The sequence below is a fragment of the Phreatobacter cathodiphilus genome, from assembly GCF_003008515.1.
In the GTDB taxonomy this organism is placed as follows: Bacteria; Pseudomonadota; Alphaproteobacteria; order Rhizobiales; family Phreatobacteraceae; genus Phreatobacter; species Phreatobacter cathodiphilus.
Genome location: NZ_CP027668.1, coordinates 2817400 through 2928401, shown reverse-complemented (window position 1 = coordinate 2928401; position 111002 = coordinate 2817400). Strand labels below are relative to the sequence as shown.

The following is a 111002-nucleotide window of genomic DNA, read 5'->3' as shown; positions in this document are numbered from 1 at the left end:
AGGATCGTCTCGACGTAATAGGGCAGGACGCGCGCCACCGTGTCCTTCAGGCTCTCGCCGCCGGGTGGCGGCACGTCGTAGGAGCGGCGCCAGATGTGCACCTGCTCGTCGCCGTACTTGGCGGCGGTCTCCGCCTTGTTGAGCCCGGAGAGGTCGCCATAGTCGCGCTCGTTGAGGCGGAAGTCGCGGATGGTCTCGAGGCCGGGCTGGCCGATCTCATCGAGGATCAGCTTCAGCGTGTGCTGGGCCCGGGTCAGCGCCGAGGTGAAGGCGACGTCGAAGCCGAGGCCGAGCGCCTTGAGGCCGCGGCCGGCCGTCTTCGCCTCCTCGATGCCCTTCGGCGTCAGGCCGGGGTCCTTCCAGCCGGTGAAGAGGTTCTTCAGGTTCCACTCGCTCTCGCCGTGGCGGGTGAGCACGAGAAGCCGTTCGGTCATGATGGTGGGATCCTGTGAGGGGTCAGAGGCCGAGGACATCGGCCATGGAATAGAGGCCGGCGGGGCGGCCATGGGCCCAAAGCGCCGCCTTGAGCGCGCCGCGGGCGAAGAGGGCGCGGTCCTCGGCGTGATGGCTCATGACGATGCGCTCGGCGGGGCCGGCGAAGATCACCGAATGATCGCCGACGACGGTGCCGCCGCGCAGGGCGGCGAAACCGATGTCGCCGCGCCGGCGGGCGCCGGTCTGCCCGTCGCGGCCGCGATCCGACCGGGCGGCGAGCTCGATGCCGCGGCCGCGGGCCGCCGCCTCGCCGAACATCAGGGCGGTGCCGGAGGGCGCGTCGATCTTGCGGTTGTGGTGCATCTCCAGGATCTCGATGTCGAAATCCTCGTCGAGGGCCTCGGCCGCCCGCTTCACCAGCGCCGCCAGCAGATTCACGCCGAGGGAGAAGTTCCCCGACTTGACGATGGTGCCGATGCGGGCAGAGGAGGCGATGGCGTCGTTCTCGGCGTCCGAGAACCCCGTCGTGCCGCAGACATGGACCTTGCGGTGCTTGGCGGCGAGACCGGCGATTTCCACGGAGACGCGGGGAATGGTGAAGTCGATGATGCCGTCGGCCTGGGCCAGCGCCGCGTCCATGTCCGAGCTGACGGCGACGAGGGTGCGCCCGACGCCGGCGAGGAGGCCGGCGTCCTCGCCGATGGCGACATGGCCCTCCGGCTCGATGGCGCCGACCAGCTTCATCCCCGCCGTCTCCTGGACGAGACGCACGAGAACCCGGCCCATATGGCCGGCGGCCCCGGCGATGACGACGCGCATGTCCGACATGGATTGGCCTCTTGGTCGCTGCCGGGGCGGTCTACCAGCAGCGACCCGCGATGGAAAGCGCGCTCAGCCGCGGGCGTCGTAGGCGAGCACGGCCTCGAGCAGAACCTGGGCGCCGTTGCCGCAGTCCTCGAGCGTGGCGCTCTCCGCCTCGTTGTGGCTGAGGCCCTCGGCGCAGCGCACGAAGATCATCGTCGTGGGGCAGACGCGCGCGGTGTACATGGCGTCGTGGCCGGCGCCGGAGGTGATCTCGCGCGAGGGCAGGCCGAGCTTCTCGGTCGCCGCCCTCACGGCCGCGATCAGCGTGGCGTCGAAAGGCTGGGCAGGGGAATCCTGCAGCGGCTGGACGTCGTAGGCGGCGTCGTGGCCGGTCGCCGCCTCGGCGATGGCGATCTTCGCCGCGGTCACCATGGTCTTCAGCACGTCGTCGGCATGGTGGCGCATGTCGAGGGTGAAGCGCATCTCGCCGGGGATGATGTTGGGCGAGCCGGGATAGGCGGAGACGATGCCGATGGTGGCGAGGCCGCCGTGGTCGATGGCGATCTTGCGGATCTCGCCGGCCGCCTCGGCGAAGGCGGCGAGCGCGTCGCGGCGATAGGCCATGGGCGTGGTGCCGGCATGGCTCTCGCGGCCGGTGATGGTGCAGTTGAACCACTTGATGGCCTGAATGCCGGTGACGATGCCCACCGACAGGTTCTCCTCGTCGAGGATCGGCCCCTGCTCGATATGGATCTCGAAATAGGCCTGGAAGGCGAGGGCGCCGGGCTTCTCGGCGCCGCGATAGCCGATGGACTCCAGCGCCGCGCCCTGGGTGATGCCGTCCTTGTCGGTGACGGCGTCCATCTGCGCCTGGGTATAGGCCCCGGCATAGACCGCCGAGCCGACCATGGAGGGCGAGAACCGCGCGCCCTCCTCGTTGGTCCAGTTGACGAGGCAGAGCGGCGAGTTGGTCTCGTAGCCGGCCTGATGCAGCGTCTTCAGCACTTCGAGGCCGCCGAGGACGCCGAGCACGCCGTCGAACTTGCCCCCCGTTGGCTGGGTGTCGAGGTGGCTGCCCATGGCGATGGGCTTGCGGCTCATGTCCTTGCCGGGGCGGATCGCATACATGTTGCCGGCGGTGTCGATGTGGACGGTGCAGCCGAGGGCCTCGCATTCCCGGCGGAACCAGTCGCGCACGCGGCGGTCCTCGTCGGAGAGCGACAGGCGCCGGATGCCGCCCTTGGGCGTGCCGCCGATGGCGGCCGTCTCCATGAGCATGTCCCAGAGACGGCGGCTGTCGATGGTCAGGTTGGCGAGCATGGAGATCCTCGGAGGCGGTATCGGCGGGGATGGCGGACCATTCCACCGGGCATCGCAGGAGGCAAGCCGCGCCGGCGCAGAGGTCGCCCGCTCGCGGGCGCATCAACCCCGCGTTAACCACGAGGGCCGCCATATCTTGGCCGTCTTCCCCGCCTTATCACTGGCGTGACCGAGCACAAGGGTTCGCCGTGCCGAAAACTCGCCTTCTCGCCTTCTGCGCCCTGGCGCTCGCGATCGCCTCGGCGCGACCGGCCGAGGCTCATCCCCACGTCCAGGTGGAGACGGAGACGCAATTGCTGCACGACGGGGCGGGCCAGATCACCGGCTTCCTGCACGTGTGGACCTTCGACGAGATGTATTCGAGCTTCGCCACCCAGGGGCTCGACAAGAACGGTGACGGCCAGTTCACCCGCGAGGAACTGGCCGAACTCACCAAGGTCAACGTCGAGCATCTGGGACAGCAGAAGTTCTTCACGGTACTGCGCCACGAGCGGCGCTACGTCTCGTTCGGCGAGGTGCGCGACGCCTGGTCGGAGGTGGTCGGCGGAAAGCTCAGGCTGCACTTCACGGTGCCGATCGCGACGCCCTTCAAGGCCGCCGGCCGTCCCCTGACCGTCGAGGTCTATGATCCCGACTATTTCGTCGCCTTCACGCCAGCCGACGGCGAGCCGATGCGGCTCGTCGCCGCTCCGGCCGGCTGCCGCCTCGACTACTCCCCGCCCAAGGGGAGCAGCGCCCAGGTCGGCACCCTGTCGGAGAGCTTCTTCCAGGCTCTGGGAGCCAATGCCAATTTCGGCCAGCAGTTCGCCGGCCGCTTCACGGTGACCTGCCCGTGACCCCTTCCCGACGGGGCGCCGCGCTCCTCGTCGCGCTGGTCCTGGCCGGCTGCGTCGTCGCTCTCGCGCCGGCCCTCGCCCAGGCGCCACCCTCGGCCTTCGGCGGCGCCCGGCCACCGGCTCCCGGCGGGCTCGTCGGCTGGATCATCGAGCAGCAGGCGCTGTTCTACCGCCAGCTCTCGGCGGCGGTGCGCGGCATCCGCAGCGGCCAGTCCGGGGCCGCCTGGACGCTGGTCGGGCTCTCCTTTCTCTACGGCGTCTTCCATGCCGCGGGACCCGGCCACGGCAAGGCGGTGATCTCGTCCTACATCGTCGCCAACGGCGCCACGATCAGGCGCGGCGTGGCGCTGGCGGCGCTGTCGTCCCTCGTCCAGGCGCTGACGGCCATCGCCCTCGTCGGGTTCCTGGCGGCGCTCCTCGGGGTCACGGCCCGCACCATGACCCGGGTCGTCAACTGGGTGGAAATCGCCGCCTATGGCCTCATCATCGCCATCGGCCTGAGGCTGACCTGGCAGAAGGGCCGCGCCTTCCTCGCCCGCTTCGCCTCGTGGCGGGAGAACCGGCCGGTGCCGGGCATGGCCTGCGACGACGCTTGCGTCCACCTGCCGGCGGCCGAGCAGGTGGCGCGCATCCACTCCTGGCGCGAGGCGCTGGCGGTGGTGCTGAGCGTCGGCCTCAGGCCCTGCACCGGCGCCGTGCTCATCCTCGTCTTCGCCCTGTCCCAGGGCATCGTCCAGGCCGGGGTGGCGGCGACCTTCGCCATGGCGGTCGGCACGGCGATCACGGTGGCGGTCATCGCGGCCCTCGCCTCCGGCGCCAAGGGTCTGGCGGTGCGCCTCGCCTCGGCCCGCACCGGCGCCGCGACGCTCGTGCTCAGCGCGGCCGAACTCGTCGCGGCGGCGATCGTGGTCCTCTTCGGGGTGGGCCTCTTGACCGGCTATCTCGTCGTCGAGCGCATGATGCCGTTCTGACGGCGGCCCGCGGTCCGGCCCGGCCTCCAAAGAAAAACCCCCTCCTTGCGGAGAGGGTCGTTGGTTTGCATCGCTTTTCTGGTTGTGACGGCTGCGCCGGCGCTCAGCGCCCGCCGGCCTGCTTGCGGTCGCGGCGGCGGTCGGCCACGGGCTGGTAGGCGATGCGGGCATGGTAGGCGCAATAGGGAATGCCGGTGCCGGAGCGGGCGCCGCAATAGCGGAAATCGTCCTTGCCCGGCTCGCCGATCGGCCAGCGGCAGGAATATTCCTTCAGCTCCATGATGGTGCAGCGCTCGCCCATGGGAACGACGTTGTCGACCTCGGGCAGGCGAGCCACTTCCGTCTCCGGCACCAGATCAGGCGCCGGGCGCGGCTTGAAGGCGAGGTTGGAACGCGAGGCCGGCATGGAGGGGCGCGGCGGCGCCGAGGGCGCGCTGCGCGGGGCCTTGCGGGCGCGAGGGGCGGTGGTGGACGGCGCCTTGGCGCGGCCCGACAGCCCCAGGCGGTGGACCTTGCCGATGACGGCGTTGCGGGTCACCTGACCGAGTTCGCCGGCGATCTGGCTGGCGCTCAGACCGTCGTTCCAGAGCTTCTTGAGGAGCTCCACCCGCTCGTCGGTCCACTGCAACTGCTGCATGTTTCCGTCTCCTCCTGGAAGGCCGCGGGCCTCACGGAATCCGCAACTCACCGCCGCCCCGAACGAGGCGTCGCTGCACTGCCGATACCCTTGTCACTAAGGTCCGCCGCACGAGATGTCGTATGCCGACGGCCGGACACTACGCTATCGATTGAATCGGCGGCAAGAGTCCGGCGAATCTCGCTGTCGTTTTCCCCAAGCGGTTCGGGCCCTCGGAGAATCCGTCCACAGCTCGCAAGCCGTGTGCAGTCCACCGATGGTTGAGTCTTACCAAGGCCTTAAGGTCGGTGTTGTTTTTGAGTCACTCTCCTGAGTATCTTTTGCCGTCGACGGGCCGTTTGTGAGGCCCACCGTCCAAACCGTCGGCAAAGCCCCCCGTTCCCTCGTTCTGGTGTCGACATGGCGCTGCTGCAGACCGAGACAGACCTGCGATTTCTCGGCGCCGACGGGACGCCGCTCGCCGGCACCCTGACCATGCCCGCTTCGGACGGCGAGGTGCCCGGCCTGCTGCTGATCCAGGGCAGCGGGCCGACCGACAGGGATGGCAATCAGCGGCCCCATCTCGTCCCCGACCTTCTCAGAAACCTCGCCGGGATGCTCGCCCGGTTCGGCATTGCCAGCCTGCGTTGCGACAAGCGCGGCATGGGTGCCGTCGCCGGAAGCCTCCCGACGAATCCGGCCGCGCTCGTCGACTTCGCGCGCTGGGACCACTTCGTCGAGGACGCGCGCCTCGCATTGGCTGCGCTGGCGGCGCAAGAGGGCGTAGACGGGCGGCGGGTCGGCCTTCTCGGCCATAGCGAGGGCGGTCTCATCGCACTCGACCTCGCCGCGGGCGGCACCGCTTCGCCGGCCATGATGATCCTCGTCGCCACCCCGGGGCGGCCCATCGCGACCGTCCTGCGCGACCAGCTCGGCCGGCTCGGCCGCCGGCAGGGGGCGCCGGAAGCGGTGCTGGCCGGCCTGCTCGACGAGAACGACCGGATCCTCGCAGGGCTCGCCGCCGGCGAAGGCTATCCCGCCGTGATCTCCCCGGGGCTCGCCGGGCTCTACCCGGCCTATCTGCTGCGCTATTGGCAGGGCTTTGCTGCCCGCGACCCGGCCGCGCTCGCGGCGCGCTGCCCCTGTCCGGTCCTCGTCCTCGCCGGCGGCGCCGACCTCCAGGTCTCGGCCGAGCGCGACGTGCCGGCCCTGGAGGCGGGGCTTGCCGGGCGCGCCGCGACCGGGGCCACCCGCCACCGCGTCAGCCTCATTGCCGGCGCGAGCCACAATCTCACCTCCGTGGCCGCGCCCGACGATCCCGGTCACGCGGGGCCGCTTCATCCCGACGTGCAGCCGGCACTCGCAGGCTGGTTCCGGGAGAATGGCTGGATTTGACGGAAGGCGGCGCGCGGGTCGGCATCGGCCGTCTGCGACGCGACGGGTGGTCAGACCGCCTCGGGGCGTCTGGCCGGGACTACCGCAATGCAATATGCGCCAGCCGGCCGGAACCTTGACTTTCGACCCCCCCGATCGCATAGAATTCACCGCGCCGCCCTTCGGGGCGGCCGTTTTTTTCTGGGTTTCCGGGAGTTTCGACGGGAGGTCGAAGTGATCACGCCGCTGATGCCGAACTATGCACGGACCGAACTCGCCTTCGAGCGGGGCGAGGGCTGCTGGCTGGTGACGGCGGACGGGCGACGAGTCCTCGATTTCGGCGCCGGCATCGCGGTGAATTCCCTCGGCCATTCGCACCCGCATCTCGTCGAGGCGCTGGTGCAGCAGGCGCAGAAGGTCTGGCACGTCTCCAACCTGCACAACGTGCCGGAGGCGGAGCGGCTGGCCAAGCGGCTGATCGAGGCGACCTTCGCGGACTCCGTGCTGTTCTGCAATTCGGGTGCGGAAGCCAACGAGGGCGCCATCAAGATGGCGCGCAAATACCACGCCGTGCGCGGCGAGGAGAACCGCTACCGCATCATCACCTTCGAGGGCGCCTTCCACGGCCGCACGCTGGCGACCATCGCCGCCGGCGGCCAGAAGAAGTACCTTGAGGGCTTCGGCCCGAAGGTCGAGGGGTTCGACCAGGTGCCCTTCGGCGACCGCAAGGCGCTGGAGGCGATGATCGGCCCGGATACGGCGGCGCTGATGATCGAGCCGATCCAGGGCGAGGGCGGCCTGCGCGAGGTTCCGACCGAGGAGCTGCGCTATCTGCGCGAGCTCTGCGACGCCAACGGCCTGCTGCTGATCTTCGACGAGGTGCAGACCGGCGTCGGGCGTACAGGCAAGCTCTTCGCCCACGAGTGGGCGGGGGTGACCCCCGACATCATGGCGATCGCCAAGGGCATCGGCGGCGGCTTCCCCATGGGCGCGGTGCTGGCGGTGGAGAAATGCGCCGCCGTGTTCACGCCCGGCACCCACGGCACCACCTTCGGCGGCAATCCGCTGGCGGCGGCCGTCGGCAATGCCGTGCTGGACGTGATTCTCGCACCCGGCTTCCTTGAAGAGGTGCAGCGCAAGGCCCTGCTGTTCAAGCAGAAGCTCGCCGGCCTCGTCGACCAGCATCCCAAGGTTTTCGAGAGCGTGCGCGGGGCGGGCCTGCTCACCGGCCTCAAATGCGTCGTCCCCAACGGCGACGTGACCGCGGAGGCGCGCCGCGAGGGGCTGCTGGTGGTTCCGGCCGGCGACAACGTCATCCGCCTCATCCCGCCGCTCATCGTCTCGGATGCCGAGATCGACCTCGCGGTCGGCATGCTCGACAAGGCGGCGGCGAGCCTCGAGGCGCAGATGGTCAAGGGAGCGGCCGAGTGACCCATGCTCCCCGTCATTTCCTCGACCTCGCCGATTTCGGCGGGGCCGAGCTGAAGGCCATTCTCGACAAGGCCGGCGCGCTCAAGCGCGTCCGCCGCACGTCCGAGGCGGGCAAGCCGCTCGCCGGCAAGGTGCTGGCCATGATCTTCGAGCGGCCCTCGACCCGCACCCGCGTCTCCTTCGACGTGGGCATGCGCGAACTCGGCGGCGAGACGATCATGCTCACCGGCGCCGAGATGCAGCTCGGCCGTGGCGAGACGATCTCCGACACGGCGAAGGTGCTGTCGCGCTATGTCGACGCCATCATGATCCGCATGCTCGACCACAATGCCGTGCGCGAGCTGGCGGAGGCGGCGACGGTGCCGGTCATCAACGGCCTGACCAAGCTGTCGCATCCCTGCCAGATCATGGCCGACATCATGACCTTCGAGGAGAAGAAGGGCTCGATCCGCGGCAAGACGGTGGCCTGGGCCGGCGACACCAACAACGTGCTGGCGTCGTGGATCCAGGCGGCGCCGCGCTTCGGCTTCAAGCTGAACATCGCCACCCCCGAGGAGCTGGCGCCGCGCCGCGAGGTGATCGCCGCCGCGCAGCGCGAGGGCGCCGACGTATCCTGGACGTCGGACCCCTATCAGGCGGTGGAACGTGCCGACTGCGTCGTCACCGACTGCTGGGTGTCGATGGGGGACGAGGATGCAGGACGCCGCCACAACCTCCTCAAGGCCTATCAGGTCAACAAGCAGCTGATGAGCGCGGCGAGCTCCGACGCCATCTTCATGCACTGCCTGCCCGCCCATCGCGGCGAGGAGGTCACCGACGAGGTCATGGACGGCCCGCAGTCCGTGGTTTTCGACGAGGCCGAGAACCGCCTGCATGCGCAGAAGGGCGTGCTGGCCTGGTGCTTCGGGGTGTGACGCTGTCAGGGCGGCGCCGCCGGCGCCGCTCTCCTGTCATGCCTCCGTCTTGACGCCTCTTCTCTCCAGAACCATTCAAGGCTAAGAGACCCGCCACCTTTTCGAACGGGAGGTCCGCCATGGCCGCGCCGCGCACGCTGTACGACAAGATCTGGGACGACCACGTGGTCGAGACGCAGGACGATGGCACCTGCCTTCTCTACATCGACCGCCACCTCGTCCATGAGGTGACGAGCCCGCAGGCCTTCGAGGGCCTGCGCTCGACGGGGCGCAAGGTGCGCGCGCCGCAGAAGACGCTCGCCGTCGTCGACCACAACATCGCCACGACCCCCGACCGCAAGTTCGGCATCAAGGACGAGGAGAGCCGCACCCAGGTGGAGGCGCTCGCCCAGAACGCCGCGGAATTCGGCATCGAATATTACGACGCCGCCGACATCCGCCAGGGCATCGTCCACGTCATCGGCCCCGAGCAGGGCTTCACCCTGCCGGGCACGACCATCGTCTGCGGCGACAGCCACACCTCGACTCACGGCGCCTTCGGCGCGCTCGCCCACGGCATCGGAACCTCGGAGGTGGAGCATGTGCTCGCCACCCAGACGCTGATCCAGAAGAAGGCGAAGAACATGCTCGTCCGCGTCGACGGGCAGCTGAAGGACGGCGTCACCGCCAAGGACATCATCCTCGCTATCATCGGCGAGATCGGCACGGCCGGCGGCACCGGCTCGGTCATCGAATATGCGGGCGAGGCCATCCGCTCGCTGTCGATGGAAGGCCGCATGACCATCTGCAACATGTCGATCGAAGGCGGCGCCCGTGCCGGCCTAATCGCGCCGGACGAGAAGACCTACGCCTATCTCAAGGGCAAGCCGAAGGCGCCCAAGGGGATGGCCTGGGACATGGCGCAAAAGTACTGGGAGACGCTCTTCACCGAGGAGGGCGCCCATTTCGACCGCACCGTGGTGCTCGACGCCAACGCCCTGCCTCCCATCGTCACCTGGGGCACGAGCCCGGAGGACGTGATCTCCATCGCCGGTGTGGTGCCGAACCCGGACGAGATCGAGGACGAGAACAAGCGCCTCTCCAAGTGGCGGGCGCTCGAATACATGGACCTGAAGCCGGGCACGAAGATCACCGACATCCGCCTCGACAAGGTGTTCATCGGCTCCTGCACCAATTCCCGCATCGAGGATCTGCGCGAGGTCGCCCGCGTCGTGAAGGACAAGAAGGTGGCGAACACCGTCTCGGCCATGATCGTGCCGGGCTCGGGGCTCGTGAAGGAGCAGGCCGAGCAGGAGGGTCTCGACAAGATCTTCATCGCCGCCGGCTTCGAGTGGCGCGAGGCGGGCTGCTCCATGTGCCTGGCCATGAACCCCGACCGGCTCGCTCCCGGCGAGCGCTGCGCCTCCACCTCGAACCGCAATTTCGAGGGCCGTCAGGGCTACAAGGGCCGCACCCATCTCGTCTCGCCGATCATGGCGGCGGCGGCGGCGGTGGAAGGACACTTCGTCGATATCCGCACCTGGGGCTGAGGACCGGTAGGCCGGGATACGGGCGCGGCGATCCGCTTCCCTGAGCGACCTCCGGGCGCCGGGTAACGGTCTGCAACGGCGGTGAGGGCAACTCCGGTGCCCTCCGCCCTAGTCTTGCCCGGTTTGGCCGTAGATTACCGTCCGGGGAGCGACGTCAGGGCCGGGATTTGCCGTTCGAGGGGCCGTTCGCACAGGATTCGCCCACGAATTAACCTCCTGTTTACCCTGATCTTCGACACCTACGGGGCAAGTCCGGCGGGGCCGCCGTTCCCGTTCGCCCGTTTCCAGAGCCGAGTATTGCGATGCGCTGCACCCAAATCCTCTCCGTCCTGGCCTTCTCGGCCGTTGCCCTCGCCGTCACCAGCGCCGGCGCCCAGCAGCGCCAGCAGGCCCAGGCGAGCCGCCCGGCCGCGGGCGGCGGGGCCCAGCAGGGATCGGCGGTGGCGCAGTTCGGCGACTGGGGCGTCTTCACCTCCACGACCCCGCGCGGCAAGGTCTGCTACGCCGCCTCGCAGCCGAAGACCCGCGCCCCCGGCAACCTGCAGCGCGACCCGGCCTTCTTCTTCCTCACATCGCGCCCCGGCGAGAACGTCCGCAACGAGGTGTCGCTCACCCTCGGCTTCCCGCTGAAGGGCGACGCCACCGCCACCATCGGCTCCACGAGCTTCGCCCTCTACACCCAGGCGACCGGCGCCTGGATCAAGAACGCCGCCGAGGAGGGACGTCTCGTCCAGGCCATGCGCGGCGGCTCGCAGCTCACCGTCCGGTCCACCTCGGGCCGCGGCAACGTGACGACCGACACCTATTCGCTGACCGGCCTGTCCCAGGCGCTCGACCGCGTGGCGCAGGAATGCCGCTGAGGGCGGCGGGGGCCCTTCTCGCCTTCTGCATCGCGGCCGGCACCGCCGCCGCGGACAATCGCCCGACCGGCACAACCCGGATCGTCGCCCGCCATGCCGACTGGTCGGTGGTCGTCGCCGAGACCGACCGCGGCAAACATTGCTATGCCGCCGCCCAGCCGCAGACGCGGCGCCCGCAAGGGGCGGTGAGGGAGCGCGCCTTCGTCTTCGTGACGACACGGCCCACCGACCAGGTCCGCGACGAGTTCTCCGTGGAGTTCGGCTTCGCGGCGGCGGCGGGATCGGCGGTCAGCGTCGGCGACGAGACCTTCGCCCTGGCCGGTGACGCCGTCGGCGCCTGGATCCGCGACCTCGCCGACGAGACGCGGCTGGTGGCGCAGATGCGGAACCAGACCCATATGAGCATCCGCTCGACCTCCGTGCTCGGCGAGAAGACGGTCGACACCTATTCCCTCGAGGGCTTCGCCGAGGCCCTCGCCCGGGCCCGGCGGGAATGCGCCGACCCCAACACGACGAGCTGAGGCCTCGGGCGCGCCAAAATCCTGCGCGAGACGGTGGCTTTCGTGCTATAGGCCCGCGCTTGCCAGGAACCTCGACCCGATGCCGACGCTCGATCTCGCGAATGCCAAGCCCGTGGCGGCGCCGCCCGCCGCCGCCACCGACACCCGCGCGCTCCCCGCCAAGCCCTCGCTGGTGGGCGCAGGGCGTGACGCGCTGAAGGCGGCGCTCGCGGACATCGGCATCGAGGGCCGCGAGGCGCGCATGCGCGTGTCCCAGCTCTGGGGCTGGATCTACCAGCGCGGGGCCAAGACCTTCGAGGAGATGTCCAACGTCTCCAAGCATCTGCGCCAGGCGCTGGCGGAGGCCTATACGCTGGACCGGCCGGAGGTGGTGGCCGAGCAGGTGTCGCAGGACGGCACCCGCAAATGGCTGATGCGCATCCCCCCGTCCATGGCGGGCGAGAAGTGGCACGAGATCGAGACGGTCTATATCCCGACGCGCGACCGCGGCACGCTCTGCATCTCCAGCCAGGTCGGCTGCACTCTCACCTGTTCCTTCTGCCACACGGGCACGCAGAAGCTGGTGCGCAACCTCACCGCTGCGGAAATCGTGGCGCAGGTGATCGTCGCCCGTGACCGCCTCGGCGACTGGCCGGGGCAGGAGCCGCCCGAGGGCGCCTTCGTGCCGACGGATGGCGGGCGCTTCGTCACCAACATCGTCTTCATGGGCATGGGCGAGCCGCTCTACAACGTCGAGAACGTCACCGGCGCGCTCCACACCCTGCTCGACCCGGACGGGCTGCAGTTCTCCAAGCGGCGCGTGACGCTGTCGACCTCCGGCGTGGTGCCGGAGATCGGCCGGGTGGGGGAGGAGACCGGCGTGGCGCTCGCCATCTCGCTGCACGCGGTGCGCGACGACCTGCGCGACGAGCTGGTGCCGCTGAACCGCAAATATCCGATCGCCGAGCTGCTCGACGCCTGCCGCAGCTATCCCGCCGCGTCGAATGCCCGGCGCATCACCTTCGAATACGTCATGCTGAAGGGCGTCAACGATTCCATCGACGACGCGAAGCGGCTGGTGCGGCTGCTCAAGGGCATCCCGGCCAAGATCAACCTGATCCCGTTCAATCCCTGGCCCGGCTCCAAATACGAGTGCTCGGACTGGGAGCAGATCGAGCGCTTTTCCGAGGTGGTCTTCGAGGCGGGCTATTCCTCGCCCGTGCGCACGCCGCGCGGCCGCGACATCCTCGCCGCCTGCGGCCAGCTCAAGAGCGAGACCGAGCGGCTGCGCGCCAAGGACAAGGCGGCGCTGATGAGCAAGGCCGAGCAGGACGCCTTCCGCGCCATGAGCATGGTGGACTGATCTGGTTCCCTGCGCCCGCCGCGCGGCAGCCGCCGCTGCTGCGCGCTTGACCCTCTCCCGGGCGGGTGGTGAGCTTTCGGCGACCGGCGCAACAAGACCGGCCGAGACCATCACGATCCCGGGAGGATCCCCATGTCCGTCCAAGCACTGTCGCCCGTGCGCGCCGGGGCCGTCGCCCTGGCGCTCGCCACTCTCGCCCTGACCCCGTCGACCGCCTCCGCCCAGTTCGGCCCGGGACCGGGGCCCGGTCCCGGCGGTCGCTTCGAACGCGACGACCGCGGCCCCGGCTTCGACCGCTGGCAGGGCCGCGAGGGTCGCGAAGGCCGTGAGGGGCGTCGCGGGCGGGCTGAGGACACCGTCATGGGCTTCTCGCGCGAGAGGCTCGCCCGCATCGGGCCGGTGATGCGCGAACAGGTGGATCGCGGCATGTTTCCCGGCGCGGTGACGCTCATCGCGCGGCGTGGCCGGATCATTCATTTCGAGGCGCACGGATTCCGCGACGCGGCGAAGACTCAAGCCATGACCCGCGACACGGTCTTCCTGCTGGCGTCGATGACGAAGCCCATCGTCTCCACCGCGGCGGTGATGCTCATCGAGCAGGGGCGGATGAAGCTCTCCGACCCGATCGCCACCTGGCTGACCGAGCTCAAGGACATGAAGGTGCAGGTCGAGCGGCGCAATGCCGACGGCACCACCACCACCGAGGATGTGGCGCTCGCCCGCCCGATCACCGTGCAGGACCTGCTGCGCCACACGGCCGGCTTCACCTATGCCGGGTCGGTGCGTTCGCCGCGCCTCAAGCAGCTCCTCGACGAGCAGAACATCGAGGCCCGCACCGCCAACATCACCGGCGACGAGATGCTGCGCCGGCTCGGCCAGATCCCGCTGATGCACCAGCCGGGGACGACCTTCGAATATTCCATCTCGGTGGACGTGCTCGGCCTGCTGCTGGAGCGCGTCACCGGCAAGCGGCTCGACATCCTCGTCAAGGAGATGATCCTCGACCCGCTCGACATGCGCGACACCGGCTGGTTCGTGCCGGAGGGCCGGCGCTCGCGTCTCGCCGAGGCGCTGGATTCCGACCCGGCCAAGGCGGCCATGTGGACGTCCTACCGGATCTTCGAGAATCCGGCCGACCACGGCCAGTATTTCAAGGGCGGCGCCGGCATGGTCTCGACGGCGGAAGATTATTTCAAGTTCGCGCAGATGATCCTCAACGGCGGCCAGTTCGAGGGGCGCAGGCTCCTCTCCACCAAATGGGTGGAGTTCATGCTGTCGAACCACACGATCGGCATGGGCGGGTCGACGGCGGCCTCCACCGGGCCGGGCTACGGCTTCGGGCTCGGCTTCGCGGTCAGGCTGCAGGACGGCTTCGCGGTCGCCCCCGGCTCCACAGGCGATGCCATGTGGGCGGGCGCCTGGGGCACCAGCTTCACCATCGATCCGCGCGAGGGCATCGTCGGCATCCTGATGGCGCAGGGCCCCTCGAACCGCGTGCACACGCGCATGCTGTTCAAGAACCTCATCTACGGGGCGGTGGTGCGCTAGGCACGGCCAGCGCCACCGCCGGACGAGCACGGGGGGCATGCCGCGGCCGCGCTATCGCGCCCGGCCGCGGCGGACTACCTTTGCCCCCATGAATCGCTTCGGTTTCTATCTCGTCAGGCTCCTGCGCGTGGCCCTCGGCTTCATCGCCGGGCTGGTGCTCGCCTCGGCGATGGTCGTCATCCTCGACCTCAACAAGGGCCGCCTGCCCGAAGCCCTGGCGGGCGCCGCGACGATCGGCTTCTACACCTTCCTCGCCGCGCAGCTCTTCTGGCCGCTGCTGCTCGTCCTGCTCGTCGCCGAGGTTCTGAGCTGGCGCTCGCCGGCCTTCCATCTCGGCCTCGGCGCCCTCGCCGCACTCTCCGCCCTGGTCTGGACCTATCTCCAGGCCCCGCAGGAGGCGGCCGATCCCATCCTCGGAGACGAACCGGCGCTCACCGCCTCGCGCATCGCCGTGACGCTTCTCGCCGGCCTCGCCGGCGCCCTCGTCTCCTGGTTCATCGCCGGCCGTTCCGCCGGCCTCCAGCCTCCCGAAAGGATCCATCCATGACCTTCACCTGCCGCCCGCCCGCCGATCCGCAAGTTCTCGTGGAGAACGACAAGGTGAAGGTGACGCGCTGGAACTTCTCCGACGGCGCCGAGACCGGCTGGCATACCCACGGCTGGGACTATGTCGTGGTGCCGCTGTCGGACGGGAAGCTGATCGCCGAGCTCGGCGACGGAACCTCCGGCGAGTACGAGATGAAGACGCACGAGCCCTATTTCCGAAAGGAAGGGGTGAACCACAACATCGTCAACATCACCGGTCGCGACTTCGCCTTCATCGAGATCGAGATCAAGCCGTCCTGACCTGCGGGCCTGTTCGCCGGAACCCGCCGGAACCTGTGACGATCCGCGGCATTTGGTCACCGCAGACGCGGTGACACGCCCAAAATCGCTGTCTATCATCCTTCCAATAAGCCGGGGCCAAACCCCGGCTGCAACCGACGTTGCGGAGGTGGATGATGCGTCTTGGTTTTAAATTCCTGGCGGGGGCGATGATCGCCGCCGCGACATTCGTGACGGCCGTGGAGGCGCGAACGGTCCGCTGGGCCCGTTCGGTGGACGCCCAGACGCTCGACCCGATGTCGGCCAATATCGGCCCGACATCCAACCTCGCCCACCAGATCTATGAGCCGCTGGTCATCCGCGGCTATGACGGCAAGCTGGTGGCGACGCTGGCCACCGAGTGGCGCATCCTGCCCGACGATCCGACGGTCTGGGAGTTCAAGCTCCGCCAGGGCGTCAAGTTCCACGACGGCTCCGACTTCACCGCCGACGACGCCATCTTCTCCTTCGAGCGCGCCCGCAAGCCGACCTCCGACTATCGCGGCCTGCTCACCTCCATCGACAGCGTCATCAAGGTGGACGCGCACACGATCCGCCTGAAGACCAAGGCGCCGAACCCGCTGCTGGTCGAGAACCTCACCAACATCTTCATGATGTCTAAGGCCTGGGCGGAGAAGAACAACGCCCTCGAGCCGCAGAACATCCGCGAGCGGGCCGAGAACGGCGCCACCCGCAACGCCATGGGCACCGGCCCCTTCACCCTCGTCTCGCGCGAGCCGGACGTGCGCACCGTGATGCGCCAGTTCGCCGGCTACTGGGGCAAGGGCCAGTTCCCGATGCAGGTGACCGAGCTGATCGTCGTGCCGATCCAGCAGGACGCCACGCGCATCGCGGCGCTGCTCTCCGGCGAGGTGGACGTGGTCCACGACGTGCCGGTGCAGGACATCGCCCGCCTGCAGCAGAGCCAGGGCATCAAGGTGACGACCGGCCCCGAGAACCGCGTCATCTTCCTCGGCTTCAACGTCGGCGACGCCGAGCTGAAGTCCTCCGACATCAAGGGCAAGAACCCCTTCGCCGACGTGCGCGTGCGCAACGCCATCAACATCGCGGTGAACCGCGAGGCCATCACCCGCGTCGTCATGCGCGGCCAGGGCCAGCCGATCGGCTATGTCGGCTCACCCTTCATCTCCGGCTACTCGGCCGAGCTCGCGGCCGTGCCGCGCTTCGACCCCGCCGCGGCCAACCGCGCGCTGGACGAAGCCGGCTATCCGCGCCGCGCCGGCGAGGGCAACACCCGCTTCTCCGTGACGCTCCAGTGCACCAACAACCGCTACGTCTCGGACGAGAACATCTGCCAGGCGGTGGTGGCCATGCTCGGCCAGGTCGGCATCCGCGCCAACCTCGTCGCCAAGCCCGCCGCCCAGCACTTCCCGGAGCTGCAGCGGCAGGAGCTGGACTTCTTCCTCGTCGGCTGGGGCATCCCGACCTATGACGCGGAATACATCCTGACCTTCCTCTACCACACCCGCACGGCGAACAACGGCACCTGGAACGGCACGCGCTATTCCAACCCGGCGCTGGACGCGCGGATGCTCGCGCTGCAGACCATGGCGGACGTTCCCCGCCGCAATGCCGAGCTCGCCGACATCCAGAAGCAGCTTCGCGACCAGGCGATCTACATCCCGCTGCACATGCAGTCGATCAGCCACGCCTCGCGCGGCGGCATCGAGGTGCCCGTCCATCCGGATGCCGGGGCCTGGTTCAAGCTGTTCCGCTTCGCCGGCTCCTGATCCCTCCGACCTCGCGACGAGGCCCTTTCCCGCATGCGGGAAGGGGCCTTGCTGCATTCGGTCCCTCTTTCCCGCGTCTTCCGGTCACCCCTCATGATCGCCTATGTCGTCAAGAGTCTCGCCCAGGCGATCCTGGTCATGCTGGTGGTGGCGCTCGTCGCCTTCTCGATGTTCCGCTTCATCGGCGACCCCGTCTCCAACCTCATGGGGCAGGAGGCGACGATTCAGGATCGCGAGCAGCTCGCCCGCGACCTCGGCCTGATGGACCCCTTTCCCGTCCAGTTCGCCCGCTTCGTCTCCAACGCGGCGCAGTTGCAGTTCGGGGTGAGCTACCGCCAGGGCCGGCCCGTCGCCGACCTGATGGCGGAGCGCTTGCCGGCGACGGTGGAGCTGGCTCTCCTCTCGGCGATCTTCGCCCTCGTCGTGGGCATCGCGCTCGGCGTCTACACGGCCATCTACCGGAACGGCCTCCTCTCCCACGCCATCCTGTCGGTCTCGCTGATCGGCGTGTCGTTGCCGACCTTCCTGATCGGCATCGGCCTCATCTGGCTCTTCGCCGTGGAGCTGCGCTGGCTGCCCTCCTTCGGGCGGGGCGACGTGGTGAAGATCGGCTGGTGGTCGACGGGCCTCCTGACCACGTCGGGCCTGAAGTCGCTGGTCATGCCGGTGCTGACCCTCGGCTTCTACCAGCTCACCCTGATCATGCGCCTGGTGCGCTCGGAAATGCTCGAGACCATGCGCACCGACTACGTGAAGTTCGCCCGCGCCCGCGGCGTGCCGGAGCGCACCATCTGGTTCCGCCACGCGCTGAAGAACACGATGGTGCCGGTGATGACCATCGCCGGCCTGCAGCTCGGCGGCGTCATCGCCTTCGCCATCGTCACCGAGAGCGTGTTCCAGTGGCCGGGCCTCGGCGCGCTCTTCGTCCAGGCGGTGCAGTTCGTCGACATCCCCGTCATGGCCGCCTACCTGATGTTCGTCGCCTTCGTCTTCGTGGTCACCAACCTGGTGGTCGACCTCCTCTATTTTGCGCTCGACCCCCGCCTGCGCGGCGCGGGCCCGGCCTCGGCGCATTGAGGCCCGCCATGACCGTGATCGACGACACGCCGAAGCCGCGCCTCACGCTCAGGGCCAGGTTGGCCCGCGCCTGGCAGTCCGACCTCGCCTGGAGCTTCCGCCACTCGCCGGTGGCGATGGTGGCCGCGGCCATGACGGTGATCCTGCTCGCCGCCTCGCTCGGGGCCAACTGGATCGCGCCGCAGGACGCCTTCGACCCCGCCTCGCTCAACCTCCTCGACGCCTATACCAAGCCGGGCGAAGCCGGCATGGGCTCCAACACGGTCTATCTCCTCGGCACCGACAACCAGGGACGCGACCTGTTCTCTGCCATCCTCTACGGGTCGCGGGTGTCGCTCTTCGTCGGCTTTTCCTCCGTCGCCTTCTCGGTGGTGATGGGAGTGGGGCTCGGCCTCCTCGCCGGCTATGTGGGCGGGCGGACGGACGCGGTCATCATGCGCGTCGCCGACATCCAGCTCTCCTTCCCGGCGATCCTCATCGCGCTCCTGTTCTTCGGCGTGGCGCGCGGCCTGATCCCGCCGTCGCAACACGAGCAGATGGCGATCTGGGTGCTGATCGTCGCCATCGGCCTGTCGAACTGGGCGCAATATGCCCGCACGGTGCGCGGCTCCACCATGGTCGAGCGCAACAAGGAATATGTGCAGGCCGCCCGCGTCATGGGGCGCCCGCCGCTGTTCATCATGGCGCGGCATATCCTGCCGAACGTGACGGGCCCAGTGCTGGTGATCGCCACCATCAACCTGGCGCTCGCCATCATCGAGGAGGCGACGCTGTCCTTCCTCGGCGTCGGTGTTCCGGCGACCCAGCCCTCGCTCGGCACGCTGATCCGCTTCGGCCAGCAATATCTGTTCTCCGGCGAGTGGTGGATTCTGTTCTTCCCGGCGCTGGCGCTCGTCCTGCTGGCGCTCTCCATCAACCTGCTCGGCGACTGGCTGCGCGATGCCCTCAATCCGAAGCTGAGGTGAGGGACCGATGACCACTCCCGTCCTCTCCGTCCGCGACCTCGTCGTGCAGTTCCCCACCCGCCGCGGCGTGCTGACCGCCGTCGACCGCATCTCCTTCGACATCGCGCCGGGCGAGGTGGTGGGCGTCGTCGGCGAATCCGGTGCCGGCAAGTCGATGACCGGAGCGGCCGTCATCGGCCTCCTCGAACCGCCGGGACGCATCGCCGGCGGGGAAATCCTGCTCAAGGGCGAGCGCATCGACAACCTCGCCCCGGAGGCGATGCGCAAAATCCGCGGCAAGCGCATCGGCATGGTGTTCCAGGACCCGCTCACCTCGCTCAACCCGCTCTACACGGTGGGCGAGCAGCTCATCGAGACCATCCAGACCCATACGCGCCTGACCACTGCGCAGGCGCGGGCGCGGGCCGTCTCGCTGCTCACCGAGGTCGGCATCCCCGCGCCGGAGAAGCGCATCGACGCCTATCCGCACCAGTTCTCCGGCGGCATGCGCCAGCGCGTGGTGCTGGCCCTGGCGCTCTGCGCCGAGCCGGAGCTCGTCATCGCCGACGAGCCGACGACGGCGCTCGACGTCTCCGTGCAGGCGCAGATCATCACGTTGCTCAAGAGTCTCTGCAAGGAGCACGGCACCGCCGTCATGCTGATCACCCACGACATGGGCGTCATCGCCGAGACGGCCGACCGCGTGGCCGTGATGTATGCCGGCCGCATCGCCGAGATCGGTCCGGTGCAGGACGTCATCAAGCGCGCCCGCCACCCCTATACGGAGGGGCTGATGGGCTCGATCCCCTCGCTCGACGCCACCTCCGACCGGCTGGTGCAAATCCCCGGCTCGATGCCGCGGCTGACCGCCATCCCGCAGGGCTGCGCCTTCAATCCACGCTGCCCCAAGGCTTTCGCGCGCTGTTACGTCGAAAGGCCCGAGCCCATGGCAGTTGGCGGCTCGCAGGTCGCCTGCTGGCTCTATGCCGAGGGCGAGGAGAAGGCGGCATGAGCGAGCCCCTGGTCACCGTCCGCAATCTCTCGCGCACCTTCGACGTGTCGAAGCCCTGGCTCAACCGCATGCTGGAGCGCGAGGAGCGCCGGCTGCTGCGCGCCGTCCAGGACGTGTCCTTCACCATCGGCCGGCGCGAGACCTTCGCGCTGGTGGGCGAATCCGGGTCGGGCAAATCGACCGTCGCCAACATGGTGGTCGGCCTGCTCGAGCCCTCCGCCGGCTCGGTCGTGATCGACGGCGTCGACATGGCGAAGGCCGGCGACGCGGCGCGGCGAACGGAGGTTCGGCGCAAGATCCAGATGATCTTCCAGTCGCCCTATGCCTCGCTCAATCCGCGCTGGCGGGTGGACCGGATCGTCGCCGAGCCGATCCGCGCCTTCGGACTGATGAGGGACGCCCGAGAGATCGAGGCGGAGGTGGGACGCCTGCTCCGGACCGTCGGCCTCGACCCCGCCGACGGCGCGAAATATCCGCACGAATTCTCCGGGGGCCAGCGCCAGCGCGTCGCCATCGCCCGGGCGCTCGCCTCGCGGCCGGAGTTCATCGTCTGCGACGAGCCGACCTCGGCGCTCGACGTCTCGGTCCAGGCGCAGATCCTCAACCTGATGCGCGACCTGCAGGACGAGTTCGGGCTGACCTATCTCTTCATCTCGCACAATCTCGCGGTGGTCCGGCACATGGCGACGCGGATCGGCGTCATGTATCTCGGCCGCCTGGTGGAGGTGGCGCCGGGGCGGCAGCTCTTCGCCGCGCCGCGCCATCCCTATACGCGCATGCTGCTCGACGCGGTGCCGGACCTCGACATGACGGGGCGCGCGCGCAAGCCGGTGCTCGGCGAGATCCCGAACCCGATCACGCCGCCGGCTGGCTGCCCGTTCAACCCGCGCTGCCCTCTCGCCAACGGGCGCTGCCGCGCGGAAGTGCCGGCGTCGGTGACGGACGAATACGGGACGGTCGCCTGCCACGCCGTCACCGAGGGGCGGCTGGCGGCGTGAGCCGGCCGTCGACGCAAAAAAGACCCTGCAACCTTAAAGGAATACCGTAGGGTCCGGTTTCCTGCATTGCGGGTGTTGAAACAGATTGTTACACGTCCTCTCCGGGGCTGGAGGGGACGATGACGTCGATCACCCTGCGTCGGGTCGACGCGAGGGCTGCTTATCTGGGCGTGGCCTGCGTGAACGCGATCGCGTTCGCGATCGTCGTCATGCACCGCTGGCTGACGCCGCTTCCCGGATCGGAATATGTCCACCGCCTGGTCACCTACGAGGGCGGGCTGCTGCGGAGAGCGCTGGTCGGCGACATCTATGCGCGCTTCACCGACCAGGTGGCGCCGTGGGTGGTGCGCGTCGAGGGCATGGTCGCCGTCGCCGTCTGCTTCGGGCTGGCGATGCTCCTCTTCCGTCGGTGCATCCGCGGACGGCAGGCGGACGTGTTCGCGCTGGGCTGCCTGATCTTCGGCTCACCGCTGCTGTTCAAGAACTTCATCGGCAATCTCGGCAAGTTCGACGTTCTCGGCGCCATCGTCGCCATGCTGGCGATCCTGTTGCCGCTCAGGCTCGCGACGGTCGTGCTCGTCGGGCTCGCCAGTGCCGCGTTGCTCCTCGTCCACCACATCCACGCCACCATCTACGTGCCGACCATCTACGGGATTCTGCTCCTGCGGATGGTCGCGCAGCCGGGAGGGCTTGCCCTGCGCGACGGCGCGCTGCTGGCGGCTTCCCTGGCGGTCCTCGCCTCGCTGTTCCTCTACCTTCTCTTCGCCGCCGTTCCGAAAGTGCCGGTCGAGGTGTTCCTCGACCACATCCGCGCGCGGGCGGTCCAGCACGTCGGCGACGAGCAATCCTTCATGTGGTACGCTTCGCTCGCCGACGAACTGCCGCGCACCTTCGCCGTGCTGCCCGGCCATCTGGCGCGGCTTCCGGTCTACGCGGCCATCATCCTCATCCACTGGCCGGTCATCGCGTTTTTCGCGCGCCGCCAGCAGCGGGTCCAGGCCGAGCACCCGGGCCTGGGACCGGCTTGGCTCGTGGTCTGTGTCGTGGTTCTGGGCGGCTTCCTGGTGACCAACGTCATCACCTTCGACTATGCCCGCCACCTCGGCAATCTCGCCATGTGCTTCCTGCTGCTGGCGCTGGCGCAGATCGCCGCCCATGGCGGGCGCGGGGAGGACGATTCGTCCGACATCGACGCCACGAACCCGAAGGTGGTGGCGGCGGCTCTCGCCACCGCCGCGCTTCCCTGGGTCGGCGTGGTCTACCCGCTGATCTGATCGCCCCCGGCGGCCGACCGGCACCGATCCCGTCCCGGGATCAGCGCCGACGGAACGGCCACATCGACACGAACGTATCCGGCACTTGGAACCAGCCGAACAGCTTGTTGGCCACATAGACCAGGTCATAGGGGAGAACCGACCAGGTGGGCAGGCCCTCGAAGGCCCAGCTCCACGGCACCACCAGCCAGATCAGGAGGAGAGCCGCCGCCTCGCGCCGCCCGACGCCGCCGAGGAAGTGGGCATTGGTCAGCCAGAAGGCGAAGAGGAGGGGAAACGTGACATTGCCGATGACGCGCGTCTGGTCGTTGACGATCATGACGAGCGGCATGAGGCCCAGCAGGCAGACGAAAAACGGCAGGGCTGCCCGCCCGTTGTCGGCATAGCGGACGGCCACCAGCCACCCCAGGCCGAGGGCCGTGAAGAGGATGTACTGGCTGCGGAACCAGAACTGCGCCAGCATGTCGGGGAGGTATTCCCACAGCCAGCCCTCACGCCCGACGACGGCCATGCCGTTGAGTTTGAAGATCAGCGTGAGCAGGGCTTTGCCGAGGAGGATCCCGACCAGTGTCGCTGCCGCGGAACGCCACGGGAAGACCGTCGGCCCGCCGAAGCGTGGGGTGGCCCAACTGGCGGCGGCGAGGGCTGCGAAGCCGAACAGGCCCTGCTCGAAATGCTGCAGGCCGATGAGAACACCGACGGTGCCTGCGCCGAGCGGACGCTCCCGCAACGCCAGCGCGGCAGCGAAGAGGAGCAGGGTCAATCCGTCATTGCCGGCCCAGAAATAGGGATTGGCCGATGCCGGCAGGCACACGAAAATGATGACCGCCAGCCGTGCCTGGTCTTCCTTGAGCCGCGAGAACGCGATCCAGACCACGGTCGCCGAGAACACCAGGGCGAAGGCCAGATGCAGCAGCAGGAACAGGGCTTCGTTCGTGGCCCCGATCGACCACGCGATGAAGGGGCCGAGCCAGCTCGTGAAAATATACTGCTCGGAAGGGCGCGGTTCCCAAAGTATAAATGGATTTTGTGCGATCCGCGCCGAAGAGTCGAGGTTCGGAATGTGCCATAGGCCAGTCTTCACGAACATCGCCAAGAAGATGGCGGTCAGAAATCTGCGGCGCGACCACGAAAATATGATTCGGTCGAGGTGGTTCAGGACGTTCATCGCGGGCGGGGGGCATGCTGGAGGGGCCCGGCAAGACCTATCGAATGCCGGGCCGGCGCGCAATCGACGCCCGCGACGACGAGGGGCGACGTCAGGCCGCCTTTTCCCCGATCACCCCACGGCGGATCTGGTCCTCCTCGATGGATTCGAACAGTGCGCGGAAATTACCCTCGCCGAAGCCGTCGTCGCCCTTGCGCTGGATGAATTCGAAGAAGATCGGCCCGAGCACCGTGCCGGAGAAGATCTGCAGGAGCACCCGCGACATGCGCCCCTCCTTCTCGCCGAGGGCCACGGCGCCCTCACCGTCGATGAGGATGCCGTTGGCCTTCATCCGGTCCACCGGTTCCCCGTGGCCGGGGACGCGGGCGTCGACCTTCTCGTAATAGGTCGCGGGGGGCGAGGGCATGAAGGGAAGGCCGTTGGCGCGCAGCGCCTCGACGGTCCGGTAGATGTCGCGGGAGCCGCAGGCGATGTGCTGGATGCCCTCGCCCTTGTACTCCTTGAGGTATTCCTCGATCTGGCTCTTGTCGTCGAGGCTCTCGTTGATCGGGATGCGGATCTTGCCACAGGGCGAGGTGAGGGCGCGGGAGATGAGGCCGGTGAGCTTGCCCTCGATGTTGAAGAAGCGGATCTCGCGGAAGTTGAACAGCTTCTCGTACCAGCCGGCCCAGTGGTCCATGCGGCCGCGATGGACGTTGTGGGTGAGGTGGTCGAGATAGTAGAGGCCGGCCTGTTCGGGGTGCGGGTCGCGCTCGCCGGTCCAGACGAAATCGACGTCGTAGATCGAACCCTTGTCGCCGTAGCGGTCGACGAAATAGAGAAGCGAACCGCCGATGCCCTTCACCGCGGGGATGGAGAGTTCCATCGGGCCGACCTTGCCGATATAGGGCTCGGCGCCGAGCGAGAGCGCCCGCTCATAGGCATACTTCGCATCCTTGACCCGGAAGGCCATGGCGCAGGCGCAGGGCCCATGCTCGGCGGCGAAGGCGGCGGCGAAGCTGTCGGGCTCGGCATTGACCACGTAGTTCACGTCGCCCTGGCGGAAGAGGGTCACGTCCTTGGAGCGATGCCGGGCGACGGCCTGAAATCCCATCAGGGAGAGCACCTGCTTCAGCGCGGCCGGATCGGGATGGGCGAATTCGACGAACTCGAAGCCGTCGGTACCCATGGGGTTGTGGGCACTGATCTCGGCGGGCGGAGCTTCGTGGGGGAACGGGCCCATGGCGTCATCCTCTGGTGGTGTCGTTGGAGGCTCGATTATCGTGCGGATTCGGCGCACGGAGCGTGAGAAGGAGGCGCCACTCCACCAGTTGCATGCACATCTGGTGCATGATGTGATGCCGACATGAACGAAAGTGTCTCCGTCGACGGCTTCGACCTGCGCCTGCTGGACGCGCTGCAGGAGGATGGCGCACGGACCAACCAGCAACTCGCCGACATCGTCCGCCTGTCGGCGAGCCAGGTGTCGCGCCGTCGCCAGCGGCTGGAGGAGGAGGGGCTCATCCGCCGCTACCGCGCCGATCTCGACGCCGCCCGGCTCGGCTTCGGCGTCACGGTCTACATCTTCGTCTCGCTCGCCACCCATTCGGGGCTCAACGCCAAGCGCTTCGGCGATCTCGTCCGTGCCATGCCGGAGGTGCAGGAGGCCCACGCCATGACGGGCGACGCGGATTATCTCCTGAAGCTCGTGGTGCGCGACCTCAAGGGGCTGTCGACCCTCGTCAACGAGGTGCTGCTGCCCCACGAGAGCGTGGCACGGGTGCGCTCCTCCATCGTGCTGGAGACGCTGAAGGACCAGGCCCTCCTGCCGCTGTCGCCGCGGACGGGCGGATACGGGACGGTCGCGCCGGCGCGATGAAAGCGAAATGCGGCGATGCGACCTCCTCCGCATCATCCATCGGACCCGCCTGCCATGCCCGTCGTCGCTTCCGCCCTCTCCCGCCGCTCCGCCCTTACTCTCCTCGTCGCCGCGCTGGTGAGCCCCGCCGCCGCCGACGAGGCGCGGCTCCTCCGCGGCCTCGAGGGCGATCACCCCGCCGGCTACTATCGCCGCGCCGCCGATCTCTTCCGGGCGGGACAGCGGGACGAGGCGGTCTTCGTCTTCTATCTCGGCCAGCTCCGCTACCGCACCCATCTGGCGGCGCGGCCCGACCTGCCCCGCGACCGCGACGCCGCGGCCTTCGCCTCGCTGTCGGAGGTGGTGGGCAGACCGGTGAACGAATATGCCTTCGGCGATATTCCGGCGCTCGAGCGCACCCTCAAGGCGGTGCTCGCCTATGACGCCGCCCATCCCGACGCCTTCACGCCGCCCGACCGCTATGCGCAGGCGAGCCGCTCGGTGCGCGACGGCATGGAGCGATTCCGTGCCCAGATCGTCGCGCAGCGGGAGAGCATCCGTGCCCAGCGCGTCGCCAACGGCCTCGCCAACCGCAACTGAGGGGGGCCGTCTCCTGACGCAATCGGGCGCGGGCGCGTTTATGCCACGGGAAGCTGTTCCGGATGGAGAGACGTCATGCCCGCGCGCAGTACGGTCGAGCGCTTCGTCGCCCTGGTCGAGTCCGGCGATCATGTCGGGGCGATCGAGGCCTTCTATGCCGAGGACGCCTCGATGCAGGAGAATCTGGCACCGCCGCGGGTCGGCAAGGCGATGCTGATCGCCCACGAGAAGGCGGCGCTGGCCCGTGTGGCCTCGGTCCATACCCACAAGGTGAAGACCCTTCTGGTGGACGGCGACCAGGTGGCGATCCACTGGATCTTCGACTTCACCCTGCCCGACGGCTCCACCCGCCGCTTCGACGAGATGGCGCTGCAGACCTGGCGGGGCGAGGAGATCGTGACGGAGCGCTTCTTCTACGACCCCGCGACGACGCGCTGAGGCTTTCTCCGGCGTTTCCGCGCGGGCAGGCAGGTGCTAGGTGTCTGCGACAGACGAGAGACACCCCATGCTTCCCGACGCCCGCCCGCTTCTCGAACTCGCTCCGGTCATCCCGGTCCTGACCATCCGGGACGTCCGGCAAGCGGTGCCGCTGGCGCGGGCGCTGGCAGCGGGCGGCCTCTCGGTCATCGAGGTGACGCTCAGGACGCCGCAGGCGGCGGACGCCATCCGCGCCATCGCGCGGGAGGTGCCCGAGGCGCTGGTGGGGGCCGGCACCATCACGCGGATCGAGGACATCCAGGTGGCGACGGCTGCGGGCGCGCGCTTCCTCGTCTCGCCCGGTACGCCGCCGGCTCTCGCCGACGCGCTCGCCGCCATGCCGATCCCGGTCCTGCCGGGCTGCGCGACGGTGACGGAGGCCATGGCGCTGGCCGCCCGCGGCTTCACCGCCCTCAAGTTCTTTCCCGCCGAGCCCTCGGGCGGCGCGGCCTTCCTGAAGAGCCTGTCCGGCCCCCTGCCGGGCCTCGTCTTCTGCCCCACCGGGGGGATCGATGCAGCCAAGGCCCCGACCTATCTGGCGCTGGCCAATGTCGGGGCGGTCGGCGGGTCGTGGATCGTGCCGGACGACGCGCTGGCGGCGGGCGACTACGACCGCATTACCGCCCTGGCGCGGGCGGCGCGGGCGCTTCGCCCCTGACGGTTGCGCCACGAAATCGGCCACCTTGTCGCACTTGCTGCGCGGTGAGCCATGCATAGATCGTGGCGGCACTTCAGGGAGGACGCTTTGACCGACATTTCCAGGATTCTGACCTCCGTCCTTTCGGGCGGCCGGCAGCAGGGCGGCTCGGGCGGGCTTCTTGGCCAGCTTGCCGAAATGGCGCAGCGCGGCCAGGGCGCATCCGGCGGCCCGGGCGCATCCGGCGGCGGCCTGATGGACCAGCTCGGTGCCGTGCTCCGCAACGCGCAGCAGCAGGGTGGGAGCGTGCCGGCCACGGCCCAGCCGGCAGCGCCGGCGGCCCCGGGCGCCGGTGGCGGCAATCTCCTCGACCAGCTCATGGGGACGCTCCGCAGCGCCCAGGCGCAGGGCGGGGCTGGCGGGCTCGGCGGGCTGCTCGGCCAGGCGACCGAGGTGCTGCAGAAGAATGCGGGCGGATTTGCCGGCGGCGCCGCGGCGGGGACCCTCGCAGGCCTGCTGCTCGGCACCGGCGCGGGACGGCAGATCGCCGGCACGGCGGCGCGGCTCGGCGGTCTCGCGGCCATCGGCGGCCTCGCCTATGTGGCGCTGCGCAACTACCAGCAGGGCAAGCCGGTGGTGCAGGGCACGATCGACGACGTCTCCTCGCTCCTCGGCATGGGCAAGGCGCCGGAGGGCTTCGCCGAAGCCGGCGGCACCATCGAGGACACGGCCGAGATCCTGCTGCGCGCCATGGTGGCGGCCGCCTATGCGGACGGCGAGATGAGCCCCGACGAGCGGGCGATGATCGTCGGCCAGCTCGATTCCATGGGCCTCGGTCAGGCGGAGAAGAGCTTCCTCGACGGGGTTCTGGCCGCGCCCGTGAGCATCAAGATCCTCGCGGCGTCGTGCACCACCGACGAGATGAAGGCGCAGGCCTATATCGCCGCCCATCTCGGCATGAACGTCGACACGGCGGCGGAGGCGAAGTTCCTCAAGGACTTCGCCCAGGCCCTCGGCCTCGAGGCCTCGCTGGTCGCCCATCTCGACCAGGCCGCAGCCGAAGCGAAGGCCTCCGCGGCGGCCTGACCCGGCCGCGCACGCCTGATGCGCCGGAGCGATGGTTCCGGCGCAGCGGGCCGGGCCCTATGGTGATCGGGTCCCTCGCGGGACCCCCGTCGATCCTGCCCGGCCCCGCATTTGTCATCGCAGCCTGAATCCTCGCAGAAGAAGCCCCGCACCCTCGTCGACGGCTCGACGCTGTTCGTGCTGGCCCTCGTCCTCGCCGGGGCGGGATTCGTGCTGGTGCGGGATGGCTGGCCCGGCGTCCTGCACATCCTCGCCGAGGATTCCTGGCTCTTCCTCGACATCCTGCCGAAGGTGCTCGCCGGCTGTCTGATCGGCGCCTTCGTGGCGGCGGTCCTGCCGCGCGAATTCGTCTCGCGCTGGATCGGCGGCGATTCCGGCGTCACCGGCCTCGTCATCGCCACGGCCGTCGGGGCGATCATGCCGGGCGGGCCCTTCACCATCTACCCGCTGGCGGGGGCGCTGCTCGCCGTCGGCGCGGGCGTCGGCCCCGCCGTCGCCTTCGTGACGAGCTGGACGCTGATCGGCCTCAACCGGGCGATCATCTGGGAGGCGCCCTTCCTCGGCGTCGACTTCGTCACGACTCGCATGCTGGTGTCGTTGCCGCTGCCGATCGTCGCCGGGCTCCTGGCCCATTGGCTGGCGCGGATCGTGCCGGGCGGGCCGCGATGAGCGCCACCCTCGCCGTCAGCCTGTCGCTCTGGGTGATCACCGCCGTGCTGGCGCTCGTCGCCTGGCGCAAGGGGGTCCCCGTGCTGAAGGAAGCGAGCCGCAGCGGCCTTCTCGACTTCCTCTACCTCATCCCGCGTCTCGCCATCGGCGTGATCGGTGCGGGCTTCCTCGCCGCCCTGCTGCCGCAGGACGTGGTGCGCTCATGGCTCGGGCCGGAGTCCGGCATCACCGGCCTCTTGCTGGCGACGCTCGCGGGGGCCATCACGCCGGGCGGGCCGGTGATCGGCTTCGCCATCGGGGCCTCGGCGCTGAAGAGCGGCGCCGGCTATCTCGCGGTGATGACCTACGTGACCGCCTGGGCGCTCTTCGCCTTCCAGCGGCTGATCGTGTGGGAGCTGCCGGTCATGCCGACGCGGGTGGTCTGGCTGAGGGTGGCGGCTTCGCTGCCGCTGCCGATCCTCACCGCGCTGGGGGTGATGCTGCTGACGGGGCGGGGGTAGGGCGATACGTGGCCCCGTTTCTCGTCATGCCCGGGACAAGCCCGGCCATGACGGATGGGTCGGTGGACGCCCGGACAGCGGCTTGCTGAACCGCAATGCCGGACTTCAGGCCCTCAGCTGTTCCGCCGCTCCAAGAATCCCTTCATGCGATCCAGCGCCTTGAGGATGTTCTCCGACGAGTTGGCATAGCTCAGCCGGATATAGCCTTCGCCGTGAACGCCGAAGTCAGGTCCGCCGATGGTGGCGACGCCGGCGTCCTCCAGCAGGGCCGAGGCCAGCGGCTTCGCCTTCCAGCCGGTCTGGCTGATGTTGGGGAAGGCGTAGAAGGCGCCCTTCGGCACGATGCAGGAGACGCCGGGCAGCTTGTTCAGCCCTTCGACGACGAGCTTCCGGCGGGCGTCGAACTCGGCGACCATCTTGCCCACCGCGTCCTGTGGGCCGGTGAGCGCTTCGAGCGCCGCGAACTGCGAGGGCGCGTTGACGCAGGAGAAGGAGTTCACCGCCAGCTTGCGCGCGTATTCGTAGAGCTTACCCGGCCAGATGGAGTAGCCGAGACGCCAGCCGGTCATGGCGTAGGTCTTGGACCAGCCGTTGAGCAGGATCGTGCGGTCGCGGATGGAGGGATAGGAGAGGAGGCAGACATGCTCCTCGCCGTCATAGACCATCTGGTCGTAGATCTCGTCGGACATGATGGCGACGTCGGGAAAGCGCTCCATGCCGGCGACGAGCTTGTCGATCTCGGCCTTCGGCGTCACGCCGCCGGTGGGATTGGCCGGCGAATTGACGATGACGAGGCGGGTCTTCGGCGTGATGAGCGAGAGGAGCTCGTCCGCCGAGAAGGCGAAGCCGTTCTCCTCGCGGATCGGCACCGGGATCGGCGTGGCCCCCGTGTATTCGATCATCGAGCGGTAGATGGGAAAGCCCGGATCCGGATAGAGGATTTCCGCGCCCGGCTCGCCGAACATCAGGATCGCCATGAACATGGTGACCTTGCCGCCGGGCACGATCATCACCTCCTCGGGCGAGACGGAGACCTTGAAGCGCCGGTCGAGATCGGCGGCGACAGCCTCGCGCAGGGGCAGGATTCCGTTGGCGGGCGTGTAGCCGTGATGGCCGTCTCGGATCGCCTTGATGGCCGCCTCGGTGATGTTCTCAGGGGTCGCGAAATCCGGCTGGCCGATGCCGAGATTGATGACGTCCTTGCCGGCCCGCATCAGCGCGGTGGCGCGGGCGAGGACCGCGAAGGCATTCTCCTCGCCGATGCGGTCGAAATTGGCGACGGTCTGAAGGGTCATGGGGCGTTTCCGGGACTTTCTTGTCTTGAGCGACTTCTGGCGTTGTTCTGTCTCGGCTGCAAGGCACATTCGGCATTCATCCCGGTGTTGGGACTGGAGCCCTCGAACGTGCAACGCGTCGTTGGAGGAACTCCGCAAACGCGGTCCAACTGCCGGAAACCAACACAACGGTTGTCCGGACCACGATAGCCCGGCCCGCCGCGACAGCCGCAACCTTGGCACGGTGGAAGGTCGGGACATCCCTGAGGCTGTGCAACGGCCAGTGACCATCCGGATGCTGTGAAGCAGAGCCAGAGAAGCACTGCAAAGACATGCCTAATCAACCCGGGCCTGCCCCCGTATGCGACGGGTGCTGGGCAGAAGCGTCGTCAGTGGAGGACAGGTCAATGCCAAGCTGAGCGGCATACCGGGTGACCACCACCTCGATCACCTCTTCGGGCGTCATTCGCCACTGCGCGGCGAGGCATCGGACACGCCGTGCGGCTCGACCACGAATTCGCATGACCATGGTGCACCCCATGCGTTGTCTGGCGAGAATCGAACGGGTTCGGGCGTTTGGCAAGTCGCGCCCTCCGTTCGCCCGCATGTCGCCTCCCCCTCTTTTGCCGTTGCAATCCGCCCTGCGGCGCGTTCAAATCCAAGAAACTGACGACGCGGCAGGCACTTCAATCGATTTGAACGCTTCGCAGCGCAACATGGGAGGAAGGGCATGGCCCGCCGGAAGATGAAGCCCCAGAACCTGCGTTCGCGGCAGTGGTTCGACAATCCGGACAATCCGGGCATGACCGCGATCTATCTGGAGCGGACGGTCAACTGGGGCCTGACGGTGGAGGAGCTGCGCTCCGGCAAGCCGATCATCGGCATCGCCCAGACCGGGTCCGACATCTCGCCCTGCAACCGCCATCACATCGAACTCGCCCAGCGCGTGCGCGACGGCATCCGCGACGCCGGCGGCATTCCGCTGGAGTTCCCCGTCCACCAGATCCAGGAGACGCTGAAGCGTCCGACGGCGGCCCTCGACCGCAACCTGCAATACCTGTCGCTGGTGGAGATCCTCTACGGCTATCCGATGGACGGCGTCGTGCTGATGACCGGCTGCGACAAGACCATGCCGGCGATGGTCATGGGCGCCGCGACGGTGAACATCCCCGCCATCGTGCTCTCCGGCGGGCCGATGCTCAACGGCTGGTGGAACGGCAAGCGCGCCGGCTCGGGCACCGTCGTCTGGGAGGCACGCAAGCTGCAGGCCGACGGCACGATCACCTACGAGGAGTTCATCGACGTCGTCACCAAGTCGGCGCCCTCCATCGGCCACTGCAACACCATGGGCACCGCCTCGACGATGAACGGCCTCGCCGAGGCGCTGGGCATGTCGCTGCCCTCCTGCGCGGCCATCCCCGCGCCCTATCGCGAGCGCGGCCAGATCTCCTACGCGACCGGGCGGCGAATCGTGGAGATGGTGTGGGAGGACCTCAAGCCCTCCGACATCCTCACCCGCCAGGCCTTCGAGAACTGCATCGTGGCCAATTCCGCCATCGGCGGCTCGACCAACGCGCCCATCCACATCAACGCCATCGCCAAACATATCGGCGTGAAGCTGGACATCGACGACTGGGAGAAGGTCGGCCACGAGGTGCCGCTGCTGGTCAACATGCAGCCGGCGGGCGCCTATCTCGGCGAGGAGTACTTCCGGGCCGGCGGCCTGCCCGCGGTGATGAACCAGCTCCTGAAGGCCGGCCGGATCCATGGCGACGCCATCACCGCCAACGGCAAGACCATGGCCGAGAACGTCCAGAATGCCGTCATCACCGACGAGGACGTCATCCGCCCCTACGACAAGCCGCTGGTCAAGGATGCCGGCTTCATCGTGCTGAAGGGCAATCTGTTCGACAGCGCCATCATGAAGACGAGCGTCATCTCCGCCGACTTCCGCAAGCGCTATCTGTCGAACCCGAAGGACCCTGACGCCTTCGAGGGCCGCGCCATCGTCTTCGACGGGCCGGAGGACTATCACCACCGCATCGACGATCCTTCGCTCGCCATCGACGAGACCTGCGTGCTCTTCGTGCGCGGCGTCGGCCCGCTCGGCTATCCCGGCTCGGCGGAGGTGGTGAACATGCAGCCGCCGGCGGCCCTCCTGAAGAAGGGCATCCGCGACCTGCCCTGCATCGGCGACGGCCGCCAGTCCGGCACGTCGGGCTCGCCCTCCATCCTCAACGCCTCGCCGGAGGCGGGCGCCAATGGCGGGCTCGCCGTGTTGAAGACGGGAGACAGGGTGCGCATCGACCTGAGGAAGCGCTCGGCGAACATTCTCATTTCCGAGGAGGACTACGCGGCGCGCATGGCGGAGCTGAAGGCGAACGGCGGCTACAAGGTGCCCAAGAGCCAGACGCCGTGGCAGGAGATCCAGCGCTCGATGGTGAGCCAGCTCGCCGACGGCATGGTGCTGAAGCCGGCGGTGAAATACCAGAAGATCGCGCAGAAGCGGGGCATTCCGCGGGACAACCACTGACGGTCCCATCGCCTCCGTCGATCCTCGCCATCACCAAAACGCGATTGTCGCGCGGTTCCCGCCGCGCGACTTTTTCATTCCGACCCTCGGGGGGACGAGCCATGGACCCATCGCCGCAACGCGCCGCCTTCCGCCGCCTGCACGAGAGCGGCTGCTTCGTCATTCCCAATCCCTGGGACATCGGCACGGCGATGATGCTGAAGCATCTCGGGTTCAAGGCGCTCGCCACGACGTCGTCCGGTTTTTCCTTCTCGCGCGGCCTGCCCGACACCGACTGGGCGGTGCCGCGCGACATGGCGCTCGCCCATATCGCCGAGATCGTGCGGGCGACGGACCTGCCGGTGAACGCCGATTTCGAATCGGGCTATGCGCGCGATCCCGAAGGGGTCGCCGAGAGCTGCCGGCTGTGCGCCGCGACGGGTGTCGCCGGCCTCTCCATCGAGGACCATGGCGATACGGCGGAGGAGGTGATCTATCCCTTCGCGCTCGCGGTGGACCGCATCCGCGCCGCCGCCGAGGCGCTGAAGGGCACCGGCGTGCTGCTGACGGCCCGCTGCGAGGCGCATCTCTTCGGACTGCCCGGTGCGCAGGCGACGGTGCTGAAGCGGCTCGTCGCCTATGCGGAGGCGGGTGCCGACGTGCTCTATGCGCCGGGCCTGAGAACGGCGGAGCAGATCCGCGAGGTGGTGGCGGCGGTGGCGCCGAAGCCTGTCAATCTGCTGATCTCCGCGCCCGTCGGCCTCAGCGTGGCGGATGCCGCGGCGCTCGGCGTCCGCCGCATCTCGGTCGGCTCGGCGCTGGCGCGGGCCGCCTGGGGCGGCTTCCTGCAGGCTGCCCGCCAGATCGCCGGCGAGGGCAGCTTCGACGCGCTCGCGACCGCCGAGCCCTTCGGGGCGCTCAACAGCTTCTTCCGCACCCATCATCCCAAGGCCTGACCGGAGCATCCCCCTTGAGTGCCCCTGAATTCGGCTTCGCCGTCGACACGACGCCGGCGCCCCGCCCGACCCATGTCGTCCTCGAAGGGCGCCATTGCCGCCTCCGGCCGCTCGACCCGGCCCGCGACACGGACGGCCTCTACGCCCTGTCCCATGGACCCGAGGCCGCCTGGCAGTGGGCCTATCTCTTTTCCGGCCCCTATGCGGACAAGGCGGACTTCGCCGCCCATGTGGCGAAGATTGCCGCCGGCACCACGGACCCGGTCTACTGGGCCATCGCCGACAGGGACGACCGCGCCATCGGCTGGCTGTCGCTGATGCGTATCGATACGACCCACCGGGTCATCGAGGTCGGCTCGATCCTCTACACGCCGGCCCTGCAGCGCACTCCGGCGGCGACGGAGGCGCAGTTCCTGCTGATGCGCCACGTCTTCGAGACGCTCGGCTACCGCCGCTACGAGTGGAAGTGCAACGACCTCAACGCCCCCTCCAAGAAGGCGGCGGTGCGCTTCGGCTTCACCTTCGAGGGCCTGTTCCGCCAGCACATGATCGCCAAGGGCGCCAACCGCGACACCGCCTGGTATTCCATGCTCGACTGCGAATGGCCGCAGCGGCGCCTCGCCTTCACGCGCTGGCTCTCCCCCGACAATTTCGACGCCGAGGGCCGGCAGAAGGTGAGCCTCGCGGTGATGAACGCGACGCGGGCAGAGGAGGGCGGCCTCGCGCTGCGCCGCGCGACCCTGCGGGACGTGCCGGCGATCACCGCCCTGAAGGAAGCGGCCTATCTGCCGAACGAGACAACGACCGGCAGTGTCTCGTTTCCGCGCATGGTGGACTATGCCGAATCCATCGCGACACAGGAAATCTGGGTGGCGGAGGACGGCGACGGGCTTTCAGCCTGTGCCGTGATCGAGATGGGGGAGGAGCCTGTGATCGTCTCTCTGGCGGTTCATCCCCGTCATCACGGGAAGCGTTACGGCGCCGCCATCCTGAACTTTTCCGAGCGTCGCCTGCGGGACCTCGGCGCTTCGTTCATCACGCTCTACACCAATTCCAGGCTGACACAGCGGATCGAATGGTATGCGCGCCAAGGCTTCGCGCGCACCTTCGTGAAGGAGATGGAGGACCGCAAGGTCCAGTATATGCGGAAGGACTACGCCTGAAGCCGAGGCCCGTGCGGGATCAGCTGAAGGGCTCGGCCCGGTAGGCGGAGCGCAGGAAGGCCACCGTCGCCACCAGGCCGATGGCGACGCCGACCAGCGTCGCCACGAGCACCGCCTGGTCGCCGAGTTTCATCAGGCTGGCCAGAGCCCAGCCGGTGGCGCCGCCCGCGCCGACGGCTTCGGACCCGACGATGGCCGTCGCGCCGAGCACGTTCACGACGTTGGTCCAGTTGGTGGTTCCGGCTGCGGCCATCGGGTGTCCTATCGACGCGCGTGCATTCGACGCATGTTGTGGCGTGAAATGGGGCGCCGATCAAGTCTCGGCAAGCCCCGCGGTCGGCGCCTTCTCAGGTGCGCGCCGCCATCACGTGGCCGAAGAAGGCGTTGAACTTCGTCTGATCCATCCAGCGCGCGACCACCACCATGTCGTTTTCCGGATCGACCCAGATGATGTTGGAGCCGGCACCGAGCGCGAAGACGCTTCCCTCCGAGGCGTTGGAGAATCGGCTGCGCCCGCGGTTCAGCCACCAGAGGTAGCCGTAGTCCGGATTGGTGGGGGAGGGGGTCAGCATGTCGGCGATCCAGCCCTTCGACAGGAGCTGGCGGCCGTTCCACGCGCCGTTGCGGCCGATCAGCATCCCGAGGCGGGCATGGTCGAGGGCGGAGATGAAGATGCCGCCGCCCCAGTGGGCGCCGCCAGGCACCGACTGCACCTTGCGGCCGCCGATCTCGACCCAGGAGGTCTCGTAGCCGTGCCACTTCCAGGTGTCGGAGGCGCCGATCGGGTCCATGATCCGCTCCTTCAGCACCTCCGGCAGGGCGCGGCCGAAGCGGCGCAGCAGGGCGTAGGAGAGCACGTTCACCCGCACGTCGTTGTATTCGTAGTGGGTGCCGGGCGCCTTCAGGGCGCGCTTCTCGCCCTTGCGGCTGTTGTCGGCACCGGCGCCGATCTGGCGGTTGTGGTCGACCTGGTCGGACTTGTCGAAGATCACCCCCTCCCATTCGCTGGACTGGTGGAGGAGGTGGCGCCAGGTGATGCGGGCATTGCGCTCGCCGGAGAAATGCGGGTCGTCCACGGTCTTCGAGACGGGATCGTCGATGGCGATGAGGCCGTCGTCGGAGGCGATGCCGGCGAGGACGGCGAGATAGCTCTTAGCGATGGAGAAGGTCATGTCGACGCGGGCCACCTCGCCCCAGGTCGCCGCCACCTTGCCGCCGCGGACCACGACGCCAGCCGGCTTGCCGCGCGGGATCACCGGCCCGACGATGGCGCTCCAGGGGCCCGTCTCGTTCCACTCGACGATGCCGACATAGCGGCCGTCGGGATAGTAGAGGCTCATCGGCCAGGGGCTCTCGGCCTGTTCGGCGAAGGCGGTGGCGGCCTTCAGCTTCGCCGGATCGAAGCCGAGTTCGGCGGGGGCTGCGGTCTCCCAGCCGGAGGCGACGGGCGAGGGGGTGAAGGTCGAGGTCATGGCGGATCCGGGTGTGACGGGCAGGACTTTGTCTCTGCCATGAAACAGGGAGGCGCGGTAGCGGCCCGCCGGGGTGGTGCCTTGCACCGCGGCGGACGGCTGCATCAGGGAAGTGCGTCCTTCGAGGCTCGCCACCGGACGATGCTGCCGCATCGCCGGGGCTCGCACCTCAGGATGAGGCGGTAGAGCTCTGCGCGAGGCCACGCTCGGGGAACCTCCACCGTCATCCCTGGCGAGCGAAGCGAGGGAAGGGGATCCCGGGGTGACAGGGCTCTCGCGCCGAACAGCTTTTCAGGCGCTTGGATCGTCGCGCTTTGGCTCCTGGACCCCCTTCCCTCGCTTCGCTCGCCGGGGGTGACGGGAGGCGTGTCTCTCCATGCTCTGCGGTGCAACGCGCGACGAGCCGCAAGACTCGCCTCACTCCGCCGCGAGCTTGACCTCCGGCTTCGGACCGGCGCGGAAGTCGGCGAGGAGCGCTGCCTCTTCCTTCTTGGCCACATCGAGATGGCGCGCCTTCACATGGCCGAAGCCGCGGATCTTCTCCGGGATCGCGGCGAGACCGACCGCGAGAGCGTGGTTGTCGGGCGTCAGCTTGGCGACGATCTCGGCGACCAGCGCCTCGTAGTCCTTGATCAGCTGCCGCTCGGTGCGCCGTTCGTGGGTGTAGCCGAAGACGTCGAAGGCGGTGCCGCGCAGGCCCTTGAGCGAGGCGAGGACGCGGTAGGCGGTCATCATCCAGGGACCGAAGCTCATCTTGCGCGGAACGCCGGTCTGCGGATCGGCCTTGGCGAGCAGCGGCGGCGCCAGGTGGAATTCGAAGGTCAGGTCCTTGCCGTCGAAGGTCTTGGCCACCTGCTTCAGGAAATTGCCATCCGTGTAGAGCCGGGCGACCTCGTACTCGTCCTTGTAGGCCATCAGCTTGTAGAGATAACGCGCCACCGCCTCGGTGAGGCCCTGCTTGCCCGGCGCCTTCTCCGCCTCCGCCCTGCGGACGGTGTCGACGATGCCCTGGTAGCGCGCCGCATAGGCGGCGTTCTGGTAGCGGGTGAGCTGGTCGACCCGGCGGGCGATGATCTCCTCCAGCGAGGAGGACAGCTTCTCCACCCCGCTCGGCGCCGTCACCGGCGCGACGAGAGCCTCGACCGCGGCGCGGTCGTGGGCGCAGAGCCGGCCCCAGCGGAAAGCGGTGATGTTCATCTTCACCGCCTCGCCGTTGAGCTCGATCGCCCGCTCGATGGCGGCGGCGGTGAGCGGCAGGCCGCCGATCTGGAAGGCGTAGCCGACGAGGAAGAGGTTGGTGGCGATGGAATTGCCCATCAGCGCCGTGGCGAGCCGCTGGGCGTCCACGAGATGGGTGGTCTCGCGGCTGGCGTGGGAGATGATGGCCCGCTTCAGCCGCTCCGAGGGCAGGGAGAAATTGGCGTCGCGGGTGAACTGGCCCGGCAGGCTCTCCACCGTGTTCACCACGACCTTGGTGGTCTTCTTCATGCCGGCGAGGGATTTCTTGCCGCCGGCGATGACGATGTCGCCGGAGAGGACGAGGTCGGCCGAGCCGGCATGGACGCGGATGGAATGGATGTCCTCCGGCACGCGGGCGATGCGCATGTGGGAGAAGACCTCGCCGCCCTTCTGGGCGAGGCCGGCCATGTCGATGAGGCCGACGCCCTTCTTCTCGAGGTGGCAGGCCATGCCGAGAATGGCGCCGACGGTGACGATGCCCGTGCCGCCGACGCCCTCGATCAGCACGTTGTAGGTGTGCTCGATGGTGGGCAGCACCGGGTCGGGAAGGCTTGAGATGTCGGCCTCCACCGCCATGGCCTGGCCCTTCTTCGGCTCGGCGCCGTGGACGGTGACGAAGCTCGGGCAGAAGCCCTTCACGCAGGAGAAGTCCTTGTTGCAGGACGACTGGTCGATGGTGCGCTTGCGGCCGAACTCGGTCTCCAGAGGCTGCACGGAAACGCAGTTGGAGACGACACCGCAATCGCCGCAGCCCTCGCAGACGGCTTCGTTGATGATGACCCGCTTGACCGGGTCGGGATAAGTGCCGCGCTTGCGGCGGCGGCGCTTCTCGGCGGCGCAGGTCTGGTCGTAAATGAGCACGGAGACGCCCGGCACCGCCGACAGCTCGCGCTGGATCTGGTCGAGGTCGTCGCGGTGGTCGATGGAGGTGCCGGTCGGGAAGGCGACGCCGTGGCCGGCATATTTGCCGGGCTCGTCGGTGACGATGGCGATGCGCTCGACGCCCTCGGCGCGCATCTGCGCGGCGATCATCGGCATGGTGAGGCCGCCCTCGTGGCGCTGGCCCCCGGTCATGGCGACCGCGTCGTTGAAGAGGATCTTGTAGGTGATGTTGACCTTCGAGGCGACGGCGAAGCGGATCGCCAGCGAGCCCGAGTGGTTGTAGGTGCCGTCGCCGAGGTTCTGGAAGACGTGGCCGCGCTTCGAGAACGGCGCCTCGCCGACCCAGTTGGCGCCTTCGCCGCCCATCTGGGTGAAGCCCTCCGTGTTCCGGTCCATCCACAGCGCCATGTAGTGGCAGCCGATGCCGGCATAGGCGCGCATGCCCTCCGGCACGACGGTCGAGGTGTTGTGCGGGCAGCCCGAGCAGAAATAGGGAATGCGCGTGGCGATGATCGGCGTGGTCTTCAGCACCTCCTGGGCGCCCTTCAGGCGGGCGACGTTGGCGGCGACCTGCTCGTTGTGGCCGACATGCTTCAGAACGCGCTCGCCGATGCAGATGGCGACGTCGTTGGAATCGAGCGCCCCGTGGACGGGGAAGAGCCACTCGCCCTTCTCGTCCTTCTTGCCGATGACGATGGGCTGGTGGGCGTGGCCGTAGAGCTCCTCGCGGACCTGCACCTCGATGAGCGAGCGCTTCTCCTCGACGACGACGACGAGGTCGAGACCGGTGACGAAGGCGCGCAGCTCCGCCGGGTCGAGCGGCCAGGGGCAGGCGATCTTGAACAGGCGGATGCCGAGATCGTTGGCTTTCACCTCGTCGATGCCGAGCTCGTCGAAGGCCTGGCGGACGTCGAGATAGCTCTTGCCGGTGGTGATGATGCCGATCTTCGGCTGGCGGCCGCCGGAGGTGATGATCCGGTTCAGCTTGTTCGCCTTGATGAAGGCGAGGGCGGCGGCCCGCTTGTACATGTGCAGGCGCATCTCCTGCTCGTGCCGGTCGTCGTTCGGCCGGATGGAGACGCCGCCGGGCGGCATGACGAAGTCCTCGTCGCCGGGCAGGACGATGTTGATGCGGTCGACCGCACCGTCGACGACGCCGGTGGATTCCACCGTGTCCTTCATGCATTTCAGCGCCGTCCACACGCCGGCATAGCGCGACATCGCCCAGCCGTAGAGGCCGTAGTCGAGGATCTCCTGCGCCCCGGCGGGGTTCAGGATCGGCATCATCACGTCGACGAAGTGGAATTCCGACTGGTGGGCGACGGTGGAGGATTCCGCCGTGTGGTCGTCGCCCATGAGGGCGAGGACGCCGCCGTGCGGCGAGGTGCCCGCGAGATTGGCGTGGCGGAAGACGTCGCCCGAGCGGTCGACGCCCGGGCCCTTGCCGTACCAGACGCCGAAGACGCCGTCGAACCTGCCTTCGCCGCGCATCTCGGCCTGCTGGGTGCCCCAGACGGCGGTGGCGGCGAGATCCTCGTTGAGGCCGGGCGTGAAGATCACGTCACTGGCGAGGAGGTTGCGCTGGGCCTTGAAGAAGGCCTGGTCGAGGCCGCCGAGGGGCGAGCCGCGATAGCCGGAGACGAAGCCGGCGGTGTTGAGCCCGGCGCGGCGGTCGCGCTCCTTCTGCATCAACGTCAGGCGGACGAGCGCCTGGACGCCGGTCAGGAACACGCGCTCCTTGGCGAGATCGTATTTGTCGTCGAGCGAGACGTCGTCGAAACGGATGGAATTGGCGAGATCGGCGGATGCGGGGGGAACCTTCGCCATCGCGCGCTCCTCTTGACCGGCGGGACCGAAGTCTCGCCATCGGGATGTGGAGGGCGGCCGGTGCCGGCGCCCTTAGGTCAAGAACGCTGTCACATTGGAATGGTTCTGTCGATTTCGTTCTCGGCAGGGCGGGCGCAACGAGATTGCGCAACAGCTTGACGCCAAAGGCGTTTCTGCTGCGCTGCACAAGGAATGTTCGCGCCTGCGAGACGGGCGGCGTCAGCCGAGGCTCACGCCGAGAGCCTTCACCCAGGCGAGCCCGGCGTCGGTGTCGCCGCGGGGCCGGTACTCCGCCCCGACCCAGCCGGCATAGCCCTTCTCGTCCAGGGCTTTGAAGATCGAGGGGAAGTGGATCTCGCCCTCGTCCGGCTCGGCGCGGCTGGGCACGGCGGCGATCTGGACGTGGCCGATATGGGGCCACCAGGTGGAGAGGTTGGTCAGCACGTCGCCCTCGGCGCAACCGACGTGGAAGACGTCGAACATGATCTTGACGTTGGGCTTGCCGACCCGGGCGATGATTTCGCCGGCGCCGCGCAGCGTGGAATAGAAATAGCCGGGCGCGGCGCGCGGGCTCAGCGGCTCGAGCAGCAGGGTGATGCCGTGGGCGGCGGCCTTGTCGGCGGCGATGGACAGGTTCTCGACGAGCACGCCGGTGGCCGCGGGCCGGTCGGACGGCTTCACCATGCCGGCCATGGCGTGGATCGCCTTGCCGCCGGCGGCGACCTGCCAGGCGATGGCCTGGTCGATGGCGGCCTGGAATTCCGCCTCGCGGCCGGGCAGGGCGCCGAGGCCGTTCTCGCCCTTCGCCGTGTCGCCCTTCACGGTGTTGACGCCGAGCATGGTGAGCCCGAGGCGCTCGCAGGCGGCCCGCACCGCTTGCGGGTCGGTGTCGTAGGGCCAGTGCATCTCCACGGCGCGGAAGCCCGCCTTCGCGGCGGCCTCGATCTGGTCGAGAAGCGGCATGCCCTGCCACAGGAAGCCGAGATTGGCGGAAAAGCGCGGCATGGGTGTCCTATCCCCTGAGTTTGAACGTCGCCTCGAGGTCGGCGATCTCTTGTGATGCGAGGTGGCGGACCTTCATGCCGCGGGTGAGGAGGACGAGGCGCGCCGTCTCCTCCAGTTCCTCCATGGCGAAGACGGCCGCCTCCAGGCTCGCCCCGGCGACGACGGGTCCGTGGTTGCCGAGGAGGATGGCCGGATGGTCCGGCGCCTTGTCGCGGATCAGAGGGGCGACGTCGGCCGAGCCGGGCCGCGTATAGGGCACGATCGGCACCTTGCCGACGCGCATGACCACATAGGGGGTGATCGGCGGGATGGCGTCGTCCGGATCGGTGTCGGCGAGGCAGGAGAGGGCGGTGGCGTGGGTGGAGTGGAGGTGCACCACCGCGCGGGCCAAGGGTCGCGCCTGATAGAAGGCGAAGTGCAGCGGCAGTTCCTTGGTGGGCGGGTCGCCGGCGACGAGCCGGCCCTCGCCGTCGAGTTTCGACAGGCGGTCGGCGTCGAGGAAGCCGAGGCAGGAATTGGTCGGCGTGAAGAGATAGCCGTCGTCGAGCCGGACGCTGAGATTGCCGGATGAGCCCGGCGTCAGGCCGCGGTCGAACAGGGACTTTCCCCAGCGGACCAGCCCCTCGCGGGCCTTCTTCTCCTCGCCGCTCATGCGTCACCGAGGGCGGCGAGCGCCTTGTCGTAGAAGTCGAGGGCGCCGAAATTGCCGCTCTTCAGCGCGAGGCGGATGGGGCGGGGGCCCTCGGCCGCCAGCGCCGGCACGCCGGGATCGATCTCCGGGCCGATGTGGAAGCGCTCGACCTCCAGGGCCGTGACGACGGCGCCCGAGGTCTCGCCGCCGCCGACCACGAGGCGGGCGATGCCGGCATCCGCCAGCATGACGGCGAGTTCGCCGAAGAAGCCTTCGATGGCCTCGGCGACCTCGGCTTTGCCGTAGCGTTCCTGCGCGGCCTTCACCTCGGCGGGATCGGCGGAGGAATAGACCATGGGGGCGTGGCCGATGCGTTCCATGACGTGGTCGAAGGCCTTCTTCGCGGTCATGGCGCCGCCCATCACCTCGTCCGGCATGACGGCGAGGCCGGGATGGCGGGCGGTGTAGGCCTTCACCTGCGCGCGCGACTGGGTGGAGCAGGAGCCGGAGATGACGGCTGCCGATCCCCGCCCCGGCGTAAACCCGGTGCCGCGACCGGAGAGCAGGCCCTTCTTGCGGAAGTTCTCCGGCAGGCCGAGGGCGATGCCCGAACCGCCGGTGACGAGCTTCGCCCCGCCGATGGCGCCGCCGATGGCGAGGAGATCGTCGTCGGCCACCGCATCGACCACGGCGAGGCGGCGGCCGGCCTTTGCCTCGTCCGCGAGAGCGAGCTGGATGGCGTCGAAGCCCTGGCGGACGACGGAGAAGGGCACGAGACCGACCTCGCCCTTCGTCTGGTGCGACAGCCAGCGACGGATGTCGGGGTCTGTCATGGGGGTCAGCGGATGGTTCTGCATGCCGCTCTCGCTGAGCAGGACGCCGCCGACGAAAAGGTGGCCGTTGAACAGCGTGCGTCCCGTCGCGGGGAAGACCGGGCAGACCACCGCCACGTCGGCACCGAGCCGCTCGACGAGGGCCTCGGCGACGGGGCCGATATTGCCCTCCTTGGTGGAGTCGAACGTCGAGCAATACTTGAAGAGGATCTGCGTGCAGCCCTGGGCCAGCAGCCACTCGCAGGCGGCGAGCGACTGGGCGACGGCATCGGCCACCGGGACGGTCCGGCTCTTCAGGGCTACGACGCCGGCCTCGCAATCCGCCGGAGCGGCTCCGTCGGGAATGCCGACAAACTGCATGGTCGCCATGCCGCCCTTGGCCAGCGTGTTGGCGAGGTCGCTCGCTCCCGTGAAGTCGTCCGCGATGCAGCCGAGAAGCATGAATCCACCCTGAATTCTCATGGTTGGCTGAAGGTCTAGCGGTTTGACGCCGACCCGGCAAATCTTGCCGCGCAGGGCAGGGTTTTCCGCTCCGGCCGCACCGCCGTCGCACCGGGCGCCCTTGGAATCGCTGGTATTTTCGAACCCTTCGGCGTGGCCCGACCCTTGCTGACGCTGTCGACAGGTCGTTTTCGATCGCATGAGGCATTTCGTGGCAGGCTCGTCGGCTTCCTCCATCAGCAGCGCGCACCAGACGTCCCAGGCGGCCCGGTCCAGCCAGGCGTCGCGGCAGTCCGGCGCGTCCACCTCGTTCGCGGAGGCACTGGACGCCATGGAGCGCCAGCTCGGCGAGCCGGTGCGCGCCCACCGTCCTGCGCGGAGCCTGGCCGGCAAGCCCGCCGCCGAGACGGCGCCCGCCATCGACCAGGCCGCGCCTCAGGGCGAGGCGGCGCGACCCACGGAGGCCGCCGTGGTCGGCGCCGAGGGCAAGATCGCCGAGGGCAAGGCGAAGCCCGCCAAGGACGAGGGAAATCCCGAGGTCGAAGGCAAAGCCCCCGGCGAGGGCGAGACGCAGGAGGCGGTCGTCGCCGAGGCACAGCCCCAGCCCCCCGTCCAGACGCCTGCGGCGATACCGCAGGCCGCCGCGCCGGCGACCGTGCCGACGGAAGCCGCCGGTGAGGGCGAGGTCGCCGCCGCTCCGGTCGCAGCCATCGATTCCGCTGCGGCCGCAGCCGCAGCGTCGGCACCGGCGGAGGGCGAAGGGACCGCGGAAGCCGAGGCGGCTCCCGCCCTCGCCGCGGCAGCCGGCGCGAAGCCGGAAGGCAAGGCAGAAGCGTCGACGTCCGCCGCCTCCGGAGCCGACAAGGCTGCCGAGGCCGCGCCGACGACCAAGGAGGGGGCCACCGACGCCCCGGCCGCCGCAGCGCCCCGGCAGACGGCCGAGAAGCCGGCAGCCACCTCCGGCAAACCGGCCGAGGCGGCCGGGGCGGAACAACAGGCACCCGCCGCGGCCCCGGAGACGCCGGCCGCGACCGCCGCGGCGGTCGATGCGACCCCGCAGCAGGACGTGCTTCCTCAGGGGGCGACGCAGGCCCCCGCCAGCCCCTCCGCCTTCGGCACCGAGGTGGCGCAGAAGACCGCCCAGGCGCCGGCACCCGGATCCCCCGTGCCCGTCCACGCCCTCGCCGTGACGATCGCGGCCCGCGCCAATGCCGGCACGACCCGCTTCGACATTCGTCTCGACCCCGCCGAACTCGGCCGCATCGACGTGCAGCTCACCGTCGACCGCGAGGGGAGCGTGAAGTCCAAACTCGTGGTGGAAAAGCAGGAGACGCTCGATCTCCTGCAGCGCGACCAGCGCAACCTCGAGCGCGCGCTGGCCCAGGCCGGCGTGCAGACGAGCGAGGGCAGCCTCGAATTCTCCCTGAAGGACCAGGGCGGCCAGAACGCGCGCGAGCGCCAGCCGGAACAGCAGGCCTCGCGCCACCAGGTGGTGGTCGAGGATCCCGACACCGTCGCGGCCCTCCAGGCCAGCGCGGCGACCTATGCCCGCTCCGCCGCCATGCGCGGCGGCGTCGACATCCGTATCTGAAAGGACGGCGCGCGATGGCCACCACCTCTTCCGTCTCGACGACCTCGACCAGCACGACTTCGACCGCCTCGACCCGGCTGTCGAACAATTTCGACACGTTCCTGCAGCTGCTCACCACGCAGCTGAAGAACCAGGACCCCACCCAGCCGATGGACGCCAACCAGTTCACCCAGCAGCTGGTGCAATATTCCCAGGTCGAGCAGCAGATCGCCACGAACTCCAAGCTCGACAACATGATCGCCGCCTTCACCGGCAATCAGACCACGACCTCGCTCGGCTATCTCGGCAAGACCGTCACCTACGACGCCAGCACCGTGTCGCCGACCGCGACGGGGGCGACCTGGACCTTCACGCCGACGCAGGGCGGCGACTACACGGTGCGCATCCGCGACAGCAACGGCGTGGTGGTGCAGGAGAAGAAGATCTCGCTGACGGCCAACCAGGCGAGCGAATACAAGTGGGACGGCAAGCGCTCCGACGGCCAGACCATGGGCAGCCAGCCCTACACGATGGAGCTCTACAGCGGCACCGGCACCGCGACGACCCAGGTCGCGGTCACCCACAAGGGCCAGGTCTCGGCCGTGGACATGTCGACCGGAACGCCGCGCGTCACCGTCGGCACCCTCAACATTCCGCTCGCGCGCATTCTCGGCATCGCCCTCTGACCGGTCACGGAGCGGCCCATGCGCCCCCATCGGCCCGTGCCCCGAAACGCCCCGTCACACCCCGCACGGGGGCGGTCGAACGTCGGAAACATTGGTTTTCATTGTCATTTCTCATTTAGGCCAAATTTAACGTCCTGCCGGTATTCTCATCCCATGACGTGGTCAGTCGCGTGCGTTGTGTGAGAGTAAGTATGACCGAGCCCATGCGTCCCAGGGTGAAATACGTGATCGGGCCGGACGGCAGTCCGCTGACGATCGCTGATCTCCCTCCGCCCGACACCCACCGCTGGGTGATCCGGCGCAAAGCCGAAGTGGTCGCCGCCGTGCGCGGTGGGCTCCTCAGCCTCGAAGAGGCCTGCAAGCGCTATACCCTGACCGTCGAGGAATTTCTCAACTGGCAGGCCTCGATCGATCGGCATGGTCTCGCCGGCCTGCGCACCACCCGAATCCAGCAGTACCGCCAGTAGGCGCCTCGTCTTTCCCGACGCAAAAAGCCGGCCCCGTCGGGAGCCGGCTTTTTCGTCGTGGCCGCGCGGGATCAGCGACGGAGCGGCGCCCGGCGCAGCGTCAGGTTGCCGACGCCGAGCGCCAGATTGACGCCCGTCTGCGCCTGTACCGAGAGCGGCTGGAGCGCGACCGTGTCGCGCGAACCGCCGACCAGAGCATTGGCGCCGAGGCCGACGGCCACCGTCGCCTGGGCGCTGGCGCCGGAATAGCTGCCGGCGAGCTGATAGGGAGAGGTGCGGCGGGTGGGCGCGAAGACCGTCCAGGCGAGGACGCCGCGGCCGGTGATGCCGACATCGAGGCCGACGCGCGTGAAGGTGCCGACATAGCCCTCGCGGCGGCCGCGACGATCCGGCTGGAACACGCAGCTCATGTCGCGCCGCGAGCCGACGATGAAGCCGACGGCGGGAGCGACGTTGCAGGTGAGGACGCCGACGCGGGTCGGCCTCTGCTGGGCCTCGGCGGCTGTCGGGACGGCGAGGCCGGCGGCCAGACAGGCGGCGCCTGCGAGCGCGAGTGAGCGGGTCATGGGGGATCTCCGGGTCTGATGAGAGGGCTCGGTTCTCAACGCTCCACCCGCGGAAAGGTTGCCCGGCAGGGCGCCGGCAGAGACCGTTCATCATGCAGCCGCTCCCGGAACCGCAGCCGTTGGACGCCGCCCCGCTGCTACTATATAACTTGTCGCTCACCGAGACCCGGACCTCCACGCCCTTGGCCGCCCAACCCGTCACCGTCAGCCGCCGCGAGGCCCATGCGCACGACCATGCCCATGCGCACGTCCATGGAGGCGGTCACGACCATGCCCATGCCCATTCGCACGATCACGCTCAGGCGCATGCCCATGCGGCGCCGCCGCGTCCGGCGCTCCGGGTGGTTTCGGCCCTGACCCTCTCGGCGCCCGGGCGGCTTCTCGCCGCCGGTGCCATGGCGGCGACGCTGTGGCTGCTCGCCCTCTGGGCGATGACCTGAGCACGCCATGTCAGCCGTCACGATCCGCAACCTCACCCTCGGCTACGACCGCCATCCCGCCGTCCACCATCTGGACGGGCGGATCGAGGCGGGCGCCATGCTCGCCGTCGTCGGCCCGAACGGGGCCGGCAAGTCGACCCTTCTCAAGGGCCTCGCCGGCGCGATCAGCCCGCTGAGCGGGGCGGTGGAGATGACCCGGTCCGACCGGCACGCCATCGCCTATCTGCCGCAGGCGGCGGAGATCGACCGCAGCTTCCCCATCACCGTCTTCGAACTGGTCGCCATGGGCCTGTGGCGCCGCACGGGTCTGTTCGGCGGGCTGTCGAAGGCCGACCGCCAGGCGATCGAGCAGGCGCTCGCCGCCGTCGGGCTGACGGGCTTCGAGGCGCGGACCATCGGCACGCTCTCCGGCGGCCAGCTGCAGCGCATGCTCTTCGCCCGCCTGCTGGTGCAGGACGCCCGGCTGATCCTGCTCGACGAGCCCTTTACCGCCATCGACGCCAAGACCTGCGCCGACCTCCTCGACCTCGTGCGCCGCTGGAATTCGGAGCAGCGCACCGTGGTCGCCGTGCTCCACGACATGGAGACGGTGCGCCAGGCCTTCCCGCAATCGCTGCTGCTGGCGCGCCGCGCCATCGCCTGGGGGCCGACCGACGAGGTGCTGACGCCGGAGAACCTGCTGGCGGCCCGGCGCATGACGGAGGCCTTCGACGACCATGCCGGCATCTGCACCGAGGCGGCGTGACGGCGATGCGCTCCCCCGAACGGCCGGCCGGAGCCCGTCCCCGGCATGTATGACGTCTTCATAGGCCCCTTCGTCGAATTCGAGTTCATGCGCCGCGCTCTCGTCGGCGCCATCGCGCTGTCGCTGGGCGGCGCGCCGGTCGGCGTCTTCCTCATGCTGCGGCGGATGTCGCTGATGGGCGACGCCATGGCCCACGCCATCCTGCCGGGCGCGGCGGCAGGTTATCTCCTCTTCGGCCTGGCCCTGGTTCCCATGACCATGGGCGGCATCGCCGCCGGTTTCGCCGTGGCGCTGACTGCGGGTCTGGTGGCGCGCTTCACCATGCTGAAGGAGGACGCCTCGCTGGCGGCCTTCTACCTCATCTCGCTGGCGCTGGGGGTCATCATCGTCTCCATGCGCGGCTCCAACGTCGACCTGTTCCGCGTCCTCTTCGGCTCCGTTCTGGCGCTCGACGATCCTACGCTCTACCTCCTCGCCGGCATCACCACGGTGACGCTGGTGGCGCTGGCGCTGCTGTGGCGACCGCTGGTGCTCGATTCCGTCGATCCGGGCTTCCTGCGATCGGTGTCGCGCTCGGGCGCGCCGTCGCATCTCGTCTTCCTCGGCCTCGTCGTGCTGAACCTCGTGGCCGGCTTCCATGCCCTCGGCACGCTTCTGGCCGTGGGCCTCATGATGCTGCCGGCGATCGCCGCGCGCTTCTGGGGCCGCGACGTCACCTCCCTGGCGGCGATCGCGGTCGGCTTCGGCATCGCTTCGGGCTATGCAGGCTTGGTGTTATCTTATAACATGGAGACACCTTCGGGCCCTTCGATCGTCCTCATGGCGGGGGTGGTCTATCTGGTGTCGCTCGTCTTCGGCCCTCATGGTGGTCTGGTGCCCACCTACTGGCCGGCCCGGCACCGCGAGGCCTGAAGTCCCGATCAGAGGACGCTTCGCATGGTCACCCGTCGTCACGCCGTCTCCCTTCTTCTCGCCGCGCCCTTCGGCGTGCGGCAGGCCCTGGCCCAGGGATCGACGCCCCTGCCGGTGACGGCGAGCTTCTCGATCCTCGCCGACATGGTGCGGCAGGTGGGCGGCGACCATGTCGCCGTCACCGCGCTGGTCGGACCCGACGGCGACGCCCATTCCTATGCGCCGACCCCGGCGGATGCGCGGGCGCTGGCGGCGGCCCGGCTGGTGGTCGTCAACGGGCTCGGCTTCGAGGGCTGGATGACACGGCTGGTGCGCTCCTCCGGCACGCGCGCCAAGGTCGCCACCGCCTCCACCGGGGTGACGCCGCTGAAGGCCGAGGCAGCCCACGGACACGGGCATTCCCACGACCATGCGCACGGCGCCAACGATCCCCACGCCTGGCAGAGCGTCGCCAATGCGCGGCTCTACGTGAAGGCCATCGCGAGCGGCCTGACGGAGGCGGCACCGGCCCAGGCGGAGGCCTTCGCCCGCAACGCGGCGGCCTATGACGCGACGCTGGCGGCGCTCGACGCCGAGATCCGGGCGGCGATCGGCGCCATCCCGCGCGCTCAGCGCCGGCTGCTGACGACCCACGACGCCTTCCGCTATTTCGCCAAGGCCTATGAGGTGGACGTGCTCGCCGTGCGCGGCGTGTCGGCGGATTCCGAACCCTCGGCGCGGCAGATCGCGGCGCTGATCCGCCAGATCCGCCAGGGCAACGTGAAGGCGCTGTTCATGGAGAACATCTCCGATCCGCGCGCCATCCAGCGCATATCGGCGGAGACGGGGGCGAAGATCGGCGGCAAGCTCTATTCCGACGCGCTGTCGGACGCCGGCGGGCCGGCGGCCACCTATGTGGATATGATGCGCCACAACGCCCGCCAGATCGCCGGCGCCATGGCGCAGGGCTGATCGCCCATTCCGCAGCGACCGCCGCTCGCCTATATGAGCGCAGACCCCTTCAGGCCGATGGAACGACCATGACCGACGCGTCCCCCACCACCGCCGCCCTTCAGAAGATCCCGGTGACCGTGCTGACCGGCTATCTCGGCGCCGGCAAGACGACGCTTCTCAACCGCATCCTCACCGAGAACCACGGCAAGCGCTTCGCCGTCATCGTCAACGAGTTCGGCGAGATCGGCATCGACAACGACCTCGTCGTCGGCGCCGACGAGGAAGTCTTCGAGATGAACAACGGCTGCATCTGCTGCACCGTGCGCGGCGATCTCATCCGCATCATCGAGGGCCTGATGCGGCGCAAGGGCAAGTTCGACGCGATCATCGTGGAGACCACCGGCCTCGCCGATCCCGCCCCCGTCGCGCAGACCTTCTTCGTCGACGAGGCGGTGGGCTCGCGCACCGCGCTCGACGCCGTGGTGACGGTGGCCGACGCCAAGTGGCTCCTCGACAGGCTGAAGGACGCTCCCGAGGCGAAGAACCAGATCGCCTTCGCCGACGTCATCCTCCTGAACAAGACCGACCTCGTGACCCCGGCGCAATTGCGCGAGGTGGAGGCCCGCATCCGCGCCATCAATCCCTATGCGGTGCTGCACAAGACGCAGAAGTGCGCGGTGCCGCTGGACGCCGTGCTGTCGCGCGGCGCCTTCGACCTCGAGCGCATCCTGGAGATCGAGCCGGCCTTCCTGCAGAAGGACGACGGCCATCACCACGATCACGATCATGGCCACGACCATCATCATCACGGCCATGACCACGGCCACGATCATCACCATCATGACCATGACCATACCGGGCCGGATTGCGACCATCCGAGCCACGGCCTGAAGCACTATCACGACGAGCACATGCAGTCGGTGTCGTTGAGGACGGACAAGCCGCTCGACCCGGACACATTCTTCCCCTGGATTCAGGACCTGACGCAGGTCGAGGGCGCCAAGATCCTGCGCTGCAAGGGCATCGTCGCCTTCAAGGACGATCCGCAGCGCTTCGTCTTCCAGGGCGTGCACATGATCCTCGACGGCGACCACCAGCGCGACTGGAAGGCCGACGAGAAGCGCGAAAGCCGTCTCGTCTTCATCGGCCGGGACCTGCCCATCGACAAGATCCGCAAGGGCTTCGAAAAAATCTCAGGCTGACGCGGCGCGCCGCCCCGCGGACCGGGGGCGCGTCGCGGCCCTTCGGTGTTTCGCGCACGTGAATACCATCCGGTAACCGGGAATTCACCGTTGCGGCCCTAGTCATGGGGCCTCACCGGAGTCTCGTTCCATGGTCAGAGACATCAAGCCCACCGGGCGTGAGGTCTTCTTCGATCCCGCCGACATCATCGTGTCCAAGACCGACACGAAGGGGCGGATCACCTATGCCAACGACGTTTTCCTCGCCATAGCCGGCTACAGCGAGGCCGAGCTCCTCGGCCAGCCGCACAGCGTCATCCGCCATCCGGACATGCCGCGGGCGGTGTTCAAGCTCCTCTGGGACATGCTGTTCCAGGGTGAGGAGGTCTTCGCCTACGTGAAGAACATGGCCAAGAGCGGCGACCACTACTGGGTCTTCGCCCATGTGACGCCCTCCTACGATGCGCAGGGCCGACTGGTCGCCTTCCATTCGAACCGGCGCGTCCCCCGCCGCTCCGTCATCGACACCATCGCTCCGATCTATGCCGACCTGCTGCGCCTCGAGGCGAGCCATCGCAACGGCAAGGAAGCGCTGGCGGCCAGTTCCAGGGCGCTGGCGGATTTCGTCACCTCGAAGGCCGTGGGCTATGATGAACTCGTCCTCGCTCTCTAGGATCGCCGTTTCGGCCGGTGTGGCCGGCGCGGCCGTGCTCGCCGGCCTGGTGCTGACATGGTTGGGGGCGGAGACGGCCGCTCGTGGCGCGGGCATCCTCGCTCTCGCAGCCCTGGCGGGCACCGGCTGGTTCCTCGCCGCCCTGCGGCGGGACATCCTGCGCACGGCCGCGGTGATGGAAGCAGTGTCTCGGGGAGACTTCGAGGCCCGCGTTCTGCACGTCACCGACCGCGGCGCCGTGGGCCGGATGATGCATGGCGCCAACCGCATGATCGACTGCTGCGACGCCTATGTGCGGGAATCGGCAGCGGCCATGCAGGCGGTGCGCGCCAACAAATATTTCCGCCGCATCCGCGAGGAAGGCCTGCACGGCGCTCTGCTGCAGGCCGCCCGCACCATCAACGAGGCGATGGTGGCAATCCAGGCGCGGGTCGGCGGCTTCGCCGTGGAGACCGGCAAGTTCGAGACGATGATCGCCTCCATCGTCGGCAGCGTCTCGGCGGCCTCCAACGCCATGGGCGAGACTGCGGGGCGGTTGATCGCGGGCGCCGGCGAGACGCGAGCGCGCGCCGTTTCGGTCGCCGAGGTCTCGCAGGCGGCGACGGACACGATGGAAAAGGTCGCCTCGGCCACCGCGGAGCTGACCGATTCCGCCCGCAGCGTCGGCGATCAGGTGGGCCGATCCGCCGAGATCGCACGGATGGCCGTCGACAGGGCGTCGCAGGCGTCCAGCACCATCAGCCACATGAGCGAGGCAGGCGAGCGCATCGGCCAGGTGGTGGAGCTGATCACCTCCATCGCCGCCCAGACCAATCTCCTCGCGCTCAACGCCACCATCGAGGCCGCGCGCGCGGGCGAAGCCGGGCGGGGCTTCGCCGTGGTCGCCTCAGAGGTGAAGTCGCTGGCCGGCCAGACGGCAAAGGCGACCAGCCAGATCTCGGACCATATCGCCGACGTGCAGGGCGCGACCCGCGCAGCCGTCGAGGCGATCTCGGAAGTCGGGCGGATCATCGCCGAGGTCGACGAGATCACCCGCGACGTCGCCGCCGCGGTCGACGCCCAGGCCCGCGCCACCCAGGGTATCGCGGCCCATATCGAGGAGGCGGTGGAAGGCATCCGCGGCATCGGCAGCGACGTCGAGGGCGTCACCCACAATGCCGCCGAGACCGAGACACTGGCTGAGACGACCCGTCAGGCCTCCGCCGGACTGTCGGACGAGGCCGGCCGCCTCGCCACCGAGGTCCACGACTTCGTCGGCACCCTTCGGCGCGGCCCCATGCGGCAGCGCGACGCCGCGTGACGGCGCCGCCGGCCGGGCAGAGCGCCAAGTCGGCGTGCCTTCCGCCGCGGTATGGTCACATTTGAAACCGGAACTCCGGAAGCGACCCCACGTTGATGAAGCGACGGCCCCGCTGCTCCCGACGATCGGGAGATGCGGTCCTCATTCCCCTCAACGCGGCCGGGATTCACGCCCCCAGGCCCACCAATGGAGACGCTTCCATGAAGAAACTGATCATGGCTTCCGCCATCGCTCTCGCCGCCAGCACCGCCGCCTACGCCCAGACCGGCGGCAGCGCGCCGGGTGGCCGTCCGGACGCCAATGCGCCCCGCAACACCGGCAACATCAATGCTCCGAACCAGGAGCAGCAGCGCATGATCCGCTCCTACTGGCAGTCGCAGCGTCCGGCCGCCGTCGTCCTGCCGAACGGCATGACGGTCGACCGCGGCACCGTCCTGCCTGGCACCGTCGAACTCCGGTCGTTCCCCGCCAATGTCGGCATGACCGAGTATCGCTACGTGGTGGTCGGCGACAACCTCTACCTGGTGAACCCCACCGACCGTCGCGTCGTCCACATCATTCGCTGACGGACTCTCCGTCACGGACATGCAGCGCCCGGCCATCGTGCCGGGCGTTTTGTCGTCTGCGCTCTCAGTCGACCTTCCAGGGGAAGGTCCAGGTCTCGGTCAGCGCCCTGTTGCCCGTGCGCAGGAAGGCCCGCAGATCGGCGGTCTGGCCGGGGTCGCCGACGACGTCGATGCCGGCGCGGAAGCCGCGGGTCTGCGGATTGGGAATGAGGAAGGTGCGGGTGATCCGCGCATTGCTGGCTGAGGGCACGACCTGCACCGCGTCCGGCTGGCTCAGGTGATATTCGAGGTCGCCGCCGGCGAAGTCGACGATGAAGCGCGCGGCGTTGGGCGGGGCCTGTTCCCCTGAACCCAGCGCGACGGGGCGGGTTCGGAAGGTGTTGAGCGCGAAGCCGCCGGGATGCAGGCGCGCCTCGTTCATGGTCGAGACCAGGCGATAGGAGAAGGTGAGGGTCTGGCCGGCTTCCACCGGCCGGTTGGGCACCCAATAGGCGACGATGTTGTCGTTGGTCTCGTCGGTGGTGGGGATCTCGACGAGCTCGACGCGACCCTCGCTGAAGCCCTCGCGCGGCTCCACCCAGTAGCTCGGCCTGAGCTCATAGTTCAGGTCGAGGTCCTGGTAGTGCTCGAAGGTGCGGTCGCGCTGCATGAGGCCGAAGCCGCGCACCTGGCGGTCGACGAATTGCGAGACTTCGACCTGGCGCGGGTTGCGCAACGGGCGCCAGAGCCACTCGCCCGTATCGGAATGGATCAGCAGGCCGTCGGAATCGTGCAGCTCGGGGCGGAAGTCGTCGAAGGAGCGCCGGTCGTTCTCCGCATAGAAGAACATGGAGGTGAGCGGCGCGACGCCGAGCTTCGGGATCGGCCGCCGCGGAAACAGCGTGCAGCGGATGTCGAGCACGGTCTCCTGAGCCGGGAAGACGGTGAAGCGGAAGGCACCCGTGAGGCTCTCGCCGTCGAGCAGGGCGTAGATGTGGCAGGACTGGGCTTCGGCCGGGGGCGTGTCGACCCAGAACTCGCGGAAGATCGGGAACTCCTCCTGGCCGGGCCCCGCCGTGTTGACGGCGATGCCGCGGGCCGAGAGGCCGTATTTCTGTCCCCGGCCGAGGAAACGGAAATAGCTCGCGCCGAGGAAGGAGATGAGCTCGTCGTGGATGCGCGGGTCGTTGAGCGGGTGGTGGATGCGGAAGCCGGCGAAGCCGAGGTCGATGGGCAGCGGCCGCTCGAAGCGGTTGCGGCCGTAATCGAACAGGGCGGCGGCATAGGGCACGGGGGTCGAGATGCCGTCGCGGATGACGTTCACCACCACCGGCGTGCGGTAGATGAAGCCGAGGTGGAACATCTGCATGCGGAAGGCGCCACCGCCCTGCTGCAGCAGCGACCGCTCGGGGCGGAAGCGCAGGTCGCGGTACTGGTCGAAGTTCATCGCCGTCAGGGACTGTGGCAGGTCCGGACGCGGGGCCTCGTAGGGAAGGGCGGCGAGGTCGCGGGCGCGGCGCTCCACCTCCTCGAAGCCGAAGCGGGCCTGCGGCTGGGGCGAGGCGGCCTGCGGCTGGCCGGCGGGCGGCTGCTGCGCCTGCGCCAGCGCGGGCCACGACACCCCGGCGGCGGCGATGAGTTTGAGCGCGTCACGGCGGGCGAAAGTCGGCAGTCGCATGAAGCCTCTGGTACTTCGGTACGCGCTGCCGCGGGGCAGCATGGCGACATGCGGCCTTCACGCGCGCGACGTCAAGAGGCCCGCCCTGCGGCCTGGAGTCCGTGCATCGCTGTCCTCCGCCCGGCCCGCTTGCGGGCGCGGTGTCACCTTGCCAGTGTGCGCGCCGACCAGGGGAGACGCAGACATGGCGCCGAAGAACATTCTGGACATGAGTGGGCGCGTCGCTCTCGTCACCGGTGCCGGCACCGGACTCGGCGCGCGCTTCTGCATGGCCCTCGCCGAGCACGGCGCATCGGTCGTCGCCGTCGCCCGCCGGGCGGAGAAGGTCGAGGGGGTGGCCGAGGCCATCCGCCGCGACGACGGACAGGCGATCGCCGTCTCCGGCGACGTCACGGACACCGCCTCCATCGCCGCCGCGTTCGACGCCGCCGAGAAGGCTTTTGGCACCGTCGACGCCGTCGTCGCCAATGCCGGCATCGCCGTGCCGGGACGGGCCGCGGAGATTTCCGACGAGGACTGGCGTAAGACCATGGCGACCAACCTCGACGGCGTCTTCTTCACGGCACGCGAGGCGGCGCAGCGCCTGCTCAAGGCCGGCAAGCACGGCGCCATCGTCAACATCGCCTCGATCCTCGGCTACGGGGTCGGCAAGGGCAACGCGTCGTACGCGGTCTCCAAGGCGGCGGTGATCCAGATGACCCAGGCGCTGGCGCTGGAATGGGCCTTCAAGGGCATCCGGGTGAACGCCATCGCGCCGGGCTACGTCGTCACCGACATCAACCGCGACTACCTCACCTCGGGCAAGGGCGCCGAGATGACCAAGGAGATCCCCGTCGGCCGCTTCGGCCGCGAGCAGGATCTCGATGGCGCGCTGTTGCTGCTGCTGTCGGAAGCCGGCGCCTTCATGACCGGCACGACGGTCACCGTCGACGGCGGCCAGCGCATCGGCCTGCGCGGGTCCTGACACATTTCCGGGGAGACACGTCCATGATCATCGACGAGCGCACCTACACGACGCATCCGGGCAAGGTGAAGGCCTTCCTCGAGGTTTACGAGAGGCTGGCCAAGCCGATCCAGTGGCCGATCCTCGGCGATCCCGTCGGCTTCTTCGTGACCGAGATCGGCACGCTCAACCAGGTCGTGCACCTGTGGAAATACGACAGCATGGCGGACCGCGAGCAGCGGCGCGCCAAGCTGGCGGTCGCTCCCAACTGGGGCGACTATCTCGACGCGGCGACGCCGCTGCTCCTGCGGATGGAAAACCGAATCCTGGTTCCCACCGCCTTCTCTCCGATGAAGTGAACCAAGACCCATGACCAAGTCGATGAACGGGGCCGAGAGCCTCGTGCGCACCCTCGTTGCCGGTGACGTGACGGTGGCCTTCACCAATCCCGGCACGTCGGAGATGCATTTCGTCGCCGCCCTCGACCGGGTCGACGGCATGCGTTGCGTGCTCTGCCTGCACGAGACGGTGACGACGGGCGCCGCCGACGGCTACTGGCGCATGACCAACAAGCCCGCCTCGACCCTGCTGCATCTCGGCCCCGGCCTCGGCAATGCGCTGGCCAACCTGCACAACCTGAAGCGCGCGCGCTCGGGCGTGGTCAACATCGTCGGCGAACACGCCACCTATCACCGCGAATTCGACGCGCCGCTGACCTCCGACATCGAGGGCATCGCCGGCACCATGTCGCACTGGGTCAAGACCTCCATGTCCGCCAAGGACGTGGCGGCCGACGGCGCCGAGGCGATCAACGTCGCCATGCAGGCACCGGGGCAGATCGCCACCCTCATCCTGCCGGCCGATACGGCCTGGACCGAGGGCACCGGCCCGGCCAAGACCGCTCCGGTCGCGGCCCCCGCCAAGGTGTCCGAGGATGCCGTCGAGGCCGCCGCACGGGCCATCGAGGCGGGCGGCAAGCCGCTGATCGTCATGGGCACCTGGGCGGTGCGCGAGAAGCCGATGGTCCATGCGGCGAAGATCGTCGCCAAGACCGGCGCGCAGATCCGTGCCGAGGGCTCGAACGGCCGCATCGAGCGCGGCGTCGGCCGCATGGCGCTGGAGCGCGTGCCCTATCCGGTGGACGTGGCGCTCGCCGCCACCAAGGGTGTCACGCATCTGATCCTGGTCGGAGCCAAGGCCCCGGTCGCCTTCTTCGCCTATCCGAACAAGCCCTCGATCCTCTATCCGCCGGAGGCCGAGGTCGTGACGCTGGCGACGCCGGGCGAGGACGCCGAGGATGCGCTCGCCCGCCTCGCCGAGCGCCTCGGCGCCGACAAGGCGACGCCGGTCCTCAACACGCCGAAGCGGCCGGACCTGCCGACCGGCGCGCTCAACCAGGATTCGATCGCGGCGGTTCTCGGTCATCTGCTGCCGGAGAACGCCATCGTCACCGACGAATCGGTCACCACGGGGCGCAACTTCTTCAAGGACACCCACGGCGCGGCGCCGCACGACTGGCTGTCGCTGACCGGCGGCGCCATCGGCGAGGGTCTGCCGCTCGCCGTCGGCGCGGCGGTGGCCTGCCCCGACCGCAAGGTCGTCGCCCTGCAGGCGGACGGCTCGGGCATGTACTCGCTGCAGGCGCTGTGGACCATGGCGCGCGAGCGCCTCGACGTCACGGTCTGCATCTGGGCCAACCGGACCTACGCCATCCTCAAGGGCGAGCTCGCCAATGTCGGCGCCGAGAATCCCGGCCGGAAGGCGCATGACATGCTCTCGCTCGGCGATCCCAACCTCGACTGGGTGAAGCTCGCCGGCGGCATGGGCGTGGAGGCGACGCGGGTCGACACGGCGGAGGGTTTCGCCGACGCCTTCGCCGCGGCCAACCGCCGAAAGGGTCCGTTCCTCATCGAGGTGCTGCTCTGAGCGCCTCGCCTCGCGGCGGCCTTTTGGTCATGATGACGGCGTGACCGGGACCACCGCGCCATCCTCCTTCGCCGCCCGCTTCCTCCGCCTGTCGGGGGATGCGGGCTGGCGTGTCGCGCTGCACGTCCTGCCCTATGCGCTGGCCTGTGGCGTCATCACCGAGGGCATGCTGCAGGTGCGGCTCGCCGTCCTCTGGAAGCTGCCGCTCGCCGCGCTGGCGCTGGCGAGCCTCTATCTCGCCGTGCTGCTCGGCACCCATGTCTCGACGCTCCGGCTCGCCGGCCGCACGGGCAGGACCCTCGCCCCGATCCGCCACCTCCTCGCCATGACCGCGCGGATCAGCGCCGAGAGCGCCGTCATGGCGCTGGTCGGGCTGCTGGCGGCGCTCGCCCTCGTCGGCGCGCTGGACATCGGCATCGCCACGGTGGAGCCGGAGAGCGGCGCCCGCTGGCCGGCCACCCTGCTGCGTGCCATCGCCACCCTGGCCGGGCTCACCGTGTTGGTGGTGATGCTCGCCGCGGCGACGGCGCTGGCCGCCTCGGCCCTCGGCGGCGCGGTGGGCTTCGCCGCCGCCGGGCGCGAACTGTTCCGCCGCTCGGAGCGGACCACGGCCGTCATCTGCACGGCGATGGTGCTGGGCACGGCGGCCGCCATCGCCGCCACCCGGCTCCTCGGCCTGGCCGAACTCGGACCGCCGATCATCGCGGCGGCGCTGGCCAAGGCCGCAGGCTACCTCGCCCTGACGGTTCCGCTGTCGGTGGGCGCCGCGCTGATCGCCGCCGAGGCCTGACGCAGACCCGCACGAAAAAGGGCCACGCGCCCGTGGCGGTGGCCCTCGGTCGGCAAACCCGGAAGGGTGATCAGTTGTCCTGGCCGTCCTTGCGGCGCAGGCGCACCACCACGTCGACGCGTGCCACCTCGTAGCCCTCGGGGGCCTGGGGCAGCTTGTCCACAGCCACGTGCGGGCCGGGAATGTCGAAGACCGTCGTCTCGCCTTCCACGATGAAGTGGTGATGGTCGGACAGGTTGGTGTCGAAATAGGCCTTGGACCCGTCCACCGCGATCTCGCGCAGCAGGCCGGCCTCGGTGAACTGGTGCAGCGTGTTGTAGACGGTGGCCAGCGAGACGGGCACGCGCGCCTTGGTGGCCTCGTCGTAGAGCATCTCGGCGGTGACGTGCCGGTCACCCTTGGCGAAGAGGATCCAGCCGAGCGCCATGCGCTGGCGGGTCGGGCGCAGGCCCACCTCGCGCAGCATGGTGCGCACGTCGTGGATGGGGCAGCCCGTCTTCTGCAGCAGGCTGACGCGGTCATGCGCCGACAGCTTGCCGTCCGCGGGCGGTACGGCGTCCTGATAGGTCACGTCGATGAGGGTTCGGACAGTCATGATGCCATTCTAGGAACATTGCGATCTGTTCGCAAGACGCCCGCGCCGGCGCGGGCGGCGAGGCGGGTGGTTCCGGACGGCCGTCTCCCCCCTCAGGCGGAGCCGGCAGGCCTTTTGCCCCTCCTGAACCCCTGTGTTAGACAGCAGCCCGATCGGCGCCGGGAGACCGGCCGACACAAGGCGGATCCTGCACGCAATGACCGAACGCAAGTCGAGTTTCACCTACGAAGAGCTCCTGGCCTGTGGCCGGGGCGAGCTGTTCGGTCCCGGAAACGCCCAGCTTCCCCTGCCCCCCATGCTGATGTTCGACCGTATCACCTCGATCGGCGAGACCGGGGGGGCGAACAACAAGGGCCATGTGGTCGCCGAGTTCGACATCCGGCCGGACCTCTGGTTCTTCCCCTGCCACTTCAAGGGCGACCCGGTCATGCCGGGCTGCCTCGGCCTCGACGCGCTGTGGCAGCTCACCGGTTTCCACCTCGGCTGGCTCGGCCTGCCGGGACGCGGCCGCGCGCTCGGCGTCGGCGAGGTGAAATTCTCCGAACAGGTGCTGCCGACCACGAAGAAGGTGGTCTACGGCGTCGACTTCAAGCGCGTCTTCAAGTCGAAGCTGGTGCTCGGCATCGCCGACGGGTGGTTGGAGGCGGACGGCAAGCGCATATATGAGGTCAAGGACATGCGGGTCGGCCTCTTCACCACGGCCGCCTGATCGCCCGCACCGAGATTCCAGGGCCGCCCCGCGGTCCGCAACGCAAGAGGCCCCCATGCGCCGCGTCGTCGTCACCGGAATGGGCATCGTGTCGTCCATCGGCAACAACACCAACGAGGTCCTGGCCTCGCTCCGCGAAGCCAAGAGCGGTATCGCGCTCGATCCCGCCTTCGTCGAGCACGGTTTCCGCTCGCAGGTCTCGGGCGCGCCGACGCTCGATCCGGCCTCCATCCTCGACCGTCGCGCCATGCGCTTCCACGGCGGCGGCTCCGGCTGGAATCACGTCGCGATGGACCAGGCGATCCTCGATTCGGGCCTCGAGCAGTCGGACATCTCCAACGAGCGGACCGGCATCATCATGGGCTCGGGCGGCCCGTCCACCCGCGCCCTCATCGACGCCTACGAGAAGGCCAAGGAGAGCGGCAATTCCAAGCGCGTCGGCCCCTTCGCCGTGCCGAAGGCCATGTCGTCGACGGCCTCGGCGACTCTCGCCACTTGGTTCAAGATCAAGGGCGTGAACTATTCGATTTCCTCGGCCTGCGCGACCTCGAATCACTGCATCGGCAACGCCTACGAGATGATCCAGTGGGGCAAGCAGGACGTGGTGTTCGCCGGCGGCTGCGAGGAGCTCGACTGGACGCTCTCCGTGCTGTTCGACGCCATGGGCGCCATGTCGTCCAAGTATAACGACCGGCCCTCCACCGCCTCGCGCGCCTATGACGCCAACCGCGACGGTTTCGTCATCGCCGGCGGCGCCGGCGTCGTGGTGCTGGAGGAGTACGAGCACGCCAAGGCGCGCGGCGCGAAGATCTATGCCGAAATCGCCGGCTATGGCGCGACCTCCGACGGCTACGACATGGTGGCCCCCTCGGGCGAGGGCGCGGTGCGCTGCATGAAGATGGCGCTCCAGGGCGTCGGCCCGAAGGTCGACTACATCAACCCGCACGGCACCTCCACGCCGGTCGGCGACCTCAAGGAGATCGAGGCGATCCGCGAAGTCTTCGGCGGTGCCGACAAGAGCCCGCCGATCTCGGCGACGAAGTCGCTCACCGGCCATTCGCTGGGCGCCACCGGCGTTCAGGAGGCGATCTACTCGCTCTTGATGATGAACAACGGCTTCATCTGCGAGAGCGCCCATATCGAGGAGATCGACCCGGAGGTCGCCGACATGAACATCGTGCGCAAGCGCATCGACGATGCGAAGCTCGGCGTGGTCCTGTCGAACTCCTTCGGTTTCGGCGGCACCAACGCCACCATCGTTCTCAAGCACGTGGACGCATGAGCGCGCCGTCACCGGACGGTCGCAGAAGAATGGCAAGCCTCGTGGACCCGTCACCTCGCAAGGGACGCCCATGTGGACAGACCGTTTCGCGCATCCCCATCTGCGGGTCGTCGCTCGCGGCCCGGACGCCGACAATGAAGCGAGGAGGTCACGCGTGACCGCATTGATGAAGGGCCGCCGCGGCCTGATCATGGGAGTGGCCAACGACCATTCCATCGCCTGGGGGATCGCGCGCACGCTCGCGGCCCACGGCGCGGAACTCGCCTTCACCTATCAGGGCGAGGCGCTCGGCAAGCGCGTCAAGCCGCTGGCGGAGAGCCTGGGGACGCCGCTGGTGATTCCCTGCGATGTCGAGGACATCGCCAGCGTCGACGCCACCTTCGCCCGTCTGGCGGAGACCTGGGGCGGGCTCGACTTCGTCGTCCACGCCATCGGCTTTTCCGACAAGAACGAGCTCAAGGGCCGCTATGCCGACACCACCCGCGAGAACTTCTCGCGCACCATGGTGATCTCCTGCTTCTCCTTCACGGAGATCGCCAAGCGGGCGGCGGCGCTGATGCAGCCGGGCGGCACCATGCTGACGCTGACCTATGGCGGCTCGACGCGCGTCATGCCGAACTACAACGTCATGGGCGTCGCCAAGGCGGGGCTCGAGGCCTCGGTGCGCTATCTCGCCGCCGATTACGGCCCGCTCGGCATCCGCGTCAACGCGCTGTCGCCAGGTCCCGTGAGGACGCTGGCGGGAGCCGGTATTTCCGATGCGCGGCTGATGTTCAATTTCCAGAAGCGCCATGCGCCGCTGCGCAAGACCGTGTCGCTGGACGACATCGGCGGCTCGGCCCTCTACCTCCTGTCGGATCTCTCCGGCGGGGTGACCGGTGAGATCCACCACGTCGATTCCGGCTACAACATCATCTCCATGCCGCGCCCCGAGGCGCTGAAGACGCTGGACGCCGCCGAACAGGCGGTGGAGGACGCGGCGGGCCGCCGCTCTGGCGAAGCCGCCGAGTAGCGACTCGCGCACCACCGTTTCCATCCTCGGGCCCGCTGCGAAAAAAAAAACGCGGCGGGCCCGAACCTTTTTCCGGCAGGCCGCGACCCATGGATATCGGGGCGCAACGAGCCCCACACCGGACCCAAGGGGACCTGCCATGAACCGCTTCAAGACCTTCGCCATCGCCGCCCTCGCCGTCGCCACCATGTCGGTCGGCGTCGCTTCCCAGGCCGAGGCCGGCCCGTTCCACCGCCGCCACATCGGCTTCGGCGTCGGTGCCCTCGCCACCGGCCTCATCGTCGGCGGGGCCATCGCCGCCGCCAACTCCCGCGCCTACGCCTCCGACTGCTACCTGACCCGCCGCTGGGTCGACGGCCCCTACGGCCCGGAGCGCCGCACCGTCCGCGTCTGCGAGTGATCGCAGACCCCCGATCTGCGGGGCTTCCCTCCAGGCCTCGTCAGATGAAAGCCCCGGCCATGCACCGGGGCTTTCGTGCGTCCGGGCGTCAGCGCGGAACGGCGAAGAGATCCTCGTGGCCGACATGGCAGGTGACGCGGGTCCTGCGGGCGGCGAGCCAGCCGGCAATGTCCGCCTCCGGAACGCGGCCGGTCTCGCGGACGGCGCCGGCGAAGCCGGTCACCAGCTCGCGCGCGAGATCGGCGAAGGCGGGCCCGAGCTCCCACGGGCTCGGTGCGCGGGCGACGTCGTAGCCGGCGGCCGCGAAGGCCTCGGCCATGGCCCGGGTGGCCTTCGGGCCGGCGGCGGGCCCGAAGCCCTTGTCGGTCGCCTGGTGGGCGTGGAAGGCCGCCAGCATGGCCGCGTCTGCCGGATGGGGCGGGTCCCAGCGCTCGGTGCCGTCATAGGTCAGCACGGTGTAGAGCGGCAGGCGCCGGCGCGCGAGGTGGGCGACGAAGCCGTCGATCCAGGTGGGCGAGACGAGGTCGAAGAGCGCCGCGGCGGTGACGAGGTCGGCGCTCTCGGGGAGCGCCGTCGCGAGATCGCGGGTGAGGTCGGCCTGGTGGAAGGCGACCGAGAGGGCCTTGCCGTCCTTGCGCAGCAGGAGGCGGTCGCCGTCGGCGTGGGCCTCGTCGGCCCAGGCGGCAAGGCGGGCGCGGGCGGCGGCGAGAAGGGCGGGATCATAGTCGACGAGGCGCCAGTCCTGCACGTCCGGCAGGGCGGCGAAGGTGCCGCGCAGGTTCGAGCCTGCTCCGCAGCCGAGGTCGACGACGTTGATGCGGTCCCGGCCGGCAAAGTGTCGAGCGAGGCGGGCCATGAGGTCGGTCGAGCGGGCGGCGTGGTCCGCCGGCTCGCGCAGGGCGAGCCATTCGGGTGAGAAGCTCATCGAGAGGATCCTTCCTGCGTCGCGGGATGGCCCGGGTCGGCACCGGCGCGGGCGAGGACACCGGCGACGATGCGCGCCGTGTCGTCCCAGCCGGGCAGGGCCTCGCCGGCCCTGAAGGCCCGGTCGGCGTAGTCGGCGCGCAGGCGGCGGCTGGCGATGAGGCGGGAGAGGCCGGAGGCGAGCGCCCGGGCGTCGCCGGGCGGCACCTTGATGGCCGCGCCTTCGGGCACGGTCTCGGCAGCGGCGCCGCCGGTGGTGGTGACGATGGGAAGGCCGCGCGCCATGGCCTCGCCAAGCACCATGCCGTAGCCCTCGTAGCGCGAGGGCAGGACGAAGATGTCGGCGCCGTCGTAGAGACGGTCGAGTTCGGCGTCGCTGACGGCCCCGGCGAGGGTGATCCGCCGGGCGAGCCCGTGGCGGGCGACGGCGGCCTGCAAGGCCGCGTCGGTGTCGGGGCTGCGGTCGCGGGCGCCGGCGATCACCAGGCGCCAGGCTTCGCCCCCGAGCCGGGCGAGCGCCTCGACTAGGACGTCGTAACCCTTGCGCGGCGAGAGCGCGCCGACCGCCAGGATCACGGGAGCCGGCTCGCCCGAGCCGCCGGCGCGCGGGACCGGTTCGGTGCCGGGTTCCGCCACCGTGATGCGGTCGGGCGCGACGTCGTAGTCTTCGGCGAGAATGCGGGCGGTGGAGCGGCTGGTGACGATGACGGCGCGGGCATGGGCGAGGGCCGTGCGCTCGCTGGCACGGAGCCGCGCAGCCGCCTCCGGCGGAATGCCGCTCTCCAGCGCCAGGGGATGGTGGACCAGCGCCACGATGGGGCTCTTGATCGAGAGGCAGATGCTTTCGGGCAGGGCGCCGTAGGCGAGGCCGTCGATGAGCAGGACGTCGCCGGCGGGCAGCGAGACGAGGGCGCCGGCAGTCCGCAGGAGATCGTCGGCCGAAGGGTTGGGATAGCTGCCGGGCAGGGCGAGGTGGACGAGGTCGACGCCGCTGGTGCCGGCTCTCGCCAGCACCTCCCGGTCATAGCGATAGCCGCCGGTCGGCGTCGCGAGGTCGCCGGGAATGGCGAAGACCGCCCGGGTCATGTCAGGCGCCCGCGAAGCCGCACGGGATCAGGCCCGCCGGGCAAGCGGCGCCTCGAAGGTGGCGCGGGCGAGGTCGTGTTCGTGGAGGGTGACGCGGATCTTGGCGAGGCCCGCGGCGTCCGCCCCGAGCGCGCCCGAGGCCGCCGCCTCGGCCATGCGGTCGAAGACGTATTTGCAGAGGAATTCGGTGGTCGTGAGCTGGCCGGCGAATTCGGGCAGCGTGTCGAGGTCCTGGTAGGCGAGCCGCTTCAGCGTCTTGCCGAGCACGTCCAGCGCCGCGCCGATGTCGACGACGACGTTCTGCGCGGTCAGCGTCTCGCGGAAAAAGGCCACGTCGACCACGAAGCTCGCGCCGTGCTTGCCCTGGGCCGGCCCGAAGAAGGGATCGGGCAGGGAATGGGCGATCATGATGCGGTCGCGGACTTCGACGGAATACATGGGTGTCTCCAAGACTGTCAGGCGGAGAGAGGGCGTTGGCCCAGGAACTGACCGAAACGAACGAGATAGCCGTCCGGATCCTGGAACATCACCTCGCGCTGGCCCACTTCGACATCATCCTTACGATACCAGGCGTCCCTCGGCTCACGGAACAGGGGCCAGTTCTTCTGCGCGAGGAGGGCGAGCGCCGGACCGACGTCGTCGACCTGTATCTGAAAGTTGATGCCGCGGCCGAATGGCGGTTCGAGGGCGCCGCCCGTCCAGGTCTCGCCGCGGGCGTGATCGGGCGGGCGCCGCTCGACCAGCATGACGTGGGCGGCACCGCGCATCAGATAGGCGAAGCGGTGCTCCGGGCGCTGATAGCGGATGCGGAATCCCATGACGTCCAGCCAGAAGGCGAGGCTGCGGTCGAGATCCGTCACCACCAGTTCCGGAACGAGCGGTGGGACGAACTCCCGATCCGCGGCCTGATCAGCCATAGCGCACCGCCGTCATGAGCCCGGGCGCGCCGGGCTCGAGGATTGTCGGCAGGGCGGCTGGCAGGTCGCCGAAGGCTACCTCGGCGGTGATGAGCTGGTCGAGGCGGTCGTCGGCGAGGAGGCTCAGCGCCTTTTCCAACCGCCGCGCATAGGACCAGCGCGGCCGCCTGGATGTGGCGACCATGCCCACCTGCGAGGAGATCAGCTTCAGCCGCTTCGAATGGAAGCCGGCGCCGAGCGGCACCGCCGGGTCCTGGTCGCCGAACCAGGAGAGCTCGACGACGGTCGCCTCGTCGCCGCAGCAGGCGAGGGCGCAGGCGAGGCCCGCGGACGTGGCGGAGGCATGGAAGGCGACGTCGCAGTCTGCCGGGCCGTCCAGCGGCTTGCTGAACTTGACGCCGAAGAGCTTCGCGAAATCGCGGCGGGAGGGTTCGGGGTCGACCAACGTCACCTCGGTGCCCGGGATCTGCGAGACGATGAAGGTGACGAGCAGGCCGAGCACGCCGCCGCCGACCACCACGACGCGGTCGCCGGGGCCGACGCCCGAATCCCAGACCGCGTTCAGCGCCGTTTCCATATTGGCGGCGAGGATGGCGCGGCGGGCGGGGACGGCCTCGGGCACCGGCACGACCGAGACGCGGTCGGTGGGGGCGAGGAGGCGGGTCTGGTGCGGCGCCAGGGTGAAGACGGTGCGGCCGACGAGATGGTCCGGGCCGGCCTCCACCTCGCCGACGGCGCAGTAGCCGTATTTCACCGGGAAGGGAAAGTCTCCCTCCTGCATCGGACAGCGCATCCGCTCGCGTTCCGGTGCGGCGACAAGGCCGTTGAAGACGAGTCTTTCCGTGCCACGGCTGACACCGCTATAGATCATGCGTATTTCGGCATCCGAAGGTCCGCGTTCATCCAGCGTTGTGTCGCGCAGGTCTACCGTCCGGCGCGAGACGTACCAGAGGGCTCGGGCATTCGCCGCCATGCTGCTTCTCCCGTTTCGCCGCCCGCTTCGGGCGACGGAGGCTCATCGATGACTGATCTCTCGCCGTTTCCGGCAACGACCGGCGGCACCGCCTCGCAGCAGGGCTCTACGACGCCGACGGGTGTCCAGTCCACGGCAGAATTGCGCCGGCGGCGGCTCCTCGTCGTCGCGCTGAACGTCGTCACCTGGCTTCTGCTGAACGGCGCGGCCTGGTCGATCCTCGGCACGGGCGGCTGGACGCCGGTCGACGTCGTGCTGGCGCTCGCCTTCGCCATCGCCACGCCGTGGACGGTCCTCGGCTTCTGGAACGCGCTGATCGGCCTCTGGCTGCTGCATCGGGACGGCAACGCCATGGCGGAGGTCGCGCCCTTCGCGGTCGCCGGCAACGTGCCTACGTCCCTCGCCATCCGCACCGCCGTGTTCATGACGCTGCGCAACGAGGATCCCGAGCGTGCCATCGGCCGCCTCGCCATCGTCAAGGAGAGCATCGACGCCACCGGCGAGGGCGGCCAGTTCGACTATTTCATCCTCTCCGACACCAACCGGCCCGAGATCGCCGAGCGTGAGGAGAAGGCGGCCGCCGCCTTCGCCTCGCTCGCCGGCGAGGGGCGGGTGGTCTATCGCCGCCGCACCGACAATGCCGGCTTCAAGGCGGGCAACGTGCGCGACTTCCTCGACCGCTGGGGCTCGCGCTACGAGCTGATGCTGCCGCTGGACGCCGACAGCCTGATGGCCGGCGCCACCATCGTGAAGCATGTGCGCATGATGCAGGCCCATCCGCGGATCGGCATCCTGCAGAGCCTCGTGGTGGGCATGCCCTCGGCCTCGGCCTTCGCCCGCATCTTCCAGTTCGGCATGCGCCAGGGCATGCGCGCCTACACCATGGGCCAGGCCTGGTGGGTGGGCGATTGCGGTCCGTTCTGGGGGCACAATGCGCTGGTGCGCATCCGCCCCTTCATGGAGGACTGTCACCTGCCGGTGCTCGGCGGTTCTCCGCCGCTCGGCGGCCACATCCTCTCCCACGACCAGGTGGAGGCGACCTTCATGCGACGCGCCGGCTACGAGGTGCGGGTGCTGCCGGTGGAGGAGGGCTCCTGGGAGGAGAACCCGCCGACCATCCTCGAATTCTCGCGCCGCGACGTGCGCTGGTGCCAGGGCAACATGCAGTACGTGAAGCTCCTGGACCAGCCGGGCCTGAAGCCGATCAGCCGCTTCCAGCTCGTCTGGGCTATCCTGATGTTCGTCGGCGTGCCGGCCTGGACGCTGATGATCGCGCTCTCGCCCTTCCTCGCCTGGCACGGGCCGAGCCGCGAGGCTTTCCCCGTCGGCTTCGCGGCGACGGTCTATGTGGTCTTCTTCCTGATGTACCTGATGCCCAAGATCGCGGGTTTCGCCGACGTGCTGATGAGCGACGGCGGCACGGCCCGCTATGGCGGGCGGCTGCGCTTCCTCACGGCGGCGGCGACGGAACTCGTCTTCTCCTTCCTGCTCGGAGCGCTCACCTCCTTCCGCATCACCGTCTTCATGATCGGCCTCGCCTTCGGCAAGTCGGTGGTCTGGGGCGGCCAGCAGCGCGACGCCATGGCGCTGACCTGGCGCGAGGCCTGGGACGCCTTCTGGCCGCAGATGGCCTTCGGCCTGGTGGTCTTCGGCCTGCTGTGGGGCGCCTCGCCCGCCGCGGCGCTCTGGTCGCTGCCGCTCACCGCCGGATTCCTCGTCGCGGTGCCCTTCGCCGTGATCACGGCCTCGCCGCGCCTCGGCCGGCTCTTCGTCGCCACCCGCTTCTGCGGCATTCCCGAGGAGTTCGCCATGCCGGACGAGATCGCCCGGGCGCGCGCGTCATGATGTCCCTCGACCAGCGCATCGCCGAAGCCGTGGCCGTGGCGAAGTCGGTCGTCACCTATCACGGCGACACCGCCAAGGGCGCCGCCATGGACGCGCTCTACCGGCGCTTCGTGCCGCAGGGCGGCCTCGCCTTCGACATCGGCAGCCATGTCGGCGACCGCGTCGCCAGCTTCCGCCGCCTGGGTGCGCGGGTTGTGGCGCTGGAGCCGCAGCCGGGCCCGGCCGACGTCATCGCCCGGCTGTTCGAGGGTGACTCGCGGGTGACGCTGCTGCGCGCCGCCTGCGGGGGCGCCGAGGGCGAACTCAAGCTCAGCATCAACACCGCCAACCCGACGGTCAGCACCGCCTCCCACGCCTTCGTCGCCTCGGCGGCGGGGGCGGAGGGCTGGCACGGCCAGGTCTGGGACCGCGAGATCACCGTGCCCTGCCTCACCCTCGACCGGCTGGTGGCGGATTACGGCGTGCCGAACTTCGCCAAGATCGACGTGGAGGGCTTCGAGGCCGACGTGCTGGAGGGGTTGTCGCAGCCTATTCCGGCCCTCTCCTTCGAGTTCACCACCATCCAGCGCGAGGTGGCCTTCGAATGCCTCGACAGGCTGGCGGGGCTCGGCGCCTACGGCTTCGACCTGGCGCTGGGGGAAAGCCAGAACCTGACCTTCGGCCGTTTCGTCGACCAGGCGACGATGACCGCCCATCTGGCGGGTCTTCCCCACGCCGCCAATTCCGGCGATGTCTATGCGGTGCTCGCGAAGGACTGATCGATGCGTCTCGCCCTCGTCGCGGCCGCGCTCCTCCTGAGCGCCGCCGCCCACGCCGCCTCCCTCGACGGCCTGCCGGTGGAGGTCACCAACGCCTCCGAGCCGGTGCTCTGCGCGGAGAAGGACAACGTCACGCTGAACCTGACGAATCCGCAGGTGCGCGCCTTCCGCATCGAGGCCGCCCACCCCGCCTATATCGGCTCGCTGGCCGTCGACCGCTTCGCGCCCGACTGGACCGCCTGCCCCATGAAGGAGGAGGCGCTCGCCCAGCCGATGCCACAGCGCATCACGCTCTACGAGACGGTGGAGTGGCAGGTGGTCGGCTATCGCGAGCAGGGCTTCTGGCGACCCTCCGACACGACGGTGAAGATCGGCGAGCGCACGGAGCGCAACATCCACCTCCTGCAGATCTGGTACCGCTATCGCGACCGGGCCGAGGAGGTGCTGGTCCTCTATCCGACCGACGGTTACTGGCGCGCCCGGCCGCTGCCGCCCTCCAACCTCCGGTGGACCGCCTACGGCTCGTCCTTCCTCATCGGCCCCGTCGTGGTGGAGGGCCGTCCCATCGTGAAGATCAAGGAGGTCGCCTTCGACCCGGCGACCAAAACCTTCACCCTCACCTATCCCGACGGCAACAGCGCCACGGTGCGGCTCTCGACGCTGAACCAGGAGATGATCGGTCTCGACGTCGCCTTCGCCCGTCCCATCGCCGGCGGCCCCTTCGCGGCGCTGCGCTCGATGTACGTCACCGAGTTCAACGCCGACGTCGCCCGCATCGCCGTGCGCGAGAAGGACGCGCCGGGCTGGCGAGAGGAGCCCATCATGCCGTTCCGCCGGGCCAACGCCACCGACCTCTGGGCCGGTCGGCTCGTCGCCTCGCGCCACAACACCTCGGCGCCCGACATGGTGTTCAACGCCTTCCGGGCCGCGCCGCCGCAACTCGCCGCGCCGGCCATCGACAAATGAAAGTGCGGTTGCCGGTGCGTCGCAACGGTTTCAGGGAACCGCGGCACTCACCCTGCGTTCAGCATTGCTGATTTAGGTCTTTGCCGCGTCTTCGTCCTCTTCGAGGTTTTCCTTCATGGTTCGTCGCATCCGCAAGGCTGTGTTCCCCGTCGCCGGCCTCGGCACCCGCTTCCTGCCCGCCACCAAGGCGATCCCGAAGGAGATGCTCACCGTCGTCGACCGGCCGGTGATCCAGCATGTGGTGGACGAGGCGCGCGAGGCGGGGATCGAGCATTTCGTCTTCGTCACCGGCCGCAACAAGCAGGTGATCGAGGACCATTTCGACAAGTCCTTCGAGCTCGACACGACGCTTGCCGCGCGGTCGAAGACGGCGGCGCTGGACGAGCTCAAGCGCGACCTGCCGGCGGCGGGCGCCACCTCATTCACCCGCCAGCAGGAGCCGCTGGGCCTCGGCCATGCCGTGTGGTGCGCCCGCGACATCGTCGGCGACGAGCCCTTCGCGCTGCTGCTGCCCGACATGCTGCATCTGGCGAAGCCCGGCGCGAAGGGCTGCATCGCCGCGATGATCGAGGCCTACAACGAGACCGGCGGCAATTTCGTCGCCGGCTACGAGGTGCCCGACAGCGAGACGCACCAGTACGGCATCATCGGCAAGGGCAAACCGGCCGCGGGCGGCGCCTACGAGATCGGCGAGATGGTCGAGAAGCCGCCGAAGGGCACGGCGCCGTCCAACGTCGCCATTTCCGGCCGCTACATCCTGCAGCCGGAGATCTTCCGCATCCTGGAGACCCAGGAGCGCGGCGCCGGCGGCGAGATCCAGCTCACCGACGGCATGCTGAAGCTGAAGAGCCAGCAGCCTTTCTTCGGCTTCACCTTCGACGGCGAGATCCACGACACCGGCACCAAGCTCGGCTTCCTCACCGCCAACCTCGCCTATGCGCTGCGGCGCGAGGAGCTGTCGGGGCCGCTGCGCCAGGAGATCGCGCGGCTCAAGGTCTGACGACTGCCCGGACCAGGGGTCGGGGCCTGCATCTCGGGAGTGCGTCCTTCGAGGCTCGCCTCCGGACGATGCTGGCGCCTCGCCGGGGGCTCGCACCTCAGGATGAGGAGGGTGGTGTCCCGCACATAGGTGACGATGCGTGACGGGCCCGTCTCAGCCGACACGGATGCAGAGCACCACCCTCCTCATCCTGAGGTGCGAGCGCATAGCGAGAGGCGAACGCCTCTCGCTATGGTGGGCCTCGAAGGACGCACTTCATCCGTGCAGGCGGAGAAGTCCGTGCCTCAGCGCTGCAGCCGGACCCCGAACAGCACCACGTTGGCCGAGTAGCTCTGCCCGGCCTCGTTCGACTGCAACGTCTCGCGGCGCATCTCGCCGCGGATCTGCAGGTTGCGCGAGGCTCGGTAGATGAGGCTGAGGGAGGCGACCGTGCGCTGGTCGACGCGCGACGTGCCGCGATAGGTGTCGTGGCCGTAGGCGAGTTTCGCCGTGCCCACGAGCCAGCGGCGGAAGGCATGTTCCAGCTCCACCGAGACGTCCCGCCGCTCGATGCCGGAGGCGCCGGTGGTGAAGCTCTCGTCGATGGCGGACTTGGCGTTGAGGCGGACCGTGGTGAGTGCGGTGGCGGTCCAGACCAGCGAGGCGTCGAAGACCGGTACGGCGATGTCGCCGAAGGTCGGCTCGAGATTGTCGCGGACGAGGTAGCCGGCGGAGATTTCGCCGGTCAGCAGCCGCGTCAGCTCGAAGGTCGAGCCGACGCGATAGGTGGTCGCCGTCGAGCCCTGCAAGGTGCCGCCCGACGACACCCGCTGGTCGAAGCGGCGCTGGTCGATGGCGGCCTCGACGAAGGGCCTGAGGCCCGGTGTCAGCTCGTAGGAGGCGCGCAGGCGGGCGCCCACGGCGTTGTAGTTGCGCTCGCCCTGCGGCAGGACCGTGCCGGCATTGGTGACGGCGTCGGCGTAGACGTAGCGGTCGAAGGTCCCGCGCAGGCTGAGCTGCAGGCGGCCGATGTCCTGGACCACGCCGAGGGTGCCGCCGGTCTGGTGGATGAGCGGCAGGTTGCGCAGTCCGTCGGGCGATGAGGGCAGGTTCGACGAGCCCGGCGAATTGGTGTTGAGGAGGTAGCGCGCCTCGCTCTCGAGCCGGGTGTCGCGGGACACGTCGACGCGGCCCGTGACCACAGCGTTGACCTCCGGCCGGTTGACGCCGGGATCGGAGAAATAGGCCGAATAGGTGCCGCGCAGACGCGCCGTCAGTTCGTGGCGCGACCAGTCGGAGCGGGCCTGCACCTCGCCGTAGGACTGGGTGAAGAGCGAGCCGGAACCGCCGGAGGACAGGCGCCGCGGATTCGAATCGTAACCGAGCGTCGCATCCACCGTCGGCGTGACGATGAAACTGCCGAGGCGCATGCCGGTCGGCGCGAAGGGGTCGGCCTCCGGCTGGATGCGGCGGTCGTAGGAGACCACCTCGCCGGTGCGCGGGTCGATGACGGTGTTGCGCCCCAGCGGATTGGCGTTGGGCAGGACGCGGCCGGAGGGGAGCTGGCTGCGCTCGGTGACGATGGGCACGCCGACGGGGCGTCGTGGCTGCACCGGTGGCGCGACGCCGCGGACCCCGCGGTCGAGGGCGCGGGCGTCCTCGCGGCTGGGGCCGAGGGCGGTCGACCCGCCCGCTGCCGCCGGAGCGAGGGTGCGCAAGCCGCCCTGGCGGGTGGTCGAGGCGGGCGCGGCGGGACGCGGCGGCAGCCGCCCGGTGCGGCGGTTCGCCATCGGCGCGGGGCGGGACGAGGGACGCAGGGAGGAGGGTGTGGCGGGGGGCGGCGCGGCGACCCCGGCATCGGGCGGCAGCGCGCCTGGGCGCTCGGGACGGGCGGACCATGGCGACCGGCGCGCCTCGGCCCTGATCCTGTCGCGCTGGGCGCCGAGTGTGCGGGATTCTCCCGGAGGGGCGGGAGGAACGGCCGGCCGCAGGCCCGCCGCCTCGGCATCGCTGGCGGGCGCGGAGAATGTGTCCGCGATGGGGGGATCCACCGGTCCGATGCCCTGCCAGCCGTTGTCGCGGCCGACATCGTCGGTGGCGGTGGGCGGGGTTCCCGTGCGCAGGCGCTGGGCGTGCGCCGACCAGCCCGTCCCGCCCAGGACGAGCGCGAGGGCGCCGACACCCAACATCTTGCGGGCGATGTGACCCAAGACCCGATTCTTTCCCCGCCGATTTCCTCAACAAGACGTAAAGAGCCGTGGTTAACGTCAGGTTGATGCCGGGCCGCGCCCGTCGTGGAGGATGCGTCCCGCACCGCGTCATGCTAAGGGGACCGGCCTTCCGCCAGCGCCGCCGGCGCCGGGTTCCAGCCGGACGGTCCGGCCTTCGACACTGAGCCATGGCATCACACGCATCCCCGCCCGAGCCTCGGTCCACCGCCATCGCCTCGGCGCTCCGCACGCTGTCGGTGGAAGCCGCCGGGCTCGCCGCCCTCGAGGCGGCTCTCGCCAACGGCCTCGGCGAGCCCTTCGCGGCAGCCGTCGCCCTGCTCAAGGACGTCAAGGGACGGGTCATCGTCACCGGCATGGGCAAATCCGGCCATGTCGGCCGCAAGATCGCCGCGACCCTGGCCTCGACCGGCACGCCGGCCTTCTTCGTTCATCCGGGCGAAGCCAGCCACGGCGATCTCGGCATGGTGACCTCGGACGACGCCATCCTCGCCCTGTCGTGGTCCGGCGAGACGGTGGAACTGCGCGACCTCGTCGCCTTCTCCCGCCGCTTCGGGGTGGGCCTCGTCGCCATCACCTCGGCGGGTGAATCGGCGCTCGGCAAGGCGGCGGACGTGGTTCTCGGCCTGCCGCGGGCCGAAGAGGCCTGCCCCAACGGCCTCGCGCCGACCACCTCCACTCTGATGCAGCTCGCCATCGGCGACGCGCTGGCCGTGGCGCTGCTCGAGGAGCGCGGCTTCACCGCCGCCGATTTCCGCACCTTCCATCCCGGCGGCAAGCTCGGCGCCGTGCTCGCCCAGGTGCGCGACGTGATGCACCAGGGCGCGGCGCTGCCGCTCAAATCCCTCGGGACGCCGATGAGCGAGGTGCTGATCGAGATGACCGCCAAGGGCTTCGGCTGCTGCGGCATCGTCGAGCCAGACGGGGCTCTCGCCGGCATCGTCACCGACGGCGACCTGCGCCGCCACATGAAGTCCGACCTCCTGGCCATGCCGGTGGAGGCGGTGATGACCCGCTCGCCGAAGACGGCGCGGCCCGAGCAGCTCGCGAGCGAGATTCTCGACCTTTTGAACCGCACCAAGATCACGGCGCTCTTCGCGGTGGAGGACGGGCGGCCGGTCGGCATCCTGCACGTCCACGACCTCCTGCGCGCGGGCGTGGCGTGAGCGGGCAGGACCCCTCGCGCAGGCTGCGCCTCGGCATGGGGCTGATGACCCTCGCCATGCTGCTCTTCGCTACCAACGACGCCATCGTGAAGGCCTATATGGGTCCGCTGAGCGTGGCGCAGGCGCTCGGCGTGCGCGGCGTCTTCGCCACCCTCGGCGTCGCCGCCTGGCTCGCCGTTTCCGGCACGCGGTTCTCGCTGCGCGGCTACTGGCATCCGCTGGTGCTGGGACGGTCGCTGGCGGAGGGGCTGGCGGTGTTCTTCCTGTTCCAGGCGCTGTGGCGCATGCCGATCGGCGACGTGACGGCGGTCTCCCAGTCCATGCCGATGTTCCTGCTGCCGATCGCGGTTCTCGTGCTCGGCGAGAAGGTGAGCCCCGTGCAGTGGCTGGCGGTGACCTGCGGTTTCGTCGGCATCATGCTGGTCGCGCGGCCCTTCTCCGCCGGTTTCGATCCGGCGATCGGGCTGGTGCTGGCCACCACGGTCTGTTTCGTCTTCCGCGACATCACGGTGAAGTTCCTTCCTGCCCACATCGCTTCGGGCACCGTGACCTTCTCCACCGTCAGCGTCGTCATGGTCGCCGCCCTCGCGCTGGCGACGGCGCAGGGCCTGGCGCCGATGGGCGTCGAGCAGACGCTGATGATCGGCCTCGCCGGCCTGCTCCTCGCCGGCGGGCAGGCGGCGATCATCCAGGCCTTCCGCATCGCACCGGTCTCGCAGGTGGGGCCCTTTAACTACACGAAGACCGCCTTCGCCCTGGTCATCGGCATGGTGTTCTTCGGCGAACGGCCGGACGCGGTGACCTTCACCGGCATGGGCCTGATCGTCGCCTCCGGCATCGCCATCGCCGCCGGGCTCGGGCGCCCGAAGGGCTGAAGGCTGCCTCAGCCCGCCAGCATGCGCAGCACGACGACGGCGGCGACGCCGGTGGCGATGACCCCGATGAGGGGCAGGCGCAGCGCGGCGAGGATGGTGACGGCGCCCGCCAGGGTCTCCGGCCAGCCGGTGGCGAGCAGGGTCGGGGCGATGACGGCGGTCAGCACCGCCGGGGGGATGGCGTCGAGCGCCGCCTTGGACCGGCCGGACAGGGCGAGCCTGCCGCCGAGCAGCAGCCCGGTGAGGCGGCAGCCATAGGTTGCGACGGCCATGCCGAGGATGGCGAGGAGGGTGATGGCGTCGAGGCTCATGGGGTTGCCGCCTCCTCATCCGGACGCCAGACGAGGACCGCCGCCGCCATGCCGGCGAAGGCGCCGGCCAGAACGTGCCAGGGCGAGCCGAGGACAAGATGGGCCGCGGTCGCCGCTGCGGCGCTGGCGAGAACGACGATGCCGGCGCGGCGGGTGGTCACGAAGCCGGCGACGAGGCCGATGAAGATGGCGGTGAAGGCGAAGTCGGCGCCGAAGCGGCGGGGGTCGCCGAGGAGGGGCCCGAGCACCGTTCCGGCCCAGGACCAGGCGACCCAGTTGACCCAGAAGACGGCGCCGGCCCCGAAGAAATAGGCGGCGGTGATGCGACGGCCGGCGGCGCGGCGTTCGGCGAGCGCCCAATTCTCGTCGGCGAGGACATGGAAGGCCAGCAGCCTGCCGCCGAAGGGGAGGTGTGCGACCTTCGGCGCCAGCGAGGCGCTCATCAGGATGTAGCGGGCATTGATGAGGAAGGTGGAGAGGACGAGGGCGGCGATCGGCACCGGGACCGTCCACAGTTCGATGGCGGCGAGCTGCGCGCCGCCGGCGAAGATCAGGGCGGAGGACAGCGTCACCTCGAGCGGCGACAGGCCCTTGCCCGTGGCGATGGCGCCGTAGAGCAGGGCGATGGGCGCCGCGGCGACCATGGCGGGAAGAAGCTCGACGAGACCGTCGCGGAATTCGGAGGCGGGGGAGGCAGGCACGTCGGACATCGCACCTGCTTGTCACATGCGGGGGCCGGGTTCTTGAACGAAACCGGCACGCGCGAAGTTCCGCGTGCGAACGCTCTCAGGCGGCCACCGCGCGGCGGTAGGCGGCCGGGGCGACCCCGATGCGGGCCTTGAAGGCGCGGGTGAGATGCGCCTGGTCGGCGAAGCCCACCTCGGCCGCGACCTCGGCCGGCGCCCGGCCCGCCCGTAGCCGGTCCTGGGCACGGCGCACGCGCACGTCGACCACGTAGGCGTGGGGCGTGATCCCGACGCTGCGGCGGAAGACGCGGATCAGGTGGTCGCGCGAGAAGCCGGCGACGGCGGCGAGTTCGGCGAGGCTCAAGTCCTCGGCATAGCGGGCCTCGATGAGGTCGCGCACGCGATGGACGGGCCCTGCCTCCTCGCCGGCCGGCGCGGGCGGAACGCCTGCGTGCAGCACGAAGGCGCGGGCATAGGCGCGCAGCATCAGCTCCTCCCCGGCGAGACCGTCGACGCCCGATTCCAGCGCCTCGTGGGCGGCCGAGAAGAGCCGCGCGCCCTCGGGATCGTGGACGACGGGACTGCGGAAGAAGGGCGCTGCCGGTGCGGGGCGGCGACTGACCGCTTCGGCGAGGTCGCGCAGGAATTCCTCGGCGGGATAGGTCATGCGGTAGGAATAGCCGCCCTCTGCCGGCGCCCCGTCATGGACGTCCTGCGGCATGACGAAGACGAGGTCGCCCGGCCCGGCGCGGCCCTTCATGCCGAGCGCCGACACCTTCTCCCAGCCGCTCTCGATCGTGCCGACGACGTAGGTCTCGTGCATGTGCGGGGGATAGACGTGCGTGCGGAACGTGGCGCTCAGGCAGTCGATGCCCTCGAGCCGCGATGCCGCGAAGAAGCGCGCCGTCTCGCCCTTGGCGAGGGGGCCGAGGCTCATGGCGGCGCGCTGGTCGAGATCGTCCATGCCCGACCCCTACCACGCGGAGCGCGGCGTTCTTGAAGGAAATCGGCATGGCGGTGGCAGCAGGCGGTGCCGCGAAAGCGGGCCCTCGCGCCATCCGCCGTCCGGCCGAGCCGGCTTTCGTCTTTGGTCCTCTTGATTTCATCGACCGTGCGTTCAACTATCCGCTCGACCACGGTTTGGCTCCCATGGAGCGAGACCGGGGCGACACAGAACCCGAAAACGGGTCGTGAGAGGGAACGCCGCTGCGCCCCCCGGGGAGCGGCAGCCGAGGAACAGGGAGGACGCCGGTCGTGGCCAACCACGCCGACGCGAACGCCGTCACCGGCGTCCACGATACATTTCCGAAGTACCTGGCGCTCAACGCCGTGCGGTTCGCCGACCGTCCGGCCATGCGCCACAAGGATCTCGGCATCTGGCGCACCTGGACCTGGGCCGAGGTGGCGCGGGAGGTGCGCGACTTCGCGCTGGGGCTCGGCGAGCTCGGCCTGAAGCGCGGCGACAAGGTCGCCATCGTCGGACGCAACCGGCCGAAGCTCTACTGGTCGATGGCCGCGATCCAGTCCTGGGGCGGCGTGCCGGTGCCGGTCTATTCGGACTCCGTCGCCGACGAGATGGCCTATGTGCTCGAACATGCCGAGGCCTCGATGGCGGTGGTCGAGGACCAGGAGCAGGTCGACAAGCTGCTGTCCGTCTCCGAGCGTCTGCCGCACCTCGCCCATGTGATCTATGACGAGCCGCGGGGCCTGAGGGATTACGACCACTCCCGCATGCATTCCTTCGAGGAGGTTCAGGAGATCGGCCGCAAGGCCGGCGCCGAACCCGCGAAGGTGAAGGCGCTGGAGGAGGCGATCGCGCTGGGCAAGGGCGGCGACCTCGCCATCATGCTCTACACCTCGGGCACGACCGGGCGGCCGAAGGGCGTCATGTTGTCGAACGACAACGTCATCGTCTCGGCGAAGAACGGCGGGCTGTTCGACGGGCTGACCGAGACCGAGGAGACCATCGCCTATCTGCCGCTGGCCTGGGTCGGCGACAACATCTTCTCCTACGCGCAGTCCTATGTGCTCGGCTTCTGCGTCAACTGCCCGGAGAGCGCCGAGACCGTGGTGGAGGACCGCCGCGAGATCGGCACGTCCTATGCGTTCGCGCCGCCGCGCGTCTATGAGAACCTGCTCACCCAGACCATGGTGCGCATGGAGGATGCCGGGCCCTTCAAGAAGAGGATGTTCGACTACTTCCTCGGCGTCGCCAAGCAGTGGGGCGAGAAGATCCTCAACAAGGAGCCGGTGCCGCTCTGGGCGCGGCTGCGCTATGCGGTGGGCGAGGTGCTGGTCTACGGACCGCTGAAGAACCGCTTCGGCCTCACCAACATCCGCGTCGGCTACACGGCGGGGGAGGCCATCGGGCCGGAGATCTTCAAGTTCTTCCGCTCCCTCGGGATCAACCTGAAGCAGCTCTACGGCCAGACGGAAGCCAGCGTCTACATCACCGCCCAGCCGGACGGCGAGATCTATGCCGACACGGTGGGCAAGCCGAACATCGACGTCGAGGTGAAGATCGACGACAGCGGCGAGGTGCTCTACCGCTCTCCCGGTGTCTTCCTCGGATACTTCAAGGACCCGGAGAAGACCGCCGAGACCAAGACGGCGGACGGCTGGGTGCGCTCCGGCGATGCCGGCTTCTTCGACCCGAAGACGGGGCACCTGAAGATCATCGACCGCGCCAAGGACGTCGGCAAGCTGCGCTCGGGCGCGCTCTTCGCGCCGAAATACATCGAGAACAAGCTGAAGTTCTATCCGAACATCAAGGAGGCGGTGGCCTTCGGCCAGGACCGCGACTTCGTCACCTGTTTCCTCAACATCGACCTCACCGCGGTCGGTTCCTGGGCCGAGCGCAACAACGTCTCCTACGGCTCCTATCAGGAGCTGGCGGGCCACCGCGAGGTGCTGAAGACGCTGAAAGAGCATGTCGACGAGGTGAACCGGTCGCTGGCCGAGGAGCCGCTGATGGGCGGCGCGCAGATCCGCCGCTTCCTCGTGCTGCACAAGGAACTCGACGCCGACGACGGCGAGCTCACGCGGACCCAGAAGGTGCGCCGCGGCTTCATCGCCGAGCGCTACCTGCCGCTGGTCGAGGCCCTCTACGACGGCTCGAAGCGCGGGCGCATCCGCACCGAGGTGACCTTCGAGGACGGCCGCAAGGGCGTCATCGAGGGGGACGTGGAGATCATCGACATGACCGTCCATCCGGTCGCCGGCCAAGCCTTCAGGGAGGCTGCGGAATGAGGGCGCCGTCCGCCACCGACATCGCCGCCGGCGAGGTCATCCTCGCGGTCGACAACGTCTCGCTCGGCTTCGGCGGCGTGAAGGCGCTGACCGACGTCTCCTTCGACATCAAGAAGGGCGAGGTGCGCGCCATCATCGGCCCGAACGGCGCCGGCAAGACCTCGATGCTCAACTGCATCAACGGGTTCTACCACCCGACCTCGGGCCGCATCACCTTCAAGGGCAAGACGCGGCCGAAGATGCGCCCGCACGAGGCGGCGGCCGGCGGCATCGCCCGCACCTTCCAGAACGTCGCCCTCTTCAAGGGCATGTCGACGCTCGACAACATCATGGCCGGCCGCACGCTGAAGATGAATCGCAGCTTCTTCTGGCAGGTGCTGCGCCACGGGCCGGCGATGGACGAGGAGATCGCCCATCGCCGCTTCGTCGAGGAGATCATCGACTTCCTCGAGATCCAGCACATCCGCAAGGTGCCGGTCGGCAAGCTGCCCTACGGCCTGCAGAAGCGCGTCGAGCTCGGCCGCGCGCTCGCCATGGAGCCGGAGGTGCTGCTGCTCGACGAGCCCATGGCCGGCATGAACCTCGAGGAGAAGGAGGACATGTGCCGCTTCATCCTCGACGTGTCGAACCAGTACGGCACGACGATCGCGCTGATCGAGCACGACATGGGCGTGGTCATGGACCTCTCCGACCGGGTCGTCGTGCTCGAATACGGCCGCAAGATCGCCGACGGCACGCCGGACGAGGTGAAGCGCAACCAGGCCGTCATCGACGCCTATCTCGGCGTGGCGCATTGAGGAGCGGGCGATGACCGACGCAACCCTGCCCGCTGCCGCGGACAAGCCGCTCCGCAAGGACCTGATCGGCTGGGGCGCCGCCGCGGCGGCTCTCGTTCTGATCGTCCTCGGCGGCGTCACCGGCCTGATCCCCGAGGGCTCCCTGGCCTATCGGATCTTCATCGGCCCCTTCGTCGAGATGGTGACGATCCCCGACCTCTTCGTGCAGACGGTCTGGGAGGGCTTCGTCGGCGGGGTGCTCTATGCGCTCATCGCCCTCGGCTTCGTGCTGATCTTCAAGGCCTCCGGCGTGTTCAACTTCGCCCAGGGCATCATGGTGGTCTTCGCCGGCCTCACCCTCGTCGGCGTCTACGAGAAGTTCGCAGCCTTCGGCTTCTCCGGCATGCTCGCCGCCTATGCCGCGCTCGTCGTCGCGCTGGCGGTGATGTTCGCGCTCGCGGTCGCGGTGGAACGCGTGGTGCTCAGGCCGCTGGTCAACCAGCCCGACATCATCCTGTTCATGGCGACCTTCGGGCTCACCTATCTGCTCATCGGCCTCGGCGAGACGATCTTCGGCGGCTCGCCCAAGGTGATGATCGCCGCCCAGCTCGGCCTGCCCTCGGGTTCCATCGATCTCGCCATCCTCGGCGGGCGCGTCAGCCTGCAGATGCTCGACATCGCCGCCGCCGTCATCGCCATCGTGATGATCGCGGTGCTCGCCTTCTTCTTCCAGTACACCCGTATCGGCCGGGCGCTGCGCGCGGTGGCGGACAGCCACAAGGCGGCGCTCTCGGTCGGCATCTCGCTGAACCAGATCTGGATCATCGTCTGGTTCACGGCCGGCATCGTGGCGCTCATCACCGGCATCATGTGGGGCGCGCGCTCGGACGTGTCCTTCGGCCTGCAGACCATCGCCCTGAAGGCGCTGCCGGTGCTCATCCTCGGCGGCTTCACCTCGGTGCCCGGCGCCATCGTCGGCGGGCTCATCATCGGCATCGGCGAGAAGATCGGCGAGTTCTACTGGGGCCCCCTGTTCGGCAACGGCATCGAGAGCTGGCTCGCCTATGTCATCGCGCTCGCCTTCCTGATGTTCCGGCCGCAGGGCCTGTTCGGCGACAAGATCATCGAGCGGATCTGAGGAGCGTCACCCGTGTTCTACCGTGAAGCCGGCCAGTACAAGACCTCCTACAAGGCCGACATGTCAGTCTTCCCGCTGCTGCAGGACCGCATCGGCATCATCGCCATCCTCGCCATCGCCTTCGTGGCGGTGCCGCTCTTCGCCTCCGAGTTCATCATCCTGTCGGTGATGGTGCCCTTCCTCGTCTTCGCCCTGGCGGCGATCGGGCTCAACATCCTCACCGGCTATACCGGGCTGATCTCGCTCGGCACCGGCGCCTTCATGGGGGTCGGCGCCTATGCCTGCTACAAGCTGACGACGCTGTTTCCCGGCGTGAACATCATCGTCTGGATCATCGTCTCGGGCTTCTTCTCGGCGGCCATCGGCGTCGTCTTCGGCCTGCCGAGCCTGAGGATCAAGGGCTTCTACCTCGCCGTCGCCACGCTCGCCGCGCAGTTCTTCCTGCAGTGGTGCTTCGTCCGCATTCCCTGGCTCTACAACTACAACGCCTCGGGCGCGATCGAGGTGCCGGAGCGCACCCTGTTCGGCCTCGCCATCACCGGCGCCAGGTCCTCGCCGGAGGTGCGCTACCTCGTGCTCCTTTCCATCGTCGTGTTCCTGACCTGGATCGCCTCCAACCTCGTGCACGGCCGCATCGGCCGCTCCTGGATGGCGGTGCGCGACATGGACATCGCCGCCGAGCTGATGGGCATCAAACTGCTGCCGACGAAGCTCCTCGCCTTCGCCGTCTCGTCCTTCTACTGCGGCGTCGCCGGCGCCTGCATGATGTTCCTCTGGTACGGCGGCGGCGAGGCCAACGACGCCTTCAACGTCAACCAGAGCTTCATCGTGCTGTTCATGGTCATCATCGGCGGCCTCGGCAGCCTGATCGGCTCGTTCCTCGGCGCCTTCTTCATCTCCACCCTGCCGACCATCCTGAAGTTCGGCGTGCCGGCCGTCGGCATTCCACTGACCGGGGCGCTCGCCGAGCACCTGACCCACATCATGGTCGGCGCCCTCATCATCTTCTTCCTCATCGTCGAGCCGCACGGGCTCGCGCGACTGTGGCAGATCGCCAAGCAGAAACTGCGCGTCTGGCCGTTCCCCTACTGACCGGCCGGCCGCACCAATCCCCACGAGACCCGCCGGCAAGGCGGGCACGACAAGAAGAGATCCCGGACCACGGCGTCCGGACTTCCAAGGAGGAACTTCCATGAAAGGCTTCAAGTGGACGATGGCCGCCGCCTTCGCCGCAGGGCTCGCCTCGGCGGCGCCCATGCCGGCCAAGGCCCAGGCCCAGGACAGCATCTTCATCCCGCTGCTCAGCTACCGCACGGGCCCCTTCGCCTCGTCGGGCATCCCGATCGCCAATGGCATGCGCGACTACCTGGAGATGATCAACCAGCGTGACGGCGGCATCAACGGCGTCAAGATCGTCATCGAGGAATGCGAGACGGGCTACGATACCAAGAAGGGCGTGGAGTGCTACGACTCGCTGCGCTCGCGCAATCCGGTGGTCGTGAACCCCTATTCCACCGGCATCACGCTGCAGCTCATCCCGCGCGCCGCCGTCGACAAGATCCCGATGCTGTCCATGGCCTATGGCCTCTCGGCCTCGGCCGACGGCAACACCTTCCCGTGGATCTTCAACCCGCCGGCCACCTACTGGGACGGCGCCTCGGTCATGGTCTCCTACATGGCCCAGCGCGAGGGCGGCTTCGACAAGCTGCGCGGCAAGACCCTCGGCCTGATCCACCTCGACGCGCCCTACGGCAAGGAGCCGATCCCGGTGCTGCAGGCCATGGCCGAGAAATACGGCTTCACTCTGAAGCTCTATCCGGTGGCCGCCGCCGACATGCAGAACCAGAGCGCCATCTGGCTCAACATCCGCCGCGACCGGCCGAACTACCTCTACAACCAGGGCTGGGGCGCGATGAACCCCACCGCGGTGCGTGAGGCGATCCGCAACAACTTCCCCATCGACCGCCTCGTCGGCGTCTGGTGGGCCGGCGGTGACGACGACGCCCGTGCCGGCGGCGCCCAGGCGGCGGGCTACCGCAGCCTGAACTTCCATCAGGCGGGCACCGAGTTCCCCGTGATCCAGGACATCCTGAAGCACGTGGTCGACAAGAACCTGTCGCGGGTGGATGCGCGCTCGCGCGTCGGCGAGAACCTCTACAACCGCGGCGTCTACAACTCGATGCTGATGGTCGAGGCGATCCGTCACGCCCAGCAGCTCACCGGCAAGAAGGTGGTCACCGGCGAGGACGTTCGCCGCGGCTTCGAGACGATGAACATCACCGAGGCGCGGCTGAAGGAGATCGGCATGGAGGGCTTCGCGGCTCCCGTGCGGCTCACCTGCGCCGACCACAACGGCCACAACCGGGTCTTCGTCGCCCGCTGGGACGGCACCCGCTACGTGCGCGACAGCGACTGGATCGAGCCGATCCGCGACGTCGTCCGCCCGCTGATCGAGGATGCGGCGAAGAAGTATGCGGAAGCCAACGCCGGCTGGCCGCGCCGCACCGAGACCTGCGACCAGCGGTCGTGAGCCTTCTGAACATCGGGGGCCGCGGGAAACCGCGGCTCCCGCCCTGCACGGCCGAAGTGCGTCCTTCGAGGCTCGGGCTTCCGCCCTCGCACCTCGGATGAGGATGGAGCGACTGGCATCAGCCTCAGGCGAGGCTTGAGGGTCGCGCCTCATTGTCCGAGGAGCATGGCACTTGCCCCTCATCCTGAGGTGCGAGGGCGGGAGCCCGAGCCTCGAAGGACGCAATTGTCCGATGCAGATCAGGCCGATCGGCTCCATCACCTGCGGATAAACCCATGACCGCCCAGACCCAAGCGACCCCGGCGCCGGCCCCCGCCCAGGACCTGATCCTCGACGTCAGCAACATCGAGGTCATCTACGACCACGTCATCCTGGTGCTGAAGGGCGTCTCGCTCGTGGTGCCGCGCGGCGGCATCGTCGCCATTCTTGGCGCCAACGGTGCCGGCAAGACCACCACGCTGAAGGCCATCTCCAATCTCCTCCACGCCGAGCGCGGCGAGGTGACCAAGGGCTCCATCGTCTTCGAGGGCGAGGAGGTGCAGGCCCTCTCGCCGAACGATCTCGTGCGCCGCGGCTGCATCCAGGTGATGGAGGGCCGGCACTGCTTCGGCCACCTCACCATCGAGGAGAACCTGCTCACCGGCGCCTTCACCCGCCGCGACGGCAAGGCCGCCATCCGCGAGGACATGGAGAAGATCTACGCCTATTTCCCCCGCCTGAAGGAGCGCCGGCATTCGATGTCCGGCTATACCTCCGGCGGCGAGCAGCAGATGTGCGCGATCGGCCGGGCGCTGATGAGCCGGCCGAAGATGATCCTGCTCGACGAACCCTCCATGGGCCTCGCGCCGCAGATCGTCGAGCAGATCTTCGAGATCGTCCGCGACATCAATGCGCGCGAGGGCGTCTCCTTCCTCGTCGCCGAGCAGAACACCAACATGGCGCTGCGTTACGCCACCTTCGGCTACATCATGGAAACGGGGCGCATCGTCATGGACGGCGACGCCAAGTCGCTGCGCGAGAACGAGGATGTGAAGGAGTTCTATCTCGGCGTCTCCGAGGGCGACAAGAAGAGCTTCCGCGACGTGAAGAGCTACAAGCGGCGCAAGCGCTGGCTGGCCTGAGCCTGGGGCCATCGGTCGCGGCCGTCCCGCCGCCCCTTGAACTTCCCGAAGCGGCATGACGACTTAAGACGCATCATGCCCTTCCTCATCCTCCTCGGCGTCGCCGCCCTCGTCGCCCTCATCTTCGGCCCGCAATGGTGGGTGAAGGCGCAGATGCGCCGCCACGGCGTCGAGCGCCAGGACTTTCCCGGCACCGGCGGCGAACTCGCCGAGCACCTTCTCGAACAGGCCGGCCTCACGGACGTGAAGGTGGAGCGCACCGACGCCGGCGACCACTACGACCCCATCGACCGCGTCGTGCGCCTGTCGCCGGAGGTCCATGACGGCCGCTCGGTGACGGCGGTGGCGGTGGCCGCCCACGAGGTCGGCCACGCCGTGCAGCATCGCGACGGGGACCGGCTGTTCCTCTGGCGCATCCGCATGGCGCAGGCGGCGCAGAAGCTGGAGATCGGCGCCGCCATCCTTTTCGCCACGGCCCCGCTGGTGCTCGCCTTCGTCCGCTCGCCGGCCATCGCCGTGCTGCAGATCGTCGTCGCCCTCGCCCTTCTCGGCTCGCGCCTCGCCATGCACGTGCTGACCCTGCCGATGGAGTTCGACGCCAGCTTCGGCAAGGCGCTGCCGGCGCTCACCCGCGGCCGTTACCTGCACGAGAACGACCTGCCGGCGGCGCGATCGGTGCTGCGGGCGGCGGCGCTGACCTATGTCGCCTCGGCCCTGGTGACGCTGCTCGACCTCACCCGCATCATCCGAGTCTTGCGCTGAGCGGGCGCTCCCGGCATGAAGGCGCCATGAGCCAGGCCATTCTCGACCGCTGGTACGCCGCCCTGAAGGCGGGCGATGCCGGCGCCCTCGCCGCCGTCACCACCGACGACGTCACCGTCCGCTGGAACGGCCCGCCGGGCATCGTGCCCTGGGCGGGGGTCTGGGAGGGGCGCTCCAAGGTCGTGACCTTCTTCAGGCGCGTCGCCGAGCACCTGGAGATCCTGTCCATCGAGACGGTGGGGCGGATCGAGGGCGAGGGCGGCGTCGTCATCGTGCTCGAGGGGCACTGGCGCGTGCGCGCCAGCGGCGACGAACTGAAGGTGCGGGCCGTCAACCTGTTCCGCTTCGAGGGCGAGCGCGTTGCGACCTACGAGGTCTATCCGGACAGCTACGCCTTCGCGAAGGCGCTCGCCAAGGCGTGAGGCGGCGGCCAGGGTTCGCCTCTTGATCGCCCCACCCGCACCCTCCCCGCTACGCGGGGAGTGGGTCTTCGGCCGCCCGCATCGTCTGAGGGGTGGAGCCAGGCACTGCCGTCGCAAAGAAGGCGGGACGCCATGGTCCCCCTGTCCGCGCGAAGCGCGGGGAGGGTGCGGGTGGGGCCTTCGACGTCCCTGCGCCGCGGGCACGAAAAAGGCCGGGCGCTGGCCCGGCCTTTCCGAAGTCGGCGCAGCGGCGGACGCTCAGTCCTTGGCGCGCTCGGAATAGGAGCCGTCCTCGGTCATGACGACGATGCGGGTGCCGACGCCGATATGCGGCGGGACCAGCGTGCGAACGCCGTTCGACAGGATCGCCGGCTTGTAGGAGGAGGAGGCGGTCTGGCCCTTGGTGACAGGCTCGGTCTCGACCACCTCCAGCGTCACGCGCTGCGGCAGTTCGATGCCCACCGCATTGCCCTCGTACACCGACAGCTTCACCTCCATCTCGTTCTGGAGATAGGGCTTGGCGTCGCCGAGGATGTCGTCGGGGACCGCGATCTGCTCGTAGGTCTCCTTGTTCATGAAGTGGTTCCCGTCACCGTCCGAGTAGAGGTAGGTGTAGGGCCGGTCCTCGACATAGGCGCGCTCGACCATCTCGGTGGTGCGCCAGCGCTCGGACACCTTCACGCCGTCGGAGAGGCGGCGCATGTCGACCTGGGTCACCGGGGTGCCCTTGCCGGGATGGATGTTCTGGGCGGTGACGATCAGGTAGAGCTTGCCGTCGACTTCGAGAATGTTGCCCTTGCGGACGGAGGAGGCGATGACCTTCGGCACGGGTGTTGTCCTTGGGATGGGGCGGGCTCGGTCCCGCATGATCTGTCGCGCCGTCGCATAGACGAAGTCGCGGCGAAGCGCCACCCCCGCGCGCTATTCGCGGAACCAGACGACCTGCGAGGTGGTGGCGAGGAGCTTGCCGGCCGCCGACCAGAGCTCGGCCTGCTGGTCGTGGAACTGGTCGCCGAACCGCACCGAATCGGCCTTGGCGAGGACGGGGCGGGTGCCCTGCTCGGCGAGTTCGGCCGCATCGGCGTGGAAATAGGAGGTCATGGAGACGGTGGCGGCCGGCGTGCGCAGGCCGCGCACCTGGAAGACCCGGACGATGAAGATGTCGCAGAGCGCGGCGAGGGAGACGTGGTCGAGCGGGCGCGGTGGCTGGTCGGCGACCCAGATGAGCGATTTCGCGCTCTGCGGTGTCGCATGGGCCTGGTTGCCCATGACCGGCAGGCCGGTGACATAGCGGAACTCATAGGCGTCGAGCCAGGCCAGCGGCGGCTTGCGGCCGAGGACGGGGACGGCCTCCGGCGGCGGCGCCTCCGGCATGGCGCTCGCGTGATGGCGCCAGGTCTCGCTGCGGCGGGCGAAGACCATGGTGGCGTTGGCGGCGATGGTCTCGCCCTGCACCAGCTCGGCATAGAGATGCTGCACCGAGCGGCCGGAGCGCACCTCCTTCACGCGGATCGAGAAGTCGCCCTCGGCAATGGGCGCGCAGAAGTTCACCGTCTGCGCCACCGGCTCGCCAATGCGGGCGGGATGGTCGATCGCCGCCTTCAGGAGCTGCGCCGCGGTGACGCCGCCGAAGGGGCCGACCATGTTCCAGTAGGCCGGCGAGGTGCGGCCGGCGAGGGCCCCGTCGGCGGCGGGCGAGAAGGTGACGGCCGCGTCGAGCGGGTGGAGGGCATCGGTCATCAGGCACTCGGGGGAGGTTTTCTCGGCAAGGCGCGGAGCCTATGAGGGGGGCGGCCCTTCGGCAATGACGCCGAAGGTCATGGGTCCCGAGCGATGACCGTTTCACCCTGGTGGGATGCCGACCGACATGCCGACCGCCGGCCCTTTCTCGTCGCGCGCGGGCGGATCAAGGCGGCGCTGCGCGGCTGGTTCGCGGGCCATGACTTCACCGAGGTGGAGGCCGGCATCCTGCAGGTCTCGCCGGGCAACGAGACCCATCTGCACGCCTTCGCCACCGAGGCGGTGAGCATCGACGGCCGCAGGGCCGAACTCTACCTCCACACCTCGCCGGAATTCGCCGCCAAGAAGCTGATCGCCGCCGGCGAGACGCGGATCGTCGATTTCGCCCGCGTTTTCCGCAACCGCGAGCGGGGGCCCCTGCACCATCCCGAGTTCACCATGGTGGAATGGTATCGGGTCGGGGAGAGCTACGAGCAGCTCATGGCCGATTGCGCCGAGCTGTTGCGCCTCGCCTGCGCCGCGACGGGGCGGGACGCGCTGGTCTGGCGGGAGGCGGCCTGCGATCCAGGCCTCGATCCCGAGCGCCTGACGCTGGCGGAGGCTTTCGACCGCCATGCCGGCATGGACCTGCTCGCGACAGTCGGGGAGGCGGGCGAGACCGACCGCGCGGCGCTGGCGGCCGAAGCCGCGCGCGCCGGCATCCGGGTGTCGGAGGACGACGGGTGGGCCGACATCTTCTCCAAGGTGCTGGTGGAGCGCATCGAGCCGCGCCTCGGCTTCGGGCGGGCGACGATCCTGTGCGAATATCCGGTCAGCGAGGCGGCGCTCGCGCGGCCGAAGCCCGGCGATCCCCGCGTCGCCGAGCGTTTCGAGCTCTATGCCTGCGGCGTCGAGCTCGCCAACGCCTTCGGCGAGCTGACCGACCCGGCCGAGCAGCGCCGCCGCTTCGAGAGCGCCATGGCGGAGAAGCAGCGCGTCTATGGCGAGACCTATCCGGTCGACGAGGACCTGTTGGCGGCGCTCGCCCTGATGCCGCCGACCGCGGGCATCGCGCTGGGCTTCGAGCGGCTGGTCATGCTGGCGAGCGGGGCACGGTCCATCGAGGACGTGGTGTGGACCCCGGTGCCGGACTCCTTCAGCCGATGAGGGGGATGCGCCGCGCCGCCTCGCGCGGAATGCGGCCGGTGAGGCGCGGGTCGTCCATCACCTCGACGGCGCGCCTGTAGGGCGTGAAGCCGCAGCGGCGGTAGAAGGACAGCGCCGCCGGGTGGTCGAGGGTGCAGGTGTGCAGCCAGACCCGCCGCGTCTCCGGCCGCCATGCCTTCGCGAGCGCCGCCGCCATCATGCGGGGGCCGAGGCCCTGTCCGGTTGCCTGCGGCACGAGGCCGAAGAAGGCGATCTCGACGTCGGCGGGGTCGCGGCGGTCGATCTCGACGATGCCGGCCTCGCCTGCGTCCCCGTCCGCCACGAAGAGTTCGTTGCCCGGGTGGTGCAGGATGGCGGCAAGCTTCGCCTCGTCCATGAGGAGCCGCGAGGTCCAGAGCCAGTCGAGGCCGATGGCGGCATAGAAGCGGCGATACCAGGCGAGATCGGGCTCGGCGACCGGACGGAGCGGGAGCGGCTCGGCGAGGGGCGCGGCCGGCGGCTCGCGCATCTCCAGATAGGTCACTACCGCGGCGATCTTGCCTTCGGGCAGATCCGTATAGCCGTCGAGGTCGAGGGGGATCGTTCGAGCGGTCATGGCCGGTGCGTCCTGCTGGCCCTCGACGCGGTGACGGCGGCGGGGCATGGTCGCCCGACGTCTACACCGAAGGAGACGCGGCATGAAGGTCGGTGCCCGCAGGATGCCTCTGCCCGATGCGGCGCCGATCAGGGGCTGACCATGGCGCGCGGGATCGACAGGCGGCTGGCCCTGGGAACGCTGGCGGCGGGCCTCGCCGCCCCGGCGCTCGGCCGGACGCCCTTCGTCGTCGACGGCGCAGGCCGGCAGGTGCCGATCCCGGCGCGCGTGGCGCGCGTCTTTCCCGCGGGACCGCCGGCGGCGATCCTCCTCTACACACTCGCTCCGGACCTGCTCATCGGCTGGCCGCGGGCGAACCGGCCGGAGGAGCGGGAGTTCCTGCTGCCCGAGGTCGGCTCCAGGCCGGAGGTCGGCCGCATCACGGGGCGCGGCAACACGGCCAATCTCGAACTCGTGCTGGCGCTGAAGCCGGATCTCATCGTCGATTCAGGCTCGGTGCGGCGCACCTTCGCCGAACTCGCCGACCGCGTTCAGGGCCAGACGGGCATCCCCTATGCCCTGTTGGACGGACGGTTCGAGGCGACGGCCGGCAGCCTCGTCACCCTCGGCCAGCTCACGGGGCGGGATGAGAGGTCCCGGCACCTCGCCACCTGGTGCGACGAGACGATGAAGACGCTCCTCTCCCGGATCGACGGCGTTCCGGCGGAGCGGCGGCCGCGGGTCTATTACGCGCGCGGGCCGCGCGGTCTGGAGACCGGCCTCGCCGGGTCCATCAACGTCGAGACGGTGGAGTTCCTCGGCGCGGTCAACGTCGCCCGCGACGGCGTCGGCGGCGGCCTCGCGCAGGTCTCGCTGGAACAGGTGCTGGCCTGGAACCCGGAGGTGATCGTCACCATCGACCAGACCTTCGCCGCGAACGTGCGCTCCGACCCTGCCTGGCGGGGGGTGAAGGCGGTCGCCGACGGGCGGGTCCACCTGTCGCCGAAACTGCCCTTCGGCTGGGTCGACTTCCCGCCATCGGTGAACCGCATGGCGGGGCTGTGGTGGCTCGCGAAGATCCTCTATCCGGCGCTCGTCCCGGAGGACATCCGCGCGCTGACGCGCGATTTCTACACGCTGTTCTACCATGTGACCCCGGGCGACGCGCAGATCGACCGCGTCCTCAAGGGCCGCGACTGACATGCAGCCCCTCAGATCCCTCGGCGGTGGCGCGGTGGCCGCCTCGGTCCTCGTCCTCGGGATCGTCGTCGCCTTCGCCGTCGGCCGTTTCCCGGTCAGCCTCGCCGACATCGTCGTCGCCCTCTGGTCGCGGGCGACGGGCGTGCCCTCGGGCCTGTCTCCGGCGGTCGAAGCCGTCGTCTTCCAGATTCGCGGCCCGAGGGTGCTGGCGGCGCTCGCCTGCGGCGCGGCACTGGCGGTGGCGGGGGCCGCCTTCCAGGGCCTGTTCCGCAATCCGCTGGTCTCGCCCGACATCCTCGGCGCATCGTCGGGCGCGGCCCTTGGCGCCGTCCTCGCCATCCTCCTGTCGTTCGGCATTTTCGGCATCCAGGCGGCGGCCTTCGCCGGCGGCCTCCTCGCCGTGGCGGCGGTCTATGCGGTGGGCTCGACGATCCGGTCCGGCGATCCGATCCTGACGCTGGTGCTCACCGGCGTCGTGCTGGGCTCGCTGCTCGGCGCCGGGGTCGGCCTCGTCAAGGTTCTCGCCGACCCCTACAACCAGCTTCCGGCCATGACCTTCTGGCTGCTCGGCTCCCTCTCGGCCACGAGCCCGGCCGATCTGGTGCCGCTGATCGCGCCGGTCGTGCTCGGCGCCCTCGTGCTGATAGCGCTGCGCTGGCGGATGAACGCCCTGTCGCTGCCCGAGGAGGAGGCCCGCGCCCTCGGCCTGCCGACCGGCCTCCTGCGGGTCGCCATCATCGCCGCCGGGACCTTGACCACCGCGGCGAGCGTCGCGGCCGCCGGCATCATCGGCTGGGTCGGGCTCGTGGTGCCACATCTCGCGCGCTTTCTCGTCGGCCCGGATTTCGGCCGGCTGATCCCGGCCTCGGCCCTGCTCGGCGGCGGCTATCTCCTGCTTATCGACACGCTGGCGCGCACGCTGGGTCCGGTCGAGGTGCCGCTCGGCATCCTCACCGCCGTCATCGGCACACCGTTCTTCATCTGGCTTCTGGCCTCGTCACGCGGAGGCTGGTCGTGACGCTCGCCGCCGCCGATCTCGCCTTCGGCTATCGCGGCCATCCGGTGGGCCGGGGCGTCACGCTGGCGATCGCGGCGGGCGAGGTGCTCGCCCTGCTCGGGCCCAACGGCGGCGGCAAGACGACGCTCCTGAAGACGATGCTCGGCCTGCTGCCGCCCCAGGACGGGACGGTCAGCCTCGACGGCCGGCCGCTGGCGGAGTTCACGATCACCGAGCGGGCCCGGCTCGTCGCCTATGTGCCGCAGAGCCACCACGGCACCTTTGCCTTCACCGCCTTCGACCTGGTGCTGATGGGGCGTACCGCCCATGGCGGGCTCTTCGCCCGGCCGGGGGCGAGGGATCGCGCCGTGGCGGCAGCGATGCTGGAGCGCCTGGGCATCGCCCATCTTTCGGACCGGCCGGTGACGATGATCTCGGGCGGGGAGCGCCAGCTCGTGCTGGTGGCGCGCGCCTTGGCACAGGAGCCTCGCTTCATCGTCCTCGACGAGCCGACGGCGAGCCTCGACTTCGGCAACCAGGGCAAGGTGATGCGCCAGATCCGCCAACTGGCGGCCGACGGGCTCGGCGTGCTCTTCACCACCCACGACCCGAACCAGGCGCTCGGCCATGCCGACCGCGTGGCGTTGCTGCGGGACGGCGGGGTGATGGCGGAGGGGCCGGTCGGCGAGGTGCTGACGCCCGAGCGGCTCGCGGCGCTCTACGGCGCGCCGGTGGCCACGGTGGTGGAAACCGGCGGGCGGACGGCCTTCCTGCCGGGGTGAGGGCTGCCCTTCACGCTCGGCGCTGACGGCGATCTCCCTCGACCCCTTCGATCGACGAGCTTCGGCGCCGCTCACTTCGCCTTGGGGTCGAGTGCATCCCTCAGGCCGTCGCCGAGCAGGTTGAAGCTCAGCACCGTCACGAAGATGGCGAGGCCGGGGAAGACGGCCATCCACGGCGCATTCGACAGGAAGCGCTGGGCGACGTTGAGCATCGAACCCCAGGAGGGAGCCGGCGGCTGCTGGCCGAGGCCGAGGAAGGAGAGCGAGGCCTCGGCGATGATGGCGGTCGCGATGGTGAGCGTGCCCTGCACCAGGAGCTGCGGCATGACATTGGGCAGGATGTGCTTCCAGGCGATGCGCACCTGCGTGTTGCCGACGGCGCGCGCCGCCTCGACGTAGTCCTCCGTCTTGATCGACAGGACCTGGCCGCGGGTGAGGCGCACGAAGACCGGCGTCGCGGTGATGCCGATGGCGATCATGGCGTTCTGCAGCGAGGGGCCGAGAAAGGCGGCGAGCGCGATGGCGAGGATGAGGAAGGGGCAGGCGAGCATGGCGTCGGTGACGCGCGAGATCAGCGCATCCGTCCAGCCGCCGGCATAGCCGGCGAGGAGCCCCAGCGGCACGCCGGCGAGGATGGCGATGGCGACCGAGATGACGCCGGCCGAGAGCGAGGCGCGGGTGCCGTAGACGACTCGGGAGAAGATGTCGCGGCCGACCTCGTCGGAGCCGAACCAGTGCGCCATCGAGGGCGCCTGGCGCACGGCGCGCCAGCTCTGCTGCGTCGGGTCGTGGGTGGCGATCAGCGGGGCGAAGACGGCGAGGAGCGACAGCAGGACGAGGAGGACGAGCGCCACCATGGCGGTGCGGCGCTTCTTCAGGCGGCGCCAGGCGCGGGCGCCGGGGCTCTCGAAAGTCTCGGGCACGGTCGTCGCGGGAAGGGTCGTGGTGAGGGCCATGGATCAGGTCCTCAGGCGCGGATTGGCGAGGATGTAGCCGATGTCGGCCAGCAGGTTCAGCACGATGTAGGTCGTGGCCGTCACCAGCACGACGCCCTGCACCACGGCATAGTCGCGGTTGAACACGGCATCGACGATGAGCTTGCCGAAGCCGGGGATGGAGAAGATCTGCTCGGTCAGAACGGCGCCGGAGAGCAGCGTGCCGAATTCCAGCGCGCCCAGCGTGATGACGGGGGTCAGCGCGTTGCGCAGGCCGTGCTTGAGAATGACCGTGCGCTCGTCCAGCCCCTTGGCGCGGGCGGTGCGCACATAGTCGCTCTCCATCACCTGCAGCATCGCGGCGCGGGTGTGGCGCATGATGACGCCGGCAAAGGAATTGCCGAGCACGAAGGCCGGCATGATGGTCGCCGCCATGGACGCCCGGAAATCCTCGAAGGGCGAGACGTAGCCCGAGGCCGGCAGCCAGCCGAGCTGCACGGAGAACAGGAAGATCAGCATGATCCCGAGCCAGAAGTTCGGCGTCGAGATGCCCCAGAGGGCGACGACGTTCACCACATAGTCCCAGGCCGTGTCCTTCTTCACCGCCGAGATGATGCCGGCGGGAATGCCGATGCCGAGAGTGAAGATCATCGCCATGACGGCGAGCTGCACGGTGACGGGCAGCTTCTGGGCGACGAGGGTCGATACCGGCTCGGAGAGGCGCATGCTCTCGCCGAGGTCGCCGCGGAAGACGCCGCCGATCCAGGCGAGGTACTGGATCGGCAGCGGCTGGTCGAGCCGGTAGCGTTTGCGGATCTGCTCGATCACCTCCGGGTCCTTCTCCTCGCCCGCCATGACGAGCGCGGGGTCCCCCGGCAGCAATTGCTGCAGGAGGAAGATCAGCACCGACACGAAGAAGATGGTCGGGATGAGCTGGATGAGCCGCTTGGTGATGAGCGTGAACATGGCCGGCCGTCAGTTGCCGCGGAACTTGAGGCCGACGACGCGCACCAGGCCGTCCGGGAAGGCGCGGAAGCCTTCGAGACGGGCGGAATGCACGATGACCACGGGGCGATGGTAGAGATAGACGATGCCGCCCTCGTTGATGAGGATTTCGGTCAGCTTCTCGTAGATCGCCTTGCGCTCGGCCGGGTCGGTCTTGGTGCGCGCCTCGGCAAGCAGGGCGTCGGCGGCGGGATTGCAGTAACCCGAATAGTTCAGCGGCTGGCGGCAGCCGTGGAAGGAGAACAGGTTGCCGTCCGGATCGGTACGGCCCGACCAGTTCAGCATATAGGCCTGATAGCGGCCCTGCTCGGCCTCCTGCAGCGAGGTGGCGAACTCGGTGACGCGGATCTTCAGGTCGAAGCCGACCTCGGCCGTCATGGCCTGCAGCACCTCGGCGATCTGCCGCACCTCCGGATTGTTAGGCACCATGAAGTCGATGCTGAGCGGGCCGGTGACGCCGGCGGCCTGCATCAACTGGCGGGCCTTGGCGACGTCGCGCTGGGGCACGGGGAAACGGGACTGGTAATAGGGGTTCTGCGGGTTGATCCACTGGTTGCCCGGCATGGCGGCGCCGTTGAACACCACCTGGTTCAGCGCCTGCCGATCGATGGCCAGCGAGAAGGCCTGGATGATGCGCGGGTCACGGCCGAAGCCCTGCTTGCCGGCGTCCGACTTGGCGATGTTGAGGGTGACGCCCTGGTAGCCGAGGTCGACGCCGGCCGCCATGCGGAGCTGCGCGTTGGCGCGGATCTGCGGGATGTCGGTGGCGAGCGCCCGCTCGATCAGGTCGAGCTGGCCCGACCGCAGATTGGCGAGGCGCACCGTGGCGTCGGTGATCGGGCGGTATTCGATGCGGCCGATGGTGACCTGGTCCTTGTTCCAGTAGTCGGCAAAGCGCTCGACGACGATGCGGTCCTGCTGGACGCGCTCGACGAACCTGTAGGGGCCGGCGCAGACCGGGGCCGAGCCGAAGCGCTCGCCGAGCTCGCGGGCGGCCTTGGGGCTGACCATCATGCCGGCACGGTCGGTGAGCTGGGAGAGCAGCGGCGAGAAGGGCTGCTTCAGGAGGAGCCGGACGGTGAGGGGATCGACCACCTCGACCTTGTCGATGGCGGAGAGTTCCGGCCGGCGGAACGAGCCCTGCATGGTCATGTGGCGCTCGAGCGAGAACTTCACCGCCTCGGCGTCCATGGCCTCGCCGTCGTGGAACTTGACGCCCGGGCGGAGCTTGATGGTGACCGTCTTGCCGTCGGCGGAGGTCTCGTGCGAGAGCGCCAGCTGCGGGACGATGGCGAGCTTGTCGTCGATGTCGAAGAGCTTGTCGCAGATGGAGGCGAAAACGATACGGCCGACATAGGTGCGGGCGCGCGTCGGGTCGAGCACGTCCGGATCCTCGGCGAGGCCGATGCGCAGCACCGATTGCTGGGCCGCCGCGCCGGAGATGGAGGCGGCGAGGAGGAAGGCACTGGCCGTCCAGGCGAGGGTCTGTCTCAAGGTCGTCATGGGTCCTGTCCTCTGGTGATGTCGGCGCGTGACGCGCTCTTGTACGGGGGTGGAAGCGAAAGGGTCAGCCGTTGCCCGCCTCGCGGGCGAGGGCCGCCTCGATGGTGGCGTTGATGACGTCGCGGTCGATGGTGCCGGTGAGATCGCGGCGGGTCGCCAGCATGGCGTTGAAGTGCATGGCGCGCTGGCGCCAGACCTGCTCGAGGCGATCGAGCTCCGCCAGCGGCTCGGCGTGGTCGTCGACGCGCAGCGACAGATACGGATAGTCCTCCGTCGTGTGGATCAGCAGCGCGGCCGACTGCTTGCCGCGCTTGTCGCCGCCTGCGGCCTCGCCCGCCTGCATGGCGGCGATCAGCCGGCGCGGAAAGGGCAGCGCGGCGTTGTCGCGAAAGGTGCGCGCCGTCTCGGCGATGACCTCGGGGCCGGCCAGCATGTTGCCGGCGACCGAGAAGCCGTCGTGAATGGCGTGGCCGCACCAGCCGATGCAGTCGGCACCCGTATGGGCGGCGAAGCGGCCGGCGCCGTCCATGATGTGGACCTGACGCTGGCTGGCGCCGCCGTCGGAGGCGAGCAACACGCGCAGCACCTCCTCCGCCGGCAGTCCCTCGCGCAGCAGTCTGAGGCCGCGCGGGCCGTAGGTGATGTTGGCGAGGGCCTGGGTGGCGACGGCACCGTGGTCGGAATCGACATGGGGAACGATGGAGCCGACCGCGAAGGCGCGCGTCGCAACGGCAATGCCCTTGGCGCCGGTGGTCTCGTCCCTCGCGATGATCGACCAGGTCATGCCGGTTTCCTCATGCCGCGATCCTCATCGTCCGCCTGCATAGGCCTGCATGCCGCGCGGATTGGCGGCGGCCTTCAGGCGATGGCCTTCCTTGCGCGCGGCGGTGAGACGGCCCTCCGACCAGGCGCCGCCGATCTCCACCTCGTGGCCGCGGCGGCGGAGCTCGTCGATGGTCGCCTGCGGGAAGCGGCTCTCGACGACGATGACGCCGGGGCGCGAGGTGCGCGGCCAGAAGGAGCCGGGGAAGTGTTCGGTGTGCCAGGCGGGGGCGTCGATCGCCTCCTGCAGGTTCATGCCGGCATGGACGTGGCGCAGGAACATCTGCGGGATCCACTGGTCCTGCTGGTCGCCGCCGGGCGAACCCCAGGCGAGGTAGGGCGCGCCGTCGCGATAGGCGAGGGTGGGGGTGAGGGTGGAGCGCGGCCGCTTGCCCGGCTGGAGGGCCGCGGGGTGGCTCTCGTCGAGCCAGAACATCTGGGCGCGCGAACCGAGGCAGAAGCCGAGGTCGGGGATGATGGGCGAGGATTGCAGCCAGCCGCCGGAGGGGGTGGAGGAGACCATGTTGCCCCAGCGGTCGATGATGTCGAAATGGACGGTGTCGCCGCGGGTGACGCCGTTCGCCTCCGTCTCGATGTCGCCGACGGTCGGCTCGCCGGCCCCGGTGGCGCCCACCGCCACCCGCTTGCCGGAGGAGACGCGGGCGTCGACCTTGCCGCCGGCGCCCTCGATGGTGCCGGGCCTGAGGTCGAGGGATGCGGTCTCGCCGATCAGCTTGCGGCGCTCGGCATTGTAGGCGTCGGAGAGCAGGGTCTCGATCGGCACGTCGACGAAGGCGGGATCGCCGTAGAAGGCCTCGCGGTCGGCGAAGGCGAGCTTGGCGGCCTCGGTGACGACATGGACGAAATCGGGCCCGGTCACCGGCATGGCGTCGAGGCCCATGCCGTTCACGAGCGCGAGCTGCTGCAGGCAGGCGAGGCCCTGGCTCCAGGTCGAGGGCTTGAAGACGCGGTAGCGGCCGTAGTCGTAGTGGATCGGCGCTTCCACGGAGGCCTTCCAGCCCGCCATGTCCTGACCCGTGAGGACGCCCTTGTTGCGCTGTCCCGTGACGTCGAAGACCTCCTCGGTGCGGCAGTAGCGGTCGATGGCCTCGGCGACGAAGCCCTGGCTCCAGACGAAGCGGGCGCGGGCGATCTCGTCCTCGCGGGTGCCGCCCTCGCACTCCTTCAGGACGCGCTCGTAGGTGTCGGCCAGCGTCACGTTGGTGAAGAGGTCGCCGGGCTTCGGCACGCTGCCGCCCGGCAGATAGACGGCGGCCGAGGTCGGCCAATGCTCGCGGAAGAGGTTTTCCACCGTGCGGATGGTGGCGGGGATGCGTTCGACGAGCGGATAGCCGTGGCGGGCGTAGAAGATGGCAGCTTCCAGCACGTCGCGCGGGCGCATGGTGCCGTAGTCGCGCAGCATCAGCATCCACGTGTCGAAGGCGCCGGGAATGCAGGTGGCGAGGAGACCGGTGCCGGGCACGAGGTCGAGCCCCAGCGAGCGGTAGTGCGCGATGGTGGCGCCGGCGGGTGCCGGGCCCTGGCCGCAGATGACCTCCACCGCCTCCTTCCGCGCATCGTAGAGGATCACGGGCACGTCACCGCCCGGTCCGTTCAGGTGCGGCTCGACGATCTGCAGCGTGAAGGCCGCCGCGCAGCCGGCGTCGAAGGCGTTGCCGCCGCGCTCGAGGATGCCCATGGCCACCGCCGTGGCGAGCCAGTGGGTGGTGGTGGCGACGCCGAATGTGCCGTCGATTTCCGGGCGGGTGGTGAACATGCTCACGGGCTATCCTTCCATTCCCCAGCCGACATGCGGCCGAGGACTGCCTCCGCGGAGGCTTGTATCATAAGCAAGACATGAGCCAAGCGGCAGGGCGCCGGGCTCAGGACCTGAATGCCAGTCCGCCGTCGACGTCGAGTGTCGCGCCGGAGACATAGCCGCAGGCGGGCGAGGCGAGAAACGCCGCCGCATTGGCGATCTCCCTGGGGTCGATGAGCCGGCCGAGCGGCAGGCCGGTGAGCATCTCTTCCCAGCGGCTTTCGTCGCCGAAGGCGGCAATTGCCCTTTGTTTGGACAGGGCGACGATGCGGTCGGTGCGGGTGCCTGCGGGGTTGATGCCGAAGATGCGCACGCCCCATTCCTGCGACTTGCCGCCTGCGGCCCCCGTGAACGCCATCAGCGCGGCGTTGCCGGCGCCGCCGCAGACATAGTCGTAGCGGGGCAGGCGGCCGGCCATGCCGATGATGTTGACGATGACGCCGCTCTTGCGCTCCTTCATGGCGGCGAGGGCGAGCTTGGTGAGATGGATATAGCCCATCACCTTCAGCGCCCAGGCATCCTCCCACGTCTCCATGGAGAGGTCGAGAAGGCCGCCGGCGGGGATGGCGCCGGCATTGTTGACGAGGATGTCGGCGTCGGGATGGTTGGCCCAGAGGGCCTCCCGCTCGGCAGGCCGCGACAGATCGGCGGACGTGATCTCGACCGGGCCCTGGTGGCGGGCCTGGATCTGGGCGGCCGCGGCGGCGAGCCGGGTCGCGTCGCGCGCCACCATGACGACATGGGCGCCCTCGGCGGCGAAGACCTCGGCACAGGCCTGGCCGATACCCTTGGACGCACCAGTGACGATGACCTTCCTGCCCGCGAGTCCGAGATCCATGGCCTTGCTCCCTATTCGCCTCTGAAATCGGGCAGGCGCTTCTCGAGGAAGGCCCTTTGGCCCTCCTTGTAGTCGGCGGAGGCGAAGCAGCGCGCGACGAGGGCGTCGACCGCCTCGGCGTCCTGCTCGGCCTCGGGGCGGGAGAGCTCGACCAGCGAGCGCTTGATGGCGGCGAGCGTCAAGGGCGCGTTGGCGGCGACCGTGTCGAGATAGGCCTGCACCTCGCCATCGAAGGCCTCGCGGCTCCAGGCGCGATGGATGACGCGGGCGCGTTCGGCATCGGCGGAATCGAGGATGCGGGCGGAGATGAGGATGTCGGCGACGGCGGCGACGCCGAGCTTCTTCACCATCATCTTGACGCTGGAAAAGCCGTAGCCGAGGCCGAGGCGTGCCGCCGGCACGCGGAAGCGGGAATCGGTGGTGGCGAAGCGCAGGTCGCAGGTCAGCGCCAGGGCGCAGCCGCCGCCGAAGCAGATGCCGCGGATGACGGCGATGGTCGGCTTGGCGGCATCGTGGATCGCGGCCATGCCGTTCGCCACCGCCTCGTCATAGGCGCGCACGGCCTCCTCGCCGGTGCGCTTGGCACCGAACTGGGAGATGTCGGCGCCGGCGCAGAAGGCCTTGTCGCCCGCTCCCGTGACGACGATCACCCGAACCGAGCGATCCTCCTCCGCCTGTTTCACCAGGCCCGGCACGCTCGACCACATGTCGAAGGTCATGGCGTTCATCTTGGCGGGCTGGTCGATGGTGAGGGTGGCGACGCCGCCGGCGACGGCATAGCGGACGGAGGGCGTGTGCGGGGCAGGTTCGGTCACGGCAGCAGATCCTTGTCGGGCGAAAATCAGACGATACGGGCGGCGCGCAGGCGCTCGATTTCGTGGGTGGAGAAGCCGGCCTCGGCCAGCACCTCGGCGCTGTGCTCTCCGGGCTCCGCCACCGGCGTCTCGATGGCGGGCGGCGTGCGGGACATGACGAGGGGCTGGGCGATGAGGCGGATGTCGCCGCGGGCGTGGTGGCGCACCGGCACGGCCATGCCGAGATGGTCGACCTGCGGATCGGCGAAGACCTCGTCCATGGTGTAGATCGGCCCGGCGGGAACCCCTTCGCTTTCGAGCCGCTCCAGCCAGTGCGCCGTCGGCTCGGTGCGGAACAGGTCGCCGAGAAGGCCCATCAGCGCCGGCCGGTTCCTGAAGCGCTGCTTGGCGTTGGCATAGTCGGGATGGGCGGCGAGATCGTCGCGGCCGACCGCCTTGCAGAAGCTCTTCCACTGGCCTTCGCCGCCAACGCCGACATTGATGTAGCCGTCGGCGGTCGGCAGCACGCCCATGGGCGTCGAATGCGGGTGGTCGTTGCCGTTCTGCGGCGGCACCTTGCCGTCCACCGTGTAGACGGCGGCCTGGAAGTCGCACATGGCGATCATGGCCTGCAGCAGCGAGGTCTGCACCCACTGGCCCTCGCCGGATTTCTCGCGCTCGGCGAGGGCGACGAGGATGCCGGTGGCGGCATAGACCCCCGCGGCGGAATCGGCGACGGCGATGCCGGCGCGCATCGGCCCCTGGCCGGCATGGCCGGTGATCGCCATAAGGCCGCCCATCCCCTGCGCGATCTGGTCGAAGCCGGCGCGGGTGCGGTAGGGGCCGGTCTGGCCGAAGCCCGAGACCGAGGCGAGGATGATGCGCGGATTGACCGATTTCAGCGCCTCGTAGCCGATGCCAAGCCGGTCCTTCACGTCGGGTCGGTAGTTCTCGACGACGACATCAGCGGTCTCGACCAGCTTCAGGAAGACGGCGCGGCCCTCCTCCGTCTTCAGGTTGAGTGTGAGCGAGCGCTTGTTGCGATGCAGGTTCTGCATGTCGAAGCCGTGCCGGTCGCCCGACATGTTTTCGTTGGGATCGACGCCGGGCGGCGCCTCCACCTTGATCACGTCGGCACCGAAATCGGCCAGCACGCGGCAGCAGGTGGGACCGGCGCGCACCCGCGTCAGGTCGAGGACGCGGATATGGTCGAGCGCGGTCGAGGGGCGCGGTCTGGGCATGAGCGGTCCGGGGGCAGTCTCCAGGGGTGCGCAGACTAGGATTGTTTCCGGGGATTGCGGAAGGGGACAGCGGGCATGACAGGAACCCGCGGTCCCGGCCGCTCAGGTCGCCTCGGCGAGCGCCTTCTTCAGCCGCCTGAGGATCACGCCGCGGGCGCGGTCGTCCGCCGCGCGGTCCAGCGCGTCCTTGAGGTCGAGGAGAAAGCTGGCGGAGTCGTTGTGCCAGTCGGGGCCGGACACCTTCTCGGGAGGCAGACGGCGGGGATGGGCCGGCAGGACGAGCCGTGCCGTGCCGCGGTCGAGCTCGATGATGTCCTCGAGGCGCGGGGTGAGGACCTTGTCCGGGGAGACGACCTCGGTGCCGACCACGGGCGCGAAGGCCTGGAGAGCGCGTTCCTCCGCGTGGACGAGCGCGACCGCGCCGCGGATCGGTCCCCGTTCCTTCAGCCAGGCGAGGACTTCGCCGCGGTCGGCATGGCCGGAATAGCTCTCGATGATGCGGATGGCCGCCTTCACCCTGACGGCGTCGCCGTGGATGGTCACCGAGGGCGCACCGTCGCGAAGGATGCGGCCGAGCGTGCCCTCCGCCTGGTAACCGACGAAGAGCACCGTGGTGGTGGATCGCCAGAGGTGGTTCTTCAGGTGGTGGCGGATGCGCCCGGCCTCCGCCATGCCGCTGGCGGCGATGACGATGTGGAAGCCCCTGAGCCTTGCCAGCGCCTTGCTCTGGTCGACGCTCTCGGTGAAGCGCACGTCGGGCGCGGTATCGATCCGCGCCAGCGCGCCGCCCGCCTCCAGCATCCCCGCGTGCCGTCGGAAGACCTCGGTGGCGCGGATGGCGAGCGGGGAATCGAGGAAGATCGGTGCCCGGGGCACGGCGCCCTGGTCCATCAGGTCGAGCAGGTCGGCGAGGATCTCCTGTGTCCGCTCCACGGCGAAGCAGGGGATGAGCAGCGGCCCGCCGCGGGCATGGGCGGCGCGCACCTCTTCCGCAAGCTCCGCACGCCGGTCGCCGACGGTGGTGTCGGGACGGTCGCGATCGCCATAGGTCGCCTCGCAGACGACGAGGTCGAGGTCGACCGGCCCGTCGGGGTCGGGATGAAAGAGCTTCGCGTCGGGCCCGAGGTCGCCGGACATGAGGACGCGCATCGGCTTCTCGTCGCCGCCGGCGCCGGCGAATTCCATCTCGATGGAGGCGGAACCGAGCATGTGGCCGGCGTTCCACCAGCGGGCGCGGCCGCCGCCGCCGAGGTCGAGCCAGCGGCCGTAGTCGACCGGGCGGAACTGCACCATGGCCGCGACGGCGTCCTCGGCGGTGTAGATCGGCTCGACGGGCTCGCCGCCGCTGCGCGCATTGCGCCGGTTGAGCTGCTCGACCTCCATTTCCTGGATGTGGCCGGAATCCGGCAGCATGATCGAGCAGAGGTCGATGGTCGGGCGGGTCGCGTAGATCGGCCCGCGATAGCCCGCCTTGACGAGCTTCGGGATGAGGCCGGAATGGTCGATGTGGGCATGGGTGAGAAGGACCGCGTCCAGCCGCTCGGCCTCGAAGGGGAAGGGTCCGTAGTTCAGCGCCTTGAGCGTCTTGGTGCCCTGGAACATGCCGCAGTCGACGAGGATGCGCCGGCCGCCCGCCTCGAAGAGATAGCAGGAACCTGTGACGACGTGGGCGGCGCCGAGGACGTGGATGCGCAGGGCCATCAGCCTTCTCCCATCTCGCCCGGGGCGACCGGGTCTCGGTAGGGCGCGATGCCCGAGGCGTTGGCGATCCGCTCCCAGACCTGCTGGGGCGTGTCGGCGAACTGCAGGAGGGCGAGGTCGGCTTCCGCGATCATGCCGCCGTCGGCGAGCGCTTCGAAATTGACGACGGCGCGCCAGTAATCCTCGTCGAAGAGGACGACGGGAACCCGCCGCATCTTGCCGGTCTGCACGAGAGCGAGGATCTCGAACAGCTCGTCGAAGGTGCCGAAGCCGCCGGGGAACACCACCAGGGCATTGGCGCGCATGGCGAGGTGCATCTTCCGCATGGCGAAGTAGTGGAAGAGGAAAGTGAGTTCGGGGGTCGAATAGGGGTTGGGCTCCTGCTCGTGCGGCAGGCGGATGTTGAAGCCGATGGACGGCGCGCCGATGTCGGCGGCCCCGCGATTGGCGGCCTCCATCAGGCCGGGCCCTCCGCCGGTGGCGATGACGTTCTCGCGCTCTCTTGCCCCGAGGTTCAGGGCGCCGCCGTGCTGCGAGGCGATGCGGCCGAAGGCGCGCGCGGCCGCATACCAGGCGGCGTGGCGCGGGTTGTCGTTCTCGCGCACGCGCGTGCTGCCGAAGACGACGATGGTCGACTTCACGCTCCAGCGCCGCAGGGCCTGCTCGGCCTTGGCGTATTCGAGCATGAAGCGGACGCCGCGCTGTTCGTCGGCGAGGAGGAAATCCTGGTCGAGGGCGGGCAGGCGATAGGAGGGCGAAGCGAGCTGCTCGGCATTGGCGGCGAGGAGGGGAATGGACGGCGGCATGAGGGTTCCGATGCAGGCAGGGCGGCGGGCGGCGGCGAAGTCTAGGCCGCGGCGCGTCTATGGTCGATCCGCCGCGCGCGCCGCTTGATCCAGCGCAGCGACCTCTGCCCCGGCCCGGTGCATGGATGAATCCGTCACGCCAGATGGAGGTTGCCATGCTTGCCAGGACGCCCGCCGACGAGCGGCACGACATGCCCCGCAGCGCCGACGATGCCCTGACCTTCGTCGCCACCCTGCCGGCGGTGGCCACCGCCGTCGGCGCGGAACTGCGCGATTTCGCCGCCGAGCGGCTCAAGGCGCATGGCGAGCGCATCCGTGCCTGGTCGCGGGTCAATTCGCCGCTCGAGTTCATCGAGGTGGAACTGCGCTTCGCCGCCGAGACCATGGGCGCCTATGCCGACGAGGCCATGCACCTGCACGAGGTCGCCGAGGCGGCGGCCGAGGCCGCACTGCCGGACAAAAGGACCTGAGCCGTGGCCGGGCGCCGCATCGCCGTCATCGTCGGTCATCCCGACCCCGCGCCCGAGCGGCTCTGCCGCCGGCTGGCGCGGGCCTATGCCGAAGGCGCGGAGGATGCCGGCCATGCCGTCCGGGTGATCGACATCGCCGCCATGGACATCCCGCATCTGCGCACCCAGGCAGATTTCGAGACGGGTTCCGGCCAGGGCGACGTTGCCACGGCGCAGGAGACCCTGGCCTGGGCGGAGCACTGGCTCATCGTCCACCCCCTGTGGCTCGGTGCCATGCCGGCCCTGCTGAAGGCCTTCTTCGAGCAGGTCTGCCGGCCGGGCTTCGCCTTCCGCTACCGGGACAAGGGGTTCCCCGAGAAGCTGATGAGCGGGCGCAGCGCCCACGTGGTCGTCACCATGGGCATGCCCGCCTTCGCCTATCGCTGGTTCTTCTTCGCCCACGGCCTCGCCGCGCTGAAGCGCAACATCCTCGCCTTCATCGGCGTGAAGCCGGTGCGGGACACCCTGATCGGCATGGTCGACCGCCTGGACGAGGCCAAGGTCGCGGCCCTCCTCGCCGACATGCGCGCCGCCGGCGCCGCGGCGCGCTGAGCGTTGCCTGCGAGGCCGGGCCGCTCGCCACGCATGGCCGGCGGTCTGGTCGCCGCCTTCCGATTGTGGTTCTGTGCCGCCCCCGAGACGGATCGGACGGACCGGCGTGTCCGAACCGGGTCCGCGTCATCCGGCGAGGAGGCAACCCCATGACCACCGTGTTCCGCAATTTCATTGCCGGCGAATTCGTCAATCCGGCCAAGGCCGCGCCGAACCTCAACCCGTCCAACACCAACGAGGTGGTGGGTGAATATGCGCAAGGCTCCGTCGAGGACCTGAAGGCCGCCGTCGCCGCCGCCAAGGAAGCCTTCCCCGCCTGGAGCCGCTCCAACCCGCAACTGCGCTACGACGTGCTGATGAAGGCCTCCAACGAGGTGATGGCGCGCAAGGAGGAACTCGGCGCGCTGCTGTCCCGCGAGGAGGGCAAGACCCTGCCGGAGGGCATCGGCGAGGCCACCCGCGCCGGCCAGATCCTCTCCTTCTTCGCCGGCGAGGCGCTGCGCCTGAACGGCGAGCTGGTGAACTCCATCCGTCCCGGCGTCGGCATCGAGATCACCCGCGAGGCGGTCGGCGTCGTCGGCATGATCACGCCGTGGAACTTCCCCATCGCCATTCCCGCCTGGAAGCTCGCCCCGGCGCTGGCCTACGGCAACACCGTCGTCATCAAGCCGGCCGACCTCGTGCCGGGCTCGGCCTGGGCGCTGGTGGACATCCTCAACCGCGCCGGCCTGCCGAAGGGCGTGCTCAACATCGTCATGGGCCGCGGCTCGGTGGTCGGCCAGGCGATGCTCGAGCACCCGGACGTCGCCGCCATTTCCTTCACGGGCTCGGTCGCCACCGGCCGCAAGGTGGCCGCCGCCTGCGTCGCCTCCACGCCGATGAAGAAGGTGCAGCTCGAAATGGGCGGCAAGAACCCGCTCGTCGTGCTGGACGATGCGGATCTGGCGACCGCAGTGGAATGCGCCGCCAACGGTGCCTTCTTCTCGACGGGACAGCGCTGCACCGCCTCCTCGCGCCTCATCGTCACCGAGGGCATTCACGACCGCTTCGTCGACGCCCTGACGGAGCGGATGAAGGGCCTCGTGGTGGACGACGCCATGAAGGCCGGCACCCATATCGGCCCGGTGGTGGACGAGAGCCAGCTCGGCCAGGACGAGAAGTACATCGCCATCGGCCGCGACGAGGGCGCGAAGCTCCACTGGGGCGGCGAGCGGCTGAACCGCGACAATCCCGGCTTCTACCTGCAGCCGGCGCTGTTCACGGAGGTGACCAACTCGATGCGCATCGCCCGCGAGGAGATCTTCGGGCCGGTGGCGGCGGTCGTCCGTGCGAAGAATTACGACGAGGCGCTGGCGATCGCCAACGACACGGAGTTCGGCCTGTCGGCGGGCATCTGCACGACCTCGCTGAAATATGCCTCGCACTTCAAGCGCAACTCGGAGGCCGGCATGGTGATGGTCAACCTGCCGACCGCGGGCGTCGACTATCACGTGCCGTTCGGCGGCCGGAAGGGCTCGAGCTACGGCCCGCGCGAACAGGGCGCCTATGCCCGCGAGTTCTACACCACGGTGAAGACGGCCTACACGCTGGCCTGACGTCGGCGAACGGGATCGAAAGGGCGGGCCATGGCCCGCCCTTTCTGTTTCAGCCCAGCAACTGTCCGCCATCCACCACCAGCGTCTGCGCCGTCATCCAGCTTGCGTGGGGCGAGGCGAGGAACATGACGACGCTGGCGATCTCCTCGGGCGTGCCGAGGCGGTTGAAGGGGATGGCGCCCAGCACCTTGTTGTAAAGGGCAGGGTCGGAGGTGCGCCGGGCCTCCCAGGTGCCGCCCGGAAACTCGATGGAGCCCGGCGCCACGCAATTGACGCGGATCCCCTTCGGCGCGAGAGCCGCGGCCTGGCTCGTCGTGTACTGGATCACCGCCGCCTTGACCGCCGCATAGGCGGCCGTGCGGACCGAGGGCCGGTAGCCCGAGATCGAGGCGATGTTGACGATGGAGGAGCCCTTCGACGCCTCCAGGAAGGTCAGCGCCGCCTGGCTGGCGCGCACCGTCGCCATGACGTCGACGTTGAAGCCCTTGGCCCAGCCGTCCTCGGTGTCGCCCATGCCGAAACCGGAGGCGTTGTTGACGAGAACGTCGATGCCGCCGAGCGCCTTGGCGGCGGCGGGAACATAGGCGGCGATGGCGGCCCCGTCGGCGAGGTCGCAGGCGGCGAAATGGGTGACGGCGCCGAGCGCGCCCATCTCGGCGGCGGTGGCCTTGAGCCCGTCCTCGCCGCGCGCGCAGATCGAGACCGCGGCACCCGCCGCCGCGAAGCCGAGCGCAATCGAGCGGCCGATGCCGCGGCTGCCGCCGCAGACCACGACGCGCTTTCCCTTGAAGTCGAAGGCCATTGCCGTATCTCCCTGAATTGCCGGCCGGACTGTGCCACGGCGCCGGCGCCGCTGCTCGTCTCCGGCGCGGCGGCTGCCATGCGGGCCAGCCTCATCCTTCGAGGGAGGCGCAGCCGAAAGGTTCCCTGTTGCCTTCGGCGCGGCGCGGGGGTTGAATGCGGTCAAGAAACATTCGCACCGGTATGTTTTCCGGGCGCCGAGGAAATGCCCATCCCGCGCCCTGGCCGGCGCCGCCAAGGAGGCTCGCATGGAACTCAGGTTCACCGACGAGGAAATCGCCTTCCGCAAGGAGGTCCGCGCCTTCATCGACGCGAAACTGCCGCAGGCGCTGCGGGAGAAACTCGCCGCCGGCCACCACCCGACCCGCGACGACATCGTCTTCTGGCAGAAGACGCTGAACGACAAGGGCTGGGGCGTGGCGCACTGGCCGGTGGCCTATGGCGGCACGGGCTGGGATGCGGTGAAGCAGTACATCTTCCTCGAGGAGATGATGATGGCGCCCTCGCCGCCGCCGCTCGCCTTCGGCACCTCGATGGTCGGCCCGGTCATCTACACCTTCGGCTCCGACGCGCAGAAGAAGCGCTTCCTGCCGCGCATCGCCAGCCTCGACGACTGGTGGTGCCAGGGCTTCTCCGAGCCCGGCGCCGGCTCCGACCTCGCCGGTCTCAAGACCAAGGCCGAGAAGGTCGGCGACCACTGGGTCATCAACGGCCAGAAGACCTGGACGACGCTCGGCCAGTATGCCGACTGGATCTTCGTCCTCGCCCGCACCGACGCGACGGTGAAGAAGCAGGAGGGCATCTCCTTCATCCTCGTCGACATGAAGACGCCGGGCATCACGGTGAAGCCGATCCAGACCATCGACGGCGGCCATGAGGTCAACGAGGTCTTCTTCGACGACGTGAAGGTGCCGCTGGAGAACCTCGTGGGACAGGAGAACAAGGGCTGGGACTACGCCAAGTTCCTGCTCGGCAACGAGCGCACGGGCATCGCCCGCGTCGGCATCTCCAAGCAGCGCATCCGCAAGATCAAGGAGATGGCGGCCATCGAGCAGCGCGGCGGGCGCCCGCTGATCGAGGACCAGCGCTTCCGCGAGAAGATCGCCGAGGTGGAGATCGAGCTGAAGGCCCTGGAGATCACGCAGCTGCGGGTCATCGCCGGCGAGAAGAAGCGCGAGAAGGGCAAGCCCGATCCCGCTTCCTCCGTGCTGAAGATCAAGGGCTCGGAGCTGCAGCAGGCGACGACCGAACTCCTGATGGAGGTGATCGGGCCCCATTCGGCACCCTTCACGCCGGAGGAGCCGGGCTCCAACGAGCCGCCGATCGGGCCGGAATGGGCCCAGACCATCGCGCCGACCTATTTCAACGTGCGCAAGGTCTCGATCTACGGCGGCTCCAACGAGATCCAGAAGAACATCATCGCCAAGGCCGTGCTCGGGCTCTGAGCCCGAGAGGTTGCGCCCCGGCAGTGCGTCCTTCGAGGCTCGCTTCGCTCGCACCTCAGGATGAGGTCGGGTGGTGCCTGGCACGACGGACGATGACTAAAGGCCTCGGCGCTGCTGCCGGGGCCAGACGCCTCCCTCCTCATCCTGAGGTGCGAGCGAAGCGAGCCTCGAAGGACGCACTTCCGAAGAGCCGCCAACGACCGCCTCGACCACCTACCGACAGGCTCCCGCCATGGATTTCGATCTCTCCGAAGAACAGCAGCTCCTCAAGGACTCGGTGGAGGGCTTCCTCGCCGACACCTACGACTTCGAGAGCCGCAAGAAGATCGCCGCATTGCCCGGCGGCTGGAGCCCGGAGGTCTGGGCCAAGTTCGCCGAGCTCGGCCTGCTCGGCCTGCCCTTCGCCGAGGAGGACGGCGGCTTCGGCGGCGGAGCCGTCGAGACCATGCTGCTGGCCGAGAGCTTCGGCAAATATCTCGTGCTCGAGCCCTATCTCGCCACGGTCGTGCTCGGCGGCGGCGTCTTGAAGCGGGCGGGCTCGGCCGAACAGAAGGCCGAGCACATCGCCGCCATCGCCGAGGGCTCGCGCACCTTCGCCCTCGCCACCACCGAACGGCATTCGCGCTACGACCTCTTCGACGTCACCACCACCGCGAAGAAGGATGGTGGCTCATGGGTGCTGGACGGCGAGAAGGCGGTGGTCGTCAACGGCGGTACGGCCGACCGGATCATCGTCTCCGCACGTACGGCGGGCGCCCGGCGCGACCGCGGCGGCATCGGCCTGTTCATGGTGCCGGGCGATGCGTCGGGGCTGTCGCGGCGCTCCTCGCCCACCCAGGACGGCACCCACGCCGCCGAGGTCAGCCTCTCCGGCGTGAGGGTCGAGGCGGCTGATGTCCTCGGCGATCCCGAGGGCGGGCTTCCCGTCCTCGAGGCGGTGGCGGACGAGGCCATCGCGGCGCTCTGCGCCGAGGCCGTCGGCGCGATGAGCGAGCTGACCGACATCACCGTCGACTACCTGAAGCAGCGCAAGCAGTTCGGCATCAACATCGGCCAGTTCCAGGCGCTGCAGCACCGGGCGGCCGAGATGTTCGTGGCGCTCGAACAGGCGCGCTCCATGGCGATGTTCGCCGCCATGACCGCCGCCACCGAGGATGCGACGGAGCGGCGGGCGCTCGCCTCCGCCGCCAAGGTGCAGATCGGCCGCTCCGCGAAGTTCATCGGCCAGCAGGGCATCCAGCTCCACGGCGGCATCGGCATGACCATGGAGTACAAGGCCGGCCACTATTTCAAGCGGCTGACCATGATCGACACGCTGTTCGGCGATGCCGACCACCACCTCTCGGAAGTGGCCTGCTACGGGCAGCTCGTCTCGGCGGCCTGACGCCCAGCCCGTCCAGCACAGAACCTGCCGGGCCCGCCTGCGAAAAAAAATCGCGGCGGGCCCGAACCTTTTGCCGCGAGGGCGCAACCCATGGAGGACCGGGGCGGACGAGCCCCAC

Annotated in this window: 110 protein-coding genes (1 of these 110 running past the window's edge); 71 read left to right on the top strand and 39 right to left on the bottom strand. The window is 69.2% G+C overall.

The features are described from left to right. The 3 genes from C6569_RS14135 to C6569_RS14125 all read right to left on the bottom strand — a co-directional run. Nucleotides 1-434, bottom strand: partial view of a 2,3-bisphosphoglycerate-dependent phosphoglycerate mutase gene (locus C6569_RS14135; RefSeq protein ID WP_106749460.1) — the 5' portion only. 190 nt of this gene lie to the left of the window's left edge; the window shows 434 of its 624 coding nt (coding positions 1-434); it begins with the start codon at nt 432-434; the stop codon falls past the left edge of the window. A gap of 22 nt (nt 435-456) precedes the next feature. After that, entirely contained in the window at nt 457-1263 is an 807-nt protein-coding gene (dapB, locus tag C6569_RS14130; RefSeq protein WP_106749459.1) for a 4-hydroxy-tetrahydrodipicolinate reductase, read from the bottom strand. A gap of 63 nt (nt 1264-1326) precedes the next feature. Further along, on the bottom strand, nt 1327-2559 hold the full coding sequence (locus C6569_RS14125) for a M20 family metallo-hydrolase (RefSeq protein WP_106749458.1): 1233 nt from the start codon (nt 2557-2559) through the stop codon (nt 1327-1329). A 188-nt stretch (nt 2560-2747) separates the two neighbouring features. On the opposite strand from C6569_RS14125, the gene C6569_RS14120 reads away from it, so the two are divergent. Beyond that, nucleotides 2748-3395 (top strand): DUF1007 family protein, encoded by a 648-nt coding sequence (locus C6569_RS14120; RefSeq protein WP_245898105.1) that lies wholly within the window; start codon nt 2748-2750, stop codon nt 3393-3395. Next, on the top strand, nt 3392-4366 hold the full coding sequence (locus C6569_RS14115; protein ID WP_106749456.1) for a nickel/cobalt transporter: 975 nt from the start codon (nt 3392-3394) through the stop codon (nt 4364-4366). Before C6569_RS14120 ends, C6569_RS14115 begins: the two co-directional genes overlap by 4 nt. Nucleotides 4367-4469: 103 nt before the next feature. Here the strand turns inward: C6569_RS14115 and C6569_RS14110 are convergent, their stop codons facing one another. After that, nucleotides 4470-5003, bottom strand: coding sequence for a GcrA family cell cycle regulator (locus C6569_RS14110; protein WP_106749455.1), 534 nt, complete (start codon nt 5001-5003; stop codon nt 4470-4472). Nucleotides 5004-5402: 399 nt separating this feature from the next. Between C6569_RS14110 and C6569_RS14105 the strand changes: the two genes are divergently transcribed. From C6569_RS14105 to C6569_RS14030, 16 genes are all read left to right on the top strand, one after another. Continuing rightward, nucleotides 5403-6377 carry an alpha/beta hydrolase family protein gene (locus tag C6569_RS14105; RefSeq protein WP_106749454.1) on the top strand — a complete coding sequence of 325 codons (975 nt, stop codon included), beginning with the start codon at nt 5403-5405 and terminating at the stop codon, nt 6375-6377. Between the two features lie 213 nt (nt 6378-6590). Next, nucleotides 6591-7787: an aspartate aminotransferase family protein gene (locus C6569_RS14100; protein ID WP_106749453.1), complete on the top strand. Its 1197-nt coding sequence runs from the start codon at nt 6591-6593 to the stop codon at nt 7785-7787. Beyond that, nucleotides 7784-8701 carry an ornithine carbamoyltransferase gene (argF, locus tag C6569_RS14095; protein WP_106749452.1) on the top strand — a complete coding sequence of 306 codons (918 nt, stop codon included), beginning with the start codon at nt 7784-7786 and terminating at the stop codon, nt 8699-8701. The genes C6569_RS14100 and argF overlap by 4 nt, the downstream gene beginning before the upstream one ends. 119 nt (nt 8702-8820) lie before the next feature. After that, on the top strand, nt 8821-10230 hold the full coding sequence (leuC, locus tag C6569_RS14090) for a 3-isopropylmalate dehydratase large subunit (protein WP_106749451.1): 1410 nt from the start codon (nt 8821-8823) through the stop codon (nt 10228-10230). A gap of 302 nt (nt 10231-10532) precedes the next feature. Continuing rightward, nucleotides 10533-11090: an invasion associated locus B family protein gene (locus C6569_RS14085; RefSeq protein ID WP_181313753.1), complete on the top strand. Its 558-nt coding sequence runs from the start codon at nt 10533-10535 to the stop codon at nt 11088-11090. Beyond that, a complete protein-coding gene (locus C6569_RS14080; protein WP_106749450.1) occupies nt 11081-11611 on the top strand; it encodes an invasion associated locus B family protein in 531 nt (176 codons plus the stop codon). Before C6569_RS14085 ends, C6569_RS14080 begins: the two co-directional genes overlap by 10 nt. 79 nt (nt 11612-11690) lie before the next feature. Beyond that, on the top strand, nt 11691-12953 hold the full coding sequence (rlmN, locus tag C6569_RS14075) for a dual-specificity RNA methyltransferase RlmN (protein WP_106749449.1): 1263 nt from the start codon (nt 11691-11693) through the stop codon (nt 12951-12953). 132 nt (nt 12954-13085) lie between these two features. Further along, nucleotides 13086-14501, top strand: coding sequence for a serine hydrolase domain-containing protein (locus C6569_RS14070; RefSeq protein WP_106749448.1), 1416 nt, complete (start codon nt 13086-13088; stop codon nt 14499-14501). 88 nt (nt 14502-14589) lie between these two features. Beyond that, nucleotides 14590-15048 carry a hypothetical protein gene (locus C6569_RS14065; protein ID WP_106749447.1) on the top strand — a complete coding sequence of 153 codons (459 nt, stop codon included), beginning with the start codon at nt 14590-14592 and terminating at the stop codon, nt 15046-15048. Then, entirely contained in the window at nt 15045-15347 is a 303-nt protein-coding gene (locus C6569_RS14060) for a cupin domain-containing protein (RefSeq protein WP_106749446.1), read from the top strand. Before C6569_RS14065 ends, C6569_RS14060 begins: the two co-directional genes overlap by 4 nt. A 155-nt stretch (nt 15348-15502) precedes the next feature. Then, a complete protein-coding gene (locus C6569_RS14055; RefSeq protein ID WP_245898104.1) occupies nt 15503-17116 on the top strand; it encodes an ABC transporter substrate-binding protein in 1614 nt (537 codons plus the stop codon). A 93-nt stretch (nt 17117-17209) separates the two neighbouring features. Continuing rightward, nucleotides 17210-18193, top strand: a complete 984-nt coding sequence (locus tag C6569_RS14050; protein ID WP_106751046.1) for an ABC transporter permease — start codon at nt 17210-17212, stop codon at nt 18191-18193. A gap of 8 nt (nt 18194-18201) precedes the next feature. Next, on the top strand, nt 18202-19158 hold the full coding sequence (locus tag C6569_RS14045; RefSeq protein ID WP_106749444.1) for an ABC transporter permease: 957 nt from the start codon (nt 18202-18204) through the stop codon (nt 19156-19158). A gap of 7 nt (nt 19159-19165) precedes the next feature. Continuing rightward, nucleotides 19166-20149, top strand: a complete 984-nt coding sequence (locus C6569_RS14040; protein ID WP_106749443.1) for an ABC transporter ATP-binding protein — start codon at nt 19166-19168, stop codon at nt 20147-20149. Then, on the top strand, nt 20146-21147 hold the full coding sequence (locus C6569_RS14035) for an ABC transporter ATP-binding protein (protein WP_106749442.1): 1002 nt from the start codon (nt 20146-20148) through the stop codon (nt 21145-21147). Before C6569_RS14040 ends, C6569_RS14035 begins: the two co-directional genes overlap by 4 nt. Nucleotides 21148-21266: 119 nt before the next feature. Next, entirely contained in the window at nt 21267-22421 is a 1155-nt protein-coding gene (locus C6569_RS14030) for a hypothetical protein (RefSeq protein ID WP_106749441.1), read from the top strand. 40 nt (nt 22422-22461) lie between these two features. Here C6569_RS14030 and C6569_RS14025 read toward each other — a convergent pair whose 3' ends face one another. Both C6569_RS14025 and hppD read right to left on the bottom strand, forming a co-directional pair. Then, the gene (locus tag C6569_RS14025; protein ID WP_146144809.1) at nt 22462-23589 is read right to left on the bottom strand and encodes a hypothetical protein; all 1128 of its coding nucleotides are present in this window, start codon (nt 23587-23589) and stop codon (nt 22462-22464) included. 91 nt (nt 23590-23680) lie between these two features. Next, nucleotides 23681-24811 (bottom strand): 4-hydroxyphenylpyruvate dioxygenase, encoded by a 1131-nt coding sequence (gene hppD, locus C6569_RS14020; RefSeq protein ID WP_106749439.1) that lies wholly within the window; start codon nt 24809-24811, stop codon nt 23681-23683. Nucleotides 24812-24934: 123 nt separating this feature from the next. On the opposite strand from hppD, the gene C6569_RS14015 reads away from it, so the two are divergent. The 7 genes from C6569_RS14015 to C6569_RS13985 all read left to right on the top strand — a co-directional run bounded on the left by C6569_RS14015 (nt 24935) and on the right by C6569_RS13985 (nt 29395). After that, nucleotides 24935-25447, top strand: coding sequence for an Lrp/AsnC family transcriptional regulator (locus tag C6569_RS14015; protein ID WP_106749438.1), 513 nt, complete (start codon nt 24935-24937; stop codon nt 25445-25447). A gap of 54 nt (nt 25448-25501) precedes the next feature. Further along, the gene (locus C6569_RS14010) at nt 25502-26026 is read left to right on the top strand and encodes a hypothetical protein (protein WP_106749437.1); all 525 of its coding nucleotides are present in this window, start codon (nt 25502-25504) and stop codon (nt 26024-26026) included. A 75-nt stretch (nt 26027-26101) separates the two neighbouring features. Next, nucleotides 26102-26464, top strand: a complete 363-nt coding sequence (locus C6569_RS14005) for a nuclear transport factor 2 family protein (protein WP_106749436.1) — start codon at nt 26102-26104, stop codon at nt 26462-26464. A gap of 67 nt (nt 26465-26531) precedes the next feature. Then, nucleotides 26532-27161 carry a bifunctional 4-hydroxy-2-oxoglutarate aldolase/2-dehydro-3-deoxy-phosphogluconate aldolase gene (gene eda, locus C6569_RS14000; RefSeq protein WP_106749435.1) on the top strand — a complete coding sequence of 210 codons (630 nt, stop codon included), beginning with the start codon at nt 26532-26534 and terminating at the stop codon, nt 27159-27161. An 87-nt stretch (nt 27162-27248) separates the two neighbouring features. Further along, entirely contained in the window at nt 27249-28226 is a 978-nt protein-coding gene (locus C6569_RS13995) for a tellurite resistance TerB family protein (protein ID WP_146144808.1), read from the top strand. 111 nt (nt 28227-28337) lie between these two features. Then, nucleotides 28338-28895, top strand: coding sequence for a permease (locus C6569_RS13990; protein ID WP_106749433.1), 558 nt, complete (start codon nt 28338-28340; stop codon nt 28893-28895). Then, a complete protein-coding gene (locus C6569_RS13985) occupies nt 28892-29395 on the top strand; it encodes a hypothetical protein (RefSeq protein ID WP_106749432.1) in 504 nt (167 codons plus the stop codon). Before C6569_RS13990 ends, C6569_RS13985 begins: the two co-directional genes overlap by 4 nt. 113 nt (nt 29396-29508) lie before the next feature. Here the strand turns inward: C6569_RS13985 and C6569_RS13980 are convergent, their stop codons facing one another. Next, nucleotides 29509-30690 (bottom strand): pyridoxal phosphate-dependent aminotransferase, encoded by a 1182-nt coding sequence (locus tag C6569_RS13980; protein ID WP_106749431.1) that lies wholly within the window; start codon nt 30688-30690, stop codon nt 29509-29511. A gap of 709 nt (nt 30691-31399) precedes the next feature. Here C6569_RS13980 and C6569_RS13970 point away from each other — a divergent pair. The 3 genes from C6569_RS13970 (at nt 31400) to C6569_RS13960 (ending at nt 35300) form a co-directional block, all read left to right on the top strand. Beyond that, nucleotides 31400-33202, top strand: a complete 1803-nt coding sequence (locus C6569_RS13970; protein ID WP_106749429.1) for an IlvD/Edd family dehydratase — start codon at nt 31400-31402, stop codon at nt 33200-33202. Nucleotides 33203-33303: 101 nt separating this feature from the next. Beyond that, nucleotides 33304-34137 carry an isocitrate lyase/PEP mutase family protein gene (locus C6569_RS13965; RefSeq protein WP_106749428.1) on the top strand — a complete coding sequence of 278 codons (834 nt, stop codon included), beginning with the start codon at nt 33304-33306 and terminating at the stop codon, nt 34135-34137. A gap of 14 nt (nt 34138-34151) precedes the next feature. Beyond that, a complete protein-coding gene (locus tag C6569_RS13960) occupies nt 34152-35300 on the top strand; it encodes a GNAT family N-acetyltransferase (protein WP_106749427.1) in 1149 nt (382 codons plus the stop codon). Between the two features lie 19 nt (nt 35301-35319). On the opposite strand, the gene C6569_RS13955 is transcribed toward C6569_RS13960, so the two are convergent. The 6 genes from C6569_RS13955 to otnK form a co-directional block, all read right to left on the bottom strand. After that, nucleotides 35320-35553, bottom strand: coding sequence for a hypothetical protein (locus tag C6569_RS13955; protein ID WP_106749426.1), 234 nt, complete (start codon nt 35551-35553; stop codon nt 35320-35322). 94 nt (nt 35554-35647) lie between these two features. Then, the gene (locus tag C6569_RS13950; protein WP_106749425.1) at nt 35648-36772 is read right to left on the bottom strand and encodes a serine hydrolase domain-containing protein; all 1125 of its coding nucleotides are present in this window, start codon (nt 36770-36772) and stop codon (nt 35648-35650) included. 417 nt (nt 36773-37189) lie between these two features. Beyond that, nucleotides 37190-40720 (bottom strand): indolepyruvate ferredoxin oxidoreductase family protein, encoded by a 3531-nt coding sequence (locus C6569_RS13945; protein ID WP_245898103.1) that lies wholly within the window; start codon nt 40718-40720, stop codon nt 37190-37192. 219 nt (nt 40721-40939) lie between these two features. Continuing rightward, nucleotides 40940-41725, bottom strand: coding sequence for a hydroxypyruvate isomerase family protein (locus C6569_RS13940; protein ID WP_106749424.1), 786 nt, complete (start codon nt 41723-41725; stop codon nt 40940-40942). 7 nt (nt 41726-41732) lie between these two features. After that, entirely contained in the window at nt 41733-42377 is a 645-nt protein-coding gene (gene otnC, locus C6569_RS13935) for a 3-oxo-tetronate 4-phosphate decarboxylase (RefSeq protein WP_106749423.1), read from the bottom strand. After that, nucleotides 42374-43630 (bottom strand): 3-oxo-tetronate kinase, encoded by a 1257-nt coding sequence (gene otnK, locus C6569_RS13930; protein ID WP_106749422.1) that lies wholly within the window; start codon nt 43628-43630, stop codon nt 42374-42376. The genes otnC and otnK overlap by 4 nt, the downstream gene beginning before the upstream one ends. Before the next feature lie 211 nt (nt 43631-43841). Between otnK and C6569_RS13925 the strand changes: the two genes are divergently transcribed. The 3 genes from C6569_RS13925 (at nt 43842) to sciP (ending at nt 46353) form a co-directional block, all read left to right on the top strand. Then, complete coding sequence (locus tag C6569_RS13925) at nt 43842-45221, top strand: flagellar hook-length control protein FliK (RefSeq protein WP_181313752.1); 1380 nt, start codon at nt 43842-43844, stop codon at nt 45219-45221. Between the two features lie 14 nt (nt 45222-45235). Next, the gene (locus C6569_RS13920) at nt 45236-45886 is read left to right on the top strand and encodes a flagellar hook assembly protein FlgD (protein ID WP_106749420.1); all 651 of its coding nucleotides are present in this window, start codon (nt 45236-45238) and stop codon (nt 45884-45886) included. A 191-nt stretch (nt 45887-46077) separates the two neighbouring features. Continuing rightward, nucleotides 46078-46353 carry a CtrA inhibitor SciP gene (sciP, locus tag C6569_RS13915; protein ID WP_106749419.1) on the top strand — a complete coding sequence of 92 codons (276 nt, stop codon included), beginning with the start codon at nt 46078-46080 and terminating at the stop codon, nt 46351-46353. 71 nt (nt 46354-46424) lie between these two features. Here sciP and C6569_RS13910 read toward each other — a convergent pair whose 3' ends face one another. Further along, the gene (locus tag C6569_RS13910; protein ID WP_106749418.1) at nt 46425-46919 is read right to left on the bottom strand and encodes a DUF992 domain-containing protein; all 495 of its coding nucleotides are present in this window, start codon (nt 46917-46919) and stop codon (nt 46425-46427) included. A gap of 182 nt (nt 46920-47101) precedes the next feature. Between C6569_RS13910 and C6569_RS13905 the strand changes: the two genes are divergently transcribed. From C6569_RS13905 to C6569_RS13870, 8 genes are all read left to right on the top strand, one after another. Continuing rightward, on the top strand, nt 47102-47359 hold the full coding sequence (locus tag C6569_RS13905; protein ID WP_106749417.1) for a hypothetical protein: 258 nt from the start codon (nt 47102-47104) through the stop codon (nt 47357-47359). A 7-nt stretch (nt 47360-47366) separates the two neighbouring features. After that, nucleotides 47367-48104 (top strand): zinc ABC transporter ATP-binding protein AztA, encoded by a 738-nt coding sequence (gene aztA, locus C6569_RS13900; protein WP_106749416.1) that lies wholly within the window; start codon nt 47367-47369, stop codon nt 48102-48104. A 45-nt stretch (nt 48105-48149) separates the two neighbouring features. Beyond that, nucleotides 48150-49016 carry a metal ABC transporter permease gene (locus C6569_RS13895; RefSeq protein WP_106749415.1) on the top strand — a complete coding sequence of 289 codons (867 nt, stop codon included), beginning with the start codon at nt 48150-48152 and terminating at the stop codon, nt 49014-49016. Nucleotides 49017-49040: 24 nt separating this feature from the next. Continuing rightward, on the top strand, nt 49041-49967 hold the full coding sequence (locus C6569_RS13890) for a metal ABC transporter solute-binding protein, Zn/Mn family (RefSeq protein ID WP_106749414.1): 927 nt from the start codon (nt 49041-49043) through the stop codon (nt 49965-49967). 68 nt (nt 49968-50035) lie between these two features. After that, entirely contained in the window at nt 50036-51151 is a 1116-nt protein-coding gene (locus C6569_RS13885) for a CobW family GTP-binding protein (protein ID WP_106749413.1), read from the top strand. Nucleotides 51152-51281: 130 nt separating this feature from the next. Beyond that, nucleotides 51282-51803, top strand: coding sequence for a PAS domain-containing protein (locus tag C6569_RS13880; protein ID WP_106749412.1), 522 nt, complete (start codon nt 51282-51284; stop codon nt 51801-51803). Then, nucleotides 51778-53103 (top strand): methyl-accepting chemotaxis protein, encoded by a 1326-nt coding sequence (locus tag C6569_RS13875; RefSeq protein ID WP_106749411.1) that lies wholly within the window; start codon nt 51778-51780, stop codon nt 53101-53103. The genes C6569_RS13880 and C6569_RS13875 overlap by 26 nt, the downstream gene beginning before the upstream one ends. A gap of 200 nt (nt 53104-53303) precedes the next feature. After that, nucleotides 53304-53669, top strand: coding sequence for a DUF1236 domain-containing protein (locus C6569_RS13870; protein WP_181313751.1), 366 nt, complete (start codon nt 53304-53306; stop codon nt 53667-53669). 64 nt (nt 53670-53733) lie between these two features. Here C6569_RS13870 and C6569_RS13865 read toward each other — a convergent pair whose 3' ends face one another. Beyond that, complete coding sequence (locus C6569_RS13865; RefSeq protein ID WP_106749409.1) at nt 53734-55326, bottom strand: OpgD/OpgG family glucan biosynthesis protein; 1593 nt, start codon at nt 55324-55326, stop codon at nt 53734-53736. A gap of 184 nt (nt 55327-55510) precedes the next feature. Here C6569_RS13865 and C6569_RS13860 point away from each other — a divergent pair, with 184 nt between their 5' ends. Genes C6569_RS13860 through C6569_RS13845 form a run of 4 tightly spaced genes read left to right on the top strand, consistent with a single transcriptional unit; the run spans nt 55511 to nt 58985 of the window. Further along, nucleotides 55511-56290, top strand: a complete 780-nt coding sequence (locus C6569_RS13860; RefSeq protein WP_106749408.1) for an SDR family NAD(P)-dependent oxidoreductase — start codon at nt 55511-55513, stop codon at nt 56288-56290. Nucleotides 56291-56313: 23 nt separating this feature from the next. Then, nucleotides 56314-56628, top strand: a complete 315-nt coding sequence (locus C6569_RS13855) for an NIPSNAP family protein (RefSeq protein ID WP_106749407.1) — start codon at nt 56314-56316, stop codon at nt 56626-56628. Between the two features lie 22 nt (nt 56629-56650). Continuing rightward, nucleotides 56651-58195 carry an acetolactate synthase large subunit gene (locus C6569_RS13850; protein ID WP_106751044.1) on the top strand — a complete coding sequence of 515 codons (1545 nt, stop codon included), beginning with the start codon at nt 56651-56653 and terminating at the stop codon, nt 58193-58195. A 40-nt stretch (nt 58196-58235) separates the two neighbouring features. Continuing rightward, nucleotides 58236-58985 (top strand): hypothetical protein, encoded by a 750-nt coding sequence (locus C6569_RS13845; protein ID WP_106749406.1) that lies wholly within the window; start codon nt 58236-58238, stop codon nt 58983-58985. A gap of 70 nt (nt 58986-59055) precedes the next feature. On the opposite strand, the gene irrA is transcribed toward C6569_RS13845, so the two are convergent. Then, nucleotides 59056-59580, bottom strand: a complete 525-nt coding sequence (gene irrA / locus C6569_RS13840) for an iron response transcriptional regulator IrrA (protein ID WP_106749405.1) — start codon at nt 59578-59580, stop codon at nt 59056-59058. A 196-nt stretch (nt 59581-59776) separates the two neighbouring features. On the opposite strand from irrA, the gene fabA reads away from it, so the two are divergent. The 4 genes from fabA to C6569_RS13820 all read left to right on the top strand — a co-directional run bounded on the left by fabA (nt 59777) and on the right by C6569_RS13820 (nt 62983). Further along, nucleotides 59777-60289, top strand: a complete 513-nt coding sequence (gene fabA, locus C6569_RS13835) for a 3-hydroxyacyl-[acyl-carrier-protein] dehydratase FabA (protein WP_106749404.1) — start codon at nt 59777-59779, stop codon at nt 60287-60289. Nucleotides 60290-60344: 55 nt separating this feature from the next. Beyond that, nucleotides 60345-61571 carry a beta-ketoacyl-ACP synthase I gene (fabB, locus tag C6569_RS13830; protein WP_106749403.1) on the top strand — a complete coding sequence of 409 codons (1227 nt, stop codon included), beginning with the start codon at nt 60345-60347 and terminating at the stop codon, nt 61569-61571. Between the two features lie 154 nt (nt 61572-61725). Then, nucleotides 61726-62583 (top strand): enoyl-ACP reductase FabI, encoded by an 858-nt coding sequence (fabI, locus tag C6569_RS13825; RefSeq protein ID WP_245898102.1) that lies wholly within the window; start codon nt 61726-61728, stop codon nt 62581-62583. Nucleotides 62584-62722: 139 nt separating this feature from the next. Continuing rightward, nucleotides 62723-62983: a hypothetical protein gene (locus tag C6569_RS13820; protein ID WP_106749401.1), complete on the top strand. Its 261-nt coding sequence runs from the start codon at nt 62723-62725 to the stop codon at nt 62981-62983. Nucleotides 62984-63071: 88 nt separating this feature from the next. Here C6569_RS13820 and C6569_RS13815 read toward each other — a convergent pair whose 3' ends face one another. Genes C6569_RS13815 through C6569_RS13795 form a run of 5 tightly spaced genes read right to left on the bottom strand, consistent with a single transcriptional unit; the run spans nt 63072 to nt 66781 of the window. Further along, nucleotides 63072-63908, bottom strand: coding sequence for a class I SAM-dependent methyltransferase (locus C6569_RS13815; RefSeq protein ID WP_106749400.1), 837 nt, complete (start codon nt 63906-63908; stop codon nt 63072-63074). Next, complete coding sequence (locus C6569_RS13810) at nt 63905-64993, bottom strand: glycosyltransferase family 4 protein (RefSeq protein WP_106749399.1); 1089 nt, start codon at nt 64991-64993, stop codon at nt 63905-63907. The genes C6569_RS13815 and C6569_RS13810 overlap by 4 nt, the downstream gene beginning before the upstream one ends. Before the next feature lie 27 nt (nt 64994-65020). Continuing rightward, nucleotides 65021-65431 (bottom strand): 6-pyruvoyl trahydropterin synthase family protein, encoded by a 411-nt coding sequence (locus C6569_RS13805; RefSeq protein WP_106749398.1) that lies wholly within the window; start codon nt 65429-65431, stop codon nt 65021-65023. Between the two features lie 17 nt (nt 65432-65448). Continuing rightward, complete coding sequence (locus C6569_RS13800; protein WP_106749397.1) at nt 65449-65910, bottom strand: bleomycin resistance protein; 462 nt, start codon at nt 65908-65910, stop codon at nt 65449-65451. Then, nucleotides 65903-66781 (bottom strand): zinc-dependent alcohol dehydrogenase, encoded by an 879-nt coding sequence (locus C6569_RS13795; protein ID WP_245898101.1) that lies wholly within the window; start codon nt 66779-66781, stop codon nt 65903-65905. Before C6569_RS13795 ends, C6569_RS13800 begins: the two co-directional genes overlap by 8 nt. Before the next feature lie 150 nt (nt 66782-66931). Here C6569_RS13795 and mdoH point away from each other — a divergent pair, with 150 nt between their 5' ends. The 4 genes from mdoH (at nt 66932) to C6569_RS13775 (ending at nt 71452) form a co-directional block, all read left to right on the top strand. After that, nucleotides 66932-68728 (top strand): glucans biosynthesis glucosyltransferase MdoH, encoded by a 1797-nt coding sequence (gene mdoH, locus C6569_RS13790; protein ID WP_106749396.1) that lies wholly within the window; start codon nt 66932-66934, stop codon nt 68726-68728. After that, nucleotides 68725-69486: an FkbM family methyltransferase gene (locus tag C6569_RS13785; protein WP_106749395.1), complete on the top strand. Its 762-nt coding sequence runs from the start codon at nt 68725-68727 to the stop codon at nt 69484-69486. Before mdoH ends, C6569_RS13785 begins: the two co-directional genes overlap by 4 nt. A 3-nt stretch (nt 69487-69489) precedes the next feature. Next, nucleotides 69490-70452 carry a hypothetical protein gene (locus tag C6569_RS13780; RefSeq protein ID WP_106749394.1) on the top strand — a complete coding sequence of 321 codons (963 nt, stop codon included), beginning with the start codon at nt 69490-69492 and terminating at the stop codon, nt 70450-70452. A gap of 115 nt (nt 70453-70567) precedes the next feature. Continuing rightward, nucleotides 70568-71452 (top strand): UTP--glucose-1-phosphate uridylyltransferase, encoded by an 885-nt coding sequence (locus tag C6569_RS13775; protein ID WP_106749393.1) that lies wholly within the window; start codon nt 70568-70570, stop codon nt 71450-71452. A 284-nt stretch (nt 71453-71736) separates the two neighbouring features. Here C6569_RS13775 and C6569_RS13770 read toward each other — a convergent pair whose 3' ends face one another. Beyond that, nucleotides 71737-73641 (bottom strand): outer membrane beta-barrel protein, encoded by a 1905-nt coding sequence (locus C6569_RS13770; protein WP_106749392.1) that lies wholly within the window; start codon nt 73639-73641, stop codon nt 71737-71739. 188 nt (nt 73642-73829) lie between these two features. Between C6569_RS13770 and C6569_RS13765 the strand changes: the two genes are divergently transcribed. Beyond that, on the top strand, nt 73830-74825 hold the full coding sequence (locus C6569_RS13765; RefSeq protein WP_106749391.1) for a KpsF/GutQ family sugar-phosphate isomerase: 996 nt from the start codon (nt 73830-73832) through the stop codon (nt 74823-74825). Then, nucleotides 74822-75700 carry a DMT family transporter gene (locus C6569_RS13760; RefSeq protein WP_146144807.1) on the top strand — a complete coding sequence of 293 codons (879 nt, stop codon included), beginning with the start codon at nt 74822-74824 and terminating at the stop codon, nt 75698-75700. Before C6569_RS13765 ends, C6569_RS13760 begins: the two co-directional genes overlap by 4 nt. Nucleotides 75701-75708: 8 nt before the next feature. Here the strand turns inward: C6569_RS13760 and C6569_RS13755 are convergent, their stop codons facing one another. The 3 genes from C6569_RS13755 to C6569_RS13745 all read right to left on the bottom strand — a co-directional run bounded on the left by C6569_RS13755 (nt 75709) and on the right by C6569_RS13745 (nt 77661). After that, nucleotides 75709-76011 carry an AzlD family protein gene (locus tag C6569_RS13755; protein ID WP_106749389.1) on the bottom strand — a complete coding sequence of 101 codons (303 nt, stop codon included), beginning with the start codon at nt 76009-76011 and terminating at the stop codon, nt 75709-75711. After that, nucleotides 76008-76721, bottom strand: coding sequence for an AzlC family ABC transporter permease (locus C6569_RS13750; RefSeq protein ID WP_106749388.1), 714 nt, complete (start codon nt 76719-76721; stop codon nt 76008-76010). The genes C6569_RS13755 and C6569_RS13750 overlap by 4 nt, the downstream gene beginning before the upstream one ends. A gap of 76 nt (nt 76722-76797) precedes the next feature. Next, nucleotides 76798-77661 (bottom strand): AraC family transcriptional regulator, encoded by an 864-nt coding sequence (locus C6569_RS13745; protein ID WP_106749387.1) that lies wholly within the window; start codon nt 77659-77661, stop codon nt 76798-76800. A gap of 32 nt (nt 77662-77693) precedes the next feature. Between C6569_RS13745 and C6569_RS21740 the strand changes: the two genes are divergently transcribed. The 9 genes from C6569_RS21740 to C6569_RS13705 all read left to right on the top strand — a co-directional run bounded on the left by C6569_RS21740 (nt 77694) and on the right by C6569_RS13705 (nt 86695). Further along, entirely contained in the window at nt 77694-77891 is a 198-nt protein-coding gene (locus C6569_RS21740) for a hypothetical protein (RefSeq protein WP_146144806.1), read from the top strand. Between the two features lie 159 nt (nt 77892-78050). Next, nucleotides 78051-79946: an AMP-binding protein gene (locus tag C6569_RS13740; RefSeq protein ID WP_106751042.1), complete on the top strand. Its 1896-nt coding sequence runs from the start codon at nt 78051-78053 to the stop codon at nt 79944-79946. Then, nucleotides 79943-80743: an ABC transporter ATP-binding protein gene (locus tag C6569_RS22420; protein WP_106749386.1), complete on the top strand. Its 801-nt coding sequence runs from the start codon at nt 79943-79945 to the stop codon at nt 80741-80743. The genes C6569_RS13740 and C6569_RS22420 overlap by 4 nt, the downstream gene beginning before the upstream one ends. 142 nt (nt 80744-80885) lie before the next feature. Next, entirely contained in the window at nt 80886-81860 is a 975-nt protein-coding gene (locus C6569_RS13730) for a branched-chain amino acid ABC transporter permease (protein ID WP_106751041.1), read from the top strand. A gap of 12 nt (nt 81861-81872) precedes the next feature. After that, entirely contained in the window at nt 81873-82952 is a 1080-nt protein-coding gene (locus tag C6569_RS13725) for a branched-chain amino acid ABC transporter permease (protein WP_106749385.1), read from the top strand. 100 nt (nt 82953-83052) lie between these two features. After that, on the top strand, nt 83053-84390 hold the full coding sequence (locus tag C6569_RS13720; protein WP_106749384.1) for an ABC transporter substrate-binding protein: 1338 nt from the start codon (nt 83053-83055) through the stop codon (nt 84388-84390). Nucleotides 84391-84665: 275 nt separating this feature from the next. Continuing rightward, a complete protein-coding gene (locus C6569_RS13715) occupies nt 84666-85511 on the top strand; it encodes an ABC transporter ATP-binding protein (protein ID WP_106749383.1) in 846 nt (281 codons plus the stop codon). Nucleotides 85512-85586: 75 nt separating this feature from the next. Continuing rightward, on the top strand, nt 85587-86273 hold the full coding sequence (locus tag C6569_RS13710) for a zinc metallopeptidase (protein WP_106749382.1): 687 nt from the start codon (nt 85587-85589) through the stop codon (nt 86271-86273). A gap of 26 nt (nt 86274-86299) precedes the next feature. Next, a complete protein-coding gene (locus tag C6569_RS13705) occupies nt 86300-86695 on the top strand; it encodes a nuclear transport factor 2 family protein (protein ID WP_106749381.1) in 396 nt (131 codons plus the stop codon). Nucleotides 86696-86953: 258 nt separating this feature from the next. Here C6569_RS13705 and efp read toward each other — a convergent pair whose 3' ends face one another. Next, on the bottom strand, nt 86954-87523 hold the full coding sequence (gene efp / locus C6569_RS13700; protein WP_106749380.1) for an elongation factor P: 570 nt from the start codon (nt 87521-87523) through the stop codon (nt 86954-86956). A 93-nt stretch (nt 87524-87616) separates the two neighbouring features. Next, nucleotides 87617-88435, bottom strand: coding sequence for an acyl-CoA thioesterase (locus C6569_RS13695; protein WP_106749379.1), 819 nt, complete (start codon nt 88433-88435; stop codon nt 87617-87619). A 93-nt stretch (nt 88436-88528) separates the two neighbouring features. Between C6569_RS13695 and epmA the strand changes: the two genes are divergently transcribed. After that, entirely contained in the window at nt 88529-89581 is a 1053-nt protein-coding gene (epmA, locus tag C6569_RS13690) for an EF-P lysine aminoacylase EpmA (protein WP_106749378.1), read from the top strand. Here the strand turns inward: epmA and C6569_RS13685 are convergent. Continuing rightward, entirely contained in the window at nt 89571-90176 is a 606-nt protein-coding gene (locus C6569_RS13685; RefSeq protein ID WP_106749377.1) for a GNAT family N-acetyltransferase, read from the bottom strand. The genes epmA and C6569_RS13685 overlap by 11 nt on opposite strands. A gap of 141 nt (nt 90177-90317) precedes the next feature. Here C6569_RS13685 and C6569_RS13680 point away from each other — a divergent pair, with 141 nt between their 5' ends. Genes C6569_RS13680 through C6569_RS13670 form a run of 3 tightly spaced genes read left to right on the top strand, consistent with a single transcriptional unit; the run spans nt 90318 to nt 93134 of the window. Then, on the top strand, nt 90318-91355 hold the full coding sequence (locus C6569_RS13680; RefSeq protein WP_106749376.1) for an iron ABC transporter substrate-binding protein: 1038 nt from the start codon (nt 90318-90320) through the stop codon (nt 91353-91355). 1 nt (nt 91356) lies between these two features. Then, complete coding sequence (locus C6569_RS13675; RefSeq protein ID WP_106749375.1) at nt 91357-92373, top strand: FecCD family ABC transporter permease; 1017 nt, start codon at nt 91357-91359, stop codon at nt 92371-92373. Beyond that, nucleotides 92370-93134: an ABC transporter ATP-binding protein gene (locus C6569_RS13670; RefSeq protein WP_106749374.1), complete on the top strand. Its 765-nt coding sequence runs from the start codon at nt 92370-92372 to the stop codon at nt 93132-93134. Before C6569_RS13675 ends, C6569_RS13670 begins: the two co-directional genes overlap by 4 nt. Before the next feature lie 71 nt (nt 93135-93205). On the opposite strand, the gene C6569_RS13665 is transcribed toward C6569_RS13670, so the two are convergent. The 10 genes from C6569_RS13665 to C6569_RS13620 all read right to left on the bottom strand — a co-directional run bounded on the left by C6569_RS13665 (nt 93206) and on the right by C6569_RS13620 (nt 104598). Next, nucleotides 93206-94090, bottom strand: a complete 885-nt coding sequence (locus C6569_RS13665; RefSeq protein WP_106749373.1) for an ABC transporter permease — start codon at nt 94088-94090, stop codon at nt 93206-93208. A 3-nt stretch (nt 94091-94093) separates the two neighbouring features. Then, nucleotides 94094-95035 carry an ABC transporter permease gene (locus C6569_RS13660; protein ID WP_106749372.1) on the bottom strand — a complete coding sequence of 314 codons (942 nt, stop codon included), beginning with the start codon at nt 95033-95035 and terminating at the stop codon, nt 94094-94096. A 9-nt stretch (nt 95036-95044) separates the two neighbouring features. After that, entirely contained in the window at nt 95045-96577 is a 1533-nt protein-coding gene (locus C6569_RS13655; RefSeq protein ID WP_106749371.1) for an ABC transporter substrate-binding protein, read from the bottom strand. Nucleotides 96578-96641: 64 nt separating this feature from the next. Further along, nucleotides 96642-97361 (bottom strand): DUF1028 domain-containing protein, encoded by a 720-nt coding sequence (locus C6569_RS13650; protein ID WP_106749370.1) that lies wholly within the window; start codon nt 97359-97361, stop codon nt 96642-96644. Between the two features lie 24 nt (nt 97362-97385). After that, nucleotides 97386-99176 (bottom strand): gamma-glutamyltransferase family protein, encoded by a 1791-nt coding sequence (locus tag C6569_RS13645; RefSeq protein WP_106749369.1) that lies wholly within the window; start codon nt 99174-99176, stop codon nt 97386-97388. A gap of 106 nt (nt 99177-99282) precedes the next feature. Continuing rightward, a complete protein-coding gene (locus tag C6569_RS13640) occupies nt 99283-100056 on the bottom strand; it encodes a short-chain dehydrogenase/reductase (protein ID WP_106749368.1) in 774 nt (257 codons plus the stop codon). An 11-nt stretch (nt 100057-100067) separates the two neighbouring features. Next, on the bottom strand, nt 100068-100871 hold the full coding sequence (locus C6569_RS13635) for an enoyl-CoA hydratase (protein ID WP_106749367.1): 804 nt from the start codon (nt 100869-100871) through the stop codon (nt 100068-100070). Between the two features lie 26 nt (nt 100872-100897). Further along, on the bottom strand, nt 100898-102091 hold the full coding sequence (locus C6569_RS13630; protein WP_106749366.1) for a CaiB/BaiF CoA transferase family protein: 1194 nt from the start codon (nt 102089-102091) through the stop codon (nt 100898-100900). A gap of 102 nt (nt 102092-102193) precedes the next feature. After that, complete coding sequence (locus tag C6569_RS13625) at nt 102194-103792, bottom strand: MBL fold metallo-hydrolase (protein ID WP_106749365.1); 1599 nt, start codon at nt 103790-103792, stop codon at nt 102194-102196. Further along, entirely contained in the window at nt 103792-104598 is an 807-nt protein-coding gene (locus tag C6569_RS13620; RefSeq protein WP_106749364.1) for an LOG family protein, read from the bottom strand. Before C6569_RS13620 ends, C6569_RS13625 begins: the two co-directional genes overlap by 1 nt. A gap of 155 nt (nt 104599-104753) precedes the next feature. Here C6569_RS13620 and C6569_RS13615 point away from each other — a divergent pair, with 155 nt between their 5' ends. The 3 genes from C6569_RS13615 to C6569_RS13605 all read left to right on the top strand — a co-directional run bounded on the left by C6569_RS13615 (nt 104754) and on the right by C6569_RS13605 (nt 107254). Then, complete coding sequence (locus tag C6569_RS13615; RefSeq protein ID WP_146144805.1) at nt 104754-105068, top strand: hypothetical protein; 315 nt, start codon at nt 104754-104756, stop codon at nt 105066-105068. 3 nt (nt 105069-105071) lie between these two features. Continuing rightward, on the top strand, nt 105072-105659 hold the full coding sequence (locus C6569_RS13610) for an NAD(P)H-dependent oxidoreductase (RefSeq protein WP_106749362.1): 588 nt from the start codon (nt 105072-105074) through the stop codon (nt 105657-105659). A gap of 149 nt (nt 105660-105808) precedes the next feature. Next, complete coding sequence (locus C6569_RS13605) at nt 105809-107254, top strand: aldehyde dehydrogenase family protein (protein WP_106749361.1); 1446 nt, start codon at nt 105809-105811, stop codon at nt 107252-107254. A 49-nt stretch (nt 107255-107303) separates the two neighbouring features. Here C6569_RS13605 and C6569_RS13600 read toward each other — a convergent pair whose 3' ends face one another. Further along, the gene (locus C6569_RS13600) at nt 107304-108056 is read right to left on the bottom strand and encodes an SDR family NAD(P)-dependent oxidoreductase (RefSeq protein WP_181313748.1); all 753 of its coding nucleotides are present in this window, start codon (nt 108054-108056) and stop codon (nt 107304-107306) included. A gap of 247 nt (nt 108057-108303) precedes the next feature. Here C6569_RS13600 and pimC point away from each other — a divergent pair, with 247 nt between their 5' ends. Then, nucleotides 108304-109500, top strand: coding sequence for a pimeloyl-CoA dehydrogenase large subunit (gene pimC / locus C6569_RS13595; protein ID WP_106749360.1), 1197 nt, complete (start codon nt 108304-108306; stop codon nt 109498-109500). Between the two features lie 232 nt (nt 109501-109732). Beyond that, nucleotides 109733-110884 carry an acyl-CoA dehydrogenase family protein gene (locus C6569_RS13590; protein WP_106749359.1) on the top strand — a complete coding sequence of 384 codons (1152 nt, stop codon included), beginning with the start codon at nt 109733-109735 and terminating at the stop codon, nt 110882-110884. The last annotated feature ends 118 nt before the right edge of the window (nt 110885-111002 follow it).

What these genes read in the sequence shown, in the direction of transcription:
- C6569_RS13630 (WP_106749366.1), bottom strand. Translation starts at nt 102,091, where the DNA reads ATGCCCAGACCGCGCCCCTCGACCGCGCTCGACCATATCCGCGTCCTC.
- C6569_RS13645 (WP_106749369.1), bottom strand. Translation starts at nt 99,176, where the DNA reads ATGTTCACCACCCGCCCGGAAATCGACGGCACATTCGGCGTCGCCACC.
- C6569_RS13945 (WP_245898103.1), bottom strand. Translation starts at nt 40,720, where the DNA reads ATGGCGAAGGTTCCCCCCGCATCCGCCGATCTCGCCAATTCCATCCGT.
- C6569_RS13600 (WP_181313748.1), bottom strand. Translation starts at nt 108,056, where the DNA reads ATGGCCTTCGACTTCAAGGGAAAGCGCGTCGTGGTCTGCGGCGGCAGC.
- C6569_RS13805 (WP_106749398.1), bottom strand. Translation starts at nt 65,431, where the DNA reads ATGTATTCCGTCGAAGTCCGCGACCGCATCATGATCGCCCATTCCCTG.
- C6569_RS13665 (WP_106749373.1), bottom strand. Translation starts at nt 94,090, where the DNA reads ATGGCCCTCACCACGACCCTTCCCGCGACGACCGTGCCCGAGACTTTC.
- C6569_RS13885 (WP_106749413.1), top strand. Translation starts at nt 50,036, where the DNA reads ATGACCGACGCGTCCCCCACCACCGCCGCCCTTCAGAAGATCCCGGTG.
- C6569_RS13695 (WP_106749379.1), bottom strand. Translation starts at nt 88,435, where the DNA reads ATGACCGATGCCCTCCACCCGCTCGACGCGGCCGTCACCTTCTCGCCC.
- C6569_RS14060 (WP_106749446.1), top strand. Translation starts at nt 15,045, where the DNA reads ATGACCTTCACCTGCCGCCCGCCCGCCGATCCGCAAGTTCTCGTGGAG.
- C6569_RS13955 (WP_106749426.1), bottom strand. Translation starts at nt 35,553, where the DNA reads ATGGCCGCAGCCGGAACCACCAACTGGACCAACGTCGTGAACGTGCTC.
- mdoH (WP_106749396.1), top strand. Translation starts at nt 66,932, where the DNA reads ATGACTGATCTCTCGCCGTTTCCGGCAACGACCGGCGGCACCGCCTCG.
- C6569_RS14125 (WP_106749458.1), bottom strand. Translation starts at nt 2,559, where the DNA reads ATGCTCGCCAACCTGACCATCGACAGCCGCCGTCTCTGGGACATGCTC.
- sciP (WP_106749419.1), top strand. Translation starts at nt 46,078, where the DNA reads ATGACCGAGCCCATGCGTCCCAGGGTGAAATACGTGATCGGGCCGGAC.
- C6569_RS13800 (WP_106749397.1), bottom strand. Translation starts at nt 65,910, where the DNA reads ATGGCTGATCAGGCCGCGGATCGGGAGTTCGTCCCACCGCTCGTTCCG.
- C6569_RS14085 (WP_181313753.1), top strand. Translation starts at nt 10,533, where the DNA reads ATGCGCTGCACCCAAATCCTCTCCGTCCTGGCCTTCTCGGCCGTTGCC.
- otnC (WP_106749423.1), bottom strand. Translation starts at nt 42,377, where the DNA reads ATGAGCGGCGAGGAGAAGAAGGCCCGCGAGGGGCTGGTCCGCTGGGGA.
- C6569_RS14040 (WP_106749443.1), top strand. Translation starts at nt 19,166, where the DNA reads ATGACCACTCCCGTCCTCTCCGTCCGCGACCTCGTCGTGCAGTTCCCC.
- C6569_RS13640 (WP_106749368.1), bottom strand. Translation starts at nt 100,056, where the DNA reads ATGGATCTCGGACTCGCGGGCAGGAAGGTCATCGTCACTGGTGCGTCC.
- C6569_RS13590 (WP_106749359.1), top strand. Translation starts at nt 109,733, where the DNA reads ATGGATTTCGATCTCTCCGAAGAACAGCAGCTCCTCAAGGACTCGGTG.
- C6569_RS13740 (WP_106751042.1), top strand. Translation starts at nt 78,051, where the DNA reads ATGCGCCACAAGGATCTCGGCATCTGGCGCACCTGGACCTGGGCCGAG.
- C6569_RS13680 (WP_106749376.1), top strand. Translation starts at nt 90,318, where the DNA reads ATGGCGCGCGGGATCGACAGGCGGCTGGCCCTGGGAACGCTGGCGGCG.
- C6569_RS14105 (WP_106749454.1), top strand. Translation starts at nt 5,403, where the DNA reads ATGGCGCTGCTGCAGACCGAGACAGACCTGCGATTTCTCGGCGCCGAC.
- rlmN (WP_106749449.1), top strand. Translation starts at nt 11,691, where the DNA reads ATGCCGACGCTCGATCTCGCGAATGCCAAGCCCGTGGCGGCGCCGCCC.
- C6569_RS13950 (WP_106749425.1), bottom strand. Translation starts at nt 36,772, where the DNA reads ATGACCTCGACCTTCACCCCCTCGCCCGTCGCCTCCGGCTGGGAGACC.
- C6569_RS13750 (WP_106749388.1), bottom strand. Translation starts at nt 76,721, where the DNA reads ATGTCCGACGTGCCTGCCTCCCCCGCCTCCGAATTCCGCGACGGTCTC.
- C6569_RS13780 (WP_106749394.1), top strand. Translation starts at nt 69,490, where the DNA reads ATGCGTCTCGCCCTCGTCGCGGCCGCGCTCCTCCTGAGCGCCGCCGCC.
- C6569_RS13850 (WP_106751044.1), top strand. Translation starts at nt 56,651, where the DNA reads ATGAACGGGGCCGAGAGCCTCGTGCGCACCCTCGTTGCCGGTGACGTG.
- fabB (WP_106749403.1), top strand. Translation starts at nt 60,345, where the DNA reads ATGCGCCGCGTCGTCGTCACCGGAATGGGCATCGTGTCGTCCATCGGC.
- C6569_RS13615 (WP_146144805.1), top strand. Translation starts at nt 104,754, where the DNA reads ATGCTTGCCAGGACGCCCGCCGACGAGCGGCACGACATGCCCCGCAGC.
- C6569_RS13795 (WP_245898101.1), bottom strand. Translation starts at nt 66,781, where the DNA reads ATGATCTATAGCGGTGTCAGCCGTGGCACGGAAAGACTCGTCTTCAAC.
- C6569_RS13880 (WP_106749412.1), top strand. Translation starts at nt 51,282, where the DNA reads ATGGTCAGAGACATCAAGCCCACCGGGCGTGAGGTCTTCTTCGATCCC.
- C6569_RS13685 (WP_106749377.1), bottom strand. Translation starts at nt 90,176, where the DNA reads ATGACCGCTCGAACGATCCCCCTCGACCTCGACGGCTATACGGATCTG.
- C6569_RS13660 (WP_106749372.1), bottom strand. Translation starts at nt 95,035, where the DNA reads ATGTTCACGCTCATCACCAAGCGGCTCATCCAGCTCATCCCGACCATC.
- C6569_RS13745 (WP_106749387.1), bottom strand. Translation starts at nt 77,661, where the DNA reads ATGGACGATCTCGACCAGCGCGCCGCCATGAGCCTCGGCCCCCTCGCC.
- C6569_RS13705 (WP_106749381.1), top strand. Translation starts at nt 86,300, where the DNA reads ATGAGCCAGGCCATTCTCGACCGCTGGTACGCCGCCCTGAAGGCGGGC.
- leuC (WP_106749451.1), top strand. Translation starts at nt 8,821, where the DNA reads ATGGCCGCGCCGCGCACGCTGTACGACAAGATCTGGGACGACCACGTG.
- C6569_RS13655 (WP_106749371.1), bottom strand. Translation starts at nt 96,577, where the DNA reads ATGACGACCTTGAGACAGACCCTCGCCTGGACGGCCAGTGCCTTCCTC.
- otnK (WP_106749422.1), bottom strand. Translation starts at nt 43,630, where the DNA reads ATGCTTCTCGGCTGCATCGCGGACGACTTCACGGGAGCGAGCGACCTC.
- C6569_RS13890 (WP_106749414.1), top strand. Translation starts at nt 49,041, where the DNA reads ATGGTCACCCGTCGTCACGCCGTCTCCCTTCTTCTCGCCGCGCCCTTC.
- C6569_RS14015 (WP_106749438.1), top strand. Translation starts at nt 24,935, where the DNA reads ATGAACGAAAGTGTCTCCGTCGACGGCTTCGACCTGCGCCTGCTGGAC.
- dapB (WP_106749459.1), bottom strand. Translation starts at nt 1,263, where the DNA reads ATGTCGGACATGCGCGTCGTCATCGCCGGGGCCGCCGGCCATATGGGC.
- C6569_RS13860 (WP_106749408.1), top strand. Translation starts at nt 55,511, where the DNA reads ATGGCGCCGAAGAACATTCTGGACATGAGTGGGCGCGTCGCTCTCGTC.
- C6569_RS14025 (WP_146144809.1), bottom strand. Translation starts at nt 23,589, where the DNA reads ATGAACGTCCTGAACCACCTCGACCGAATCATATTTTCGTGGTCGCGC.
- C6569_RS13720 (WP_106749384.1), top strand. Translation starts at nt 83,053, where the DNA reads ATGAAAGGCTTCAAGTGGACGATGGCCGCCGCCTTCGCCGCAGGGCTC.
- C6569_RS22420 (WP_106749386.1), top strand. Translation starts at nt 79,943, where the DNA reads ATGAGGGCGCCGTCCGCCACCGACATCGCCGCCGGCGAGGTCATCCTC.
- C6569_RS13710 (WP_106749382.1), top strand. Translation starts at nt 85,587, where the DNA reads ATGCCCTTCCTCATCCTCCTCGGCGTCGCCGCCCTCGTCGCCCTCATC.
- C6569_RS14005 (WP_106749436.1), top strand. Translation starts at nt 26,102, where the DNA reads ATGCCCGCGCGCAGTACGGTCGAGCGCTTCGTCGCCCTGGTCGAGTCC.
- C6569_RS13940 (WP_106749424.1), bottom strand. Translation starts at nt 41,725, where the DNA reads ATGCCGCGCTTTTCCGCCAATCTCGGCTTCCTGTGGCAGGGCATGCCG.
- C6569_RS13820 (WP_106749401.1), top strand. Translation starts at nt 62,723, where the DNA reads ATGAACCGCTTCAAGACCTTCGCCATCGCCGCCCTCGCCGTCGCCACC.
- aztA (WP_106749416.1), top strand. Translation starts at nt 47,367, where the DNA reads ATGTCAGCCGTCACGATCCGCAACCTCACCCTCGGCTACGACCGCCAT.
- C6569_RS13765 (WP_106749391.1), top strand. Translation starts at nt 73,830, where the DNA reads ATGGCATCACACGCATCCCCGCCCGAGCCTCGGTCCACCGCCATCGCC.
- C6569_RS13865 (WP_106749409.1), bottom strand. Translation starts at nt 55,326, where the DNA reads ATGCGACTGCCGACTTTCGCCCGCCGTGACGCGCTCAAACTCATCGCC.
- irrA (WP_106749405.1), bottom strand. Translation starts at nt 59,580, where the DNA reads ATGACTGTCCGAACCCTCATCGACGTGACCTATCAGGACGCCGTACCG.
- C6569_RS13650 (WP_106749370.1), bottom strand. Translation starts at nt 97,361, where the DNA reads ATGACCTGGTCGATCATCGCGAGGGACGAGACCACCGGCGCCAAGGGC.
- C6569_RS13785 (WP_106749395.1), top strand. Translation starts at nt 68,725, where the DNA reads ATGATGTCCCTCGACCAGCGCATCGCCGAAGCCGTGGCCGTGGCGAAG.
- C6569_RS14065 (WP_106749447.1), top strand. Translation starts at nt 14,590, where the DNA reads ATGAATCGCTTCGGTTTCTATCTCGTCAGGCTCCTGCGCGTGGCCCTC.
- C6569_RS13895 (WP_106749415.1), top strand. Translation starts at nt 48,150, where the DNA reads ATGTATGACGTCTTCATAGGCCCCTTCGTCGAATTCGAGTTCATGCGC.
- C6569_RS14050 (WP_106751046.1), top strand. Translation starts at nt 17,210, where the DNA reads ATGATCGCCTATGTCGTCAAGAGTCTCGCCCAGGCGATCCTGGTCATG.
- C6569_RS13875 (WP_106749411.1), top strand. Translation starts at nt 51,778, where the DNA reads ATGATGAACTCGTCCTCGCTCTCTAGGATCGCCGTTTCGGCCGGTGTG.
- eda (WP_106749435.1), top strand. Translation starts at nt 26,532, where the DNA reads ATGCTTCCCGACGCCCGCCCGCTTCTCGAACTCGCTCCGGTCATCCCG.
- C6569_RS13910 (WP_106749418.1), bottom strand. Translation starts at nt 46,919, where the DNA reads ATGACCCGCTCACTCGCGCTCGCAGGCGCCGCCTGTCTGGCCGCCGGC.
- C6569_RS13605 (WP_106749361.1), top strand. Translation starts at nt 105,809, where the DNA reads ATGACCACCGTGTTCCGCAATTTCATTGCCGGCGAATTCGTCAATCCG.
- hppD (WP_106749439.1), bottom strand. Translation starts at nt 24,811, where the DNA reads ATGGGCCCGTTCCCCCACGAAGCTCCGCCCGCCGAGATCAGTGCCCAC.
- C6569_RS13985 (WP_106749432.1), top strand. Translation starts at nt 28,892, where the DNA reads ATGAGCGCCACCCTCGCCGTCAGCCTGTCGCTCTGGGTGATCACCGCC.
- C6569_RS14010 (WP_106749437.1), top strand. Translation starts at nt 25,502, where the DNA reads ATGCCCGTCGTCGCTTCCGCCCTCTCCCGCCGCTCCGCCCTTACTCTC.
- C6569_RS13675 (WP_106749375.1), top strand. Translation starts at nt 91,357, where the DNA reads ATGCAGCCCCTCAGATCCCTCGGCGGTGGCGCGGTGGCCGCCTCGGTC.
- C6569_RS13965 (WP_106749428.1), top strand. Translation starts at nt 33,304, where the DNA reads ATGGACCCATCGCCGCAACGCGCCGCCTTCCGCCGCCTGCACGAGAGC.
- C6569_RS14110 (WP_106749455.1), bottom strand. Translation starts at nt 5,003, where the DNA reads ATGCAGCAGTTGCAGTGGACCGACGAGCGGGTGGAGCTCCTCAAGAAG.
- pimC (WP_106749360.1), top strand. Translation starts at nt 108,304, where the DNA reads ATGGAACTCAGGTTCACCGACGAGGAAATCGCCTTCCGCAAGGAGGTC.
- C6569_RS14035 (WP_106749442.1), top strand. Translation starts at nt 20,146, where the DNA reads ATGAGCGAGCCCCTGGTCACCGTCCGCAATCTCTCGCGCACCTTCGAC.
- C6569_RS13620 (WP_106749364.1), bottom strand. Translation starts at nt 104,598, where the DNA reads ATGCCGCCGTCCATTCCCCTCCTCGCCGCCAATGCCGAGCAGCTCGCT.
- C6569_RS14045 (WP_106749444.1), top strand. Translation starts at nt 18,202, where the DNA reads ATGACCGTGATCGACGACACGCCGAAGCCGCGCCTCACGCTCAGGGCC.
- C6569_RS13970 (WP_106749429.1), top strand. Translation starts at nt 31,400, where the DNA reads ATGGCCCGCCGGAAGATGAAGCCCCAGAACCTGCGTTCGCGGCAGTGG.
- C6569_RS13755 (WP_106749389.1), bottom strand. Translation starts at nt 76,011, where the DNA reads ATGAGCCTCGACGCCATCACCCTCCTCGCCATCCTCGGCATGGCCGTC.
- epmA (WP_106749378.1), top strand. Translation starts at nt 88,529, where the DNA reads ATGACCGTTTCACCCTGGTGGGATGCCGACCGACATGCCGACCGCCGG.
- C6569_RS13625 (WP_106749365.1), bottom strand. Translation starts at nt 103,792, where the DNA reads ATGGCCCTGCGCATCCACGTCCTCGGCGCCGCCCACGTCGTCACAGGT.
- C6569_RS13920 (WP_106749420.1), top strand. Translation starts at nt 45,236, where the DNA reads ATGGCCACCACCTCTTCCGTCTCGACGACCTCGACCAGCACGACTTCG.
- fabA (WP_106749404.1), top strand. Translation starts at nt 59,777, where the DNA reads ATGACCGAACGCAAGTCGAGTTTCACCTACGAAGAGCTCCTGGCCTGT.
- C6569_RS13715 (WP_106749383.1), top strand. Translation starts at nt 84,666, where the DNA reads ATGACCGCCCAGACCCAAGCGACCCCGGCGCCGGCCCCCGCCCAGGAC.
- C6569_RS14080 (WP_106749450.1), top strand. Translation starts at nt 11,081, where the DNA reads ATGCCGCTGAGGGCGGCGGGGGCCCTTCTCGCCTTCTGCATCGCGGCC.
- C6569_RS13980 (WP_106749431.1), bottom strand. Translation starts at nt 30,690, where the DNA reads ATGACCCTTCAGACCGTCGCCAATTTCGACCGCATCGGCGAGGAGAAT.
- C6569_RS14030 (WP_106749441.1), top strand. Translation starts at nt 21,267, where the DNA reads ATGACGTCGATCACCCTGCGTCGGGTCGACGCGAGGGCTGCTTATCTG.
- C6569_RS13775 (WP_106749393.1), top strand. Translation starts at nt 70,568, where the DNA reads ATGGTTCGTCGCATCCGCAAGGCTGTGTTCCCCGTCGCCGGCCTCGGC.
- C6569_RS14055 (WP_245898104.1), top strand. Translation starts at nt 15,503, where the DNA reads ATGCGTCTTGGTTTTAAATTCCTGGCGGGGGCGATGATCGCCGCCGCG.
- C6569_RS13815 (WP_106749400.1), bottom strand. Translation starts at nt 63,908, where the DNA reads ATGAGCTTCTCACCCGAATGGCTCGCCCTGCGCGAGCCGGCGGACCAC.
- C6569_RS13855 (WP_106749407.1), top strand. Translation starts at nt 56,314, where the DNA reads ATGATCATCGACGAGCGCACCTACACGACGCATCCGGGCAAGGTGAAG.
- C6569_RS13870 (WP_181313751.1), top strand. Translation starts at nt 53,304, where the DNA reads ATGAAGAAACTGATCATGGCTTCCGCCATCGCTCTCGCCGCCAGCACC.
- C6569_RS13810 (WP_106749399.1), bottom strand. Translation starts at nt 64,993, where the DNA reads ATGACCCGGGCGGTCTTCGCCATTCCCGGCGACCTCGCGACGCCGACC.
- C6569_RS14070 (WP_106749448.1), top strand. Translation starts at nt 13,086, where the DNA reads ATGTCCGTCCAAGCACTGTCGCCCGTGCGCGCCGGGGCCGTCGCCCTG.